The sequence below is a fragment of the Arthrobacter sp. KBS0703 genome, assembly GCF_002008315.2.
Classification (GTDB): domain Bacteria; phylum Actinomycetota; class Actinomycetes; order Actinomycetales; family Micrococcaceae; genus Arthrobacter.
This window is the reverse complement of the sequence record NZ_MVDG02000001.1, coordinates 1,926,022-2,041,364: the sequence shown is the minus strand read 5'-3', so window position 1 is coordinate 2,041,364 and position 115,343 is coordinate 1,926,022. Positions and strand designations below refer to the sequence as shown.

Annotated in this window: 80 protein-coding genes and 12 pseudogenes (2 of these 92 only partly in view); 39 read left to right on the top strand and 53 right to left on the bottom strand. The window is 63.9% G+C overall.

The genetic code is table 11. The features are described from left to right. The 7 genes from B1A87_RS09660 to B1A87_RS09625 form a co-directional block, all read left to right on the top strand. Positions 1–583, top strand: the 3' portion of a protein-coding gene (locus tag B1A87_RS09660; RefSeq protein WP_078029767.1) for a dioxygenase. 365 nt of this gene lie to the left of the window's left edge; only the last 583 of its 948 coding nucleotides appear in the window; the start codon falls outside the window, past its left edge; it ends in the stop codon at positions 581–583. Then, positions 580–1,635, top strand: a complete 1,056-nt coding sequence (locus B1A87_RS09655; RefSeq protein WP_078029768.1) for a maleylacetate reductase — start codon at positions 580–582, stop codon at positions 1,633–1,635. The genes B1A87_RS09660 and B1A87_RS09655 overlap by 4 nt, the downstream gene beginning before the upstream one ends. A 47-nt stretch (positions 1,636–1,682) precedes the next feature. Then, entirely contained in the window at positions 1,683–2,786 is a 1,104-nt protein-coding gene (locus tag B1A87_RS09650; protein WP_078029769.1) for a zinc-binding dehydrogenase, read from the top strand. Positions 2,787–2,798: 12 nt separating this feature from the next. Further along, positions 2,799–3,722 (top strand): sugar phosphate isomerase/epimerase, encoded by a 924-nt coding sequence (locus tag B1A87_RS09645; protein WP_221937572.1) that lies wholly within the window; start codon positions 2,799–2,801, stop codon positions 3,720–3,722. Positions 3,723–3,874: 152 nt separating this feature from the next. Next, a complete protein-coding gene (locus tag B1A87_RS09640; protein WP_221937571.1) occupies positions 3,875–4,555 on the top strand; it encodes a helix-turn-helix domain-containing protein in 681 nt (226 codons plus the stop codon). Positions 4,556–5,300: 745 nt separating this feature from the next. Continuing rightward, the gene (locus B1A87_RS09630) at positions 5,301–6,410 is read left to right on the top strand and encodes a Gfo/Idh/MocA family protein (protein WP_078029772.1); all 1,110 of its coding nucleotides are present in this window, start codon (positions 5,301–5,303) and stop codon (positions 6,408–6,410) included. Beyond that, positions 6,407–7,408: a Gfo/Idh/MocA family protein gene (locus B1A87_RS09625; protein ID WP_260680775.1), complete on the top strand. Its 1,002-nt coding sequence runs from the start codon at positions 6,407–6,409 to the stop codon at positions 7,406–7,408. Before B1A87_RS09630 ends, B1A87_RS09625 begins: the two co-directional genes overlap by 4 nt. 267 nt (positions 7,409–7,675) lie before the next feature. Here the strand turns inward: B1A87_RS09625 and B1A87_RS09620 are convergent, their stop codons facing one another. Genes B1A87_RS09620 through B1A87_RS09610 form a run of 3 tightly spaced genes read right to left on the bottom strand, consistent with a single transcriptional unit; the run spans position 7,676 to position 10,693 of the window. Further along, positions 7,676–8,464, bottom strand: coding sequence for an SDR family oxidoreductase (locus B1A87_RS09620; RefSeq protein WP_078029773.1), 789 nt, complete (start codon positions 8,462–8,464; stop codon positions 7,676–7,678). Beyond that, positions 8,461–9,474, bottom strand: a complete 1,014-nt coding sequence (iolG, locus tag B1A87_RS09615) for an inositol 2-dehydrogenase (protein ID WP_078029781.1) — start codon at positions 9,472–9,474, stop codon at positions 8,461–8,463. The genes B1A87_RS09620 and iolG overlap by 4 nt, the downstream gene beginning before the upstream one ends. 16 nt (positions 9,475–9,490) lie before the next feature. Beyond that, entirely contained in the window at positions 9,491–10,693 is a 1,203-nt protein-coding gene (locus tag B1A87_RS09610; RefSeq protein WP_078029774.1) for a phytanoyl-CoA dioxygenase family protein, read from the bottom strand. Positions 10,694–10,948: 255 nt separating this feature from the next. Here B1A87_RS09610 and B1A87_RS09605 point away from each other — a divergent pair, with 255 nt between their 5' ends. Continuing rightward, the gene (locus B1A87_RS09605) at positions 10,949–11,974 is read left to right on the top strand and encodes a LacI family DNA-binding transcriptional regulator (RefSeq protein WP_078029775.1); all 1,026 of its coding nucleotides are present in this window, start codon (positions 10,949–10,951) and stop codon (positions 11,972–11,974) included. Between the two features lie 2,030 nt (positions 11,975–14,004). Here B1A87_RS09605 and istB (B1A87_RS09600) read toward each other — a convergent pair. The 4 genes from istB (B1A87_RS09600) to B1A87_RS09585 all read right to left on the bottom strand — a co-directional run bounded on the left by istB (B1A87_RS09600) (position 14,005) and on the right by B1A87_RS09585 (position 18,682). Next, positions 14,005–14,763 (bottom strand): IS21-like element helper ATPase IstB, encoded by a 759-nt coding sequence (gene istB, locus B1A87_RS09600; protein ID WP_144275773.1) that lies wholly within the window; start codon positions 14,761–14,763, stop codon positions 14,005–14,007. Continuing rightward, complete coding sequence (locus B1A87_RS09595; protein ID WP_260680774.1) at positions 14,760–15,635, bottom strand: Mu transposase domain-containing protein; 876 nt, start codon at positions 15,633–15,635, stop codon at positions 14,760–14,762. The genes istB (B1A87_RS09600) and B1A87_RS09595 overlap by 4 nt, the downstream gene beginning before the upstream one ends. 449 nt (positions 15,636–16,084) lie before the next feature. Then, a complete protein-coding gene (locus B1A87_RS09590; protein ID WP_078029989.1) occupies positions 16,085–17,107 on the bottom strand; it encodes a helix-turn-helix domain-containing protein in 1,023 nt (340 codons plus the stop codon). A 300-nt stretch (positions 17,108–17,407) separates the two neighbouring features. Further along, positions 17,408–18,682, bottom strand: a complete 1,275-nt coding sequence (locus tag B1A87_RS09585) for an ROK family transcriptional regulator (RefSeq protein ID WP_078029842.1) — start codon at positions 18,680–18,682, stop codon at positions 17,408–17,410. 649 nt (positions 18,683–19,331) lie between these two features. On the opposite strand from B1A87_RS09585, the gene B1A87_RS09580 reads away from it, so the two are divergent. The 8 genes from B1A87_RS09580 to B1A87_RS09545 all read left to right on the top strand — a co-directional run bounded on the left by B1A87_RS09580 (position 19,332) and on the right by B1A87_RS09545 (position 27,520). Then, positions 19,332–20,288 carry a zinc-binding dehydrogenase gene (locus tag B1A87_RS09580; RefSeq protein WP_185982293.1) on the top strand — a complete coding sequence of 319 codons (957 nt, stop codon included), beginning with the start codon at positions 19,332–19,334 and terminating at the stop codon, positions 20,286–20,288. Positions 20,289–20,330: 42 nt separating this feature from the next. After that, complete coding sequence (locus tag B1A87_RS09575; protein ID WP_185982292.1) at positions 20,331–21,683, top strand: sugar ABC transporter substrate-binding protein; 1,353 nt, start codon at positions 20,331–20,333, stop codon at positions 21,681–21,683. A gap of 101 nt (positions 21,684–21,784) precedes the next feature. Next, the gene (locus B1A87_RS09570; RefSeq protein WP_185982291.1) at positions 21,785–22,615 is read left to right on the top strand and encodes a carbohydrate ABC transporter permease; all 831 of its coding nucleotides are present in this window, start codon (positions 21,785–21,787) and stop codon (positions 22,613–22,615) included. Between the two features lie 11 nt (positions 22,616–22,626). Next, positions 22,627–23,463: a carbohydrate ABC transporter permease gene (locus B1A87_RS09565; RefSeq protein WP_078029838.1), complete on the top strand. Its 837-nt coding sequence runs from the start codon at positions 22,627–22,629 to the stop codon at positions 23,461–23,463. Between the two features lie 39 nt (positions 23,464–23,502). Further along, on the top strand, positions 23,503–24,342 hold the full coding sequence (locus B1A87_RS09560) for a sugar phosphate isomerase/epimerase (RefSeq protein ID WP_078029837.1): 840 nt from the start codon (positions 23,503–23,505) through the stop codon (positions 24,340–24,342). Further along, positions 24,343–25,212: a sugar phosphate isomerase/epimerase gene (locus B1A87_RS09555; protein WP_078029836.1), complete on the top strand. Its 870-nt coding sequence runs from the start codon at positions 24,343–24,345 to the stop codon at positions 25,210–25,212. Positions 25,213–25,347: 135 nt separating this feature from the next. Further along, a complete protein-coding gene (locus tag B1A87_RS09550; RefSeq protein WP_139362936.1) occupies positions 25,348–26,517 on the top strand; it encodes a Gfo/Idh/MocA family protein in 1,170 nt (389 codons plus the stop codon). Between the two features lies 1 nt (position 26,518). Further along, on the top strand, positions 26,519–27,520 hold the full coding sequence (locus B1A87_RS09545) for a sugar phosphate isomerase/epimerase (protein WP_144275772.1): 1,002 nt from the start codon (positions 26,519–26,521) through the stop codon (positions 27,518–27,520). Positions 27,521–28,771: 1,251 nt separating this feature from the next. Here B1A87_RS09545 and B1A87_RS09530 read toward each other — a convergent pair. The 8 genes from B1A87_RS09530 to B1A87_RS09495 all read right to left on the bottom strand — a co-directional run bounded on the left by B1A87_RS09530 (position 28,772) and on the right by B1A87_RS09495 (position 37,527). After that, positions 28,772–30,022: an AGE family epimerase/isomerase gene (locus B1A87_RS09530; protein WP_078029832.1), complete on the bottom strand. Its 1,251-nt coding sequence runs from the start codon at positions 30,020–30,022 to the stop codon at positions 28,772–28,774. Between the two features lie 282 nt (positions 30,023–30,304). Next, on the bottom strand, positions 30,305–31,048 hold the full coding sequence (locus B1A87_RS09525; protein WP_078029831.1) for a sulfite exporter TauE/SafE family protein: 744 nt from the start codon (positions 31,046–31,048) through the stop codon (positions 30,305–30,307). Next, positions 31,049–32,488 (bottom strand): NAD-dependent succinate-semialdehyde dehydrogenase, encoded by a 1,440-nt coding sequence (locus tag B1A87_RS09520; protein ID WP_078029830.1) that lies wholly within the window; start codon positions 32,486–32,488, stop codon positions 31,049–31,051. 40 nt (positions 32,489–32,528) lie between these two features. Then, a complete protein-coding gene (locus B1A87_RS09515) occupies positions 32,529–33,344 on the bottom strand; it encodes a carbohydrate ABC transporter permease (RefSeq protein ID WP_078029829.1) in 816 nt (271 codons plus the stop codon). 4 nt (positions 33,345–33,348) lie between these two features. Beyond that, entirely contained in the window at positions 33,349–34,311 is a 963-nt protein-coding gene (locus tag B1A87_RS09510) for a carbohydrate ABC transporter permease (protein WP_078029828.1), read from the bottom strand. Continuing rightward, on the bottom strand, positions 34,308–35,552 hold the full coding sequence (locus tag B1A87_RS09505; protein ID WP_260680773.1) for an ABC transporter substrate-binding protein: 1,245 nt from the start codon (positions 35,550–35,552) through the stop codon (positions 34,308–34,310). The genes B1A87_RS09510 and B1A87_RS09505 overlap by 4 nt, the downstream gene beginning before the upstream one ends. A gap of 160 nt (positions 35,553–35,712) precedes the next feature. Then, positions 35,713–36,597: an aldolase gene (locus tag B1A87_RS09500; RefSeq protein WP_078029826.1), complete on the bottom strand. Its 885-nt coding sequence runs from the start codon at positions 36,595–36,597 to the stop codon at positions 35,713–35,715. 12 nt (positions 36,598–36,609) lie between these two features. Then, positions 36,610–37,527 (bottom strand): carbohydrate kinase family protein, encoded by a 918-nt coding sequence (locus B1A87_RS09495; protein ID WP_078029825.1) that lies wholly within the window; start codon positions 37,525–37,527, stop codon positions 36,610–36,612. Between the two features lie 141 nt (positions 37,528–37,668). On the opposite strand from B1A87_RS09495, the gene B1A87_RS09490 reads away from it, so the two are divergent. The 3 genes from B1A87_RS09490 to B1A87_RS09480 all read left to right on the top strand — a co-directional run bounded on the left by B1A87_RS09490 (position 37,669) and on the right by B1A87_RS09480 (position 40,584). Then, positions 37,669–38,811 carry a Gfo/Idh/MocA family protein gene (locus B1A87_RS09490; RefSeq protein ID WP_078029824.1) on the top strand — a complete coding sequence of 381 codons (1,143 nt, stop codon included), beginning with the start codon at positions 37,669–37,671 and terminating at the stop codon, positions 38,809–38,811. Between the two features lie 73 nt (positions 38,812–38,884). Beyond that, positions 38,885–39,667: a DeoR/GlpR family DNA-binding transcription regulator gene (locus tag B1A87_RS09485; RefSeq protein WP_078029823.1), complete on the top strand. Its 783-nt coding sequence runs from the start codon at positions 38,885–38,887 to the stop codon at positions 39,665–39,667. Beyond that, positions 39,664–40,584, top strand: a complete 921-nt coding sequence (locus B1A87_RS09480; protein ID WP_078029822.1) for a 2-hydroxyacid dehydrogenase — start codon at positions 39,664–39,666, stop codon at positions 40,582–40,584. The genes B1A87_RS09485 and B1A87_RS09480 overlap by 4 nt, the downstream gene beginning before the upstream one ends. Here the strand turns inward: B1A87_RS09480 and B1A87_RS09475 are convergent. The 3 genes and pseudogenes from B1A87_RS09475 to B1A87_RS23795 all read right to left on the bottom strand — a co-directional run bounded on the left by B1A87_RS09475 (position 40,581) and on the right by B1A87_RS23795 (position 43,687). After that, entirely contained in the window at positions 40,581–41,969 is a 1,389-nt protein-coding gene (locus B1A87_RS09475; RefSeq protein ID WP_078029821.1) for a phosphomannomutase/phosphoglucomutase, read from the bottom strand. The two genes, B1A87_RS09480 and B1A87_RS09475, sit on opposite strands and share 4 nt — an antisense overlap. A 232-nt stretch (positions 41,970–42,201) precedes the next feature. Then, positions 42,202–43,181 (bottom strand): annotated as a pseudogene (locus B1A87_RS09470) (IS481 family transposase). Positions 43,182–43,483: 302 nt separating this feature from the next. Continuing rightward, complete coding sequence (locus B1A87_RS23795) at positions 43,484–43,687, bottom strand: hypothetical protein (protein ID WP_260680772.1); 204 nt, start codon at positions 43,685–43,687, stop codon at positions 43,484–43,486. 824 nt (positions 43,688–44,511) lie between these two features. On the opposite strand from B1A87_RS23795, the gene B1A87_RS09460 reads away from it, so the two are divergent. After that, on the top strand, positions 44,512–45,129 hold the full coding sequence (locus B1A87_RS09460; RefSeq protein ID WP_078026911.1) for a dihydrofolate reductase family protein: 618 nt from the start codon (positions 44,512–44,514) through the stop codon (positions 45,127–45,129). 242 nt (positions 45,130–45,371) lie between these two features. On the opposite strand, the gene B1A87_RS09455 is transcribed toward B1A87_RS09460, so the two are convergent. From B1A87_RS09455 to B1A87_RS09430, 6 genes are all read right to left on the bottom strand, one after another. Continuing rightward, on the bottom strand, positions 45,372–45,803 hold the full coding sequence (locus B1A87_RS09455) for a DUF309 domain-containing protein (protein WP_078026910.1): 432 nt from the start codon (positions 45,801–45,803) through the stop codon (positions 45,372–45,374). Positions 45,804–46,069: 266 nt separating this feature from the next. Then, positions 46,070–47,965 (bottom strand): allophanate hydrolase, encoded by a 1,896-nt coding sequence (gene atzF, locus B1A87_RS09450; RefSeq protein WP_078026909.1) that lies wholly within the window; start codon positions 47,963–47,965, stop codon positions 46,070–46,072. Beyond that, positions 47,962–51,666, bottom strand: a complete 3,705-nt coding sequence (gene uca, locus B1A87_RS09445; protein WP_078026908.1) for an urea carboxylase — start codon at positions 51,664–51,666, stop codon at positions 47,962–47,964. Before uca ends, atzF begins: the two co-directional genes overlap by 4 nt. Next, the gene (locus B1A87_RS09440; RefSeq protein ID WP_221937569.1) at positions 51,663–52,370 is read right to left on the bottom strand and encodes an urea amidolyase associated protein UAAP2; all 708 of its coding nucleotides are present in this window, start codon (positions 52,368–52,370) and stop codon (positions 51,663–51,665) included. The genes uca and B1A87_RS09440 overlap by 4 nt, the downstream gene beginning before the upstream one ends. Continuing rightward, complete coding sequence (locus tag B1A87_RS09435) at positions 52,367–53,254, bottom strand: urea amidolyase associated protein UAAP1 (protein WP_078026907.1); 888 nt, start codon at positions 53,252–53,254, stop codon at positions 52,367–52,369. The genes B1A87_RS09440 and B1A87_RS09435 overlap by 4 nt, the downstream gene beginning before the upstream one ends. A gap of 46 nt (positions 53,255–53,300) precedes the next feature. After that, positions 53,301–54,812 carry an amino acid permease gene (locus B1A87_RS09430; protein WP_078026906.1) on the bottom strand — a complete coding sequence of 504 codons (1,512 nt, stop codon included), beginning with the start codon at positions 54,810–54,812 and terminating at the stop codon, positions 53,301–53,303. 230 nt (positions 54,813–55,042) lie between these two features. Between B1A87_RS09430 and B1A87_RS09425 the strand changes: the two genes are divergently transcribed. Continuing rightward, entirely contained in the window at positions 55,043–55,741 is a 699-nt protein-coding gene (locus tag B1A87_RS09425; protein ID WP_078026905.1) for a TetR/AcrR family transcriptional regulator, read from the top strand. Positions 55,742–56,412: 671 nt separating this feature from the next. Beyond that, positions 56,413–56,790: pseudogene (locus B1A87_RS09420) on the top strand (FAD-dependent monooxygenase); the annotation flags it as partial. A 395-nt stretch (positions 56,791–57,185) separates the two neighbouring features. On the opposite strand, the pseudogene B1A87_RS24965 reads toward B1A87_RS09420, so the two are convergent. From B1A87_RS24965 to B1A87_RS09395, 4 genes and pseudogenes are all read right to left on the bottom strand, one after another. Beyond that, positions 57,186–57,453 (bottom strand): annotated as a pseudogene (locus B1A87_RS24965) (BCCT family transporter); the annotation flags it as partial. 224 nt (positions 57,454–57,677) lie between these two features. After that, the gene (fdhA, locus tag B1A87_RS09405; RefSeq protein WP_078026904.1) at positions 57,678–58,892 is read right to left on the bottom strand and encodes a formaldehyde dehydrogenase, glutathione-independent; all 1,215 of its coding nucleotides are present in this window, start codon (positions 58,890–58,892) and stop codon (positions 57,678–57,680) included. Positions 58,893–59,247: 355 nt separating this feature from the next. Continuing rightward, on the bottom strand, positions 59,248–60,663 hold the full coding sequence (locus B1A87_RS09400; RefSeq protein WP_078026903.1) for a ferredoxin reductase: 1,416 nt from the start codon (positions 60,661–60,663) through the stop codon (positions 59,248–59,250). After that, positions 60,660–61,961, bottom strand: coding sequence for an SRPBCC family protein (locus B1A87_RS09395; protein ID WP_078026902.1), 1,302 nt, complete (start codon positions 61,959–61,961; stop codon positions 60,660–60,662). The genes B1A87_RS09400 and B1A87_RS09395 overlap by 4 nt, the downstream gene beginning before the upstream one ends. 161 nt (positions 61,962–62,122) lie before the next feature. On the opposite strand from B1A87_RS09395, the gene B1A87_RS09390 reads away from it, so the two are divergent. Then, positions 62,123–63,055, top strand: a complete 933-nt coding sequence (locus tag B1A87_RS09390) for a LysR family transcriptional regulator (RefSeq protein WP_078026901.1) — start codon at positions 62,123–62,125, stop codon at positions 63,053–63,055. A gap of 1,304 nt (positions 63,056–64,359) precedes the next feature. Here the strand turns inward: B1A87_RS09390 and B1A87_RS09380 are convergent. The 11 genes and pseudogenes from B1A87_RS09380 to B1A87_RS09320 all read right to left on the bottom strand — a co-directional run bounded on the left by B1A87_RS09380 (position 64,360) and on the right by B1A87_RS09320 (position 78,552). Next, positions 64,360–66,387: a BCCT family transporter gene (locus tag B1A87_RS09380; protein ID WP_078026900.1), complete on the bottom strand. Its 2,028-nt coding sequence runs from the start codon at positions 66,385–66,387 to the stop codon at positions 64,360–64,362. Between the two features lie 994 nt (positions 66,388–67,381). Next, positions 67,382–68,182: an IclR family transcriptional regulator gene (locus B1A87_RS09365; protein ID WP_078026899.1), complete on the bottom strand. Its 801-nt coding sequence runs from the start codon at positions 68,180–68,182 to the stop codon at positions 67,382–67,384. A gap of 198 nt (positions 68,183–68,380) precedes the next feature. Continuing rightward, the gene (locus tag B1A87_RS09360) at positions 68,381–69,883 is read right to left on the bottom strand and encodes a catalase (protein WP_144275771.1); all 1,503 of its coding nucleotides are present in this window, start codon (positions 69,881–69,883) and stop codon (positions 68,381–68,383) included. Beyond that, complete coding sequence (locus B1A87_RS09355; protein WP_078028500.1) at positions 69,880–70,377, bottom strand: molybdenum cofactor biosynthesis protein MoaE; 498 nt, start codon at positions 70,375–70,377, stop codon at positions 69,880–69,882. Before B1A87_RS09355 ends, B1A87_RS09360 begins: the two co-directional genes overlap by 4 nt. Further along, on the bottom strand, positions 70,364–71,245 hold the full coding sequence (fdhD, locus tag B1A87_RS09350) for a formate dehydrogenase accessory sulfurtransferase FdhD (RefSeq protein WP_078028499.1): 882 nt from the start codon (positions 71,243–71,245) through the stop codon (positions 70,364–70,366). Before fdhD ends, B1A87_RS09355 begins: the two co-directional genes overlap by 14 nt. Then, a complete protein-coding gene (locus B1A87_RS09345; RefSeq protein WP_395940230.1) occupies positions 71,233–72,549 on the bottom strand; it encodes a molybdopterin molybdotransferase MoeA in 1,317 nt (438 codons plus the stop codon). The genes fdhD and B1A87_RS09345 overlap by 13 nt, the downstream gene beginning before the upstream one ends. Positions 72,550–72,656: 107 nt before the next feature. Beyond that, positions 72,657–73,874 carry a formaldehyde dehydrogenase, glutathione-independent gene (fdhA, locus tag B1A87_RS09340; RefSeq protein ID WP_078028498.1) on the bottom strand — a complete coding sequence of 406 codons (1,218 nt, stop codon included), beginning with the start codon at positions 73,872–73,874 and terminating at the stop codon, positions 72,657–72,659. A gap of 243 nt (positions 73,875–74,117) precedes the next feature. After that, positions 74,118–74,526: pseudogene (locus tag B1A87_RS09335) on the bottom strand (heme-binding protein). A gap of 212 nt (positions 74,527–74,738) precedes the next feature. Next, a pseudogene (gene folE, locus B1A87_RS09330) lies at positions 74,739–75,343 on the bottom strand (GTP cyclohydrolase I FolE). Beyond that, entirely contained in the window at positions 75,337–77,664 is a 2,328-nt protein-coding gene (locus B1A87_RS09325) for an FdhF/YdeP family oxidoreductase (protein ID WP_078028497.1), read from the bottom strand. Before B1A87_RS09325 ends, folE begins: the two are co-directional and overlap by 7 nt. A 12-nt stretch (positions 77,665–77,676) precedes the next feature. Beyond that, a complete protein-coding gene (locus tag B1A87_RS09320) occupies positions 77,677–78,552 on the bottom strand; it encodes a methylenetetrahydrofolate reductase (RefSeq protein WP_078028496.1) in 876 nt (291 codons plus the stop codon). 118 nt (positions 78,553–78,670) lie between these two features. Here B1A87_RS09320 and B1A87_RS09315 point away from each other — a divergent pair, with 118 nt between their 5' ends. Continuing rightward, positions 78,671–79,366 carry a GntR family transcriptional regulator gene (locus tag B1A87_RS09315; RefSeq protein WP_078028495.1) on the top strand — a complete coding sequence of 232 codons (696 nt, stop codon included), beginning with the start codon at positions 78,671–78,673 and terminating at the stop codon, positions 79,364–79,366. Between the two features lie 104 nt (positions 79,367–79,470). On the opposite strand, the gene B1A87_RS09310 is transcribed toward B1A87_RS09315, so the two are convergent. The 4 genes from B1A87_RS09310 to purU all read right to left on the bottom strand — a co-directional run bounded on the left by B1A87_RS09310 (position 79,471) and on the right by purU (position 84,562). Next, a complete protein-coding gene (locus B1A87_RS09310) occupies positions 79,471–80,346 on the bottom strand; it encodes a bifunctional 5,10-methylenetetrahydrofolate dehydrogenase/5,10-methenyltetrahydrofolate cyclohydrolase (protein WP_078028494.1) in 876 nt (291 codons plus the stop codon). Next, complete coding sequence (locus tag B1A87_RS09305) at positions 80,343–80,969, bottom strand: cyclodeaminase/cyclohydrolase family protein (protein ID WP_078028493.1); 627 nt, start codon at positions 80,967–80,969, stop codon at positions 80,343–80,345. The genes B1A87_RS09310 and B1A87_RS09305 overlap by 4 nt, the downstream gene beginning before the upstream one ends. Before the next feature lie 131 nt (positions 80,970–81,100). Further along, positions 81,101–83,593: an FAD-dependent oxidoreductase gene (locus B1A87_RS09300; protein WP_078028492.1), complete on the bottom strand. Its 2,493-nt coding sequence runs from the start codon at positions 83,591–83,593 to the stop codon at positions 81,101–81,103. 54 nt (positions 83,594–83,647) lie between these two features. Then, entirely contained in the window at positions 83,648–84,562 is a 915-nt protein-coding gene (gene purU, locus B1A87_RS09295; RefSeq protein WP_078028491.1) for a formyltetrahydrofolate deformylase, read from the bottom strand. A 136-nt stretch (positions 84,563–84,698) separates the two neighbouring features. Here purU and B1A87_RS09290 point away from each other — a divergent pair, with 136 nt between their 5' ends. From B1A87_RS09290 to pntB, 12 genes and pseudogenes are all read left to right on the top strand, one after another. Then, positions 84,699–85,376, top strand: coding sequence for a GntR family transcriptional regulator (locus B1A87_RS09290; protein ID WP_078028490.1), 678 nt, complete (start codon positions 84,699–84,701; stop codon positions 85,374–85,376). A 178-nt stretch (positions 85,377–85,554) separates the two neighbouring features. After that, a complete protein-coding gene (glyA, locus tag B1A87_RS09285) occupies positions 85,555–86,853 on the top strand; it encodes a serine hydroxymethyltransferase (protein ID WP_078028489.1) in 1,299 nt (432 codons plus the stop codon). Continuing rightward, positions 86,850–88,070: a sarcosine oxidase subunit beta family protein gene (locus tag B1A87_RS09280; protein WP_144275770.1), complete on the top strand. Its 1,221-nt coding sequence runs from the start codon at positions 86,850–86,852 to the stop codon at positions 88,068–88,070. Before glyA ends, B1A87_RS09280 begins: the two co-directional genes overlap by 4 nt. 26 nt (positions 88,071–88,096) lie before the next feature. Continuing rightward, a complete protein-coding gene (locus B1A87_RS09275; protein ID WP_078029029.1) occupies positions 88,097–88,516 on the top strand; it encodes a sarcosine oxidase subunit delta in 420 nt (139 codons plus the stop codon). Then, positions 88,513–91,477 (top strand): annotated as a pseudogene (locus B1A87_RS09270) (sarcosine oxidase subunit alpha family protein). Before B1A87_RS09275 ends, B1A87_RS09270 begins: the two are co-directional and overlap by 4 nt. After that, on the top strand, positions 91,470–92,108 hold the full coding sequence (locus B1A87_RS09265) for a sarcosine oxidase subunit gamma (protein ID WP_078029030.1): 639 nt from the start codon (positions 91,470–91,472) through the stop codon (positions 92,106–92,108). The pseudogene B1A87_RS09270 and the gene B1A87_RS09265 overlap by 8 nt, the downstream one beginning before the upstream one ends. Beyond that, positions 92,108–93,481 (top strand): L-serine ammonia-lyase, encoded by a 1,374-nt coding sequence (locus B1A87_RS09260; RefSeq protein WP_144275769.1) that lies wholly within the window; start codon positions 92,108–92,110, stop codon positions 93,479–93,481. The genes B1A87_RS09265 and B1A87_RS09260 overlap by 1 nt, the downstream gene beginning before the upstream one ends. A 169-nt stretch (positions 93,482–93,650) precedes the next feature. Further along, positions 93,651–94,500 (top strand): annotated as a pseudogene (gene pdxS / locus B1A87_RS09255) (pyridoxal 5'-phosphate synthase lyase subunit PdxS). A gap of 344 nt (positions 94,501–94,844) precedes the next feature. Next, positions 94,845–96,044 carry a pyridoxal phosphate-dependent aminotransferase gene (locus B1A87_RS09245; RefSeq protein WP_078028874.1) on the top strand — a complete coding sequence of 400 codons (1,200 nt, stop codon included), beginning with the start codon at positions 94,845–94,847 and terminating at the stop codon, positions 96,042–96,044. Further along, positions 96,041–97,000, top strand: coding sequence for a D-glycerate dehydrogenase (locus B1A87_RS09240; RefSeq protein WP_078028875.1), 960 nt, complete (start codon positions 96,041–96,043; stop codon positions 96,998–97,000). The genes B1A87_RS09245 and B1A87_RS09240 overlap by 4 nt, the downstream gene beginning before the upstream one ends. A 129-nt stretch (positions 97,001–97,129) precedes the next feature. Beyond that, positions 97,130–98,689 (top strand): Re/Si-specific NAD(P)(+) transhydrogenase subunit alpha, encoded by a 1,560-nt coding sequence (locus B1A87_RS09235; protein ID WP_078028876.1) that lies wholly within the window; start codon positions 97,130–97,132, stop codon positions 98,687–98,689. Then, positions 98,686–100,161 (top strand): Re/Si-specific NAD(P)(+) transhydrogenase subunit beta, encoded by a 1,476-nt coding sequence (gene pntB / locus B1A87_RS09230; protein ID WP_260680770.1) that lies wholly within the window; start codon positions 98,686–98,688, stop codon positions 100,159–100,161. The genes B1A87_RS09235 and pntB overlap by 4 nt, the downstream gene beginning before the upstream one ends. Positions 100,162–101,672: 1,511 nt before the next feature. Here the strand turns inward: pntB and B1A87_RS09220 are convergent. Then, positions 101,673–101,999: pseudogene (locus B1A87_RS09220) on the bottom strand (recombinase family protein); the annotation flags it as partial. A gap of 69 nt (positions 102,000–102,068) precedes the next feature. Here B1A87_RS09220 and B1A87_RS24960 point away from each other — a divergent pair. Further along, positions 102,069–102,284 carry a transposase gene (locus B1A87_RS24960; RefSeq protein WP_078028877.1) on the top strand — a complete coding sequence of 72 codons (216 nt, stop codon included), beginning with the start codon at positions 102,069–102,071 and terminating at the stop codon, positions 102,282–102,284. Between the two features lie 388 nt (positions 102,285–102,672). Here the strand turns inward: B1A87_RS24960 and B1A87_RS09210 are convergent, their stop codons facing one another. The 6 genes and pseudogenes from B1A87_RS09210 to B1A87_RS09185 form a co-directional block, all read right to left on the bottom strand. Then, on the bottom strand, positions 102,673–103,650 hold the full coding sequence (locus B1A87_RS09210) for an ABC transporter substrate-binding protein (protein ID WP_078028878.1): 978 nt from the start codon (positions 103,648–103,650) through the stop codon (positions 102,673–102,675). Between the two features lie 96 nt (positions 103,651–103,746). Continuing rightward, positions 103,747–105,765, bottom strand: a complete 2,019-nt coding sequence (locus tag B1A87_RS09205; RefSeq protein ID WP_078028879.1) for a proline/glycine betaine ABC transporter permease — start codon at positions 105,763–105,765, stop codon at positions 103,747–103,749. After that, positions 105,765–106,799 carry a glycine betaine/L-proline ABC transporter ATP-binding protein gene (locus B1A87_RS09200; protein WP_078028880.1) on the bottom strand — a complete coding sequence of 345 codons (1,035 nt, stop codon included), beginning with the start codon at positions 106,797–106,799 and terminating at the stop codon, positions 105,765–105,767. The genes B1A87_RS09205 and B1A87_RS09200 overlap by 1 nt, the downstream gene beginning before the upstream one ends. Next, a pseudogene (locus tag B1A87_RS09195) lies at positions 106,796–107,050 on the bottom strand (aldehyde dehydrogenase family protein); the annotation flags it as partial. The pseudogene B1A87_RS09195 and the gene B1A87_RS09200, both read right to left, overlap by 4 nt. Positions 107,051–107,876: 826 nt before the next feature. After that, positions 107,877–108,686, bottom strand: a complete 810-nt coding sequence (locus B1A87_RS09190; protein ID WP_078028882.1) for an IclR family transcriptional regulator — start codon at positions 108,684–108,686, stop codon at positions 107,877–107,879. 358 nt (positions 108,687–109,044) lie between these two features. Then, positions 109,045–109,181, bottom strand: a pseudogene (locus tag B1A87_RS09185) (Tn3 family transposase); the annotation flags it as partial. Between the two features lie 464 nt (positions 109,182–109,645). Between B1A87_RS09185 and B1A87_RS09180 the strand changes: the two are divergent. Continuing rightward, entirely contained in the window at positions 109,646–111,055 is a 1,410-nt protein-coding gene (locus B1A87_RS09180; protein WP_078028883.1) for an MFS transporter, read from the top strand. Between the two features lie 376 nt (positions 111,056–111,431). Here B1A87_RS09180 and istB (B1A87_RS09175) read toward each other — a convergent pair whose 3' ends face one another. From istB (B1A87_RS09175) to B1A87_RS09165, 3 genes and pseudogenes are all read right to left on the bottom strand, one after another. Next, positions 111,432–112,244 (bottom strand): IS21-like element helper ATPase IstB, encoded by an 813-nt coding sequence (gene istB / locus B1A87_RS09175; RefSeq protein ID WP_078028884.1) that lies wholly within the window; start codon positions 112,242–112,244, stop codon positions 111,432–111,434. Then, positions 112,241–113,920, bottom strand: a pseudogene (istA, locus tag B1A87_RS09170) (IS21 family transposase). The gene istB (B1A87_RS09175) and the pseudogene istA overlap by 4 nt, the downstream one beginning before the upstream one ends. A 528-nt stretch (positions 113,921–114,448) precedes the next feature. Further along, the gene (locus tag B1A87_RS09165) at positions 114,449–114,799 is read right to left on the bottom strand and encodes a YgjV family protein (RefSeq protein ID WP_078028885.1); all 351 of its coding nucleotides are present in this window, start codon (positions 114,797–114,799) and stop codon (positions 114,449–114,451) included. A gap of 170 nt (positions 114,800–114,969) precedes the next feature. Here B1A87_RS09165 and B1A87_RS09160 point away from each other — a divergent pair. After that, positions 114,970–115,343 (top strand): annotated as a pseudogene (locus B1A87_RS09160) (PDDEXK nuclease domain-containing protein); it runs 184 nt beyond the window's last position.

The window sequence follows — 115,343 nt, the reverse complement described above, 5'->3', positions numbered from 1 at the left end:
AAGCGAAGGAGACATCTGCCTGGTCAGGGGCCGCATCCTCTCAGTCACCGGCGAGCCCGTCCCCAATGCCACCATCGACATCTGGCAGGCAAACACCAAAGGCTTCTACGACGTCCAGCAACCCGGCATCCAAAGCATCGGCAACGGCCGGGGCCTGTTCACGTCCAACGCCGCCGGAGAGTTCTACTTCCGCAGCGTCATCCCCAGCTATTACCCGATCCCGACCGATGGGCCTGTCGGGGACCTGCTGCACGCGACTGACCGGCACCCGAACAGGCCGGCGCACATCCATTTCATCGTCACCGCGCCGGGTTTCCGGGAACTGACGACCCACATCTTTGTTGCCGGCAGCGACTACATCGACTCAGACGCCGTTTTCGCCGTGAAGCAGAGCCTGATCGCCGAATTCGTGCCCAACACCTCAGAAGCCGATGCAGCCCGCTACGGGCTCACCTCACCGTTCATGGAGGCAGTGATCGACATTGTCATCCACCCCGACCTCGTCGACCCGGACATTATCAACACCGCCGTGATGTCCCCGTCCACTGCACGGATTATCGAAGCACAGGAGAACACCCGATGAAGGATTTTCAGTACCAGGCACTTCCGATGCGCGTCCGCTTCGGAGCTGGCTCGCTTGCCTCACTTAACGACGAAGTCGTCAACCTTGGCCTCAAGCGTGTCCTGGTCCTGGCTACCCCCTTCCAGGCGGATATGGCCGAAAGGGTTTCACAACAGCTGGGCGAGCTCAGCGCCGGCGTGCATGCAGAAGCTGAAATGCATGTGCCCATCGAATCCGCCCACAAAGCGCGTGAAGTAGCGGCTGCTGCCCAGGCCGACGGGTACGTGGCGGTCGGCGGCGGGTCCACCACCGGTCTGGGCAAGGCCATCGCGCTGGAGTTCGGCCAGCCCATCATTGCGGTGCCGACCACCTACGCGGGCTCCGAAATGACGCCGGTATGGGGCCTGACCGCTGACGGCGAGAAAAAGACCGGACGCGACTCCAAGGTTCTGCCCACCAGTGTCATTTACGACCCCGAACTCACCGTGTCCCTCCCGGTGAAGATGTCGGTCACCAGCGGATTCAACGCCATCGCCCACGCCGTGGAAGCGCTGTACGCGCCGGACGGTTCGCCCATCATCTCCCTGATGGCCGAGGAGGGCACCCGTGCCCTGCTCGAAGCAATGCCAAAGATCGTCGAAGACCCGTCCAACATCGAAGCGCGCTCCGATGCCCTGTACGGGGCCTGGCTCTGCGGAGCTACGTTGGGTGCGACGACCATGTCTCTGCACCACAAGTTGTGCCACACGCTCGGCGGGACCTTCAACCTTCCCCACGCTGAAACCCACACAGTGGTGCTTCCCTATGCCCTGGCCTACAACGCCCAGCACGCCCCGCAGGCGATCGCGGCCCTGCAGCGCGCCACCGGGGCAGACAACCCGGCGGCCCACTTCCGGAAACTAAGCCTCGCCCTCGGTGCACCGTCGTCCTTGGCCGAGCTGGGCCTGAAGGAATCCGACATCGACAAGATCGTTGAAATCGCCACTAGGAACCCGTATGCCAACCCGCGGGAAGTAACACCCGAGGGCATCCGCGAACTTGTCACGGCCGCGCTTCATGGCAGCGACGTCTAACAATCCTCGATGCTCCTTGTTGCCTGAATCTACAGAAAGAACACAACATGTCTGAGACCGTCAACGACGTGCGCACGGCGTCCGTAGCACCTCCGCTCGGGACCGTGCCGGCCGTCCTGGTCCGCAAAGACGCCGACGGCACCGTCACAGTCGAACCCGGCACAGCACCCGTCACTGCCCCCAAGCCCAACGAGCTCCTGGTCAGGCCCGCTTACGTGGGGGTGTGCGGCACCGATATCGAAATCCTGCACGGCAGCATGCCGGAATCCTTCAAGATCAATTACCCCCACGTCCTGGGCCATGAATGGTCAGGCATCGTCGTGGAAGCCGGCACAGCTGTTGAAGGATTCCACCCGGGGGACCGGGTTCTCGGGCACGGACACCTGGGTGGCAACGACTGGTTCGGGGTCACCCATGATGGAGCCGCAGCCGAGCTGTTCACCGTCCCGGCCGACATGTGCTTCCACATCCCTGACGAAGTGGACATGCTCACGGCCGCCGTTATTGAACCCTTCGCCTGTGTATTGAACGGACTTAAGAAGATCGGCGGCATCAGTGCCGCCGACACGGTCCACGTGCACGGGCTCGGAGCAATCGGCCTGAATGCAGTGATCCAGGCTGTCACCGCCGGAGCGGAAGTGGTCGTATTTGATCCCAGCCCACTTCGTCGCGAAACGGCGATGAAACTGGGGGCTGCGGCTGCCATTAATCCGGTCGAAACCCCGGACACCACCGGTGCTGCAGCAGCAGCCATGGGGCGGCCCTTCGCCGACGTCGTCATCGAAGCGTCCGGCAACTCCGCCGCGCAGGCAGCAGCCCTTGAAAGCGCAGACCACAACGGACGCGTCCTGCTGATGGGTGTCTCCACACCAAAGTTTGCGCCTGCACGCCTGGGTCTGGTCCAGGAACGAAACCTCTTGATCACCAGCTCCACCGGGGCGCCGGTAGCAGTATGGCCCGCAGCAATCCGCTACGTGGCAAACACCCGACTCAACCTCGGCGAGATCGTCTCCACTGTCGTCCCGTTCTCCCGCGGAGACGAAGCCCTCCAAAGGGCACAGGATTCAAGCCGGGAAACGAAGGTCATGCTCGCCCCGGATGCCACCAACGCCGACGGCGCGGCCGCCTCCTCAACCCACAAAGCCAACTAACAAAGGACGAACGTGAACGACACGAACATCATTCAGAACCGGGACCTCCTGGCCTCCTGCTGGACCTGGGCAGGCAACGCCGCCCCGCTTCGGGGCGATGAAACGAGCCCGATCGATGTGCGCACCCGGGTTGAGGCTGCCGCCAAGGCAGGCTGGAAGGGACTGGGCTTTATCCACGCCGACCTTCCGGAGATCGAAAAGACCATTGGTCTCAAGGGGCTCCGCCAGCTGCTGGACGACAACGGCATCATCCACGTCGAGATGGAATTCCTCGCGGACTGGTGGAAGACCGGCCCCGAACGAGATGAATCCGATCGCTGGCGCAAGATCCTGTTCAACGCCGCAGAAATCCTCGGCGTCAAGACCATCAAGATCGGCGCCGAACTCGCCCTTGAAGGCGAGCCGGCGCCGGTGGATGAAACCGCGTTCCACCAGGAATTCGACCGGCTCGCCACCCAGGCCGGGGAAGTGGGCACGCGCGTCGCCCTGGAACCGATGCCCATGAACAACCTCAAGACCATCGAAATCGGTGCGAAGTTCATCAACGAGGTCAACAACCCCCACGGCGGGCTCACCGTCGACACGTGGCACACCAGCCGCGGCGGCACCCGCTACGAAGACCTGGCCGCCATCCTGCCGATGGACAAAGTCTTCATCGTCGAGATCGATGATGCCCGCAAAGACGTCATCGGTTCACTGTGGGAAGACACCATCAATGAGCGTCTGTACCCAGGTGAAGGTGACCTCGACACGGTTGCCTTCGTCAAGGCCATTCACAACGCCGGATGGCGCGGACACTGGGGGGTGGAAATCCTCGCTGAATCACACCGCCTGCTGCCGTTGGATCAGGCATTGGCACGCGCCCACGATTCAGCCGCGGCGACACTCGAGGCAGCGTCCCAACTGATCGCCGCGGAACAGTCCGAAAAGGTCTGACCCGAGCTGAGCCACAGTAAGCCTGGCCCACGCGCTCCCCGGCAAAGGGGTTGTGCGTGGGCCAGGCCTGCCACGGAGCCTTACAAGAGAACCGGAACACCATGAGCGCACCAGCCCCCGAGGCACGACCCGATGCTGCCATACAGCTTGGCATGCGTCTTCGTGACGCCCGGCAGAGCGCCAAGCTCTCCGTGCGCGAACTCGCGCGCCGTGTGGACGTCTCCGCCAGCCTCGTTTCACAGGTCGAGCTTGGCCGCACAACACCGTCTGTCGGAACCCTTTACGCCCTCGTATCAGCGCTGGGCTTGTCCCTTGATGCGGTACTGCAGGATGGGGCGCAATTTCCGTCGACAGGTACCGGTCTTCGGGTTGTTGAAACTCCAGCCGTCAATGAGGACGGGCAGCCTTGGTCATCCGAAGGTGCCGTGACACCTCTGGTGCCATCTACAGGGAGCAATGAACTTCCCGGACTCCTGGAAGCCAAGGACCGTCCAAAACTCCGTGTCGATGGTGTCCTCTGGGAGCGACTCACTGCGGAGAACGACCCCAACGTGGAACTGCTCCGCGTCACGTACCGAAGCGGCACCGAATCATGCCCGCCGGACAACCTCATGCGGCACGGGGGACACGAATACTTCCACATCCTTGAAGGAAGACTCAACGTGGAGGCCGGCTCCTCCGCGGGAACCCTTAGCGCCGGTGACAGCATCAACTTCGTCTCCTCCGCTCCTCACCGGATCAGCAATCCTTTCAACGAAGATTGCATCGCAATTTGGGTGGTGGTCGGCCGGCGAAGCCATCAGCAGGACAACCCGGTCTCACCGGTCGCATAACCCTGGCGAAGACTGCCCGTTCGCAGCGGATTTACGCTTGGCTCTGCATGCATACAACACAAATCAGCAGCTGAAAGAGAGCGATGCCTGCTCTCACGGAATATGGAACGGAGTCCCCAGTTGAATTCTTCACCCACTCGCTACCGTTGGCGGGGACCTTCGGGTGAGGCGCAGCCAAGGACTGCGACCACTCCTGTCCACTGGAACGAACTCAGCCCGGGCGACCTTGTGTTGGTGCTGTCCGGGAAGACTTCGCACACCGGAACGGTCGACACTGTATCCGCTGACGGCGAGTACCTGTGGCTGCTCCTGAGTGACGGCACGGGCCGCCGCCTGTTCACCAAAACCGAGGTTCACAGGACTTACGCCGATCCGATAGACCTGGCCAAGCGCTCAGGACCAGACCTTTGAATTCAATCACTTCACTTTGGGGAGGACGTTGAAAATGCTGCTCAACCACTTTTCGGTTCTGGTCGATGGTGCCGGTTACGGAGGCGACGGCAACGCGTCGTCCGATGACCCGAAAGAGGCGGGGTTCCCCCAGGGAGTCCTTGCATCCTTCGCTTGGGAAGGATGGTGGCAGGAGGAGCCGAATAGAGTCCCCGGGCCTGGCGGCAAGCCGCGCCCTGCCACACGGCACTGAAAATCAACTGCTCACGGAATAGGGCACCTCACCGGCAGAATCCGGTGAACCGCCCGGACCGACCATGATGCCCTGTAACAAGAACCGATAGGAGACAACCCATTGGAACCGCTCGTAGTAGGACTCCTGGGAATCACCCACCCGCACGCTTCCGCACGGGTTCGTGCCCTCCGCGAAATCGAGGGCGTCGAGGTGGTGGCCGCCGCAGACGATGATCCGCGGCTGCAGTACTTCACCGACAAGTACGACATGGAGCCCCGCGACATCGACGGGGTGCTCGAGGACGGGCGCATCAACGCAGTCATGGTTCACTCCAAGAGCAAGGATATGGTGTCCCATGCCCTGCGGGCCCTTGCCGCCGGAAAATCTGTCGTCGTAGAAAAGCCGGGTGGCGGAACAGTTGATGACCTGCTGAAGCTGGCCGAGGCGGAGTCCCTGGCTGCTCCGGGGTTAGTAGTCCAAGTCGGCTACAACGTTCGCCTGGCGCAGTCGGTCACTCGGGCAAAGGGGCTCATAGACGCCGGGACCATCGGGAATGTGGTCAGTGTGTCGGCCAGAGGTGCCGCCCTGGCCGGTGAGCATCTCACTGCCCATCTGAACCAGCCGGCGGACATGGGAGGGGCGCTGTGGATTATCGGGTGCCACATGGTCGACTCCCTTGTCAGCATGTTTGGGATCCCGGAGTCGGTCAATGCGCGAGTGCGCAAGTCCGCGATGCTCTCCGACGAGTCGAGCCGCGAGGACTCCGCAGCCGTGCTGCTGAACTATCCCGACATGTCCGCTACGTTCAGCTTCGACAGCCACGACCGTCTCGAATGGTTCGAAAGCTCAGGGATATCCGTCTACGGTACCGCTGGCATGATCGAGATCGGTGTCCTTCCCCAAAAGCTGAGGGTCTACGTCGAGAAGGACCGGGACGGTTGGTCAGCCGGCTGGACTGAATGGACGCAGAGCTATTTCACTCCGCCGTTCGCCCGTACTGATGCGAACAAGTTTTCGGAGCTGCCCGAGTTGGAGAACATCAGCAATTTCCGCACGGAAATGCGCGGATGGATCGACAGCATCCGCACTGGTGCATCTGTGGTGGCACCTGTCACGGATGCCCTTGCCGTGGCGCGGATTATCGACGCCTGCTACCGGTCCGAGCAAGAACTGGGCGCATCAGTTCAAGTGGCTCAAGGCGTGACCCCGGACGCGGAGCTCACCTCTTGACAGCCGTTAGCTGGGGAGTGCTCACCACCGCCCGCATCGCCCAGGACCGGTTCCTGCCCGCGATGACGAAAGCCCGCAATGCGGCTGCCGCCGCAATTTCAAGCCCTAACGGGAGGGCTGCTGAGGTGGCTGACCGGTTCGGGGTTCCGGCGTCATACTCGTCGCATGAAGAGCTCCTCGCCGACCCGAACATCGAAGCCGTTTACCTGCCGTTTCCTAATAGTCTGCATGCAGATTGGATCATCGCAGCGGCGAATGCCGGCAAAGACATCCTCTGCGAGAAGCCTCTGGTGTGCAGCCTGCAGGACTATCAACGGGTGGTGGAAGCCTGTGAACGGAACCAGGTAAGCCTCATGGAGGCGTTCATGTACCGCTTCCACCCTCAGCACCAGAAAGTCCGCGAGCTCCTTAATGCGGGCCGGATCGGGGACATCATCTCCATGCACGCGCGTTTCCACTTCGTCATGAACCGCGCTCCCGGCGAGGTCAGGCTCCAGCCAGGTCTGGAAGGTGGTGCAGTCAATGATGTCGGCTGCTACGCCATCGACATCATGAACATGGTCATGGGTAGTCTTCCGAGTAGCGTCTACGCCAAAGGAACAAGCCCCTCGGACCCAGTTGAAACCACGGTGGCGGCCATCCTGGACTACGACGGAGTCCTGGGAACCCTGGACTGCGGCTTTGACGGGCCTCGTACCAACACCTTCCAGATCATTGGAACAGAAGGACAGATCACGCTCGACACGGCCTTCGACCCCGACCCCGGGGAATCCGCGCGGGTGAGGGTCTCGCTGCGGAACGGCCATACGGAGGTTTTCGACATCACCGAAGACCATTTCAAGGCCGAAATTGAACGGTTCAGTGTCCGGGCACGCAGTTCCGGGTCAGAGTTCGTAGACAGGGAACTAACCGAGCAGAACCTTGCTGTGCGCCTCGCCGTCCACGAATCGCTCGCTACCGGCCTGCCATGCAGGGTCAGAGCCAGCGAGGGTGGCTGAACACCATCTATGCCGGAAGCAGTTCACGCGGATCGCGACACGTCGCAACGGCCAATCACTCTGCGGAAACTCACAGCCCTAAGTTCGAGCTTGGCGACCGGTTCTTCCTGGCTCCCGCCTCGGTTTTCGCAGGCAGTCGGCAGCAGCCTTTGACACAAACGGACGACGGCGGGCGCTCCCGCCGTCGTCCGTTTGTGCGGCGACCAAAACGCCTTCTGGCGCCAACTAGGGCTCACCCGACTCGCCGCCCGGGACCCGACGCCCAGCTCAATCCGCGCCGCCAACCACATTCTGATCCCAGTCGATGACGGAACCAGTCACTATGCCGCTCCGAGCAGAGAGCAGGAACACGACAAACTCGGCGATCTCGTCGACCTGGCCGAGCTTGCCCATCGGGACGGAGGCGTTGGCATTTTCGAGCCAGTCGTCGCCGGCGCCGTGGAACCGTCGCTGAATGAGGTCTTCGCCCTCCGTAGCCGTCCAGCCGATGTTGACGCCGTTGATTCTGATCCTGTCCCACCGGTGGGCGTGGGCCGCATTCCGGGTCAGTCCGGCGAGCCCGGCCTTGGACGCGACGTATGGCGCCAGGTAGGGCTGGCCTCCGTGTGAGGACATGGTGATGATGTTGACGATGTTCCCCGGAGCTTCACGTTCCTTGAAGTGCTTGATGGCCTCGGACATGATGAAGAACGGCGCCTTGAGGTTGACGGCAATATGTTCATCGAACAGTTCAGGGCTTGTGTCGGTCATGCTGCCTCGGGTTGTCAGGCCCGCAGCATTGACCACCGCATCTAGGCGGCCGAAGTGCTCAATGGCCCTGACGACCGTGCTGCTTGCCTGCTGCGTGTCCCCGAGGTCTGCCTGCAGGAATACCGCAGGCACGCCGAGTCCGATGAGGTCCTCGGCGATTTTCCCGCCGGCATCAGCGGAGCGTCCGGTGACGGCAATGCCCACGGCTTCCTGGGCTGCGGCCTGCCGGGCAATGCCGGCGCCCAGGCCCTGGGTGCCCCCGCTTATTAATACGACGGTGTCCTTGAGCAGCCCTGATGCTGTCATGTCTGCAAAGCTCCTTTAACGGTGATGGTCCTGCCGGTCGCTGCCGATTCCGCCGCCGCGTCGGCCAGGACCAGCGCGGCCATGCCGTCGTCGAATCCGGGCGAACAAGGGCTGCCGGTGTGCACGGCCTCGACAAAATAGTCGAGTTCGCGCCGGTACGCCACGGCGTAGCGCTCCAAAAAGAACGGCTCGTACGGGTCTGCCGCCTCCACAGCGCGACTTCCAAAGCTGCGCACGGTAGTGGGCGAAATGTTGTCAGCCCGCAGCATCCCCCCGCTTCCAAAGGCTTCAAGCCTCTGGTCATACCCGTAGGCGCTGTGCCGGGAGTTCGTGATGCTGACTAGTTCCCCGTTCCGTCCACGGAGGGTCACGACGGCGGAATCGAAGTCTCCAGCCTCGGCGATGTAGTCGCAGAAGACGTTCGCGCCGTGCGCGGTGACCTCCACAATGTCCCGAATGAAGAACCGGGCCATGTCCAGGTCGTGGATGGTCATATCCCGGAAAATTCCTCCGGATGCCGCGATATACGCCGCAGGGGCCGGCGCCGGGTCCCTGCTGACGATGAACAGATGCTCGAGCCGCCCGATCTCTCCCGCCGTTATGCGCTGATGAATCGCAGCGAAGGCGGGATCAAACCGCCGGTTGAAGCCCATCAGAAGCGGAATGCCGGCCGCGGCCAGCGTCTCCCGGCAGCTTCGCACCCGCTCGATGTCGAGATCTATCGGTTTTTCACACAGCACAGCGATGCCTCTTGCGGCCGCCGCCTCAATCAGCTGGACGTGTGTTGGGGTCGGCGAACAGATTACGACGGCGTCCAGTGACGCGTCGGTGAAGACATCGGCAGTGGAGCCGGTAGGGCGGGCCCCATACTGCGTGGCGACTTCTTCCGCGCTCTCGGTCACAGGATCGGCAACCCAAGTCAGGTTGATCCCCGGATGGGCCGCGATGTTGGCAGCATGCACCCGGCCGATGCGGCCCGACCCGCACAAGGCGACGTTCAGCTTCTTCATGGGGATCCCTGCGGTCTCACAGGCCATCCGTGAGGCGGCGCCGGGCGGCGGCCTCCAGATCACGAAGCAGGGCATCAGGTTCGGCGTCTTCCTGGAGGCTCCGCCAGACCAGCTCAGCCTGCGATTCAGGGGCGATGCCTCCCACCGGCTGGTCGCGGTCAAGATTAGTGGGGAAGCCGTAGCCTTCGGCTGATGCGGCGATGACGTTGCGCAGGAACCTGTCGCTGGTGCCGTCCGCCTTGAGCTGCCGCAGCGTCGGGTACAGGGCAGCGGACATGGCGGTGCGGTCCACCGATTCCATGGCCCGGCCGAATGCGGAGGAAACCTGCAGCAGGTTTGCCATGCGGCGGATATCGGCGGACTTGTTGTGGCCGGCACCGTGGAACAGTGCGGGATTGAAGAATGCGGCATCGCCTTTCTCAAGCGGCAGCTGGACGTAGTTCTCCTCGAAGTAGCGGGTGAACTCGGGAAGGTGGAAGGCGAGATAACCGGCGTCGTACTTGTGGGAGTGCGGCAGGTACAGGGTGGGCCCCGACTCCACCGGCATGTCGCAATGAGCAACGGCGCCCTGCAGCGTCAGCGCAGGGGAGAGCAGGTGGATGTGGGCCGGATACCGGGCGGCCTGCTCGCTGGACATGAAGCCGAGGTGGTAGTCGCGGTGGGCGGTCTGCGCCGCACCGCCGGGGTTCACGACGTTGACCTGTGAGGTGACCTGGTAATTGGGGCCGAGCCAGGCCTCGGAAATGAGGGCCAGAATGTCGTTGGAGTAGTATTCGGCGAACACCTGAGGGTCGCGCACGGCCAGCTTGTCCAGCGCGCCCCAGATGCGGTCGTTTGCGCCCGGTTTGGCAAAGTGGTCTCCGGCGGCGGCGCCCGAAGCCTTCTGCTCGGCGATGATGCTGTTGAACGCCGCGGTGGCGCGGTCCACGATGGCGGTGTCGGCGAAGGCGCCCTTGAAAACGACGATGCCCGGCCCGGCAGTCAGGGCACGGATCAGTTCAGCCTGAACGTCAGCGCGCTCTTCGGGAGACTCCAGATAGTTGTGCAGGCGCTTGCCGTAAATGAGCACGTTCTGCTCGACAGCGTCAGCGTACGCGTAGTCATCCAGCTTCGTCTTTTCGCCGACGACGGCTACGAAATCCTCGAGCCGGCAGCTGTCATGGCCGAGCCACTGTGGAGCTTGGGTTCCGGGTGCGTGTGACGATGTGGTCGTGGTCATGGCGTTTCCTCCTTGAAACAGTGATGCGGCTTGAAACAGTGTTCGCATGAGCGCCGGTGCGGTTTCCAGCTTCTTTCATCCGATGAGCCCAGCGCAACGCTGAAATCCCTCAAGAATCCATCATGGCCAAATTCGGACTCCGAGCTTCTTGCACAGGGGCTCGGATCTCTTGCCAGCATGCGGGAACCGGTGCGAGAGTCTTGGTAGCCCTGAAACACCTCAGGAAAACATCATTGATCGATCGCAAGGACTTCGATGGCCCACCCGTACTCGATTAGGGAAATCGCCCGCCAGGCAGGGGTCAGCGACGCGACCGTGGACCGCGTCCTTCACAATCGTCCGGGCGTGCGGCAAAGCACCGCCGGCCAGGTACGCCAGGCCATCAGGGATCTGGAGGCCCAGCGGCTCCAACTGGAGCTGACGGGGCGGCGGTTCATGATCGACGTCGTTGCTGACGCCCCCGTCAGGTTCACCACCTCGGTGAAAGACGCACTGGAATCGGTGCTGCCGCTGCTGCGGCCTGCAGTGTTCAGGGCCCGGTTCCACCTGCACGAGCAGTGGAAAGCGGAGGAATGTGCGGCCGAGCTGGACAGGATCGGCAAACGGGGCAGCCACGGCGTCATCCTCAAGGCTCCGGACGTGCCGGTGGTTAGAGCTGCCGTGAGCCGGCTTGCCGAGGGCGGGATCCCCGTCGTCACTCTGGTCACCGACCTCCCCGCCAGCAGCAGGGTGGCTTATGTAGGCATGGACAACCGGTCCGCGGGGGCCACGGCGGCTTACCTGATCCACAAGTGGTTAGGGATGAGTCCGGGAGCGGTTGCCATCACGGTGAGCAACGACTTCTTCCGCGGGGAGGAGGAAAGGGAGATGGGTTTCCGTTCAGCCATGCGTTCCGTGGATCCCGGGCGGGCGGTCCTGTATCTGCCCGCCAGCGATGGACTGGATCAGACAACGCTAAGGCTGATGGGCGAAGCCCTGGACGCCCACCCCGACGTCAGCGCCGTCTACTCTATCGGCGGCGGCAACGCCGGCATCATTCAAGCATTCGAAGCGGCGGGACGGAAACCGCATGTGTTCATCGGCCACGACCTGGCCCCCGACAACACCGCCCTGCTGCGCTCAGGCACCATGTCGGCCCTGCTCCATCACGATCTCAAGCAGGACATCCAGCGCTGCTGTCGAATCATCATGCACGCACACGGCGCCCTACCGGAGGCCGACGCCGGCCACGCCTCCCAAATCGAAGTCATCACGCCCTTCAACATTCCCCACGGAGTCTGAGCCCGCCGTTCAGCCGCGATTTGCAGGAGTCGTCGCAGAAGACACGGCCAGGTGCAGGGCGGTGCATGGCGGCTCAAAGAGGTCTAGCAACGGCATACGGCCCGGTTTCCTGACGGACGATTCCGCTCAGAGAGAAGGAGGAGTGTCGTACGAAGCTCAACCTGACGTTTGTTGCCCTATTTCTTTTCTTGTCGGCGCGCCTTCTGTCATCGGCTTTGAACGCTTCCCATTTGAACGCCGATAACCGACGTTCCGTCGGTCTGGCCTCAGCCAGCCCTTCCTGGTTCGCCTGTGCGCGGTCGCCATTTCTGGGATGTCGTAGTCGTAGCGGACAAACGGCCATGCGGAGTGCGAGAGGACAACGTGGGGGATTGGTGCTGGATCAAGTAATCAGTGAACTCCAGCTGATCCGGGCGCCGGAGTCGGCGAATGGGGCAGCGAAACGGGCAAAGAAGGGTGTGCACATTGTGCACACTCTGGGCTTCGGACTGGGCCGTACATCGGCCGGATTGGCTCGGATTCGGTATGTTTTCTGGACTTCCCAGTGTTTTCAGGGGCTGGAATGCGGTTCGAGTCCCACCTTGGGCACAGCATGACCCCTCGTCAGAGGGGTTTTTGCTTTAATGTGTGGACATTGGCCCTCCCGCGGGCCCCTCTGACACTGGCCGCGGACTGTGCCTGGCGCCGCGGTGACCGATGAAATTGTGCGGGTGGCGGATTCAGGGTCCTGGCTGGTGTGCCCTCCGCCTGCTGGGTTGTGGGGTGATCCGTCCTCGTTTCTGTGGCTTGTCCTGGGTGGCCGTTGTTGGCCATCACTCATTCATTGCTATGGGTTGTGTGGACGACGTGACCAGGGGGAGATTTCTTCCCGCTTTTTCATCCAGCAGGTGCTCCCCGCGGGCTTGTCAGGGCGGTTGGCGGCGTGTTTGTCGGGCCAAACAGGTGTTGACAGTGTCAACACCTTGTCAACGGGTGGCCGGTATGGCTGAGCGCCCGTGAATCGGCGTTCATGCGTGCCGTGCTTTCTTTCGGTTGTGCCGCCGGCCTTTTCGGGCTGTCCCTTATCCATGCAATCGGCGGATGGTGCCGACATGACCGCCCGCCAGGATTTCCGCGAAGCTGCTCGGTGAGCGGGGACAAGATGGGGCTGGTGCGGGTCACCCGTATCTTTGTGCCGGGCGGCACATGGCCCGAAGTGTCTCTGCAGCCCATGGGCTCAGCAGGCACCGACCCAGAACCGGTGAGGAGTTATGGTGTGTGGGACTGCAGACCACCTACCGATCCAGTGTTGTCGCAGGTCAGACGCGTCTTATGCTAGGCGTGTGTACAAACTTCCCGAGAAGTGTGGACAGCGCACGACTTTACTTCAACACGGGCCCCCATCGACTGCAGCCGTAGACCTTCCATCTAAGTAATCCGATCCTTACCCGATGCTGCAGCGGGTTCACCGGACCGGGGGAGTTCATGTATAGGACCAGCCGGGCAGCCTGCAAGCCGGGGAGCGGAGAGCACAGCGGTGAGTCCAGATAGTCGAGCAAAGAACCAGCCCCTCAGCCGGCCTAGACACGTTGCTAGCACCGGATGTGCTTGGACTTTCTGGTCGGGCTGCCAACAAAGACCGGCCCCGGGCGGCGGGCTGTCATTTGGGATCTAAGACTCTTCGCAAAGGGAGTGTCGAAACGCCCTCTGGACCTGCTGCGACAGGGACGGCATTTGGGTGAAAGCCTGACGGCAGGTCGGGGTGTGGTCCAATCGGAAGTTCCTGGTTGACGGCAGCATAAAGTCCCTCGTGGGGGTCAGGGGTTGACTGGTCCATTCGTTGCCAGGTGTGCGATTTCAGAGCGGCGGGGGCATTGCCCCTGCTGTTATCAAGCAGTCCTGCGGTCACAGGTCAAAGTTTGGACATGTCCTAGCAGACAGGCCGAGCGCCGGTCTGAAAGGGATCGGGCGGTTGAGTATCCACGCTTGTTAACGCCAACCGAAAATAGGGCCAGTTTTGCCGACTGAAAACAGGGCCACTGGTTGCTGTTCTATTGTGCCTGAAGCTGGGTTCTTGTCTTGTTCCGGAGCCGGTAGCTGCTGCCGGTGAGGTTCAGGACTTCTGCGTGGTGAACGATCCGGTCGATCATCGCCGAGGCCACTGTCGCGTCGCTGAAGACTTCGCCCCACCTGCTGAAGGCGAGGTTGCTGGTAAGCACCAGGGAGGCGTGTTCATAGCGGGATGAGACGAGCTGGAAGAACAGGTTGGCGGAATCCTGGTCGAAGGGGATGTAGCCGACTTCGTCAACGATGAGCAGCTTGTATCGGCGCAACTTGGCCAGCTCCTGGGGCAGGCGGCCGCGGTCGTGGGCTTCGGCCAGTCTCGACACCCACCCGGTCGCGGTGTCGAACAGGACGCGGTGCCCGGCGCGCGCGGCCCGGATCCCGATCCCGACGGCCAGATGGGTTTTCCCGGTGCCGGGCGGGCCGAGCAGGACCACGTTCTTGGCTTCTTCCAGGAAGACCCCGGTGCCCAGATGCGCGACGAGGTTCCGGTCCGCGGCAGGCTGGTGGTCGAAGTTGAACTCTTCCAGCAGCTTGTGTCCGGGGAACCTCGCTGCCCTGATCCGCAGGGCGGCCCCGGAGGCCTCGCGTTCGGCGACCTCGCGGGAGAGGACAGCAGCGAGGTATTCCTCGTGTGACCAGCCTGCCTCCCGGGCCCGGTCCCCGAGGGTCCGGTAGCCGTCGGCGATCCGCGGGGCGCGCAGTGCTCGGGCGTAGTACTCGATGTCCTTCACTGCAGCGCTCACCGTCCTGCCCCGGAGAGCTCGCGGGCATCGTCGGGGATGGCGACGCCGAACAGTTCGTCATAGATCGACAGGTCCCGTTCCTCCACCACCGTGGACCGTCCGGCCTTGACGCTGCGGTGGATCCGTCGGAGGGAGGCGGCCTTGTCCACGTGCGCGGGGTCGGTGAAGATCTGGTGCCTGGCCCACCGCCGCTCGTGGCTGGCCAGCAGCCGGCCGTCTGCGCTCACGGTCACCTTTTCCAGGTCTGCTTCGACGTTCACGATCCGCCCGATCGCGCCCGGGTCCACGGAATAGTCGTTGGAGAAGACCCGCACGTAGTAGTCCCGTGGCAGCCGGACGCTGCTGCGGAAGGCGAACTCGGGCGCCACCGGCGTCAAGGGCCGCATCGCATCCCGGTCCCGGACGAAAAGCTCGACCGGACGGCCGTGCCGGGTCCGGGAGTAGCGGGCGTTCGCGCGCGGCAGCCAGTCCGCGAGCTGGTCGTTGAAATCCAGCGGGGCCGCGAACGTCCGACCGGGCATAAAGCCCTGGCGGAAGTAACGGTTCATCCGCTCCACGATGCCCTTGGATTCCGGATCCCGTGGCGGCAACTGCCGGATCTCGCAGCCCAGCACGCCGGCGAACGCCGCCGCCGGCTCGGTCAGCCGGCCCTGGCCGATCCCTGATTCGTTGTCCCAGACCAGCTGTTTGGGGACTGCACCGGCCTCCTGCAGCAGCGACCACATCCCGCCCAGCAGATCAAAGGTCGTGCGGGTCGGCAGCATCCTGGCCTGGATGTATCCGGAGAACGCGCTCGTCATCACCAGCACCGGAGGCTTGCCCTCCTGCCCGCGCCCCAGGGGCAGCGGCTCATGGGGAACCACAAATCGCACTGCATCGCCTGGCCCGGTTCATGGACCAGCCGGTCCACCGGATCCGCCGGCATATACTCGGGCCGGAGTCCACGGACCTTGTCCCGAAACAAGGATGCAGAGCCCGTCCAGCCGACGCGTTCGGCCAGTACCGAGGCCGGCATCGTCGGCGTCTGCACCAACAAGGCCCGGACCTGCGGCGCGTAACCATCGAAGCTCGATCCGGCCGGCTTCCGCTCATACTTCGGCGGCCGCTCCGCTTCCAACGCCCGGTCCACCGTCCCCCGGGAAACTCCGAGCTGTTTAGCCAGCTCCCTCTTGGAGATTTTCTCCGTCGCGTATCGGTGGCGTATCTGCGCCCAAACATCCAATGTGATCACCTTCCATAATGGTCAGTGGCCTCATTTTCAGTTGGCGTTATTGGCCCTATTTTCGATTGGCGTCAACAACGCTTCCAGCGCGTTTAGGCGCTAAGGCTTCAGTGACTCCCGCAGCTGTTGCAGCGCCACACGAACGACGGTCTCGGATCGATGGATCTCCCTCACATTCATCCCCGTAAATTCCTTCACTGCACGGCGCATGCTTTGCACATTGGTGAATCCGCATGTTGTCGCGATTTCAGAGAAGGTGATCCCGTGGGCGCCGGGCTGGAGGAGGAGTTCGAGGGCTTTGCGCGTTCTCAACGCGCGTATCCGCTCACCCAGGTGGAGTTCTTCGTTCTCGAAAATGTAAAACAGGGAGCGACGGGAGAGGTTAAACCTTTCGGCGACCATTGCCACGTCCAGATTGGGGTCGTCATAACTGGCTTCAAGGTATTTCTTCACTGCCCGGCTTAGGGCCGGTTTCTTCGCCTCATCGTCGATCGGCGTTTCGAGCAGGGAGCCCACCAAGGTTGCCATCACAGATCTGAGGATGTCTCCGGTCCCCGACGCCGCCCGGTCGATGCCCGGCCGCTTCCAACTCATGAGGGCAGGGATCACGAAAGTGCCCACAATTGGGTGTTTTGCTAGGTCAGGTAGTCGAAGTAGGGAGCGTAGTTCGGCCTCGCTCACATTTAGGCTGCTGCGGTCGATGTTAAGCTGCAAGGCGTGAAAACCTTCGGGCGCATCAAAACTTCCGCCCTGCGAGGTATCGATGAACCTGACGGAGCCTGGTGATACTGGCTCAGGAACACCGTTGAGAGTGAGCGTTAGGCCCGGCGCCTTGCGGAAGTAGGCCAGGCGCAGGTCGGCGGCGTCGGGATTCGGTGCCCACGAGCCCAACGCGGGGGCGTTGTGCATCTCTATGAGGCTGAAGCCCGGCCCGGCGAGATTAATGGCTGAAGGATTGAAGGACACAGGAGTCTGACGTATCGCTTTTTCCAACCGCATTGGGGTTTCGACGGCGCTGCCGTACCACATTCGCCAGTGTTCGAACCTTTGTTCGGGGTTCAGCCCCTCCTGCACTGCATATCGTCGCAGACGGCCGCTGTTCCCGTTACCAGATTGAGGCATGCCATCCTCCTTCACCAGCTGAACCATTATGGCGGACTTGGGAGATGCCGCGGCGCCTGAGGAAGCGGTTGCGGTGGCTCATAAGGCTGGCCGAAGGACCTCAGCTGTTAGGGCTAGTTTACTTCTATATAACGCTCTGATTGTGGCGTTGATGAGTTTGGTATGGGCACCCCACCCGACGAGTATTGGAGCCGCCTGGGCCTGCATGCCCTGGAATGCGCGGAGGCTGGGAGACATGACCCAACCTGTCGCTTTAGACCTTGGCGTTGCTGTCTTACGCACCTTCAGTGGGAGATGTGGTCAAGGGAATGTGTCCTGCAGTTGTTTGTCCAGCACGTCAGGGAGCGGCTGGGACATCAAGGAGGCGTCCTCCATTTTCTGAAGACGGTGAGTGTCTTCGTGTCCCTCGGAATGGAGCCTGATTGCGAGGTCGTTGACTCGGTGAGGGGCGAGGACATGTTCGACGGCCAAGATGCTGGCCCCAACCACGCCAGCTTCCGGCCCGGTTTCGGATTGGGTGATATTCAGGTGCTGGGTCGCCAGCGGCGTTGAGCGTGCATAGACCGTTTCGCGTATCCCGGCGATCAAATGTTCACCGGACTGTGCAAGCGATCCGCCCACGACAATGAGGGAGGGGTTGATGAAGCTCACGCACATGTTGAGCATTTCTCCGATGTCGCGGCCAGCCTGCCGGACGGCTTGAATGGCAGCCAAATCGCCGGAACGGACGAGCGCGACGACGTCATTTGCGGTGAAGGCCTCGAATCCTTTTTCGCGGAGTCGTGCGGCGACGGCCGGAGCGCCTGCAATGGCTTCCAGGCAGGCAGTCTTGCCACAGCGGCATCGAATTCCTGCCCCCGTGGAAACAGCAATATGGCCGACATCTCCAGCGACTCCTGCCGCGCCTCGCTGCAGTACGCCTCCACTGATCACCCCCGAGCCGATGCCGGTGGCGATTTTAAGGAAGATCATGTTGTCTTCCTTGGGCCAGCGTGTCGCCCGCTCGCCGAGGGCCATGAGATTGACATCGTTATCGACAAGTACGGGTACGTCTAAGGTCTGCCGAACGTAAGCGGGAACATCGAATCCGTCCCATCCCGGCATGATCGGTGGGCTCGTGGGCCTTCCGGTCGAGTGTTCAACAGGACCGGGTAGGCCGATGCCGAAAGCGATGATGTCCCTCGCCGGACGCTTCATCGCTTTCAAATGACCAGTCAGCGTCATTGTTAGCCAGTCCAGAACAGCTTCCGGTCCGCGCGAAATCTCAAGTCGTTCAGTGGTTTCCACGAGTACCCTTCCCGCCAGGTCCGTGAGAGCCACTGTCGCGTGTGTGGCTCCGACGTCGGCCGCAGCGGCCACTCTGGCACCGGGGTTGAAGGCTAGACGCGCCGACGGGCGGCCTCCGGTGGAAGCCGCATCCGATACGGGGACAACTAGCCCGAGTTTTAGAAGTGGCTCAAGACGAGAACTGACGGCACCTCGACCCAAGCCCGTAATCCGTGCAAGCTCTGCCCTGGTTCGCGGGCGTCCATCCCGCAGCATGTGCAAAAGTTCGCCTGGGCCTCCATTGTCCATGTCTCGTCTCTCCATTTCGGGGCTTGAAAAAGGGGAACGATGAGACTGAGGTCTTGACGCATCAGGCTCACAGGACCCCGATGGGTCTTCTTCTCCATTCAGTGTCAAGGTGCCCACTCGTTCTCGTCCACTCGTCGATGCCGTTGCGTCAAAAAGTGCAGCTTGGACGTGCATTGCATCTCCAACAGCGTCAAAAGGTGCAGACTTTTGTTGATTGCCTGACGAAAGCCAGGGGGTTCGTGTCACTGTTTCGGCATGGAAATCGACGGAGTCAGGGTAGCCCTTCCACCAAGGGTAGGTCTGTCGATGTCGACTTCATCGCTCAGGTTCGAAGCAGGGCCGTTCGGCAGCCAAAGCGGAAATACCGGCTGCGCGTCAGTCAGCCACGCCAGTGCCGCCCGCGCAACCGCTCGGCCGTCGTGTAGGCGACCCACCAGACGTCGTCGAGGGCGGCATGACCGACGTTCCGACGGCCTCTCGTGAGGCCGCCCGAGAGCCAGCAGCAGATACCCTCCCCCATCGGCAAGCAAAACGGCGAAACGAGAAAGCAATTCCTATGAGAGACACAATGACAGCAGTGCGACTTCACGCGCCAGGAGACCTTCGACTTGACGAAGTCCCAGTACCCGAGCCTCGCTCGGGTGAAGTTTTGATCAAGGTCTGGCGTAGCGGAATCTGCGGCACGGACCTGCACATCGCCAAAGGCACATTCCCCGCGCCCAACCTGCCGCTGACCCTGGGGCATGAATTTTCTGGAACCATTGCCGCCCTCGGTTTAAACACCGGTTCTCTGGCAGTGCATGACAACGTGGTCGTGGACATCAACATCGCTTGTGGCCAATGTTTTTTCTGCCGAAGGAGCCAAAAACTCTTCTGCCCGGCGGTCTCGCAACTCGGAGTCCATTCCTCGGGCGGACTCGCGGAATACGTCGTGGTACCTGTATCAAACGTCTACGTTCTGCCGCAATCCCTGAGCTTGGACGCAGCGGCATACGTTGAACCGCTTGCCTGCGCAATTCATGGCCAGGACCGGATCGGTATCAAGTCCGGTGAGCGCGTACTCATCATCGGGGGCGGCCCGATGGGGCTCGCTCACATTGCCTTGGCCAAACTCTCCGGGGCAAGCAACGTGATCGTCTCAGAACCGGATCCGGACCGTCGAGAGGTTGCCAAACGACTCGGTGCCGACAACGTTCTTAGCCCTTTCGACAGCGGCTTCGCCGACGAGGTGGCCTACATGACCGACGGTGTGGGGCCCGACGTGGTCATCGAAGCCGTCGGCTCCATCCCCACCTACGAAGCGGCGATTTCCCTCGTACGTCGCGGTGGCCGGGTGCTTGCCTACGGTGCGGCGCCTCAAACAGCCTCCATGTCTCTGCGGCCCTTCGATATCTATTCCAAAGAGCTCACCATCGTTGGCTCGTACGCGGGCACCTACGACACCTGGCCCCGGGCCATAGAGCTTCTCGCTTCAGGGCGATTCGACCCCGCGCTGATTGTTGACTCCGTCCGACCGCTTAGCGAAGCCATCGAAGCCATCCGCGGCCTTGAGACGGACAAATCGATTGTTAAGGTCCACATCCAAATGAGCTCTAACCCCTCTTAAGTCTCTACCAACCGTCCTATTTCGATGAAGAAAGAGAACAACATGAAAGCTAGCCAGAAACGAAGCGCAAAGCTGCGAATCGGGGCTCTCGGCGTGATTACCGCTGCGGCGGTTGCGTTGAGCGGCTGCGCCGCCGGCGCACCCCAGAACGACTCAGGCAAGAAGACGCTGAATGCCATTTTCCTCCCTGCCGACTGGGGCAAGGTTGTCCAGGAGAAACTCGCCCCCGAGTATGAAAAGGAAACCGGGGTGAAGGTGAATGTCGAACTCGTGGGTCGTGATGCGATCCACGAAAAGATGGCCACACTGTTCGCCGGACAGGACTCCAGCTACGACATCTTCAACGTTGACTACAACTGGATCCCGGAATTCGGCAAGGGCGGGCATCTGGTTCCCCTGGATAATGCCCTCCAGGACAAAGAGGACTTCCTGCCGTTGAGCCTCAAGGTCGCCACTTGGGATAACAAGCTCCTGGGAATTCCGCAGACGGTCCACCCGGCGACGCTCTGGTACAACGGCGCACTTTATGGCGACCAGACCATGAAAGACCAGTACCAGGCGGAAACCGGGAACGCGCTTGGTGTACCGAAGACGATGGACGAGTGGCTGACCCAAGTTAAGTTCTTCAACGGCAAAACCTTCAACGGCCAGAAACTTTCGGGCTGGGCCGCCCAGGCCGCCAAGGGCTTTGGCAACGTGCACACGTGGCTGAGCTTCGCCTATTCCTTCGGCTGCAAGCCGTTCAACGCCGACTTCACCAAATCGATATTGACGACGCCTGAGTGCATCGGGGCCACTGAGCGGTGGTCCGAAATGATGATGTACATGCCCGCGGGAGCCAACGACTTCACGTATGACAGTGTTACCACAGCAGCCCAGCAGGGTTCGATCGCTACAGCCATCCAGTGGTCCTGGGGCCAGTTCGCCACCGACAACCCATCCGCGTCCAAGACCATCGGCGACTGGCAGATGACGACGATTCCGACGGGGCCGACCGGCCTCAGTTCGGCTCATCTTGCAGAATGGGTGATCTCGGTGTCCAAGTACTCGAAGAACACCGAGGAGGCCACGAAGTTCGCTGTTTGGCTCGAGTCGAAGAAGAACGACGTCCTGCAGGCATCCAATGGCGGCGGCGACCCCGTGCGCGTCTCCAGCTACTCCGATCCGACGCTGACTGAGCAGAAGCTCGAGGGCAACGGAGCGGCCCGGTTCCGGCGTTTGCCCGTGACTTTGGAGGCCATGAAGACGGCACAGCCCAGGCCGTTCTTCCCCGGCGAAGAAACTTGGGAAACGGCCCTGAGTACCGAACTCAGCGCCATTTCGCTTGGCCAGCGCGGTGTACAAGATGGTCTCTCGCGCGCCAACGAAGCCATAGACAAGAACCTCTCGCAGTAATGACTACATCAATCACAGAGTCTCGGGTGCCCCGGAAAGTCGCTCGGCCTTCCGCAACACCTGGGGGGTGCCGGACCAAGAAACTCGGACGCTACCTCGCGATGTCTCCCGGCCTGCTCTTTTTGGCCGCGATCTCCCTTTACCCCACCCTCTATTCTCTCGTCGTCTCCTTCATGCGCTGGAACCTGTCGAGCGGTGAAGCCGCTCGCTTCGCCGGCCTGGACAACTTTGTCGGTCTGCTGACCGATGGGCTGTTCTGGAACTCGGTTCGCGTAACCCTGGTGTTCGTGTTCTTCTCGGTTCTCATAGAGCTCGTTCTCACCTTTGGGTTGGCTCTCCTCTTCTTTCGCGGCTTCCCGGGGGATAAGTTGCTCCGGGCCTTGATCATGATGCCCATGCTCTGCGCGCCGGTGGTCGTGGGCCTGCTAGCCCGCTTCAGCCTTGAACCGACGTACGGGATCGTCAATCAACTAATGCGTAGCATCGGTCTTCCAACCACGGAATTCCTTGGGAACGTCGACCTGGCGCTGCCAACGCTGATAGCTATTGATGTTTGGCAGTGGTCCCCGTTCCTGTTCCTCATCCTCCTCGCCGCCATGCAGGGTCTCCCCGAGGAGGTCATCGAGGCATCCAAGATCGACGGCGCTTCGTGGCCCCGCATCATCTGGCATCAGTTCCTTCCGCTCCTGCGCTACCCGATCCTTGTCGGTGTGCTCCTGCGGCTCATTGACTCATTCCGTGTCTACGACATCGTCTACATGACGACACGTGGCGGACCGGTCGATGCAACTTCGACCATGTCCTGGCAGATCTACGACGTGGGGTTCCGCGCTTTCAATATCTCGTATGCTGCCGCATTCTCGTGGCTGCTGCTCCTGCTCGTTCTACTAGCCGTCAATTCGCTCATCCGGCGAATGGTCGCACGCTCTTGAAGGGTTCAGTCATGTCCGTAGCGAAACGCCGCAACATCAACTGGAATGTGGGAGTGCGTGCTTCCGTGGCCGTCATCTCCACGTTTCTGTTCATCGCCCCAGTCCTGTGGATGGTCACGACGGCCTTTAAGACCGGAAACCAGGCATTCTCCGGAGAAATCCAGTGGTTCTTCACACCTACCCTTGAGAACTTCGCCGAAGTGCTTGGCGGCACCAGGCTCACCTACGCGCTGATAAACAGCCTGCAGGTATCAGTGATTTCCTCCATCGTGGCGATCTTGCTCGCCTCAGGCATCGCGTACCCACTGGCCCGATACGAGTTCAGGGGCCGGGACCAGATCGCGGGAACGATCTTGTCACTGCGCATCGTTCCTCCCATCGTGACCATCATCCCGCTCTTCCTGGTCATGCGGACCATCGGCCTGAACGGTTCGCTGCTCTCCATCATCATTCTTCACGTCTTCATGAATTTGCCGCTGGCTGTCTGGCTGCTGCGCGGCTTCTACGAAGACGTTCCCAAGGAAATTGAGGAAGCGGGGGCTATCGACGGCCTGGGCAACATCGGGATCTTTTTCCGGATGGTCCTTCCGTTGGCAATGCCAGGCGTCGCCTCAACCGCGCTGCTGTGCTTCGTCTTCTCCTGGAACGAGTTTCTCTTCGCAAGCGTCCTGTCCAACGCCGGCAGCCAAACCGTCACAGTGGCCCTGACCCAGTATGTGACCCCGGTGGGGACGGAGTGGACCCTGATCATGGCGGCGGGCACCGTAGTTGCGGTGCCGGTATGGCTGGCGGCCTTGGCCGCCCAGAAATACCTCGTCCGCGGCCTCTCCCTCGGCGCGGTCAAATAACGCGCCCCCTCCATAACCAGCCTGAAAGGCAGTTCACTCATGTTCCGTTATACCTACAACACCCTTGTCTATGGCGGCGAAGCCATCGAAACCGGCATCGAGCGCATCGCCAAAGCCGGCTATAGCGGCGTCGAACTGGTCGGAGAACCAGAACAACAGGACGAAGCCGCTCTCCGTTCTGCCCTCACCCAGCACCAGGTAGCTCCCTCGTCAATCGTCAGCATCTACACGCCGGAACGTGACATCGTCAGTTCGTCCCCGGAGGTCCGCGCAAACGCCATCAAATACGTTAAGGGAAACATCGATTACGCAGCAAGGCTGGGTGCGGAAGTCGTAACGTTCACCCCCACAGCGTGCATGAAGATCGTGCCGGAAGCAGACATCAAACAAGAATGGGCTTGGGCGGTTGACGCCGCAGGCGAACTCGCGGCATACGCAGGGGAGAACGGCGTGCGCCTGGCCCTCGAGCCGTGGAACCGCTACGAGACGTACCTCATCAACCGGACAGAACAGGCTCTGCAGTTCTTGGACGAAGTTGGCAGCCCCCATATCGGTTACATGGTCGACACCTTCCACATGTCCATTGAAGAACGGGACATCGCCGAGTCGATCCGCAAAGCCGGAAATCGCTTGGCGCACGTACACCTCGCCGACAGTAACCGGGCCGCTCCAGGATATGGGCACTTGGACTTCGAGCCCATCATCCAGGCCATCGTCGACGCCGACTACAAGGGCTGGATCTCCTATGAGCTGCTGCCCGCAGCGGGAGACGTCTGGGGAGTGCTGAGCGGTGCCGGAGCGCCGGAGTTCAAAGACGAATACACGGCAGCGGCAATCCAGCACACGCGGGCGATTGAACGTCGGTTAGGAGGCCTGTAAATGCCGGCCAATCCCATTGGGCTCAGCACCTTCATCCTCGCCTCGCCCTTCTCCCTCGAGGACGCGTGGGCCTTCGACCGCGTGGCGGAGCTCGGCTACGACGTCATCGAAGTGTGTATCGAAGATCCGCAGAAGATCACGTCAGAATGGCTCGTCCATGAATCCCAGAGGACAGGGACTGACATCGGAATCTGCGGCGCGTTTGGCCCGGACCGCGACGTGTCGGATCCCGATCCCCGCCGACGTGACAACGGCATGGCCTACCTTCGCGACTGCGTTGACGTAGCAGCAGCAGTCGGTTCCCCCCATGTCGCCGGGCCCATGTTCTCGGCGACGGGCCGGGCGGAACTCTTGGAGCCCGGTGAGCGTCAGGCCCGGTGGCAAAACGCCGCGGAAAGCCTTCGCGCGGTAGCCGACTACGCCGGCGACCGCGGAGTGCGTCTCGCCATCGAGCCGCTCAACCGCTTCGAAACGGACATGGTCAACACCATCGAGCAGGGGCTGAACCTATGCGATGACATCGGCAGGGAAAACGTCGGACTTCTTGTCGACACGTTCCACATGAACATCGAAGAAAAAGACATCGCCGATGCGGTCCGGGGGGCCGGATCTCGGATCTTCCACGTGCAGGTGTCAGAAAATGACAGGGGTACCCCTGGATCGGGTCACGTCCCGTGGGACAGTTTTTTCGATTCGCTGAAGGACATCAATTACTCAGGTCAGATTGTGGTCGAGTCATTCCTGCCCACAGTGAAGGAGATCGCCCGAGCCGTCTCCCTGTGGCGTCCCGTGGCGCCATCGATGGAAAGCCTCTCGGAAGACGGTCTGGCTTTTGTCAAAAGCATGCTTGGAGAAAGGTCCGAGCGATGACAGCAATAGCCGCAGGGATCATCAGCGGGGGCACAGTCAGCTCAAGCAGTCAAGAAACCCGTCGATAGCCTCAGCCAGATCCTGTCAGCGTTGCACACAATACCCTCGCGAACTCGCATGAGAAAGGACAAAACGATGTCCCCCCCAAACAACCCGCCCAGAACCCTGGGCGTGGCGATGATTGGCTACGCCTTTATGGGCAAAGCACACTCCAATGCCTGGCGGAACGTGGCCTCCTTCTTCGACGTCCCGGCGTTCGACCAAAAGGTCATGGTTGGCCGCGACTTCGACGCCGTTTCGGAGGCCGCCGCGAAGTACGGCTGGAAGGAAACGGCCACGGACTGGCGCACTGTGCTGGACCGCGACGACATCCACGTGGTGGACATCTGCGCTCCGGGCTGGATGCATGCCGAAATCGCCATCGCCGCCCTTGAAGCCGGCAAGCACGTGCTGCTGGAGAAGCCGCTGGCCAATACCCTGGCCGAAGCCGAAGCGATGGCGAACGCCGCCCGGGCCGCCAGGGCAAAGGGCGTGCAATCGATGGTGGGCTTTAATTACCGCCGGGTCCCGGCCCTGGCCCTCGCGAAGGAGCTCATCAGTGAAGGCAGGCTCGGCATGGTCCGGCACGTCCGGGCCGCGTACCTGCAGGACTGGCTCGCCGACGAAACAGGACCCATGACCTGGCGGCTCAAGAAGGAAACCGCAGGTTCCGGGGCACTGGGCGACATCGCCTCCCACGCCATCGACCAGGTCCTGTTCCTGCTCGGAGACCAGGTCAGGGAGGTCTCGGGCCGGACCCACACGTTCACCACCCAACGCCCGGGGCCGGCCGGGCTGGAAGACGTAACGGTCGACGACGCCGCCTGGGCCACGCTGTCCCTGGCCTCCGGGGCAATCGCCTCCGTCGAGGTGTCCCGGGTGGCCACCGGCCAGAAGAATTCGCTTAAGCTTGAGGTCTATGGCGAGAAGGGCGCCATTCTCTTCGATCTGGAGACCATCAATGAACTCGGCTTCCTGGACGCCACGGCGCCCGCGCGTGAGCAGGGATTCCGGCGGATCCTGATCAACGAGCCCGAGCACCCCTACATGGCCGCGTGGTGGCCGCAGGGACACACCATCGGCTGGGAGCACACTTTCACGCACGAGGTCCGTGACTTCCTGCTGGCGATCGCCGCCGGGACCCAGCCGTCGCCGTCGTTCGAGGATGGCTTAACCGTCCAGCGCATCCTGAGCGCCGTCGAAGAATCCGCCGCCGCCAAGAGTTCCATCATCCAACTGGCCAACGCCCCCGCAGAGGGAGCCTGACATGCCCCGCCCCTACACCCTCTTCACCGGCCAGTGGGCCGACCTCCCGTTCGAGGAAGTCGCGCGTTTGGCGTCCGGCTGGGGCTACGACGGCCTGGAAATCGCTGTCTCCGGGGACCATCTGGACGCCTGGCGCTGGGACGAACCCGGCTACGTCGACTCCAAACTCGCGGTCCTGGACAAATACAACCTCAAGGTCTGGGCCATCTCCAACCACCTCAAGGGCCAGGCCGTCTGCGATGACCCCATCGACTTCCGCCACGAAGCGATCGTCGGGTCCAAAGTCTGGGGCGACGGCGACCCCGAAGGCGTCCGGCAACGCGCCGCCGAGGAAATGAAGCACACCGCCCGGCTCGCCAAAGCCCTCGGCGTGGACACCGTCGTCGGGTTCACCGGCTCCTCCATCTGGCAGTACGTCGCGATGTTCCCGCCCGTGCCGGAAAAGGTCATCGAGGCCGGCTACCAGGACTTCGCGGACCGCTGGAACCCCATCCTGGACGTCTTCGACGAGTGCGGGGTCCGTTTCGCCCACGAAGTCCACCCGAGTGAGATCGCCTACGACTACTGGACCACCGTCCGCACCCTCGAAGCCATCGGCCACCGTCCCGCGTTCGGGCTGAACTGGGACCCCTCCCACTTCATGTGGCAGGGCATCGACCCCGTCTCCTTCATCTGGGACTTCAAAGACCGGATCTACCACGTGGACTGCAAAGACACCAAGCTCCGCCCCACCGGCCGGAACACCGTCCTCGGCTCCCACCTGCCCTGGGGCGACCCACGCCGGGGCTGGGACTTCGTCTCCGCCGGACGCGGCGACGTCCCCTGGGAATCCTCCTTCCGCGCCCTCACCGCCATCGGCTATAACGGACCCATCAGCATCGAATGGGAAGACGCCGGCATGGACCGCCTCCACGGCGCACCGGAGGCCCTGGCGGCGCTGAAGAAGTTCGACTTCCCGGCGTCGCAGACCAGCTTCGACGCCGCATTCAGCAGCAAAGACTGACAAAGGGACAGCCGTCCAGTGGTGGCCGGCCGCAATACCGCGCAGGCGCATTTGCGGCTGCACGGCTTGGTGAGCGTAACCAGACCCTCCGGTACGGGCGATCCAAATCTGGCCGTGGCGGCGTATGCCTTGCTTGGGGGTCACTGCCCCCTCCGCGGGCAAGGTCTGAGGATAGCGGCCGACGATGCCGGAGCAGAGTTCGCCTCCGTGCGCCATATCCTGCGCCTGCACCCTGACATCATCAAAACCGGAGCCTCATCGCCGGTGTCGACCAAGACTCCGGCCAACGCGCCTCGGCGCGGCCGTGGTCGAATTCGCTCGACAGATCAAAGGCACAGCTCGTCGCCGAAGTCATGGAAAGCGAGGCTGAGCAGGCAGCCGTGACCGGACTGGGCATGTACTCAGGTCAAGGATACGTTCTAGGCCGGCCCTCAGCAGAACCGCGGAAATGGGCCACCTGGAAAGCCCCCGCAAGGACGGGACATGCACACTAATCGCACGATTCGCTGCGGACGGTGGGCCGAGGCTGGCATTGATGCGCCCGAAGCAATCTTTACAACATGCGCGCCTTCGCCGCAGTTTGGAACGGCCGGAATCAATTGTCCAGACACCGTCTGGACAATTGAGGTGGAGCCACAATATTTCCCTCTTGAACAAGTAAACTGGACGACCACGAATTGCGCCAGCCGTTTGATCTGAAGGCTTTGAAGCGGCGAAAGGGGCGCGTGGACAATGTCCACAGATTGGGCTCCGGACTGGGTCGTATATCGGCCGGACTGGCTCGGATTCCGCATGTTTTCGCGGGTTCCCAGTATTTGCACGGGCTGGAATGTAGTTCGAGTCCCACCTCGGGCACGCATGACCCCTCGTCAGAGGGGTTTTTGCTTTAATGTGTGGACATTGACCATCCATGGGTCCCTCTGACGCTTTCCGCGGTCTGTGGCTGGCGCCCGCGATGGCCTCTTCGGTTGGGTGGGTGGCGGGTTCAGGGCCTTGGCTGGTGGGTCCTCTACTTGCTGGGATGTGGGGTTATCCGACCTGGTTGTGTTGACGAGGTGACCTAGGCGTGATTTCTCGACGATGTTCGCTTCACCGAGCAAGTCCCGGCGTGTGGGTCGGAGAGTGCCCTGAAGGAGGCGTCCGTACTGCCCAGAGTAGGTGACCACTATGGTCACCTACTCTGGGTTGCTGGGTGTCTAACTAGCGGCTTTCCACAGGATCCACGAAATCAGGGGCCGCAGGTTTCTCGTGTTACCTGGACGCAGCAAGCCCTGCATCCAGCAGGCCGGCCGCGACGGCGGGAGCAAGCCCCGGCGCCAGTGGAAGTCGCGGCACTACCAGGCAGTGCCAGAGGTGGTAGATGTCCGCCTTGCCCGACCACACAGTGGAGGTGACATTGCCGTGCTCGTCGAGTTCCTGCTTCCAGGATCCGTGCTCGTAATCGATGAACCAGTCGCGGGCGTGGTCCCAGATTCGTTCGTACCATTCTGAATACTTCTTCTCGCCGGTGGCGATGTACAGAGCTGCCGCGCCCCCGATTGCCTCGGCGGGAACCCAGCGGATGCGGGTGGTGACAACCGGCTTGCCTTCCCAGTCGACGGTGTAAACAAATCCGGGATGGCCGTCCGGCTGCCAGGCGTCGCGGATGGCGGCGTCGAACAGGCCCCGTGCGTCGTCCAGCAGCCAGGCTGGGACGTCCATGCCGCGGGCTTCGAGCCCGGCGCGGATGTGCAGGAGCAGGCGTGCCCACTCAACCCAGTGGCCGGGGGTTCCGCCGTACGCGCGGAACTGGCTGGCCCGGTCATCGGTGTTGTACTCCGGCATGGGGTTCCACTCCGGGTCGAAGTGCTCGAAGACCCGGTAGTTGTTGTTGCGCGCAAAGTCGTGGATGAGCACCTCGGCGATGTGGAGGGCCCGTTCGAGCCAGCGGTTCTCCCCGGTCACATCGGCGACGATGAGGTACGCCTCGACGGAATGCATGCTCGCGTTACCGCCACGGTATGCTTCAGTTTCCGTAAATTCCCGGTTCCACGAGTCGAAGCACATGCCGGCGTCGTGGTCCCAGAACCTGGTGTCAGCGATGCGCAGTGCCTCGTCGAGCAATTCCTTGGCGCCCGGGCGGTTGGCCGCAACGGCGCTGGCAGCCGCGAGGAGCACGAAGGAGTGCTGGTAACCGGACTTGGTGTCGTTTACCGGTCCGTTCCCGTCTACCTCGGCATACCAGCCGCCGAACTCATCATCGTGGAAGACTCCGTTGAGGGCGGCGATGCCGTGGTCGACGAGGGTAGCAGCGCCTGGCCGCCCCATCAGGGCAGCGACGGCGAAACTATGAACCATCCGCGCGGTAATCCAGAGGTGGGTCGGCTTGTCGGTGAACACCGCGCCGTTGTTGTCGAGCCAGCCGAATCCGGTGGGCACCTTTGAACCCGCGGCGAAATTGATCAGCCGATCGGTTTCGGACTCCAGCCATCGCGCGTGAGCGGCGCTGTTCAGCCACGTCATGTTATTTCCTTTCCATGGTGGGTGCAGATTGAGAATGATGCCTGATTAGTGAGTGCCGAAGTCGGTGTCTGTGTATGCGCCAGCAACTCTGGCAGTGCCCCCGCAGCTGCACTGCCCTCGAACATCAAGCTGTATGGTCACTGGAGCGCCCGCATCAAGCGTCAGGGTGACGGTCTCGCCCTTGTTGGTGGACACGCGCAGTGGGTTATCTTGTGGGGAGACGAGAGCCATGGCAGCCCTTTCGTTGATGGTTGAGGGGATGGGGTGGTGCAGCAGCGGCTGCTAGCCGATGGCATCGAGCACACCGCGGATGATGGTGGCAGCCGCTCCCAGGTAGGCCAGGACGATCAGCAGGACCTGGGCGGCCCGCGCCGGGACGAACCGGGCAGCGACGTCGCCCAGCACCAGGCCTGCGAGGCAGGCCACGGCGACGGCCACCCACATTCCCCAGGGCAGTGCGGGGAAGGTGGCCGGGGCAGTGAGGGCCTTGGAGATCAGGGAGAACACGCCGATGGTGAAAAAGTACGGTTGCATGGTGGCAGCGAAGGATTTGTGCTGCCACCGGGTGGCGATGGAGTACATGCTGACGGCAGGCCCGCCCACCCCGGCCGCCGTATTCATAAACCCGCTCAGGCCGCCGGCCGTGAACAGGTAGCGGCGGCGCGGAGGAAGCGTGGCGGACTTGAGGCCAAGCAAAAAGGTGAGCCCGACGGCGAGGAGCACCCCGATGGAGATCTCCAGCACCGCCGGCGGGATGAGCCGGATCAGGAAGGCTGCGGGGATGATTCCCAGCAGCGCCGACGCCGCCAGTGCCGCGTACCGCTTCCAGTCGATGTCCCGCACCACCCGGAAGATGATGGCCCCCGCGGTCACGGCGCCGCAGACGTTCACCAATACGACCCCCTCCACCGGGCCCAGGAGCAGTACCAGGAAGGGGGCTGCCACCAGGGCGAAGCCCATGCCGGTGATGCGCTGCATCCCGGCTCCCATGACAACGGCGCCCAGCACGAGCCCGGTGGTCAGCATTTACGGCCTCCAGGCCACGTACTGGACCTCCTCGAACTCCTCGAGGCCAAGGCTTGCTCCTTCGCGGCCCAGGCCGGACTGCTTGGCGCCGCCCATGGGGGCGAACGCCACGGAGGGGAGGGGATCGTTGACCCCCACGATGCCGGCTTCCAGGCGTTCGGGGACATCCCAGGCGCGCTTGGGATCGCGGCTCCAGACGTACGCGGCGAGGCCCATCTCTGTGGCGTTCGCCTTGCGGATGGCGTCCTCCTCGGAAGAAAAGGTCACGACGCCGGCCGCCGGGCCGAACACTTCTTCGCTCACCAGGGGTGCGTCGTCGGGGACGTCCGTGAGCAGTGTGGGGGCCATAAACGCGCCCTGCCGGGGGACATCGGTCCGCTGCGTGACGCGCCGGGCGCCGCGGTTCAGGGCGTCATCCACGAGGGCCTGAACGGCGGTCACCCGCTCGGCGTCGATCATGGGACCAAGGTCCGGGACCGTTGCGCCGCCCTCGGGGACGCCATGCCCGATGCTCATCGCGTCGAAGCGCGCGCCCAGCTTCCGGGTGAACTCGTCGGCGATGCTGTCCTGAACCAGGAATCGGTTCGCTGCCACGCACGACTGGCCGGTGTTGCGGAGCCGGCCCAGGACGGCGCCGTCGACGGCTGCGTCCAGGTCCGCGTCCTCGAAGACGATGAACGGTGCGTTGCCGCCCAGTTCAAGCAGCGGACGGACCACGCGTTCTGAAGCGGAGGCCATGATCTGACGGCCTACGCCGGTGGATCCGGTGAAGCTGACGGCCCGCACGGCGGGGTGTTGGAGCAGGGCTGCGGTGATTTCGCGCGAGGGTCCGTGGACCAGGTTAACGACGCCGGCGGGGAACCCGGCCTCGTGCAGGACCTCGAACAGTCCGGTGGCGGCGAGCGGCGCCTTTTCGGAGACCCGGCCCACCACGGTGCAGCCTGCGGCCAGCATTGCGGCGAGTTTGCGGGCCTGGATGGATACGGGAAAGTTCCACGGGGTGAGGCTGAGTGCCACGCCGATGGGTTTGCGGAGGCTGAGGTGGCGCCGGCCCTGGAGTTCGGGCGGGCTGACGGTGCCGGTGGAGCGGCGGACTTCCTCGGCGAACCAGCGGAAGTATTCCACCGAGAAGTCCACCTCACCCTGGGCTTCCGGGAGCCGTTTTCCGGCTTCCAGGGCCAGGATGTGGGCCAGTTCGTCGCGGCGTTCGGCCAGCAGGTCGGCGGCGTTCCGGAGCAGGTCTGCCCGGTGGCGCGCGGTGGTCCGGGACCAGGAACCGAAGGCGTCGGCCGCGGCGCCTGCAGCGGCAGTGGCGTCTTCGGCGGTGCCCCAGGCCACTTCGCCAACCGTGCTGCCGTTTCCGGGGTCGGTCACGTCCTTGGAACTGCCGGCCGTGTGCCAGGTTCCATTCACCAGGTGTCGGGCTGATTTCAGGTTCACGTATGTTGCCTTTCGTTGGGCTGGTGGAGGTCCGGGGTCCTCATCCCTTGCTTGCTCCGGCGGTAATCCCGGCAACGAAGTAGCGCTGCAGGAAGACGTAGGCGACCACCACGGGCAGGGACGCCAGGATGACACCGGCGAACAGGAGCGGGTAGTTGGTTTGGAACTCGCCCTGGAAGCTGAGCAGTGCCAGCGGCAGGGTCCGGTTGCCCGGGGACTGGATGAACAGCAGCGGATAGAGGAGTTCGTTCCAGTGGATGACGAACAGGAAGATCGCTGCTGCGGCCACTGACGGGGCGGACAGGGGGAGCGCGATGGAGACGTACGTCCGCCACGGGCCGGTGCCGTCAATGGAGGATGCCTCGTACAGCTCCTTGGGCAGGGTCCGCATGAACCCGCCGAGGATAAAGACGGCGATGGGCAGGGTGGACACGACGTTGGCCAGCACCAGGCCTGCCAGGCTGTCCAGCAGACCGAGCCGGCCGAACAGGACGTACAACGGCACCATGTTGGCCTGCGCCGGGATGGCCATGCCCAGGACCAGGAAACCGAAGATGGCCCAGGCCATAAACCCCTTGAGCCGGGAGATGGCGTACCCGGCCAGGCTGGCCAGGAATAGGGTCAGGGGGACGGAGATGGCGGTGACAATGACGCTGTTCATGAACGACGACCCCAGATCCTGGCCGCCGATCACCTCCGCGTAGTTGGCGGGTGAGAGGGACTGCGGCAGGCTGAACGGCCCGGCGAAGAGTTCCTGCGTGGACTTGAAGCTGCCGAACCCCACCACGGTCAGCGGAACGATGATGATGACCGCGTAGATTCCGAGAATTGCGCGGCGACTTAGTGAAGCGAGCATGCTGTCATTCCCCCTTCGGGGTCAGCCGGAGCAACCGGCGCTGGAGCCAGGTGACCAAGGCGATCATCGCCATAAAGATGATCGACTGGGCGGCGGCGTAGCCGAATTCCGAGTTGGCAAAGGTGCTGTAAATGCGGGTGGAGAGGATATCCAAGGACTGCTTGGGCGGGTTCCCCGCGATGCCCAGGATCAGGTCGAAGGCCTTGAACGACTGGACGGTGGTGTAGGCGACGACGATTGACGTTGCCGGGGCCACAAACGGCCAGGTGATGGACTTGAACTGCTGCCATTTCCCGGCGCCGTCCATCTCCGCGGCCTCATACAGTTCCCGCGGGATGGCCTGCAGGCCGGCGATGTAGACCACCATCATCTGTCCCGCGTGGAACCAGACCTGCGTCACGGCCACCCAGTACAGGGCCTGGGCGTTGTTTCCGAGGTAGGAACCCTGCAGGGCTTCCAGGCCAACTCCGCCGAGGACCGCATTGGCCAGGCCGAAGTTGGGGTCGTAGATGAACTTCCAGATGAAGGCCACGGAGACGGAGGACAGGATGGTGGGGAAGAAGAACAGGGCGCGGAGCAGGATGCTGCCGCGTGAATTCTTCGTCAGGAGCAGGGCCAGCACCAGGGAGAAGGCCGTCTGCGCGATGACCACCATCAGCACAAACTTCAGGTTGTTGGTCAGCGCGTTGGTGAAAAGCGAGTCCTTGGTGAAGGCACGGACGAAGTTGTCCAGCCCCACGTAGTTGAACGCCGCGGAGAAGCCGTTCCAGTCCGTGATGGCGTACTGGAACGCCTGCAGGGTGGGCATCACCAGGAAGAACGCAATGATGGCGACGGCGGGAAGCGGGAAGAGATACAGTGCCGGATTCGCCCGCGTGGGGGAGCGGCGGCGCCTCGTCGCTGCGTCGGTTTCAGTTCCGCCGTCCGGGGCCTTCCGTTCGGCAGCCATTTTGGTGTGGGTGCTCATAGCCGTTCGTCAACAATCTTCTGGGCGGCTTCGGCGGCCTGCTCGGGGCTGGTGCCCGAGACGACAGCCGTGGCACTGGCCTCCACCGCGTTGCGGACATCAAGGTTCTGGAACTGGAACCGGGCGGCCAGCGCCGTCTTTTTCTCAAGCCAGGGGCTCAGGCGCTTCAGGTCCGGGTTGGTGTACTCCACCTTGTCCACGGTCACGTGCTGGGCCGTCTGGTTGGCGTAGTAGCCGGCGTTCTCCGGCTCGGACAGAAAATCGATCCATGCTGCCGCGGCGGCCTGGTTCTTGCTGGCTGAGTTGACGCCCAGGATGAACGTGGCGTTGTAGGCGCCCTCGTACTTGCCGGAGCCGTCCGAGGTGTTGGGGAAGACGAGCTCGATGGGGAACGTTGCCCCCAGTCCGCGGACGGCAGCGATGTGGTACGAGCCGGTGGCGAGCATCGCGGCTTTTCCCTGGGAGAACAGGTTCTGCGCCGGCTCCACCGCGGTGCCGGTGGCATTGGGCTGCAGGTAGGGGATAAGTTCCTTGTACTGATTGAGCATCTTGATGAACCAGTCGTCGGTGACCTTGAGCTTGCCCTGCTCGATCTGGGCGCACATGTCGTCGACGGGGGCGTTGTTGGCGATCATGCAGTTGAACAGCTGGCCGCCGTTTCCCACGTCGCCGCCCGGCCAGGAGATCGGGATGACGCCGGAAGCTGCGAGCTTCTCGCACATGGCCAGGAACCCGTCCCAGTTCTTCGGTGCGATGTCCGCGCCGGCTTTGGCGAACAGGTCCGCGTTGGCCATCGGCATGGGGAAGACCACCTGGTACGGCAGGCCCAGCTGGCTGTCGCCGGACTTCCCGGCGGAAAGCAGGCCCGGCTGGTAGTTGCCTACTGCCTTGCTGTCCTTGAGCTCGGTGTAGATGCCGGCCTCGGTGAAGTTCTTGAACTGGGCGCCGCGGAAGGTCGCAAACGCGTCACCGATGGCTGCGCCGCGGACCTTCTGCAGGCCCTGGGCGTTGTAGTCGTTGGAGGTGGAGATGTCCTGGGCAACCTCCACGCCGTCGTGCTTTGCAGCGAAGCGCTTGATGAGTTCATCGAACACCGCCTTGTCCTCGCCCTGTCTCTTATACACATCTAGATGTGTATAAGAGACACCTTGCCGGTGACGGCGCCGGTGGACGGGGCGGCCGGCCCCGTGTCTCTTATGCACATCTAGATGTGTATAAGAGACAGGCCCGGCCCGGCGCATGCTGCCGCAGTTGCTCCGAAGCCCAGGGCTCCGAGAATCGCGATGGCCTGCCTGCGTGAAATCTGACTCACAATTTTCTCCTCGTTGAGTGTTTTGCTGTGCCTTGCTTGTTGCCTACGGAATGGCTGTCACCAGGAAGCGCTTGGCGCGTCGGGACTGCTCATGCACTGGTCTTTTGCGACGAGACCACGTCGTCCACCACGGCGCACAGGCGCTGCAGCCGCCGGACGGCGTCAGTGGACAGGGAGTCGACGACGTCGGTGGCGCCGATGCAGGACGCCCAGACGGCGCGTCCGGAGAGGAAGCCGCTGGCGCCTTCGAGGCAGGCCCACCGGACTGCGTCGGGGAAAACATCCTCGGGGACGCCGGAGGAAAGGACCACCCACGGGCCGTTGATGGCCCGCGTCAGGTCGGCGCAGGCTGCGCGCACGTCGGCTTCGGGAGCCTGGCCGTGGAAGGGAACCTCGGCCTTGTAGAGGTCGGCGCCCAGGCTCCCCAGTTCCTTGGCAGCGGCCAGGATGCCTGCGTTCCAGTCGAAGTCATCGCCGGAGAGTGGTTTGCGGGATACAGGTTCGATGATGCTGATGAGCCCGGCGGACTTACAAATCTCCACGAATTCGCGGACCATGGCCACGCGGCCGTCGGCGGGCTCGTCCGGGCGGTACAGCACCAGCAGCTTGAGGGCCTTGACGCCGAGGGCAGCGTATTTGTGCGGGTCCACCAGCCGGTCGATGGTCACTTCGCCCACCAGCTCGCCGTGCGCGGTTTCGAAGTGGTCGGCGGAGGCGATGAGTCCGCAGCCGGGGTCAACCACGTTGTCCTCGATGGCCTGGTCGAGGGCGAACTGCCTATCGATGAGGACGCCGGAGGCATAGGGGGTGAGGATTTTGGCGGCCTGGAGCTTGAAGTCCTGGAGGTCCTGGTCCGTGACGGGGTCTTCCTGGTGTTCGGCGATCATGTTGCGCATCGCCTCGCGCTGGTCCACGGCGAGCATCGCGAAGGCGCCGGACGGGCGCTGGAGGGGTGAGAGGTCTGTGAGGGTCATGTGCTGCTTCTTTCAGCTAGGGCTGTGGTTGGAGGCAAAGGCGGGGGTGATGGTCTGGTGCGGGATTTTGGAACGGCCGTCCAGTCCTTCGCAGGAGGCGGAGGCGGTGCGACCGGCGAAAGCTGCGGCGTCCGCCAGCGGCAGGCCGGCGGCAACAGCGGCGAGGAGGGCGCCGTGGTAGACGTCGCCCGCGCCAAGGGTGGAGACGATGGTGGCCGGTGTGGCCGGCACGTGGAGCGGGTCCGCGTTGCCGTCCCTGACCCAGGCGCCTTCAGAGCCGGCGGTGGCGACGACGGCGGAGGCGCCGTCGTCGACCGCTTTGCCCAGGAGCGCTTCGGGGGAGTGGTGCCCGCCGTACTCTGCGTGGAGCCGTTCAATGGTTGGGACGTAGAGGGCCACGCCCCGCGGGCTGAAGGACGCGATGGGGTTGCCGGCATCCACGCTGACCTTCAGGGTTCCGGCGCCGAAGGCCGGAAGGGAAGCGACGGCGTTCCAGCCCAGATGGTCCACGTGGACCCAGGCGGCCGATTCCACCAGTTCATGGAACCGGCTGCCGGCTGGAAAGCTGACCGGCGGCACGGGCCGGGTGACAATGGCCCGGCTTTCGGAGGCCTGGCTGACAACAATTACGCTCGCGCCGGTCTTGACATCGGGATCGCGGACCACCGCGGAGGTGTCCACGCCTTCTGCCTGCAGTCCGGCGATGATGCGGTCGCCTTCCTCGTCCGTTCCGAGGACGCCTGCGAAGGCTGTGTGTGCGCCCGCGCGGGCAGCCGCTACGGCTGCGGTGGCAGCCGGGCCGCCGCCTGCCGTCGCGAAGTCCATGGCGACGGTGCGGCTGTCCGCGGCGGGGTAATCCTGGACGACTGCAATGGAGTCAAGAGTGGCGCAGCCTACGAAGAGCAGGGTTCCGGATGATGGTTGGGACACGTTCCACCTCGTTGTAGTTACGGCTGATACTGAAGAAATATACACACGCTATGTTGGAATAACAACACTTTCGGTATACTTCTGTTTGGGATGCAACGCCGCGGTCCCCCAAAAACTCAACGTAGAGAAACGGAGCAGCTCATGTCATTGCCTTCTGTGGAACCGGTACGGACAATTCGTTATGGCCTCATCGGCGCCGGCCACATGGCCCGCGAACACGTCCGGAACCTCGCCCTGATCCCCGGAAGCCGGATCACTGCCGTCTCCGACCCCCAGGCGTCGTCCCTTGAGGAGACGGTGGCCGAGATCGGCTACGAAGTCCAGACCTTCCCGCACCACCGGGAACTGCTGGATTCGGGCCTCGTGGATGCGCTGGTGATCGCCAGCCCCAACGACACCCACCTGGCCATCCTCAAGGACATCTTCGCGAGCGGCACCAACCTGCCCGTGCTGGTGGAAAAGCCCGTGTGCACCACGGCGGAACAGGCCGACGAGCTTGAAGCGCTGGCGGCCGACTACACCGCGCCGGTGTGGGTTGCCATGGAGTACCGCTACATGCCGCCGGTGCAGGAGATCATTCAGGCAGCCCACGGCGGCAGGCTCGGCAACGTGTACATGCTCTCCATCGTGGAGCACCGCTTCCCCTTCCTGCATAAGGTGGACGCCTGGAACCGCTTCGCGGAGCGGACCGGAGGCACGCTGGTGGAGAAGTGCTGCCACTTCTTTGACCTGATGCGGCTGATCCTGCAGGACGAACCCGTCCGCGTCTACGCCAGCGGCGGCCACGACGTCAACCATATGGACGAGGTGTACAACGGCAGGGTGTCGGACATGATCGACAACGCCTACGTGATTGTGGACTTCAAGGGCGGACGCCGTGCCATGCTGGAGTTGTCCATGTTCGCCGAGGGCTCCAAGTTCCAGGAGCGGATCTCCATTGTGGGCGACGCCGCCAAGATCGAGACCCTTATCCCGGTGGCAGCCAACCACTGGATCGAGGGCGACGAGGCCGAGGCGACGGTGGAATTCAGCCCGCGCGCGCCGCTGGGGCCGGAGATGCACGAGGTTCCTGTGGACGAGGCCGTCCTCGCTGCCGGCGCCCACCACGGCTCCACGTACTATGAACACCTTGGCTACCGCAAGGCCATCCTGGGTGACGGGCCGGTGGAAGTTACGGTTGCCGACGGCCTGCAGTCAGTGCGCATGGGCCTGGCGGCCGAGCGCTCCATCATCGAAGGACGCCCCGTAGAGCTGACGAATGCCGGTGTCGGGCTCAGTCACTGAGTAGATTTGTGTTGGAATTGCAACACCCTGGCAGGCCTAATTCGCCCGATTAAGGGAAGCAGGAGAAGGGGATATGAGCAGCTCACCGAAAGAGGCGCCGTTGACGCCCCGCCAGCGCACCATCCTGGACCACCTCGAGCAGCGGGGCTTCATCTCCACGATGGACCTCGCCGAAACGTTCGCGGTCTCGGACATGACGGTGCGCCGGGACACCCGCGTGCTTTCCCAAAAGGGGCTGGCACGGGTGGTCCACGGCGGCGTCAGCGCCGTCAACGCCAGCGGGCAGAACGCGGACTTCGCGGCCCGGGTCCGGGAGGATGCTGACGCCAAGCAGCGGGTGGCCCGGGCCTGCGTGTCCATGATCGGCGAGCGGGACGCCATCATCCTGGACGCCGGAACCACCACGTACCAAATTGCTCTGGAGTTGCCGCCGACGTTCGCGGGCACCATCATCACGCACTCCGCGCCCGCCATCCAGCGCTGCCTGCAGCTGACGGCGGCGCGGACCATCTGCCTCGGAGGTGAGCTGCTCCTGGACAGCCAGGCGTTCAACGGTCCCATGACGGTGAGCGCCGCCTCCGGCCTCCGGGCCAAAACGGCGTTTATCGGGGTCAGCGGGCTCCACGACGAGGCGTTCTACATCGAGCGGGACGTGGAGCGCGCCACTAAGATCGCCCTTATGGACTCAGCTGAACAGGTGGTGGTGGTGGCAACGCACCAGAAAATGCTGCGGTACGCGCTGGCGCGGCTCGCCGCCTTCGACGCCGTGGACGTGCTGGTGACGGACGCGCCGCCGCCCCGGGAGATCGAGGACGCACTGGGTGCCGCCAACGTCAAGATCGTGGTGGCCGCGTGAGCGTGCCGCTGCGGGTGGCCCTGCCCGACCGGAAGATGCTGGACGCGCTCGATCCGATTGCCGGCGTCGAGTTTGTCCTGTGGGACCTTAGCGGACCGCCGCCGTCGGGCCGTTTAGACCTGCTGGTGCCGCCCTACATGGGCAAGCCAGCGGCGCTGGCCGCGCTGGACGGCGTTGAGGTGGGGCTGGTGCAGAGCCAGTCGATCGGCTATGACGGCGTGGCTGCCGTCCTGCCCGACGGTTGTGTTTTCGCCAATGCGGCCGGGGTCCACGAGACGTCCACGGCGGAACTCGCCGTGGGCATGATGATCGCCAGCCAGCGCGGGATGCCCGACTTCGTGCGGAACCAGGCGTCCGGGACCTGGGACAACATCCAGCGGCCCAGCCTTGCGGACCGACGCGTGCTGCTGGTGGGCTACGGGGGAGTGGGGAAGGCCATCGAGGCCACGCTCCTGCCGTTCGAAACGCAAGTGACGCGGATGGCCAGCGGGGAGCGGGACGATGAGCGGGGCCGGATCCACGGGATCGATGCGCTGTATGAACAGTTGCCGCTGCACGACATCGTGGTGGTCAGTGTCCCCTTGAGTGAGCTCACGCACCAGCTGGTGGACCGGAAGTTCCTGGCCGCGATGCCGGACGGAGCGCTGCTGGTGAATGTGGCCCGAGGCCCGGTGGCTGACACGGATGCCCTGCGGGCCGAAACGTCGTCCGGGCGGCTGCGGGCCGCCCTGGACGTCACCGACCCCGAGCCGCTGCCGGCCAGCCACCCGCTGTGGACCACTCCCGGCGTGCTCATCACCCCGCACGTGGGCGGGGCGAGCTCGGCGATGTTCCCGCGGATGGTCCGGCTGGTCAGGCAGCAGATCTCGTTGCTGCTGGCGGGCGAGGAACCGGTGAACGTGGTGTTGGGCCGCTAGGCCCGGATCTGCTGGAGGACGGCGTCGCGCACCTGGGCCATGGTGGCGGTGTCGGCGGCTTCGACGTTAAGCCGCAGCAGTTCCTCCGTGTTGGAGGCCCTCAGGTTGAACCACCAGTCCCCGGCCTCGCTGCTGACGCTGAGCCCGTCGAGTTCATCGATTACGGCACCGTTCGCGTAGCTGGCCCGCACGTCCGCCACCTTGCCGTCGACGCCGTCAACGGATGAGTTGATTTCGCCGCTGGCCGCGTACGGGTCGAACTCGCGGGCCAGTTCGGACAAGGGCCGCTCCTGCTCGCCGAGGGCGGCCAGGACGTGCATGGCGGCAAGCATGCCCGTGTCCGCGTTGTAGAAGTCGCGGAAGTAGTAGTGGGCCGAGTGTTCGCCGCCGAACACGGCGCCCTCCTCGGCCATCCGAGCCTTGATAAAGGAATGCCCCACCCGGGTCCGGACCGGTCGTCCGCCCGCGGCGGCAACAATTTCCGGCACCGCGCGCGACGTGATCAGGTTGTGGATGATCACCGGTTCGGCTTCCCCGGCGGCCTGGGCGCGGCGGATCTCCCGGACGGCAATCAATGCCGTAACGGCCGACGGCGTGACTGGCCTTCCGTTCTCGTCGACCACGAAGCAGCGGTCGGCGTCGCCGTCGAAGGCCAGGCCAATATCGGCGCCGTGGGCGATGACGGCGGCTTGCAGGTCGCGAAGGTTCTCCGGCTCAAGGGGGTTGGCAGGATGGTTGGGGAACGTCCCGTCGAGCTCGAAGTACAGCGGCACAACAGTGAGCGGCAAAGCAGGGTGGAACTGGTCCCCAAGGACCGCGGGAACGGTCAGGCCCGCCATGCCGTTGCCGGCGTCCACCACCACCTTCAGCGGCCGGACGGCATTCAAGGGCACGAGCGAGCGGAGCTTTCCGGCGTAACCCGCGAGCACGTCAAGCGTGGACACGGTGCCCTGGGCCGCGGCTGCGGGGATCCCGCGGTCGACATACTGCTGGGCCAGATCCCGTATGGCCGTGAGCCCGGTTTCTGCGGAAACCGGGACGGCGCCGCCCTTGGCCATCTTGATCCCGTTGTATTCCGCGGGGTTATGGCTCGCGGTGAAAATGGCCCCGGCTATGTCCAGGGCGCCGCACACGTAGTAAAGCTCATCGGTGGAGATAAGGCCCAGGGACTTCACGTCCGCACCGCGCCGGGCAGCACCCGCCGCAAAGGCGCCGCTGAAGCCGGGTGAAGAGGGCCGCATGTCCCCTCCGCAGGCGATGGTCTGGCCGGACAGGCCCAGCACGTCCACAAACGCGGCGCCCACTGCTTCGGCGCTTTCCTCACTGATGGAAACGCCGACGAGGCCCCTCACGTCATAGGCCTTGAAGGACGGTGACAGGTCCATATTGCTCCCGGGAAGTCGTGGCCATGTGCATTAGTAGCTATGCGAACACGGAGTGTTGGAATTTCAACACAACTTTAGCAGGTCAAGGTCACGTCTCACGGAAACGGCTCAGCACTAGCCCAGGGTCGCAGCAACGGTGCGGGTACGCCTGAGCGTTCCGGCGCCACGGCAGCGCCTCGGCGATCCCGAACGACGCCGGTCGTCGAATGACTGCGGCGAGCCCTAGTTGTACTCAGCCAGTAGGTTGGTTGCACCTGCTGATGGGTGGCTTGCCTCCGAGGCTGCCGTGGGGCCGGTGGTTGTTGTAGAAGTTTAGCCATGGCTGCAGGGCGTCGGTGCGCGCCTGGTTGGACGTGAATGGTTGCCGGTAGGCCCAGCCTTCCTGCAGGGTGCGCTGCGGTTGAAGCGTTCTGCTTTGCCGTTTTGCCAGGGATGCCGGGGTTTGATCAGGATGTGTTTAGCGCCCAGCGCAGTTAGGGCGTCCTGGAAATCGCGGGAGAGCCGGTAGGCGAATGCGTTGTCGGTCATGACCCGTTTGACCGGCGCCCCGTTGGCGGCCATGGCGGCCGCAGCTCTGGTGAGGAATCCGGCGCAGGTCGGGCCCTTCTCGTCGGGAAGGACCTCGGCGTAGGCGAAGCGGGTGTAGTCATCGACGGCCACGTGGACGTAGTCGAAACCCAGCTTCTGGTGTGATCTGCGGTGGTTAGCCGGGCCCTGGGAAGGGTCGGCCCGCCAGCCTCCGCCCTCGGGGATCCGCCCGAGTTTCTTGACGTCGACGTGGATCATGTCCCCCGGGCCGTCGCGTTCATAGCGGCGGCCAGTGGCACGGGAAGCGCGGATCCGGGCCCCGGTCACCGGGTCCAGGTCCCACAGCCGCGGCATGCCGGCACGGGCCAGAATCCGAGAGACCGTCCGGGCGCTGACCCCGCAACGCAATGCCAGATTGGCCGGCCCCTCGCGGTGCTCTACGCGTTTTGTCAGGACCTCGGCAACGACTTTCCCCGGAGTGGCGTGCGGGCATGACTTTGGTCTGGAGCTGCGGTCCTGCAGCCCTTCCCAGCCGTGGGCCCGGTAGCGGCTAATCCAGCGGTGGGCGCAGGTCCGCGAGATGCCCAGTTCTTTGGCCACATGGGCAATCGGACGGCCGTTCAGGACGCGTTCGACAAGGATCCGTCTACCGGTCGGGGTCAGGCGGGCATTACGGTGGATCATGAAGACCTCTTAGTCGTTGGCTGTGTGTGGTAACCACCAACCTAAGAGGTCTTCACCTATTCACGATGTAACCAACGTCCTGACTCAGTACAGCTAGGGGCCGAGCCGATGCCGGATGTGTTCGGGGTAGTCCTCGTAGCTGGCCATCAACCTCGAGAAGGTCAAGCATTGGCGGGAAGTCCTCGACGGGCTGGCGTTCGGCAAGGTAGACCGCTGTCTGTCTGACCAGCTCGTCCTCGTCCGCGTCCGCCAAGGCCGAGCGTCGTTGCAAGTGTCGGGCAGGGCCGTCCCGATGTCCTAGTTCAGCCGTCTGCCCGGTAGTCCACATATAACGTGGCGGGAGGCGGTCCCTGGAGCATGTCTGGCGTAATGCCACGAATCTCGGCGATCTTGCTACGGAACCACTCATCGAAGGGATCCTCGGAGGTGGCGGCCATTCGTAAAGCCATGGCGATGTCCTCCCCCTCCCGGAAGATGCAGGCGAAATCGCCTTGAGGCGTAGCCATATGGCTGACCACGTCCCGGACAATCCCCATCCGCTGCCGAGACAGCCGAAATTCTTCCTTCCGGGGTCCTTGGGTCTCGGCGTCCAGTTCCTTGAAGGCCTCAAGTTTGCCGGGAAGGATGGGCGCGAACCATGGCAGGCATTACATGTCTGTTTCCTCGTTTCAGTTGTTGTCAGAGAAGGCGCTGCCCCAGCCGACCGGCAGAATCGTAGTCCTTCGCGGGTGAGCGGGACAGAACCTGAGGGAAGCTGGACACTCATCTCAACATTGACTCACCAGCTAGATACACTGACCCGTCCACTGCCTTGTTCGTTCACCTGAGACCACCTGTTCCTTCGACTGGGGTTGACCGTCGTAGGGGCGGGGTGCTGACATTTCGAGGAGCCGGAAAACCCTGCGACGCCGCCGGGATTGATCAGGGACCTGTGAAGAAGTGCCTTCCGGTTATCCACCAGATATCGCCGGCGTATCGGAGCCCCGGGAATGTCGGCCGTGCAGGCGCCGCCAGCTCAATTGCCTGAGGCAACAACTTTACACAACGACCCCTATGGGTGTCCGGGCCGCGGGGTCAGTCACACTGCCCCCCGGACGACAGAGCAGGTCTACGGACACTTGATGCCGGAAGCCCTGCAGGCCCCATGCGGACGTGACGAAGCGCTCGATTTCGGGGTTTGTTCGCTGACGGGATACAGCTGCGGGGCTAAACTTTCGGCTGCTTTGGCAGTTTGTGATTCTGGACGCGAAAGGAACATGGCCAGGCATCCAAAGGCACGCGGGTAGCGTTGAGGCCGGACGAGTTCAAGTACCGAGAGGGGGGATAGACGATGAAACTAACACTGACGCAGTTCCTGACCCTGGATGGTGTTTCCCAGGGTCCTGGATCCCCAGATGAGGACACCAGCGACGGATTCAACAAGGGAGGTTGGTTCGTGCCGCACCTGGACGGGGAGTTCGTGAAACTGGCCGCGAACTGGCTGGGCCAGGCCGATGCGTTGCTGTTTGGCCGTCGTACCTACGACAACTTTTCGCGGGACTGGCCGCGGATTACCGACCCTGATGATCCGTTCACGGAAAAGATGAATGGACTCCCAAAGTACGTTGCCTCCCGCAGCCTGAAGACAGCGGATTGGGCTCCGACGACGATCCTGTCGGGAGAAATTGCCGCGCAAGTCTCTGAACTAAAGCAGCAGTCCGGCCGGGAGTTGCAGATTCACGGCAGTGCTACCTTGGCCCAGTCGCTTTTGGCCGCAGGGCTGCTCGACGAGTTGCGCCTGGTGATCGCGCCGGTCGTGTTGGGCAATGGCCGGCGACTCTTTCCTGAGGGAGGCGCCGCGGCTGGGCTGCGGGTGATCAGCAATGAGACGACGCCGGGCGGCTTGGCAGTTCACGTCTATGAGTTGGCGGGTCTTCCCAGGTACGGGACATACGAGCCGGGAGCGTAGATCCCCGGTGGTCCTACTGCTGCTCCTTCTGGGGCTGGAATGTCTCGCGGTGGAGGACCGTCTAAGAGGACCCCCACGGCCGTGCAGATGACGGGTGGCGTCAGCGCGGGAGGAGTCCTGAGAATTCATTGGTTTTGAAGACAAAGGGGTCGGCGGTGCTTCCCCATATGGGAGAAATACACCCCCAGCAGTCCCCGGAAATGGTGAATCAGCCGCCTGGCGCGAGGATGCCGATCCCCGATTCAGCGGCCGGTACGCATGCGATCACGGGCGCAATTCACAACGGCCGACAAGTCGAGCCCGTAGGTCGGCCCTTCGCCGGAACCGTACTCCTCGAGTCGGGCCGCGCCGCGCTCGAAGAGCCGGACCGCGCCAACGCTGTTCCCCCGGGCGGCGTGGGTGAGTCCGACACAGATCTGGGCGAGACCTTGCCACAGGTTGCGTTCTTCTGCCGGCCCAGCTTTCCAGCGGGCCTCGAGTACCTCATGGGCGGCGAACGGGCGGCCAGCTTCCACCAGACTCCGGGCCGAGACCAACGTCTGCGCCGGTGGCAGTGGCTCCTCCGAGACCGGCTCGACGCCGGCGCTTCCGTACGGCAGCGGCCGCCCAAGAGCGTCGCGTGGCCGGGCTTGCCGCGGGCGCCTTGAAGCATCCCGGTCCCTGTCACCGGTCATTGGCGTTTCCGCCCTAAGTGGCCCTGGACGTTACCAACCTTCATACGCCCAATGCTACGACCCGCACCGTATAGAAAGTTGCTTCCGCACGCTCGTCTGAGACGCGACTTTTGGAACAACCTATGAGACACGGAAATTACGCGGGCTCCCGCCACTTACCGCGTAGGGGACTGGCGGGCGCTGAACAGTCTCCGTTCCAAGGAAGTGGGACGACTGCTCTGACCCAAGATTGAAGTAATGGAGGTACTGCCCCACTTCAGTTGAACTTACCGGTGCCCCCGCTGTAGGCCCCTGACCAGTGCCTTGCCCGCCTCGAGCCAGATGCCGCGTCCAACGCTGTCTGCTGCCGCAGAGGAGGGCAAGGGATCTGCTTCCAGCTCAGCGGCCTGGGCGGCCAGCCAGTCACCGAAGTGTGTGATGTCCCGGCCAGAGGATGCCGCGACGGCATCGCAGGCGAAACCCACCGCTGACGACCCGTCACTGAGCAGCACAGATCCAAGCATCATGGGCTCGGGGAGCCCGGAGAGGAAAGAACCAAGGGCGGCCTCGGACAGCAGCCACCGCTCTGCCACCAGTTCTGCCCCATTGTCGGAACGCACAACGCCCGGTTTGGCGGGCTGTGTGTCCAGCGCAACCATCCTGTATCGGGGAGCCATACGAACCTGACCATCCCAGTGTGCGCCACGACCCTCCAGTTCGTGGACAAGCGGCTGGCCTTTGCGGTGGGCGCCAACCACCACGAGCGGCACTGCCGCCGAGCCGGCAGCCACGGGCCACGGCAGCCGGCATGCTGAGGCTCGGTTTGGTGCAGCACCGGAGGCAAACAGGGCCGGGAGGTCGGGTGTTGCCTCGATCCTTCGGGCGATGTCGGCCACGACGCCGTCGTCGAACGTCTTCCCCACCACGGTCAAGCCGAACTGGGCGACTCCATCGCCTTTGGCGTCTGCGACGGTACCGGCGGGCACCGCCACTGCGCACATGTCGAAAAGGTTGCAGAAGTTAGTGTAGGTTCCCATTCTTGAGTTGACTCCCACCGGGTCGGCCGCAACCTCGGCCAGCGTTGGGTGAAATGGCGTAGTGGGCACGATGAGGGCATCAAATCCCGCGAGCCGGGACAGGGCTTCCCGGCGTAGCTCCTCCAGTGCCGCGGTATCGCTGACATATTGGTGGGCGGGCACGCGGCCCGCCGCGCTGATGATGCCGGTGACCGTTGGGTCCAGCCCGACGGCGGACCCTCCTCCGGACCCGGCACTGGCAAGCGCGGCGTCGATGAAGTTTCCGACGGCGGCATGGCGTTCGGCCACGAGGGCGCCGTCGTACAGCAGCCTGGCCGCCTGGAGGAAGACGTCCAGTTCGATCGGCTCGGCGTCAACTCCGGTTGAGCGCAGCCGCTCGATCTGGGCGCCGAACTCGGCAGCCCATGCATCCGGCAGTGCCGGGAGCGCCGCCGGGTAGGCCACCCGCGGCCGTGCGGGTGCGGCCAGGCGGATGTCCGCAGGCCACGTCCGCGATTCCCCGGCCATGATCCCCATGGCCAGTTCCGCGGTATCCAGGTCACGGGCAAGGATGGTGGCGGTGTCCCAGGACCGGCAGGCGGGCACCATTCCCGCCGTCGACACCACGTTCAGGGTGGGCTTGATTCCCACGATTCCCTGCAGCCCGGCCGGGACCCGGCCGGAGCCGGCGGTATCCGTTCCGATGGCGATGTCCACGAGTCCCAGAGACACGGCCACGGCGGACCCCGAACTGGAGCCGCCCGAGATCCGCTCCGGCCGCCGCGCATCGCGGACTGCGCCGTACGGGCTCCGGGTTCCCACGAGGCCGGTGGCAAACTGGTCCAGGTTCGTTGAGCCCAGCACGAGGGCGCCGGCGGCACGCAGCCGCGCCACTGCCACGGCATCTTCCGCGGGCTCGTAGCCGAAACCGGGGCACCCCGCCGTCGTGATCACTCCGGCGACGTCCACATTGTTTTTGACCGCCAGCAGGAGTCCGGCCAGCGGCAGTTCGGTGCCGGCCTCCAGTGCGGCGTCAATGCGTGCGGCCTCTGCCAGAAGGTCGTCGCGGCTGCGGACCTTGATCCAGATCTCGGGCCGGTCGACGGCGTCGATGGCGGTGAGTGCCGCCGTCACGCGGGTGGTGGCAGATTCGTTGACGCCGCTCATGCCGCGCTCCCTTCGAGAACAAGGTCGTTTTCGTCCAGTTCGGCCGCTTCGAGAACCACGAGCGGCTCGCCCGCCACCACCTGGGATCCGGCGATGGGCAGTACCCGCTGCACGATTCCGTCGCTGGGTGCGGTGAGCACGGTTTCCATTTTCATGGCTTCGATGGAAACCAGCGGCTGGCCTGCCACCACCTTGTCTCCGGGGGCGACGTCCACCTTCCAGACGCTCGCCGCGAACGGCGAGCTGACCAGGGTTCCGCCGCCGGGAACCACAACATCTTCGGAAGGCGGGGCGATGGCGACGGCCTTTTCCGCGCGGTCGAACTCGCCGGCGTCTTCCCAGGCCTTGCGTTCGATGGCAAAGGCCTTTTCCTGTCGTGCACGGAAAGCGGCGATGGAATCGCTGTTTTCATCGAGGAAGTACTCGTGCTCGGCCAGGGAGAAGGTTCCGTCCTCGATCTCCACGCCCCGTCCTCGGCCGGCTGCCATGTCCGCCCGCAGGTCCAGGAGTTCCTCCGGGCTGACGGGGTACCAGGAGATCCGGTCGAAAAACCTCAGCAGCCACGGTGATCCGGGCTCGAACGGGGCGGCCGTTGCGTGCCGGGACCAGACCTGCGTGGTGCGCCCGACGAACTGGTAGCCGCCCGGACCTTCCATGCCGTAGATGCACATGTACGCGCCGCCGATGCCCACGGCGTTTTCCGGGGTCCAGGTCCTGGCGGGGTTGTACTTCGTCGTGACCAGGCGGTGCCGCGGGTCCAGCGGCGTGGCCACGGGAGCGCCCAGGTAGACGTCGCCCAGCCCGAGCACGAGGTAGTCGGCGTTGAAAACGGTGTCGAAAACGTCGTTCACCGAGTCCAGACCGTTGATCCGGCGGATGAACTCGATGTTCCACGGGCACCAGGGAGCGTCGTCGCGCACGCCCGCCATGTACCGCTCGATCGCCTCACGGGTGGCCGGATCATCCCAGGACAGCGGAAGCCTGACCGTGCGGCTCGGAACCACCAGCTCGGAACTGGCAGGCAAGGCTGCGTCGATTTCCCGCACGATGCCCAGCAGGCGCGAGGAGGGAAGAACGGACGGGTCAGCCTTGACCTGCAGCGACCGGATGCCGGGCGTCAGGTCCACGATGCCAGGGATCCGCAGCTTCTCGAGCTCCTGGTGCAGGGCGTGGACCCGGGCACGAAGGCCGAGCTCAAGCACCATGTCGCCGTATTCGACCAGGAGGTTGTCATCCCCGGAGCGGCGGTAGGTGACCGCCGGGCGGCCGTCCCCGGCAGGCACGCGGCCGAGCACGCCGTCGTCGCCGTCGCCGAGTGAACCGGAACGCCCGACGGCGGCAGGGATGTCCGTCAGGACGCCGGCGCCTGCGGGGCTTCCGCCGGGGAGGATCAGGTGCTGCCGGGTCGGTCCGAGCTCTTTGGCGGACGGCGCCTGGACGGTCTTCACCGGAACGAAGCGGACAATGTCACCGGGCCGGAGCTGGCCGAGCTTCCAGCGCTCGCCCGTCACAACGGTGACCGGGCAGACGAACCCGCCGAGGCTGGGACCGTCGGGGCCGAGCAGGATGGGCGTGTCCCCGGTGAAGTCCAAGGCGCCCACCGAATACGCGGTGTCGTGGATGTTGGAGGGGTGCAGGCCCGCCTCGCCGCCGTCGTTCCGTGCCCAGCGCGGTTTCGGGCCGATCAGCCGGACGCCGGTCCTGGCCGAGTTGAAGTGCACCTCGTAGGAGGATGCGAAAAGTTCGTTGATGTCCTCGCGCTGGAAGAACTCCGGGGCGCCGTGCGGTCCTTCCACCACCATGAGCTCCCACTGCCTGGTCAAGGCGGGGCGGCTTTCGGCCGGGACCGGCACGGGCACCGTGTCAGGTGCCGTTCCGCCTACAGTACGGATCACGTCGCCGGCGCGGAGCACGCGCCCGCCGTGGCCGCCGAACTGGCCGAGAGTGAAGGTGGAAGCGCTGCCGAGGTAGGTCGGTATGTCCAGGCCGCCCTCGAACAGGATGTAGCCGCGCAGCCCGGCACCCTCGGCCGACCCGACGTCGAGCACGCCGCCGGCGGGAACCGTGACCGGTTCCCAGGCCAGAACAGCTTGTCCGTTGACGGTGACGGTCACCTCGGCGCCGGTGACGCAGACGGTGGTGGCGTGGGTGACGCGCAGCGCCGGTCCGGCCATGGTGAATTCAAGTCCGGGCGCCCCTTCCGGATTGCCCAGCGCCTTGTTGCCCAGCCGGAAGGAGAGGTCGTCCATGGGGCCGCTCGGCGGAACGCCCACCTGCCAGAGGCCGGTCCGTCCTGGCCAGTCCTGAACGCTCGTTTGCAGGCCGGAGCGCTCCACGGTGAGGCGGGGTTCGGGGTCGCCCACGCTGTCCAAGGTGCTGGTGGAGTGCGTGGCGGTGCGGACCACGTCCAGTCCGGTGACGGAGCGCAGCATGCCGAGGTTGGTTTCGATGCCGTCCATGCGGGTTTGCGCCAGGGCGTCGGACAGGGAGTCGAGGGCTTCGTCCCGGCTAGCGCCGAAGGAGATGAGCTTGCCCAGGAGCGGGTCGTAGCTGGTGGACACCTCGCTGCCGGTTTCCACCCAGGCGTCAACGCGGACGACGTCGGAGCCCGGGTATTGGGCGTTGGTGACCGTTCCGGCGCTGGGCTGGAAGTTGCGGGCCGGGTCTTCCGCGTAAATCCGTGCTTCCACGGCGTGGCCGGTCACCGGGAGGCTGTCCGGGAGGCCGTCCAGCACGGGCTGCTGCTGCGCCAGGTTGAGCATCCATTCCACCAGGTCGACGCCGGTCACGGCTTCCGTGACCGGGTGCTCCACCTGCAGGCGGGCGTTCACTTCGAGGAAGGAGGCTTCCTGCCGCACGGGGTCGTAGACGAACTCCACCGTGCCCGCGGAGCGGTAGCCCACGGAGGCGCAGAGTGCACGGGAGCTGCGGTGCAGTTCTTCGCGCAGCCCGGCCGGCAGGTCCGGCGCGGGCGCTTCTTCGAGGACCTTCTGGTGCCGGCGCTGCAGGGAGCAGTCGCGGTCCCCGAGGCTGACCACGCGGCCTTCGCCGTCGCCGAAAATCTGTACCTCGACGTGGCGGGCGTGTTCGATGTAGCGCTCGGCGAAGACGCCGGCCGTGCCGAAACTCGAGCTGGCAAGCCGGGCCACCCGGGCGTAGTTCTCGGCCAGTTCGGCCTCGGTGCGGCAGACGGCCATGCCGATGCCGCCGCCTCCTCCGGTGGCCTTGAGCATCAGCGGGAAGCCGATCGTGGCGGAGGCCGCGACGGCTGCGTCGAGGTCTTCGAGCAGTCCCGAACCGGCGATCATGGGCACTCCGGCCCGCTGGGCGGCGTCCCGGGCAGTGTGCTTGGTGCCGAAGATCCGCAGCTGATCCGGAGCAGGGCCAACGAAGACGAGCCCGGCGGCTTCCACGGCCTCGGCGAACCCGGCGTCCTCGGACAAGAAGCCGTAGCCGGGGTGGATAGCGCCGGCTCCGGTGGCCGCCGCCGCGGCCAGGATGGCATCGACCCGGAGGTAGGACTCCTTGGCAGGTGCCGGGCCCAGCAGCACGGCTTCGTCGGCGAGGCGCACGTGCTTGGCGCCGCGGTCCGCCTCGGAGAACACGGCCACGGTCCGCAGCCCGATCTTCCGTGCGGATTCGATGATCCGGCATGCGATTTCGCCGCGGTTGGCGACGAGGAGGGTACCGAAACGGTTCATCGTGAGGCCTCCGGGCGGGTGACGATCATGCGGACGGGCGTGGGGTTGAAGCCGTTGCAGGGGTTGTTGATCTGGGGGCAGTTGGAGACAAGGACCAGTGTGTCGGCCTCGGCGCGGAGTGCCACGCGTTTGCCGGGCGCTGAAAGCCCGTCCACGATTCCGAGGGCACCGTCGGGGTCCACGGGCACGTTCATGAACCAGTTGATGTTGGAGACGAGGTCCGACTTTCCGAGGCCCCATTTGGAGCCTTCGATGAGGAAGTTTTCCACGCAGGCATGTTGTTCGTGCGTGTGTTGGCCGTAGCGCAGGGTGTTCGATTCCTGTGAACAGGCTCCACCGATGGTGTCGTGGACACCGAGTTCATCGGCCACGACGGTCATGAGCGCTTCGCCGCTGTCCGCTCTTAGCACGGATCCGGTGGTCAGGAAGATGGACCGCTGCGCGGCGATGGTTGTGGCGGCGGAGTAGCGCGTGGCGGTCTCATCGGCCGCGTAGAGGAGGCAGTCCACGGCCTGGTTGCCTTCAAGGTCCACGATGGTGAGGGCGTCCCCGGCTTCCACCACGGCAGACCACGGTCCGCGGGCTTCGACATATTCGTCCAAGACCACATGTCCGGGGACCAGGGCGGCGGTTGCGGCGTCCGGCTGGAGACCTTGTCCGGGCTGGCTTGTTTCCGGCTGGAAAGTAACGGTGCGGGTGTTCATGCGGAAGTCCTTGCAGTGAAGTCGAGTTCGGTGTTCTGGAGGGCGAGCAGGTGTTCGGGTCCGGGTTTGAATCCCAGGTTCCCCGCGGCGAGGGCTTCGAGGTCTTCGGGCGCCTGCCATGCAACGATGTCCACGGTGCTTCCCGTGAAGTCTGGCCGCGGGTCCAGCGGGTGGGCCGTGTTGGCCAGCACCAGAACCGCGTCCATGTGCAGGAGAAGTTCGACGGTAGTGCCGGCACCGGCGCTGCCGGTGAACCGGATGCCACCGTCCGCGTCGACAGTGATGCCCTTGAAGAAGGAAACCGATGGAGGCACTTCGCGCTGGCTGATGCCGTGTTTGAGGGCGCCGAGAGTTATCAGCTCGCGGCCAGCGGGTGACGCGCTGTGCGCGGAGCCTGCACCGTATTTCGCCTGGTTGCCTGCAACGTTGGTGGTTCCGGTGAGGGCATCGTGCCTTCCTGAGGAGTCGGCAACGACGGTCGCCATCAGCCGGCCGGCGTCGGAGAGCAGCGGATGGCCCGGCCCAAGGTAGGCCTGCCAGGGGACCTTTACGGTGTCCGCGACGTTGATCCGCTCGGAGCTCGCTCCGGCCCGGAAGAGCACGGCATGGACGCAGGCATCGCCGTCCGTATCGGTGAGCCGGATCCTGGTTCCGCGGGCCAGTTCCAGATGCGTGTACCGGCCGAACGCGAGCGACTCGGCCCAGATGAGTGACGCCGCGGCCTCAGCCGCCAGCCCGGCCGTCAGGCGTTCGGGTGCCGTGGCCGCGGGGACGTGGATCATGGTGCCTGCGGTCCGTCCGTGCTGGGCGCGGGCATGGGCGCGCGCACCCGCCGTGGTGGCGGTACCTGCGGCGGTCTTTCGGGATTCGCGGGTCTGTGTCATGTCAGTCATTTCTGTGTGGTGTTTGTTGATCAACAGTGGTAAGTGCCTACGCTGCGGGCACGCTTAAGGATTTGCGGCTGCGCACCCAGAGTCCCAGGAGCAGCACGGCCCCGACCATGAGCGGTGCGGAGAACAGCAGGAGCCCGTTTTCGCCGCTGGGGTCGTAGACCTCGGGGCGCGGCCAGGCGAGATTTACCACCATCAGGGCGCCGTAGAGGACGGCCAGGATGTTGACGGGCAGTCCCCAGCGTCCGAGCGAGAACAGCCCGGCTGGCATGGTCTGTCCCACCCGGTTCCAGTCTCCGCGCAGGCGGCTGAGCAGTTGCGGAACGGTGACCAGGAGGTATGCCACGTAGACCATGACGATGCAGACGCTGCAGAGCGTGGTGAAGAGGGAGGCGTTGCCGATGTTGATGGCGAGGACTCCGACGGCGAGGCCGCCAATGGCGATAGACGGCCACATCGGCGTGCCGCGTTTCGGGTGGACCTTCGAGAGCAGTGCGGAGGCGGGAAGCTTGCCGTCCCGTGCCATCGAGAACACCAGGCGGGATCCGGCCGTCTGGATGGCCAGGGTGCAGACGAAGATCGCGACGGCGACGTCCACCAGGAGGACCTTGCCCCAAAAGGTTCCCAGGACGGCGGTCAGCACGTAGGGCAGGCCCTCGGTGGCGAGGCGTCCGTCATCGAGGCTGGGTGCGGCCATGAGTGCGGTGATGATCATGAGCCCGCCGCCGATACCGGAAATGATCAGGGCCGAAAGGATGGTGCGGGGTGCTGTCCTGCGCGGGTTCTTCGTCTCCTCAGAGAGTTCCCCGGCGGAGTTGAAGCCGACCATGACGTAGGCGGCCATGAGGCCGGAGACGAGGAACGCCCCCACGGCCCCGAGGTCCGAGCCGGCCACCACGCTGACGTCCGCCACCACATCGGGTCCGCGCTGGGCGGCGGAAATCAGTGCGAGGATGACGGCGGCCACCCCGACGATTTCGCAGGTCACGCCGATGGAGTTGACGTGTGACATGAGTTTGACGCCCAGGCAGTTGATGACCGTGGTGACCACGAGGAGTGCGGCGCCGAGGACTACCGCGTTGGCGGCGCCGGTGACGGTGGCCATTGCGGGATCGCCGCCGACAAGCTGGAAGCCATCCCACAACTGGGGGAGGACCACCTGGAGTGCGATTGCGGCTGCGGCCGCGGTGACAACCTGGGCGATGGCCATGAACCAGCCGGCGAACCAGCCGACCAGTTCGCCACCCATTCGCCGGGCCCACTGGTAGACGGCGCCGGACAGTGGGTACCTGGCTGCGAGTTCCGCGAAGTTCAGGGCCACAAGCAGTTGGCCGATCAGCACAACCGGCCAGGTCCAGAAGAACGCAGGCCCCGCAAATGAATAGCCGAAAGCGAAGAGCTGGAAGATCGTGGTCAGGATGGAGACGAACGAAAATCCTGCGGCGAAGGAAGCGTAGCGGCCAAGTTTGCGGTGCAATGCCGGCTGGTAGCCGAGCGACGTCAGGTCTGCATCGTCCGCGTGGACGGACGCCGTCGAAAGGGTGGAAGTCATCGGTTTCTCCGTGTCTGGAACGGGGGCTGGTGACCAATCGGGGTAGCCGCAGCACGGCCCCTCCGAAATACCGGTCAATTGATAGTTTTCCAGCACGGTGTCCCGATTCCGTTTCACCCCTGTAAAAGGTAGATTTCGCTGTGTTTCAAGCCCGTGAACAAATCCTCACCGGAATTCCGGCCCTGGGCAGGCGGCGCATGCTGGACCCATCTGCGGTGTAAGAATGTGGGGTGACTTCAGCCGGACCGGGACGACCCCGCAAGCAGCAGCCAGTTCGCCCGGGGGCCACCGCCCGGGACGAAATCCTCGATGCAGCCGCGGAACTCTTTACAGGTCAAGGCTTCGCGAACACGTCCACGAGGGCGATCGCCGATGCCGTGGGCATGCGACAGTCATCGCTCTACCATCACTTCGGCACGAAGGATGACATCTTGGGCGAGCTGCTGAAAGGCACTGTGACCGGTGGTCTGGACTTCGCGAGGGCCATCTGGTCGTCGCCGCGGCCGCCAGACGCGGTGACGGCGGCCGCCGCGCTGCACGCCGTCGCTCATTATGACGCGGGTCTGTTGTGCAATGCCCGTTGGAACCTCGGCATCCTGTACCACCTTCCGGAGGCGCGCGCCGAGCGTTTCGAGCCGTTCATGGCGGACAGGCGCGAGCTACGTCAGCTGTACCGGGACCTTGGCCAACGGGTTGAGAAACTTCTTCCTGCAGCCCGCGGCGCTGGCAGCGCGCCCCTCGGCGAGCTCGCATTCCGTCTGGTGGAGTCTGTCATCAATCTTCGCGCCGATGGGCTCGCCGACGCTGATTCGGCCTCCCAGACGGCCGACGCCGGCGTCGTGCTCGCCGGGCTCTCGGCGGATCTGGGGAAGGTCAGGGAGCACAGCGCGTACCTGATCAGGGAGTTTCGAGGCATCCAGGTTCCTTGACTCCCGGGTCCCGACTCCAATGGGTCTGGGATACCAACGACCCGGCCATGCGCGGGACAGGGCTGTTCCCCGCCACCGGTTGTCGTAGTTCTCAGTCATCGCAAAAATCGTCAGCGAGCATATAAGGACCGCCGTCAGGGAGGGTCCGCTTGGCCACGTCCGACATCGCGAGTTCGGGGTGGCAAAGGGACAGAGCGACGTCTGCCAGGTCCTGCCCGCGTCGTCGACGGCGCGGGCAGCGTGGTACCAGGAGTGCCGTTAGTCCCGCGGCCACCATGCCCGCCGAACATCTAGCGGACGGAAGCGGGCGCCTCGGGGATTCCTTGTGTCAACTACATAGACCATCCCAACTTCGTCCTCATTCCTGGGGACTTCGAGACGGCATCGTCGAGGACTATTTGCTGAGCCGGCTCAGCGATAACGCCCCTGATTACACGCGGGCAATCGTTGGTCTTGCCTACCGAATCACGAAGAACTTGAACCGCTTCTCGGCTGTGTACGTCCGGCCACTGAATGGGGTCAAGGTCGATCCTCCGCGACACCGTGGACAGCGAGCCGTGCAGTATTTCGCGCACCCGGAGTGGAACTTCGAACGCCGTCGCGAGGAGTACCCGGATGGTCGTTACAGGTCGGGATCAGACATCGACCCCGATGAGTGGAGAGGTGACTGCTTCCCGGATATCCGCACCAAGTGCGCCATCCAGTCCGGTGCCGGTGGCAGCATCCTGCTGATCCCGCGGGAAGGCGGCCACCTCTTCCGGATGTACGTTGACCTTGGCGAAGTGGATCCCAACGACAAAGGCGCGGTGCGCAACACCACCATCGAGAAAATTATTCAGAAGGCCGACGATATCCTTCACCCCTACACCTTGGACGTGCGCAACGTGGCGTGGCACAGCGTCTACGAAGTGGGGCACCGGCTCACTGACAGGTTCGACGACGTCCTGCCCGGGGATCGCGGTTCGCGGACGCCCCGCGTGTTTATTACCGGCGACGCGTGCCACACGCACAGTGCCAAGGCCGGCCAGTGTATGAACGTCTCCATGCAGGCCCATGCCCTCGGTGACAACGTAGATCTCCTCCAATGGGCGGCCGGGCTTAGAATGTGAATGCATGCCCTCGAAGCCTCCGGGCGGCAGCTCCCAGGTTTGCAATGCCACCGGCAATGGGGACCAAGGTCACTGTCAACATAGGAGCCGGGGCGGTCGTGTTGGCAATTGCAGCCCCCATCCAGCTGCAGCCGAACAGTCACTGGACTTGAGGACTCCGACTGGATATTCACGAAATCCTTCCCTTCGCTGCTGACCCGGAGGATGTTCTTGGCCGTGGTGCTGGGACATGTAGGTAACCTTTGCTATGCGTTGGTGGTGGGTTTGCCTAGGCGGCACGGGCAGGGAAAGTGGCGTGCCGCCTAGGCGGGTTCTTATTTACGGTGCGCGGCTGTTTAGTGTCTAGGCCGGGGACGCCGGGTCTCGACGGTTGGGATGCTCCCCGTGGGAGTCCCTCCCAGACAGTCCGAGTCGGGGCACTTTTCGGCGCGGTCGTGCTTTGTTACGAGGTCGAACTGCACGCCGCCGTGTTGTTCCACGCCGTGCGGATGGCCCGTTCCACTACGGACGTGGCCAGTCGGCGTCGCAAGGAGTAGGGGATGGCGACGCAGGTCCTTGGTGAGGGGGAAAGCAAACCGACATCATGACGATGACGAACAAGAGATCCACCAGGCCCGGTAGAAGATCGGCATTCGAATAAAAATCGAGGCTAGGCCACCGAGGGGTCAATGGCACTCAATAGAGGAGTGCCTTCCCGGGCCCAAGGGATTTCCATCGGCGAGTGGTTTCTTCGTCAAGACGACGCGGTCGGTGCACCACGCGCACGGTCTGGGTGGTGCACCGACCGCTCTCGCCTGTCTGGAGGGAACTCCCTCCTCTACCCCGGACTAGTTGCTGAGGTAGCCGTTCGGGTCTAGGACATACTTCGTGGCGGCCCCGGCATCGAATTCCGCGTACCCCCGCGGGGCATCCAGGAGCGAAATGGCCGTGGCGTTGACCGCCTTGGCGATCTGGATCCTGTCGTGCAGGATCGCCATCATCAGCTGCCGGTTGTACTTCATCACCGGGCACTGTCCGGTCGTGAAGGAGAGCGACTTCGCCCAGCCGGTGCCCAGGGTAAGGGACAGGCTGCCCTTCTGGGCCGCCTCGTCCGCGGCACCAGGATCCCCGGTGACGTAAAGGCCGGGAATGCCTACGGACCCGCCGGCGGCGGTGAGGTCCATCAGCGAATTGAGCACGGTGGCCGGCGCCTCCTGGGCCCCGGCACCGTGTCCGCGGGCCTCGAAACCGACAGCGTCGATACCGGCATCGACCTCCCTGACACCGAGAAGCTGCTCGATCTGGTCAGCCGGGTCACCGTTGGCCACATTGACGGTTTCGCAGCCAAAGGATCGGGCCTGGGCCAGGCGATCCTCATTGAGATCCCCCACGATGACCACCGCGGCTCCCAGCAGTTGGGCGCTGGCGGCCGCGGCAAGCCCGACGGGACCGGCCCCGGCAACATAGACGGTGGACCCGACGCCGACACCTGCCGTGACGGCCCCGTGGAAACCGGTCGGGAGGATGTCCGAGAGCATGGTCAGGTCCATGATCTTCTCCAGGGCCTGGTCCCGATCGGGGAACCGCAGCAGGTTCCAGTCCGCGTAAGGGACCAGGACGAATTCCGCCTGCCCGCCGACCCATCCGCCCATGTCGACATAGCCGTAGGCGGATCCGGGACGGTCCGGGTTCACGTTCAGGCAGATCCCAGTCTTGCCCTCCTTGCAGTTCCGGCAGCGCCCGCATGAGATGTTGAAGGGGACCGAGACGATGTCCCCGACCTTGATGAACTCGACGTCGGGCCCGGTCTCGATGACCTCCCCGGTGATCTCGTGGCCCAGGACGAGACCGGCGGGGGCGGTCGTTCGGCCACGAACCATGTGCTGGTCCGAGCCGCAGATGTTGGTGCTCACGGTGCGCAGGATGACCCCGTGCGGGACCTTCCGGCCGACATTGATGGGATTGACGCCGGGGCCGGCCTTCAGTTCAAAGGTGGGATACGGGGTATCGATGATTTCCACGATCCCCGGCGCCTTGTATGCAACGGCTTTGTTACCTGACATTGAATGGCTCCTATGGTTGGCGATCGAACCCTCACGGTGAGGCTGGTCGCATCCGATTGTCTCTGAGGTCGTTGTTGTCAGTCTTCCTGAAGGAAGTTGGGTCAATTGCTACTTACAGTGCATATCGTCATGGGGCCACGACGGCCGGCTGTAGCGATGGATGGGGAGCTGGTGGGCGGCATCGTAATCGCACACGCCGCGATCCGGTTGGTGCGTCTATGTCTCGGGAATGCATGAGGTGCGCGGGGGAGCCCGCGGATCCATAGGAGGCAAGCGAAAAGCCACACGTGGCATTCTCGCACTTGTATTCTTGCCGTGCCTTCAATCCCTACAGGCCTAGAGCAGCTGGAAGGGGCTACGCATCGATCACCAAATCGGTCCGCGCTGTGGAGCAGCACGGCAGGAACTTCCCTGCATCGATTTCCCGTGCCCGGATCCCTCCTTGGTGGTTCATCTCGACCTCCCCGGAAAGCTTGACGACCTTGCAGGAGCCGCACATGCCTTCCTGGCAGTTCGCGCCGATCCTGACGCCCGCACGCTGGGCCACACCGAGGATGTGTTCCGTGGGGTCGATCCGCACGTTGATGCCAGTGCGCATGAAGGACAGGGTCAGGCTGCCTGTTCCCACCGTGTCGAAGCTCGAGGCATCAGGGGAATCGGTCTCTTGCCCCATGCCCGAGCTGCCGTAGGAGGCATCGGAACTGGATGCGTCCGGGTCGACGGTTTCCAGCGGCAGCCCCGTGGCCTTAAGGGGCCCCTCGGCGTCGTAGCCGGGCTCGTAGAGCCCGAACGCCGTGGGCTGGCTTTCGTAGTAGCCCTCGGCGGAATCGGCGATTTCCTCGGCGATTTCTTCGGCAATGTCCACTGCCAGCGCGAGCTCCGCCTGGTATTCAAGGAGAGTCTGACGGTCTCCCGAGAAGAATTCCATGTAAATGGAGGTGTCGTCGACGCCAACCTTCCCTAGGAGCTCGGTGGCGGTGTTCAAGTAACCCTCGGGGCCGCAGGCATAGACCTGGCGGCCGTTGGCGTCGGGGGCCACCTCGTCCAGCATGGCTGCCGTCAGCCTTCCGCTGAGCCCTTCCCACCCCTCGGGTTTGCTGCGGTCACCCAAGGAGTAGAAGACCTTGATGCGCGAGTCCACGGAGGCGATGTAGGCCAGCTCCTGGTGGAAGGCAAAGCCTCCGGCCTCCGCTCCGTGATAGAGCACCACAACATCGGCCTGTCCGGGCAAGGAGTGAATGGTCCGCACCATGGACATGATGGGGGTAATTCCTGCGCCGGCGGCCAGCAAGAGGTACCGCGCCCGCCGGTCGGCATCCGGCAAGTGGAATGCGCCGACCGGTCCGAGCATCTCGAGGACGGTGCCGGGTTTGACATTCTCGTGCACCCACGGTGAAACCAGTCCTGTGGGGTCGCGTTTGACGCTGATGTTGAAGGTCCACGGCTCGGTTGGGGAACTGGACAGCGAATAGCTGCGGTCCACGGGATCCTGGTCCTCGCCGTTCACCGGAAACGCGACGTTCACATACTGGCCCGCACGGAACGCCAGGGGCGCACCGTCGCAGCGGCGGAACACGAAGGTCATCAAGCCGCCCGCCTCGGGAACGGTCTCCACACATTCGGCCATGAACTCCTGTGGATGCCAGGGGCCCAGTGCACGGGCAGCACGGGCGGGTGCCTCGGTGCTGCCCATTACCCTGTTCCACGGCATCTCAAGACCGCGAATGCGCTGTGGCTCCTGGATTGTCGTCTCTCTGAGGAGTTCAATCATGCCAAGTGCTCCTGCACGCGCTGCACGTACCAGTTGATGAACGCCTCCACCTGGTACTCACTCTTCATGTACGGGCCGGGCTCGTAGGCCGGGCTTCCGGCACCCTGCTGGCACAACTCCACGAACGCCTTGTCCTGCAGGTTTGTCTGCTTCCAGGTGTAGGTGAGTTTGTCCAGATCGTAGTCAACGCCTTCCACGGCGTCGTCAGCTACCAGCCAGGTGGTGCGTACCAGGGTCTGGTGTTCGTTGACGGGAAAGACGCCGAACGTGATGACGTGGTCGCTCTGGAAGTGGAACCAGCTGTTGGGCTGCAGGTGCATCGAGCAGCGGCCAAGGCGGAAGTCCGGCAAGTCACCGAGCAGCTTCTTGGAGAGTCTGCGCCCATCGGGCGAGAACGATTCGCCCTCTCCATCGAGCGATTCACGTGAGATGCGGATTCCGGCGATGCGTGTGTCGAGCTCCTCCACCACTTCGTAGGGAAGGCCATAGCGGCGGCAACGCTCCTCGAGCGAGGACTGGGCTTCCTTGTTGCGGTCCCACACTTCTTCGAGATGGGCCGGGATCAGGCCCTCCGTCAGTCCCCAGGTGGGAAAGAGGGAACAGGCGAGCTCCGGGTGTCCGTCGCAGTGGTAGCACTCACGGTTGTTCTCCATGACGAGCTTCCAGTTGCCCTCCTCGATGATGTTCTGCTGGTAGGCGACTTTAGTCTTCGACAGATCGTGGGGCGCGAGGTATGGCTCGAAGATCTTTGAGGTTTCGTCGAAGTCGGTTGGCGGTTCGTCGGCAATGCAGACGAAGATGAGCCCGGCGACCACGCGGCTGTGTGCGCGCTTGAGGCCGAAACAGCCCTTGTCGAACTTGGTTTCCCCCGGCGCCGAAGCATGGATCAGATTGCCCTCCGGGGAGTACGTCCAAGAGTGGTAGCCGCAGACCAGGTTTCCTGTTGACCCAGCGGGCTCGGTCAGGACGCGGGCGCCGCGGTGCCGGCATACGTTGTGCAGGACGTTCACGCCGCCATCGTCGTTACGCAGCACGATCAGGGAGTAGGGCCCGTAGTCGACGGTAACGTAGTCGCCCGGCTCCGGCAGTTCGGCGATGCTGGCGGCAAAGATCCAGTGCTGGCCAAAAATGGCTTCCATGTCGATTTTGAAAATCGTGGGATCGGTGTAGAAGGGGGCATCGAGGGAATATCCCTTGCGCCGGAACTCGAACAACCCGCTGATTTCCGCCAGCTGCTCTGCAGGCAAGGATGAAGCGAGTTTTCCGCGTGAGTTGAGGGGCAAGACTGGAGCAGACATGTGTTTCCTCCCGGGAGGCGTGGGTAAGTGTGTGTTTCGTCGGGACCACGGCTGCACGGGGTGCGAGCGGCGTTGTCAAAAACCTTGTACTCATGAGATTAGGGACGATTGAACAGCAACAAAAGCGCAACATTTGGAAGATAACCGTGCACAATAGGTGCATGATTGATGCGAGACTCATCACACTTCGGGTGTTTGCCCGGTGCGGCACCATTGGCGCAACGGCGGAGCTCACGGGTTATTCCCCCTCTGCCGTCTCCGCGCAATTGCGGGAGCTCCAGCGCCTGCTTGGAATGCAGCTGCTGACGAAGGACGGCCGGGGCGTGCGGCTGACCGCCACGGGCCGCTTTCTCGTGGCTGGCGCGGACACCCTCATTGCCGAATGGGAGCGCCTGCGCGCAGCGGCCATGGAGGCTGGCGACCAAGTGCCGTCCCGTTTTGGCCTTGGCGGATTCTCCACGGCGGCCGCCCAGTTGCTCGCGCCGCTGGCCGCCACCCTGCGCTCAACACGACCCCTGCTGGAGGTGCAGGTACTTGAGGCCAATCCGGCCCGCTGTTTCGACTTGTTGGTTGCCGAGCGAATCGACCTCGCGGTCATCGTCGCCATGCAGTCCGACACCTATGTTGAGGACGATCCGCGCTTCGAGCAGATGGTCCTGCTCGACGATCCCCTGGATGTGATCATTCCCTCCGACCATCCGTTGGCATCGCGGGAAACGGTGACGCTCGAAGAGCTAGCGTCGGAGCCCTGGATCACTGAGGCCGCCGGGTCCACCTACCATTCACTGTTCACCGCAGCGTTCACGGCAGTCGGGGTGACACCGAGGATTGCCCATGAGGCCGTTGAATGGGAAACGCAGATCGCCTTCGTTGGTGCGGGGCTGGGCGTGGGCCTGCTGCCGCGACTGGCACCCCTGCGTAGTGCCGAAAACGTGGTTCGACTGCGCATCACGGGCAAAGGGAAGCCCTCGCGCCGCATTGTCGCCGCGGTCCGGAGGGGCAGCATCGCATCGCCCCTGATCCAGGAGTCGCTCGGCATCCTGCAGGTCAGAGCCAAACGGATCCTCGCCGCCCGACCCGAAGACGATCTCTGAAATCGCAGGGCCGTGATTCGTTGCCTGCGGGCCGACAGAGGTCCAGAAGGTGGCGACGCGTCCGCGCGGCCGGCCTTCTGCGCCGCACTCGAGGGATCTGCGTCCCGTCTACACGGCGCCGTCGGAGGCCGCGGCCAAAAGAACGGTTCGCGGAAGTCTCGGCCACGTGGGGCCGGCGATGCCCGGCGGTGGCCCGGCTGTGGGAGAGCGCCCGGAGGGAGTTCGTGCCGTTCCTGGACTATGCCAACCGTGGATCCACCGTTTGCGGACACTCCCGACGCTACGGCATGACGAAACCACCCATCGCAATGAAGACTTGGTCGCATGGCTCACTAGCCTGCCGACAGGGGCCCAGTAGCACTAGGGACCTGTATCTTAACGACCCAACGCCCGCCCTCCGTAGATGGAAGGCGGGCGTTGGTGTTTGGCTAATGCGGGTTCGCGGTCAGGGACCGTGATTGCGATGGCCTGGGCGTCCCGGGGCGCAATCCGGGGCCGCACGTTGACGGGAGGCCGTGAGGACCGCAGCGCGCTTTCTGCTTAACGGGCCAGCGGCTGCCCCGCACAGTGAGGGTCGAAAATGCCCGGGCTGCTAGGCGTCTGGTTCCAAGGGTGGTCCGAGCGCTTTATGACATTTGTCTGTCTGTCGTGGATGGAGCCGATGTGTCAATGGTGCCGAGTTTGGCCCGCTGCCTGGCGTGGCTAGGAAGACCTCCACGGGAACCGCGGACTGTTGCTGAGAGCACGAATGTTTGATTCCTACTACGTTCTGGAGGATACCTGCCGGTTCTCTTGGCCAATGCTACGAGCGCACGCAACATCCCTGGCCGAAAGACTGTTGTGTCCGATGCGGCATGGTTGGCCAACTGGCAGCCCGCGGGCATCTTTCGTGCCTAGAGATCATCACCGTGGCGAAACGATTAGTCGGGCGAACAGGGACACCATCCGGAATGCCTAGAATACGCACAGGCTGCTGCAACTAGGGCCGTCCAGCCACTACTCAGGCCGGTGCTGCCGTTGTCAGCGGGGGCCAAGGTCGCTGTCGATATAGGAGGCGGGGCGGTTTTCGTTGTGGTTGCAGTTGCAGCCCCCGTCCAGTTGCAGTCGAACGGTCACTGGGTTTGAGGACTGTAGTTGGATGTCTACGGATTCCTTTCCTTCGCTGCTGATTCGGAGGGTCTGCTCTTGGTCGTGGCGCTGGGACATGTGGGTGACCTTTGTTGTGCGTTGGTGTGGGTGTGCCCGGGTGGCACGGGCTGGGATGCCGCGTGCCACCGGGGCGGTTGTGAGTGGGGGGGGTGAATCTATTTTCTGTCCCGGTCCGTTTGCCGGGCCTGGACGGTGGGGATGCTGCCGGTGTGGGTGCCCCCCTGGTGGGAGTCCGGGTCCGGGCATGAATCAGCGCAGTCATGTTTCGTGACGAGGTCGAATTGGACGCCGCCGTGTTGTTCGACGCCGGTGCGGATGGCGCGTTCGACGACGGATGTGGCCAGGCGCCGCCGTAGGGACAGGGGGTCGCGGCGTAGGTCTTTGGCGAGGGCGAAGCAGAGCAGGAGCATGACGATGACGAAGGGCAGGGCTGCGACGATGGTGATGCGTTGTAGGCCGGCGAGGGCTTCGGAGGGTTCGTCGCCTCCGGCCAGGAGCATGACCGCCGCCACGGCGCCCGTGAGGCTGCCCCAGAAGATGACTACTCCGCGGCGGGGGTGTTCGGCGCCGTTGGAGCTGAGGGATCCCATCACGATGGAGGCCGCGTCGGCGCCGGTGATGAAGAAGATCGCGACCAGGACCATGGCCAGGACGATGACGGCTGCGGTGAGCCATTCGGGCATGGAGAGGTTTTTGACCAGGTCGAAGAGGGCTCCGTCGAAGTTGACCGAGGGTGTTCCGTTGACGGTGGTTACCAGCCCGGGGGTGCCTGCCTTATCGGCTTCCTGCTGGACGTGGAAAGCGGCTCCGCCGAAGATACCGAACCAGATCACGCTGACGACGCTGGGCACCAGCAGGACGCCGGTGACGAACTGGCGGATGGTGCGGCCGCGGCTGATGCGGGCGATGAAAAGTCCGACGAAGGGCGTCCAGGAGATCCACCAGGCCCAGTAGAAGATGGTCCAGCTGGTCATCCAGCTCCGCAGTGCTTCATCGCCGACCGCTTCGGTCCGGGAGGACATTTCGGCCAGGTCGCGGACGTAGTCGCCGACGGAGGAGGGGATCAGGTTGAGGATGAACAGGGTGGGGCCGGCGATGAAGACAATGAGTGCCAGGACGACGGCCAGGACCATGTTGATGTTGGAGAGCCACTGGATGCCGCGGCTGATGCCGGAGACGGCCGAGGCGACGAAGCATAAGGTCAGGACGGCGACGATTCCGACGAGGATGGGGGTGCCGATTTCGCCGAACCAGCCGTTGGAGGTCATGCCGCTGCCGATCTGGAGGGCGCCCAGGCCCAGGGAGGCGGCGGTGCCGAAGAGGGTGGCGAAGATGGCGAGGATGTTGATGAATTTCCCGATTGGCCCTTCGACCCTCCTGGCGCCGAAGAGTGAGGTGAAGGCGACAGAGATCAGTTGGCGGCGGCCCAGGCGGTAGGTGCCGTAGGCCATGGCGATGCCTACCACTGCGTACATGGCCCAGGGGTGCAGGGTCCAGTGGAAGATGGAGGTGGCCATGGCGGTCTGGATGGCTGCTGGGGTGCGGCCGTCTACGGTTCCTGGCGGGGGAGAGATGTAGTGGTAGAGCGGTTCGGCCACGCCGTAGAACATGAGGCCGATGCCCATGCCGGCGGCGAACATCATGGAGACCCAGGAGACGGTGCGGAATTCGGGTTTTTCGCCGTCCTTGCCCAGCGGGATGTTGCCGAACTTGCCCAGGGCCAGCCAGAGGACGAAGACCACGAAGAGTGAGGCCAGGAGCATGAAGAGCCATCCGGTGTTCTCCATGACCCAGTTCAGGGCAACAGTGGAGGACGAGGCGAGGCTGTCACGGCCGATAAAGCCCCAGACCACAAAGGCGATGGCGATGGCGCCCGTGATCCCGAAGGTGACTTTGTCGAGCGTAAGTCTGATATTCCGGCGTGCCGAAACGGCGTGTTCGGTCCTGGCAGTTCGAAGCTCTTGCAGGATCTGTTCGTATTCTTCAGAGTCCGGCAGGCCCTCCGCGGCTCCGTCCTCCGGATCGAGGACTGCGGGGTTGGTGTTTTCTCCCGCGGGGACATCGATGACTGTTTTGGTCTTTCGCGTACTTTCGGGCTCTTCGTTGGGGGGAGTTGCTGCCAAAGCGTCGTCGGCGGGCAACTCCTCGGGGGTTAACGGTTTTAAGTCATTGCTTATAGCCATGAGCGAATCCTTTGCTCGGCGGATGATGGGCTTGCGGTTAAAACAGGGCCTTGAGGGTAAGCCCGGGGGGAATGTTGTGGGTCTCCCCCCGATTCAAGGACGGTGATGTTGCCGTCGATGATTTGCACTGGGCGCGGATCGGCAGTTTGGCCGGGGGCGCACCCAGGGCTCTGGTGCGGAGGTTGATCCTAGAGGCCTGAAGCGGGCACTCCACCCAGCAGTGCTCTACATAGCCGTCAGCCAGCGAGCGAGCTCACTGAGCGGGCAGGCATTGAGCATGGGGCACCTCTTTTTTGTTGAGGAAATTAGGTTCGCGCCAAGTGAGTTGCGACGGGATCGTTCCGCATGACTCAACGGTGATCGCACTAAGCAACAGGTTGCGCCTGAGATTAGCGGATGTCAAGGGTTTTCGCGGATTTGCCCGGAACGTTGACACGCAGCGTGCGATATGTCAGCTGTTGCATATCGCGAATGTTGTTGCGTAGAAGGCACCTGATGGGTGACATATGGGGACGCTTGCTGTCGTTGAAGCGTCGCTCGCTGCCTCTCCGCGCCCCTGCCTGCACATGGGCACCACCGTGGAGACACTCCACACCTCGAAAGGCAGCAAACTTATCTCAGGCGCCCCCGAACGACACGACCGACCGAGAGGTTGCCGGAGTCCTATTGGCTGACGGACGCCGAATTCCCGCAGATGCCGCAGTGCTTCCCGGTGGCTGCAGGCCACGCTATCGTCCAGTGTGACTGGTTGTACCTGACCAGCGTCGTTAAGAGCGGAAAGAACGTCCACCGTGTAAACCAACAAGACTTTGACCGCGCGAACGCTGCCACCAGCCATGGGATCAAAGATCTAGGCGAAGGGCGGGGACTGTTCCGAGCGAGCGCCACATCACGCTTTCCACGCTGTACTCAGGAAGTTGCAGGGGACGTTCATTTCGACTAGATATCCGTGCGTCCAATTGCCCTCCGATAAACCCGACCACTGCGGTCGGGGCTATCGGAGTCTGTAGCCCATTTTCGCGCTAATGGACAGTCCAGCCGCGCGGAGCCCCTCGATGAGTCCGGGATCCTCTTCCGGAGTGAACCGGAACGCAGGACCGGAGATACTCACGGAGGCGATTACATTCCCAATATGGTTATTGATGGGAACTGCGACCGCTGACAGGCCGATTTCGAACTCCTCGTGGACGACCGCATAGCCTTGCCGGGAAATTTCGAGCAGCTGCTTCTCCAGTTGCGCACGATTTGTCACGGTACGCGGGGTGCGGGCTGGCAGGCCCAATGTCTTGAGGATTGTGTCCCTTTCGTCGGCCGGAAGGGCTGCAAGCAAAACCTTGCCGCTCGACGTGGCATGAAGGGGTGTCAGGCTGCCGACCCAGTCGTAGGTTGCGAGCGTGGAGGGGCCCATGGCCTGGTCCACGTTGACGGCGTAATTCGATCGCAGGACAGCCAAATTCACTGTTTCCTTGTATCGCGCAGCGAGGCTCTCTAAGACGTCCCTAGCCTCACGCACCACGCTCAATCGGCTTGGGATGGACGACGCCAGTCGCAGGATTCCAAAGCCGAGCTGGTACTTGCCGCGTTCGCTGTTCTGGCGGACCAGTTCCCGGCCCACCAGAGACCCCACCAGGCGGGATACCGTGGATTTGTGGACGCCCATCTCCTCAGCGATCTCACTGACGCCGGCATCACCCTCACGCGCAAGGATATCCAGGATCTGGAGGGCACGGTCCACCGATTGGACGCCTCCGCCCTGTGCGTCTACGCCCTTATCCGGGTCGTTGCCTGCGGCCATGTCGCCTCGCGTCCTTGTCCATGCGGAGTACCCAGGCCTGGAAGTCCCAGCCGAACTGCCACCTCGTCATGTTTCATCCTAGACCGGCTCGGGCGCTGGCTCGTCAGCCGACGCCTCAGCCTTCACGGGGCCGAGCAAACCCAAGGTTAAGGAAGAAGGGGCACCCCAAATGCGGGGTGCCCCTTCGGTTGCTACGGACTAGCCGACTTTGTTGGCTGCTTCTGCGTCGGATTCGGTCTGGCCTGCGCCGAGGTTGGCGCGCAGTTTGGCGCCGAGTTCGGCGTCCACGTTGGTCCAGTACTGGATGGCGCGTTCCTTGATGCCCGGGCTCTTGACGCCGCCCACGGCGCCGGTGATGGTCTCCAGCAGGCGGGCCTTCTCGCCGTCGTTGAACACCTCGCGGTACAGCGCGCCGGCCTGGACGAAGTCGCCGTCCTCTGCGTGCAGGGAGTGCGCGGCGAGCGTCAGCGCGCCGTCGTTCTCCCAGCCGCCGGCCGGGCTCTGCGGCTCAACGGCAGCCGGACCGCCCACCGAGTTGGGGGCGTAGACCGGAACGGACGGGGCGTTGAAGTGGTAACGCCCGGCGCCGTCCTGGCTGTAGTTGTTGACCTGGTTCTTCGGCTGGTTCACCGGGATCTGGGCGTGGTTGGTGCCCACGCGGTAACGGTGTGCGTCAGCGTAGGAGAAGATGCGGGCCTGCAGCATCTTGTCCGGGGACGCGGCGATGCCCGGGACGAAGTTCGACGGCGCGAAGGTGGCCTGTTCGATCTGCGCGAAGTAGTTCTCCGGGTTCCGGTTCAGCTCCATGGTGCCCACCTTGATCAGCGGGTAGTCAGCGTGCGGCCACACCTTGGTGAGGTCGAACGGGTTGAAGCGGTAGGTCTTGGCGTCCTCGTACGGCATGACCTGGACGTGCAGGTCCCAGGAGGGGAAGTTGCCGGCGGCGATGTTTTCCTGCAGGTCGCGGATGTAGAAGTCCGCGTCCGAGCCCGCCAGCGCTTCTGCTTCGTCGCCGGTCATGGACTTCACGCCCTGGTTGGACTTGAAGTGGTACTTGACCCAGAAGCGCTCGCCCTCGGCGTTGATCCACTGGTAGGTGTGCGAGCCGTAGCCCTGCATTTCGCGCCAGGAAGCCGGCAGGCCGCGGTCGCCCATGAGCCAGGTGACCTGGTGCGCGGACTCGGGTGAGAGGGTCCAGAAGTCCCACTGCATGTCGGCGTCGCGGAGGTGCGTGCCCGGGAGGCGCTTCTGCGAGTGGATGAAGTCCGGGAACTTGATGCCGTCGCGGATGAAGAACACCGGGGTGTTGTTGCCGACGAGGTCGTAGTTGCCCTCGGAGGTGTAGAACTTGACGGCGAAGCCGCGGGGATCGCGCCAGGTGTCGGGGGAGCCGTTCTCGCCGGCGACCGAGGAGAAGCGGATCAGCATCTCGGTCTCCACGCCCGGCTGCAGGAACGCGGCCTTGGTGTACTTGGAGACGTCCTCGGTGGCCTTGAAGGAGCCGAATGCGCCGCCACCCTTGGCGTGCACCACACGCTCCGGGACACGCTCGCGGTTGAACTGGGCCAGCTTCTCGACCAGGTAGTGGTCGGTCAGGATGATGGCGCCGTCGGCACCGGTTGCCTGGGAGTGGGCGTCGGACGTGACGGGAGCGCCGGACTGTGTCGTGGACACTGCGGGCGCAGAGATGTTCGAAGTCATCTTTCTCCTTCTTGTTTGGGTTCTTGCTTAGTTTCGTTCGGCGGGAAGTTTTTGGGTGCGCCGACCCATTCCACGGTGCCGTCTGCGAAGAATTGCTCCTTCCAGATGGGCACACGGGCCTTGATACGGTCCACAAGCTGTGAGCACACCTCAAACGCCTGGCCACGGTGGGCTGCTGACACGGCACAGACCAGTGCAGGATCACCCACCTCCAGCATCCCGACGCGGTGGGCGGCCCAGATTCGGACCGGCTGGTCGGCCTTTCCGGCATGCTCCACGACCAATTCCGCCACGACTTCGGCGAAGATGTGATGCGCCGTGGGGTGGGCCGAGTAGCTTAATCTGCTGACAGCCATGCCGCCGTCGTGGTTCCGGACCACTCCGCTGAAGCTGATCACGGCCCCGGCTTCGTCGCCCTGGACGGCGGCTACGGCACGGTCCGCCGAGATGGGGTCATCGCTGAGCTCGGCGAGGACGACGTCAAAGCTTGGCATAGGTTTCCTCGCGGCCCACCTTCTGCGGACGGCCCAGCCTTTCGAGACCGGCGTAGACGTTCAGGCTGTGTCCCCGGCTGAATCCAACCAGCGTCACTCCGGCCTCGACGGCGAGGTCGGCGGCCAGGCTTGAGGGCGCGCTTACAGCAGACAGGACGGGAACGCCGGCCATGGCGGCTTTCTGGACAAGTTCGAAGGACGCGCGCCCTGACACCTGGAGGACGGTGCCAGTCAGAGGCAACAGGTTTTGGCGCAGCGCCCATCCCACCACTTTGTCCACGGCGTTGTGGCGTCCGACGTCCTCCCGGAGACAAAGCAACTCAGGGCTGGCGCCATCCACCTTGAACAGGCCGGCCGCATGGACGCCGCCCGTCTTGTCGAAGACCGCCTGGGCCTCGCGAAGTCGCTCGGGCAGTTCGGCGAGGACGTCCACGGGAATTTGCAGCGTGTCCTGGGATGGATCGAAGGGAAGGGTCTTGCGGACCGAGTCGATCGAGTCTGTCCCGCAGATGCCGCAGGAGCTTGAGGTGTAGACATGCCGCATGGTCTCAGGCATGGGTACATCCGGCCTCAGCCGGGCCTCGACCACGTTATATGTCTGTTCTCCTCCGGCATCGCCGGCGCAAAAGCGCAGCGATACCAGCTCGGAGTGGGAACTGATGATCCCTTCCGAGACCAGGAACCCGGCCACCAGGTCAAAATCGTCCCCCGGGGTCCTCATGGTGACAGCGAAGGAGCGGCCGCCGAGGCGGATTTCCAAGGGCTCCTCGGCGGCGAGTACGTCTTCCTTGAACCGCACCGGGAATTCGGTGCCGGAGCCGTCCAGGTGGAAGCGGTGGATCTTGCGGCGCTGTGTCATGCGGGCCATGCGGTGCTCCGTGCTCGTTTGGTGATGGAAAGGATTGTTTCGTTGGCCTGCGTCCAGGGGAGTGGGAGCACAGGAACCGGCTCGCCGGACTGGACTCCAGCAGGGGGAACGGCCATGACGCCGTCAGCCCAAGCCAGTCCACGCATCATGCCGGGCCCCGTATGCGATGTGGGGAAGGCAAGCCCCTCAATGAACGTGCAGGGAATCAGACGCGTACGGCCGGGGCACGGATCAACGTCAGCCGCGGAGGTCACCTGTCCAACAGCGCTCAGAGGCTTGCCACCGAGTGCCTCCAGCAGTGGTGCACCCATGGTGATGAGAGCCATCATTGCTGCCAGGGGGTTACCGGGCAGCCCGACGACGAAGCGGCCGTCCGGGAGCCCGGCCAGGACTGCCGGGTGGCCCGGCCGCATGGCGATGCCATCTAGCAACAGCTGTCCGCCGAGGGCAGCGATGGCGGTGCGAAAATGATCTGTCCCGGAACAGCCGGTTCCGCCAGTGGTTATGGTCAGGTCCGGCGTCCGTCCGGGGAACGCGTCAGAACCGCCAAGTGCCGCGAGCCACTCGGGGTAGGAATCCCCGATCCGCAGGGAGCCGGCAGGCGTGCCCCCCAGAAGGGAAATGACCGTCCCCAGCTGCGGACCAAAAGTGTCCCTGACATGTCCTGGTTTCGGAACGCCTGACGTGACCACTTCGGAACCGGTCAATACGATGCCGACCACCGGCTTGGTCTGCACCTGCAGGTTGTCGTGGCCGGCCACGGCGGCGAGGGCAATGTGGCCCGGGTTCAGTGTTGTGCCGGCGGGGATCAGCACCTCACCGGCAGCAGCTTCCTCGCCCGCCGGACGAATGTGTTGGCCCAGGCCCGGCTCGCCTTCCTTGGCGTTGTCAGTGAGCCGCAGGAGAAGGCTGCCGTCGGCATCGTGGTGGACCTGGCCACTTTCCTTGCGGAGGATCGACTGGGCGCCAACAGGTACGAGTCCGCCGGTGGCTATGACGCTGGCACTCCCGGGGCACAAAAAGGGTTCGTGGCCGGCAAGGATCCATGGACCGCCGCCGTTGATGGCCCAGCCGTCCATGGCAGAAGAGTCGTAATGGGGGAGTTCTTGAAGGGCGGCGACGTTGCGGGTAAGCGTGTGACCTGCTGCCAGTGCGAGGGGAACCTCCACCGGCGCGAGCGGGGCCGCGCAATCGAAAGCCAGTTGCCGGGCTTCGAGCCAGGTGGCGGAGTGATGTCCGGAAGGAAGCCATGCAGAGCGCAACTCCGAACTGCTGCCGCTGGTGGCGGCATTTTGGGCCAGCAATGGTGCCCCTTTCCTGAAGGTAGTGGCTTGAGTGCGGGGCCGGGGACCGTAAGGATTGCACCGCGTGGTGCCTGCCTCGCAATCCCAGGCCCCGTCAGCCGGGGGTGCTATGCCTTGACGTATCCGTTCGGGTTCAGTACGAACTTTGTTGCCGAGCCGGCGTCGAATTCGGCGTAGCCGCGCGGTGCATCCTCAAGCGGGATCGCTGTGGCGTTCACTGCTTTGGCGATCTGGACCTTGTCGTGCAGGATGGCCATCATCAGCTGCCGGTTGTACGACATGACGGGGCACTGGCCGGTGGTGAAGGACAGGGATTTTGCCCACCCTGTGCCCAACGACAGCGACAGGGAGCCGTGCTTGGCTGCCTCGTCAATTCCACCGGGGTCGCCGGTGACGTACAGGCCGGGGATGCCAAGGGCCCCACCTGCTGCGGTGATGTCCATGAGGGAATTCAGTACGGTTGCCGGGGCTTCGTGGGATGCGTCTCGGCCGTGCCCGCGGGCTTCGAACCCCACGGCGTCGACGCCGCAATCCACCTCGGGAACTCCGAGGATCTGCTCGATCTGGTCCTTCGGATCTCCGTTGGAGACGTTTATCGTTTCGCAGCCGAAGGAGCGGGCCTGCGCCAGGCGGTCCTCGTTCATGTCACCAACAATCACGACGGCGGCACCAAGCAGCTGTGCACCGGCGGCGGCTGCGAGGCCGACCGGGCCTGCGCCGGCAATATAAACGGTGGACCCGACGCCGACTCCGGCGGTGACGGCGCCGTGGAAGCCGGTGGGGAAGATGTCGGAGAGCATGGTCAGGTCCATGATCTTTTCCAGGGCCCGGTCGCGGTCCGGGAACCTGAGCAGGTTCCAGTCTGCGTAGGGAACCAGCACGTATTCCGCCTGCCCGCCGACCCATCCGCCCATGTCCACATAACCGTAGGCGCTGCCCGGCCGGTCCGGGTTGACGTTCAGGCAGATGCCGGTTTTGCGCTCCTTGCAGTTCCGGCAACGGCCACAGGAGATATTGAACGGTACGGAGACGATGTCTCCGACTTTGATGAACTCCACGTCCGGACCGACTTCCACCACTTCACCGGTGATTTCATGGCCGAGGACGAGGTCCTTGGGAGCGGTGGTGCGGCCGCGCACCATGTGCTGGTCGGAGCCGCAGATGTTGGTGGTCACCGTGCGCAGGATCGCACCGTGGGGTACTTTCCGGCCCACATTGGCCGGATTGACGCCGGGCCCGTCCTTGAGTTCGAACGTCGGGTAGTCGGTATTGATAATTTCGACGACACCGGGTTCCTTGTAGGCGACGGCTCTGTTTCCTGACATGGACACTCCTTTGGCTACGGGGGGGTGGTGCTGGGGTTTGGTGCCAGGCCTTCCATGTCGGATTGCCTTGCACTGGTCCGGCAAGTGCCGGCGCTGCCCCGTTGCCCGAAAGCGGTGCTTCGATGAGGATACCTCCCCAGGTTTCAGGTCATCGAAGCACCATTTACGGGAACGGGACAGCTCATCCTTCGCGAGGACGGAGGCTGTCAGTGGGATGCTGTGCCCGGTGGCACAGCATTCCGGTCATGCCTGGCGCTGGGCGGCCGCGCCTGCGGAAGCTACGGTGTGGTCGTTCTCCACGGTGCTGCCGCTGACACCGATTGCACCAATGACAGTGCCGTCCTCATCGTGCAGCGGCAGTCCGCCTGGGAACGTGATGAGTCCGCCGTTGGAGACTTCGATGTTGAACAGCGGGCCCTGGCTGGGACAGTTCGCCGATGGATCCGGTAGCCATGTCGAAGTAGCGGGCAGTGCGGGCCTTCTTGATGGAAATGTCGATGCTGCCGAGCCAGGCGCCGTCCATGCGGGTGAAGGCCTTGAGGTTGCCTCCGACGTCCACCACGGCGATGTTCATGGCGGTGCCGGTTTCGCGGGCCGACTCACGGGCGGCGCCCAGGACGGCATCGGCCTGCGCTTGGGTGATATCAGACATTGTTTCTCCCTTGAAGGTGTCTGTGTTGAGCGGTGGCGTTGAGCTTTGGCGGCTGGTGTCCTAAAGAGGCTGAGGCAGACTGCCCTGCGCTGAACGGAGCCAGGCAATTTTGTTGGCCGACGTTCGTCAGGCTGACGCTGATATTTTTTGTGGTTAATAAAGATATATCAGTTACATCGTATTGTAGCGGTGCGGGCATGTCCAGAGATTTCCTAGCGGCCGTGGATGAGGCTCAGTGCCTCGGCCCGGGCGGCCGGCAGGCGCAGTTCACCACGGACTGCGGACGTTATGGTCTTTGCCCCTGGCTTGCGGACGCCCCGCATTGACATGCACAGGTGCTCGCACTCGATCACCACAATTGCCCCCAGAGGCCGCAGCGACTTAACAAGTGCGTCCACCACCTGGGTGGTGAGCCTCTCCTGGACCTGCGGCCTTCGCGCAAAGACGTCCACCAGCCTGGCCAGCTTGCGAGGCCGGTCACGAGTCCCTCAGCGGACGGGATGTAGCCCACATGTGCCACGCCATGGAACGGCACCAGGTGATGCTCGCAGGTGGAGTAGAAGGGGATGTCCTTAACGATGACCATTTCACCGTGGCCGAGGTCGAAGGTCTTGTCCAGGACTGCCAGGGGATCCTCATGGAGCCCGCCGAACATTTCCGCGGCGGCGCGGGCTACGCGGGCCGGGGTGTCCGCCAGTCCCGGCCTTTCGGGGTCCTCTCCGATGGCCAGAAGGTATTCGCGGACGGCCCGCTCCACCCTTGGCCCGTCCACACCCTGGGTGACGGTTGCTTCCGTCGTCAGGGCAGGGGTCACGATTCGGCCCGCTCAAGCCGCACGATTACGGACTTGGAGGTCGGCGTGCCGCTGGTGTCGGCCACGGAGTCAAGCGGCACGAGGACGTTCGTTTCGGGGTAGTAGGCCGCCGCGCAACCCTTGGGCGTCGAGTATGACACGATGCGGAAGTTCTCGGCGCGTCGTTCGGTCCCCTGGAATTCGGAGATGAGATGGACCATGTCCCCGTCCGTGAACCCCAGCTCAGTAATGTCGTCCGCGTTGATCATGACCACGCGGCGCCCGCCGTGGATTCCGCGGTAGCGGTCATCCTTGCCGTAGATGGTGGTGTTGTACTGGTCATGGGAGCGCAGGGTCTGAAGGACGAGCCGTCCTGCGGGGACCCTGATGAATTCCAGTTCGTTGCCTGTGAAGTGGGCCTTGCCCAAAGCAGTATCGAACCTCCTGGCGTCCCGGGGTGGGTGGGGAAGCACGAACCCGCCAGGGTTCTGGATCCGCTCCTCGAAATTCTCGAATCCGCTGAGGACCGCTTCGATGTGTTTCCGGATGATGGAGTAGTCATCCCGCATGGCGAGCCAGTCGGCTTTGGGGGCATTGGGCAGCGGGAGGTTGTCGCTGCCGGTGAAGATCTTGTGGGCGATGTTGCACACAATGGCCACTTCGGAATGCAGGTGCTCGCTGGCGGGCTTCAGGCGACCACGGGAGGCGTGGACCGCACTCATGGAATCCTCCACGGTCACCCTCTGGTCGCCGGTGCGCTGGGTGTCCTTCTCGGTACGTCCGAGCGTCGGAAGAATCAGCGCACGACGCCCCGTCGATACGTGGGAATGGTTCAGTTTCGTGGAGATCTGCACCGTCAGGCGGGTGTTGGCCAGCGCCTGTTCCGTGACGTCGGAATCCGGGGCCGCCCGCACGAAGTTGCCGCCCATGCCGATGAAGACGCGGACCTTGCCGTCCCGCATGGCGCGGATGGCGGCCACGGTGTCGAAGCCATGCGCCCGGGGGGAGAGGAACCGGAACTCTTCGTCAAGCCGGTCGTGGAAGTTCTCCGGCATCTTCTCGAAGATGCCCATGGTCCGGTCGCCCTGGACGTTGGAGTGGCCACGGACGGGACAGACGCCGGCTCCGGGCTTGCCGATGTTGCCTTGCAGAAGCAGGACGTTGACCACGTCGCGGAGGGTGGGAACCGAGTGCTTGTGCTGGGTCAGGCCCATGGCCCAGCAGACGATCGTGGCGCTCGAGGCCAGGAGCCGCTCGCCCGTGGACCTGATCTGTTCCAATGTCAGCCCCGTGGCTTCGACGATGTCGTCCCATTCCGCCTTTTCGAGGTACCGCAGGTATTCGTCAATGCCAACGGTGTGGTCCTTGATGAACTCATGGTCCAGCACAGTGGGGAGACCGGGGGTCTTGCGCCCCTGGGCTTCGGCTTCGAGAAGGTATTTGCCAAGCCCCTGGAAGAGGGCCTGATCGCCGCCGGCGCGGATTTGGAGGAAGTCGTCGGTCAGTTGTGTGCCCACCACCATGCCGGAAATGTTCTGCGGATTCTCGAACCGCAGGAGCCCGGCCTCGGGAAGCGGATTCACGGAGATGATGACGGCGCCGTTCTTCTTCGCCTTCTCCAGCGCGCTGAGCATACGCGGGTGGTTGGTGCCGGGATTTTGCCCCGCCACGAAAATCAACGACGCCGTTTCCAGGTCCGTGAGGCTGACGGAGCCTTTGCCGATACCGATCGTTTCGACCAGTGCCGAGCCGGACGATTCGTGGCACATGTTGGAGCAGTCGGGCAAATTGTTCGTCCCGATGCCGCGAACGAGGAGCTGGTAGGCGAAGGCTGCCTCGTTCGATGTCCGCCCGGAGGTGTAGAAGACCGACTGGTCGGGGTGCTCCATGTCCCTGACCTCCTGGGCGATCAGGGCATAAGCGTCGTCCCACGCGATGGGCTTGTAGTGGGTTGCGCCTTCGTCGAGGAGCATCGGATGCGTCAGCCGGCCCTGCTGGCCCAGCCAGAAGTCATCGCGCGTCTTCAGGTCCGCAATGGAGTGTTGTGCGAAGAATTCGGGCGTGACGCGGCGGCGCGTGCCTTCTTCGGCCACTGCCTTGGCGCCGTTCTCGCAGAATTCCGCAGCATTGCGCTTTTCGTGTTCCGGCCAGGCGCAGCCCATGCAGTCAAAGCCGTCAACCTGGTTGACAGCCATGAGTGTCTGGATGCTGCGCAGCGGGCCCATCTGCTCAAGGGAAATTTTCAACGCGTTCGCTACAGCCGGAAGGCCGACGGCCGTCGTCTTCGGCTTCGTCACGGTCAGTTTTGACTCGTCGATGTTCTGCTTGGGGGCTTTGGAAGCCATGTGATCTTCCCTTCAGATCTTGGCAGGAAACAATGGAATGGAGGTGCTGCCTGGGGCCAGCGCGGCGGTCGGCTGCAGTGTCCGCAGATCATCCAGAAGGCCACGCATGCGGCCGAGGTCGTTGAACGTGTAGACGTGGAACCCGGCAAAGAGGGGATCGCCCGCCAGCTCCTGGTGGACCTCGCGGATCAGGCGTCCGCTGTCGTAGCTCAGGAAGTCGTCCCCTCGCCAGAGGGCCCCCGCCATACCTGTCCCGCGGGCCAGCTTGAGGGAGCGGCCGACGCCGAGGCGCGCTCCCAGGGAGACCAGTTTCCTGATGGACACCGGGCCGGGGACTCCAACCCACACGGGTAGCTCTATGCCGGCCTCGCGGATTGACCGGAGGTACCGGGTGATTGCCTCGGCGGAAAAGCACATCTGCGTGACCACGGACGACGCCAAGGGCGCTTTCGTGAGGAGGCTGCTGCTGAGTTGTTCCCGGCTGAGCTGCGGGTGGCCTTCCGGATAACCGGCAATGCCTATGGAGAAGTCGGGCGAATAGGCGTTGACCGCCTCAAGGAGTTCTCCGCTCCAGCTGTAGGGGCCCGCGGGCGTGCGCCGGTCACCGGCAACGAGAAACAGCTCCGAGACGCCGGCCTCCTGCAGCTGGAGCAGCAGCGAATGGAGCTCTGCCTCACCCGTGATGCTGCGGGCTGCGAGATGGGGAACCGTGTGGTAACCCAGGCTCGCCAGGTTGACGGACGCCGCTACGGTCCGTGCAGGCCCGTGGTGCGGGAGGCACGTCACGCTGACGGATCCTGTGATGTCAAAGGCCGCAGGGAGTTGCGTGAGCAGATCGGCGGACGGAAACACTTCCAGCCGTATCCTTGCAACAGCTTCTGTGCTCATTGCTCTCCGTAAGGGTTGACATTTTTTTGATGGGATATTGATATATCAGTTCTAGGAATACTATGTACAGGAGGCCTTCGCGTCAAGGCTCAGCCGTGCATCGGGAGGAGACTTGGAAATGGTAAACGGTGGAGAACTACCGTCGGATATTGGAGGGCCCTTCCTGCCAGCAAGGCAGGAGGAGGAGTCCTTCGCCGACTTCGCCTACAGGGTGCTCTGTGATGAACTGATCGTTTTGGACATCAAGCCTGGCGAACCATTGAATGACGAAGTGATTTCCAGGCGGCTCGGAGTGGGAAGGACACCCATCCGGGAAGCCATGAAGCGCCTTGAGAGCGACCACCTGGTGGTGGCGTACCCCCGCCGCGGAACCTTCGCCGCCGGGGTGGACATCACGGATCTGGCTGAAATCTCCGAAATCCGGCAGCTTCTGGAGCCTGCGGCCGCAGCACGGGCAGCCCGGATGGCGTCGCCGCAGCTCCGCCAGGAGATCAAGGAATTTGCCACGGAAGTGGGCCAGCTCCTGCCAAGCACACACTCCCAGCGGGACCTGATGCGCCTGGACATGAGGGTCCACCGGATGATCTACAGAGCCACGGGGAGCCGGCATCTTGAGGATGTCCTGATCCGGTACGACAACCTTGCGACGCGCATCTGGAGCCTTGTGCTGGAGAAACTTCCTCCGGTATCCGAGCATATTGCCCAGCACATTGAGCTGCTCGAGTGCATCGCGGAAGGGGACTCCGAAGCTGCTGCGCGGCTGACCACCAAGCATGTGACGGACTTTGAGAACCTCATCAGGGCCGTCCTGTAGCCCCTTGGCAGGACACGGCCTTCGCGCCCGTTCAGATCACATGGATCTGCACGGGCGCGAAGACAACAACAAGTCCTAGGCGTAGCCGGGGAGCCTGCCGAGGATCACCCGGCTGTTCCCCGGACCAAGGCACGCGACTGTTCCCGCGCGGCCTCGGTGGTGTGCAGGAGAAGCAGGGACGTGGTGACTGAGCCGACGCCACCCGGAACTGGCGTTAGCGCCCCGGCGATGCCCCGGACGCTGGCTTCGTCCACGTCCCCCACGAGGGACCCGTCGGAAAGGACGTTGGTGCCGACGTCGATCACAACGGCCCCGGAGGAAATGTGGCCGCCGTTCAGCAGGCCGGTGCGCCCGGCGGCGACCACCACGACGTCGGCCGTCTTGGTGTATTTCTCCAGCGCCCCTGACCTGGAGTGGCAAACGGTGACGGTGGCGTCGCGTTCCATCAGCAGCAGGGACAGCGGTTTTCCGACGACGGCGGAACGTCCAATCACGACGACGTTCCGGCCCGCCACCGGGATGTCGAAGTGGTCAAGGATCTCCGTGACGGCCCGTGCCGTGGCAGGGGCGAACGAGGGCTGGCCGACAGCGAGGCGGCCAAGGCTCAGCGGATTCGCGCCGTCGATGTCTTTCTCGGGGGCGATGTGCCCCACCAGGGCATCTGCATCGACGCCGGGAGGCAAGGGCGTCTGCAGGATGATGCCGTTGACTGACGGCTCGGAGCTGAGGTCCTTCAGGACAGAGGCCAGCACCTGTCCTGTCGCGTCGTGGCCAAGGTCCACGATCCGGCAATTAATGCCGGCGCCTTCTGCAGCCCGTTCGATGGACCGCACATACCAGTGCGTGGAGCCGTCGTCAGTGGCCACAACCACTGCAAGGGTGGGGCGCAGGCCGTCAGTTTCGAGGTTCCGGGCTTCGTCGTGGGCCTTCTGCTGGATGAGCTTTGCCAGGTTTCGTCCAGAGAGGAGTGTGGTGCTCAACCGAGAATCCTTTCGCGTACGCGCTTCACCAGCGAGTCGGCCGCCAGGATGACCCTTTCCTCAAGGCCATCGGTCTGGGCAGCCAGCCGGGAACGTGTTTCGTTGTCCTTGATGGCCACCACGTTGATGTCGATGTTCACCCGTGCGGTGGTGGCGGCTGCCCGGGCAGCGTCGACGGCCGCGGCGACGTCACTGATCACGTTGGCATTGGCCACCTCGAACAGTTCCGTGGCAAGATCCACGACGGCGCCGGCTAGGAGGATCAGTTGTGCCGGTGTTTCCGCGGCCTGGACGAGCGCGTCCTGGATGGACGCTGTCCGTGCAGCCTTGAGGTCGTAAGTACCGGCGGGGAGCTTGTACGCGTCAATGACGCCTTGGAACGCGTGCTGGTCGGCGTCCGCGAGGCGCAGGGCCTGGGCCACCAGGCCGTCGGCGCTGCTAATGATCCTGGCGACGAGTTCGGCGTGCTGTTCGTATCTCGTGCCGGTGGTGTACCTGGCCACCATGGCGACAAGCGCCGCCCCCTGGGCGGCGTGGAGAGCCGCCGCTGCGCCGCCGCCGGGGGTGGGTTCGCGCGAGGCAAGCCTGGCGAGGTAGTCGTTTATTGTTTCTGAACTGATCATGTGTCTTCCTGGGGGCTGAAGCTCTAGTCGACTGGCCTGGGCATGGGACGGGCCATGGAAAAGCAGCGGCCCGGACTCTGGTTGCGAGGAAATGAGTCCGGGCCGCGTGCCCTTGAATGGCCCGGCGGCTGTTAGCCGCGGAGCCGGGTCATCGTGGGGTCGTACAGTGGATCGGCCGTGACCGTGGCCTGGATGCGCCGGCCAAAGTACTCGATTTCAACCGAGTCACCCAGGGAAACGGCGGCGGGCAGGTACGCGTAGGCAATTGGCTTGGCAACGGTGTAGCCATAAGCGGCGCTCGTGACGTAGCCAACTGCCTGGTCCTTGTAGAAGACAGGTTCCTTGCCCAGCACGATGCTGCGGCCGTCGTCGACCGTCAGGCAGCGCAGGCGGCGGGCGGAGTTTTCCTCGGTCCGGCCTTCCAGTGCTGCCTTGCCGACGAAGTTTTCCTTGGTCATCTTCACGGCGAAACCGAGTCCCGCTTCCAGCGGGTCGTGCTCGGTGGTCATGTCGGTGCCCCACGAGCGGTAGCCCTTTTCCAGGCGCAGTGAGCTGAACGCGGCGCGGCCGGCAGCGATCACGCCGAACGGCTGCCCTGCCTTCCACAGTGCGTCCCACAGGCGCTGGCCGTTGTCCGCACTGGTGTACAGTTCCCAGCCCAGCTCGCCGACGTAGGACAGCCGCATTGCGGTGACGGTGACGCCGCCGATGACTACCTTCTTGGCCCGGAAGTAGCGCAGGCCGTCATTGGAGAAGTCGTCGCTGCTGACCGTGCTGATCAGGTCCCGGGCGAGGGGTCCCCACAAGCCGATGCAGCATGTCCCGCCGGTGGTGTCGCGAACCTGGACCCAGTCACTGGCGGTTCCGTTTTCCGTCTGGTGGCGTGCGGCCCGCTCAAAGTAGGCCGTGTCGATGTTTCCATTGGCTCCGAGCTGGAAGGTGTCTTCGCTCAGGCGGGCCACGGTGATATCGCTTCGGATCCCGCCGGCGTGGTCCAGCAGGAGGGTGTAGGTGACCGCCCCCGGCTTCTTGGTCATGTCGGCGGTAGTCAGCGACTGCAGCAGCTTCAGGGCTCCGGGACCGGAGACCTCGAGGCGCTTGAGCGGGGTCATGTCGTACATAGCCACCGCGGTGCGGGTCTTCCAGGCTTCGGCGGCGGCGATGGGCGAGCTGAACATCCCGGACCAGGCGTCACGTGCCGGCGGCTGCCATTCGTCAGGCATCTCCTTGAGCAGTTCAGCGTTGGCTTCGAACCAGTACGGACGTTCCCATCCGGCGCCCTCCAGGAAGTAGCCGCCCAGCTGCTTGTGGCGGGCGTGGAACGGGCTGACGCGCAGGTTCCGCGGAGAGAGCTTTGGCTGCAGCGGGTGCAGGACGTCGTAGATTTCCACGAAGTTCTGCTGGGACGTTTCGCTGACGTATTCGGGAGTCAGCTGGACTTCTTCGAAGCGGTGGATGTCGCAGTCACCAAGATCGATGCTGGACTTGCCGGTGGTCAGCAGTTCGGCAACGGCGCGGGCGATGCCGGCGGAGTGGGTCACCCACACGGCCTCAGCCACATAGAAGCCGTCCACTTCCTTCGATTCGCCCACCAGGGAGCCGCCGTCGGGGGTGAAGGAGAAGATGCCGTTGAAGCCATCCTCGATTTCGCTTTCGCGGAGGGCCGGCAGCAGTTGCTTGGTGGCTTCCCACGCAGGAAGGAAGTCCTCCAGGGTGAAGTCCAGGCGCGAAGGCATGTTGTGTTCGCTGATGCTGCTGGGCTCGTAGCTGCCAAGCTCGTCAAGATCCACGGGCATGGGGCGGTGCGCGTAGGAACCAATGCCGTAGCGCTCGCCGTGTTCGCGGTAGTAGAGGTCCTGGTCCTGGTGGCGCAGGATGGGCAGCGAAGCGCCGTTGGGCAGTTCGTTCTTGCCCTTCTGCGCCGGCACGGGAGTGGTCTTGACGTACTGGTGGGCCAGCGGGAGGAGCGGGACGGACATGCCGATCATCTCGCCGATCTTGGCGCCCCAGAAGCCGGCGCAGGAAACCACGATGTCCGCAGGGATGACGCCTTCAGCGGTCTCCACTCCTGTGACCCGGCGGTTGGACTGTTCGATTCCGGTGACCTCGGTGTTGCCGATGTACTTAACCCCGGCGGCTTCCGTGCGCTTGATGAGCAGCTGGACTGCGCGGGCGGCGAGTGCCAGGCCGTCGCTCGGTACGTGGAGGCCACCCAGGATGTCTTCCTCATTGATGAGCGGGTAGAGCTCCTTGCATTCCTCGCGGGAAAGGATCTTGCCCTCGATGCCCCACGCGGCGGCGTAGCCTAGCTTCCGCTTCAGGTCCGCGAGGCGGGTCTCGGTAGTGGCAACCTCCAAACCGCCGACCTGGTTGAAGCAGCTGACGCCGTCCTCGCTCAGGGACAGGAGCTTCTCAACCGTGTACTTGGCGAAGGCAGCCATGGTCTTTGAAGGGTTTGTCTGGAAAACGAGGCCCGGAGCGTGGGACGTGGAGCCTCCAGGCATATTCAGGGGTCCCTGGTCCAGGACGGTGATGTTGTTCCAACCCCGCGCGACCAGTTCGTCGGCCAGGTTTGTGCCGACGATTCCCGCTCCAATAATGACAATGCTTGGCGTCGAAGCCATGTGGTTTCTCCTGCTGATCTTCGTGTGTTGTCTCTGCTGATGTGGTAGTCGTGTTTACCGGAACACGACAGTACTGGTTTGGTCCAACAACACACGGTGCTCGCAGTGCCACCGCACGGCGCGGGACAGTGCCAGCGCTTCCGCATCCTGCCCGACTGTTGACAGTGCGGTGGGACCGTAGCTGTGGTCCACCCGGATGACTTCCTGTTCGATGATTGGCCCTTCATCGAGTTCAGCAGTCACGTAGTGGGCAGTGGCACCTACCAGTTTGACGCCACGGTCGTACGCCTGGTGGTACGGGCGTGCTCCCTTGAAGCCAGGGAGGAAGGAATGGTGGATGTTGATGGCCCGGCCTTCAAGGGAGCGGCAGAGGTCATCGGAGAGCACCTGCATGTACCGGGCGAGCACAACGAGGTCGATGTTGTGCTCGTCGACGAGGTCCAGCAGGCGCTGCTCGGCGTCTGCCTTCGTCTCGGGGGTGACGGGGAGGTAGATGAAGGGCAGGCCGGCGGCATCGGCCATGGCCCGGTGGGTTTCATGATTGGACACCACGAGGACGATGTCGCCACCGAGGCTGCCGCCGCGCCAGCGGAAGATCAGGTCATTCAGGCAGTGGCCGAACTTGGACACCATGACCAGAATGCGCTGCTTGGTCTGGTCATGGAAGCTGAACTTCATCTCGAAGCGATCCGCAATGGCGCTGAACTCCTCCTGGAGCCGCTCCGGCGTGTACTCGGGGGAACCCGAGAATGCGGTGCGCAGGTGCAGCGTCTCGCGGAGCCCGTCGTCGAACTGCTGGTGCTCGTCGATGTTGAAGCCACGTTCGAAGAGGAAAGTGGTGACCGCCTGGACAATGCCGGCACGTTCGACGCACGACAGTGTGAGTACGAACTTCTGGGCCGTGTCCTTCACGCGGGGGTCGTTCTGAGTCAGCGTGCTGGTTGATGAGTCTGTTGCCACTAGGGTCATGTCTCCTCCTTAGGTATCTTCCCGTTAGATATATTCTCAGATTACCAACTGATATATTAGGGTTGGGAATCAGCGTATACTGGTCAGTGGGCGAGGTCAATAGCCTGTTTGGCTTGATTGGAAAGGGGTCCAGGTTATGGCAGTTGAAGCGTTGGCGATCGTGGAAGATGCAGCCAAGAAGTCGTTGGCGGACGGGGCCTACGAGCGTATCCGCGACCGGCTGCTGATGCTTGAGATCAAACCCGGCGATCTCCTTAATGACGACCACCTCGCCAAGGACCTCGGCATGGGGCGGACTCCGGTGCGGGAAGCTTTGAAGCGGCTTGAGCTTGACCGCCTGGTGGTTTCGTATCCGCGCAGGGGCACCTTTGCCACCCGCGTGGAGGTAACCGACCTTGCTTTCATTTCGGAAATCCGGACGCAACTTGAACCACTCGCTGCGTCCCGTGCCGCCAGGGTGGCCACGGAATGGCAGCGGGAGCAGCTGCGGGCTGTGATGCGGGCTGTTGAATCCTTCGATACCCATGCGGCCTCCGTCGTCGAAACGCTGCGCCTGGATGCGCGCGTCCATCAAGGCATCTACGCGGCGGCGGGCAATCCCCACCTTGAGGACGTCCTGATCCGGTACGACAATCTCGCAACACGCATCTGGTGCATGGTGCTGGATCGCCTCCCCGATCTTTCCCGCCACGTGCGTGAGCACCTGGACCTGCTCGGCGCTGTGATTGACGGCGATGAGGCGCGGGCCGCTGACCTGGCGAGGAGCCACGTCAGTGGATTCGAGGATGCCGTCCGCAAGGCGCTTTTCACCTGATCTGAACCCAGCCCCTCCACGTATTACCAAGAGCGCGGCCCTTCCAGCCGCGCTCTTGGCACCTCTGGGACACCCCTGGGACGGCAGGATAAATCTGTTGACACCCACTGGACTGGATAGCATACTTGAGTCACGAAACTAATATATCAACAGGATATTAGATAGCAGAGGAGAAAAGATGGTCGACGTTCTGACCCGTACGCTCGCAGAGACCGATCCTGCGATCCACGCAGCCGTTCAGCAGGAGCTCCTGCGCCAGCAGGGCACGCTGGAGATGATCGCCTCCGAAAACTTTGCGCCGACTGCCGTCATGGAGGCCCAGGGATCCGTACTCACCAACAAGTACGCCGAAGGCTACCCGGGCAAGCGCTACTACGGCGGCTGCGAACACGTTGACGTGGTCGAGCAGCTGGCCATCGACCGTCTTAAGTCATTGTTCGGCTCCGAATTCGCCAATGTTCAGCCGCACTCCGGCGCCCAGGCCAACGCAGCGGCGATGTTCGCCCTGATCCAGCCCGGCGACACCATCCTGGGGTTGAACCTCGCACACGGTGGCCACCTGACCCACGGCATGAAGATCAACTTCTCCGGCAAGCTCTACAAAGTGGTCCCGTACGGAGTCGGCGAAGACACCCATACCATTGACATGGCCGAGGTTGAGCGCCTGGCGGTTGAGAGCAGCCCGAAGCTCATCGTCGCCGGCTGGTCCGCCTACTCCCGGCAGCTGGACTTCGCCGAATTCCGCCGCATCGCGGACCTGGTAGGCGCCTACCTGATGGTGGACATGGCCCACTTCGCAGGCCTGGTGGCCGCAGGGCTCCACCCCAGCCCCGTGCCTCACGCCCACATCGTCACGAGCACCACCCACAAGACCCTTGGCGGCCCGCGCGGTGGCGTGATCCTGACCAACGACGCCGACCTCGCCAAGAAGGTCAACTCCGCGGTGTTCCCCGGACAGCAGGGTGGCCCGCTGGAGCACGTCATTGCCGCGAAGGCCGTGGCGTTCAAGCTCGCCGCTGAGCCGGAGTTCCGCGACCGCCAGGAACGCACCCTGGAAGGCGCCCGCATCATCGCAGAACGCATGCTGTCTGCCGACGTTGCAGAGTCCGGCGTGACGGTGGTCAGCGGTGGGACCGACGTTCACCTGGTCCTGGTGGACCTCCGCAGTTCGGAACTGGACGGCCAGCAGGGCGAAGACCGCCTGCACCGGATCGGCATCACGGTCAACCGCAACGCCGTGCCGTTCGACCCGCGTCCGCCGATGATCTCTTCCGGTCTTCGTATCGGCACGCCGGCACTGGCCACGCGTGGATTCGGAAAGGCGGAGTTCACCGAGGTCGCGGACATCATCGCCGCAGCGCTCAAGCGCGAGTTCAGCGACGAGACCGTGGCGGAACTGCGGCAGCGGGTTGAAATCCTGGCCGGAAAGTTCCCGCTCTACCCCAACCTCTCCTCTGACGCGAACCAGGTGGCATGATGGCCGATCTGCTTCCGGAGCACCCGGAATTCCTCTGGCACAACCCGGACCCGAAGCCTTCCTATGACGCAGTCATCGTTGGTGGCGGCGGGCACGGCCTGGCCACCGCCTACTTCCTGGCCAAGAACCACGGCATGACCAACATCGCCGTCCTGGAAAAGGGCTGGCTGGCCGGCGGCAACATGGCCCGGAACACCACCATCATCCGTTCCAACTACCTCTGGGACGAGAGCGCGGCCATCTACGAGCATGCGCTGAAGCTCTGGGAAATCCTGCCGGAGGAGCTCGAATACGACTTCCTGTTCAGCCAGCGCGGCGTCATGAACCTGGCCCACACGCTGGGCGATGTGCGCGAGAGCATCCGGCGCGTGGGAGCGAACAAGCTCAACGGTGTGGACGCGGAGTGGCTGGAGCCGGACCAGGTCAAGGAACTCTGCCCCATCCTGAACATCAGCGACAACATCCGTTACCCCGTCATGGGCGCCACGTACCAGCCGCGCGCCGGCATCGCCAAGCACGACCACGTGGCCTGGGCATTCGCCCGCAAGTGCGACGAACTCGGCGTGGACATCATCCAGAACTGCGAAGTCACCGGCTTCGTCAAGGACGGCAACCGCGTGGTGGGCGTCAAGACCAACCGCGGCACCATCAACACCGAAAAGGTGGGCCTGTGCGCCGCCGGGCACAGCTCGGTCCTGGCCGAAATGGCCGGCTTCCGGCTCCCCATCCAGTCGCACCCGCTCCAGGCGCTGGTCTCCGAACTGCACGAGCCGATCCACCCCACGGTGGTCATGTCCAACCACGTGCACGTCTACGTCTCCCAGGCCCACAAGGGCGAACTGGTCATGGGCGCCGGCGTGGACTCCTACAACGGCTACGGCCAGCGCGGGTCCTTCCACGTGATCGAGCACCAGATGGCAGCGGCCGTCGAGCTGTTCCCCATCTTCGCCCGGGCGCATGTGCTGCGGACCTGGGGCGGGATCGTGGACACCACGCTGGACGCCTCACCCATCGTGGGCACCACACCGGTGGACAACATGTTCGTCAACTGCGGCTGGGGCACCGGCGGGTTCAAGGGCACCCCGGCTGCCGGGCTCACGTTCGCACACACCATCGCCACGGGCACCCCGCACAAGCTGAACAAGCCCTTTGCGCTGGAACGCTTCGAAACCGGAGCCCTGATCGACGAACACGGCGCCGCCGCCGTTGCCCACTAGCCGCGCCCACTAGAAAGAAGACGCACATGCTGCTCATTTCCTGCCCCAACTGCGGCTCGCGCGACGAGACCGAATTCCACTACGGCGGCCAGGCCCACGTGGCCTATCCGGAAAACCCGAACGAGCTGAATGATCGCGAATGGGCCGAGTTCCTGTTTTACCGGGACAACACCAAGGGCGCGTTTGCCGAGCGCTGGCTGCACAGCACCGGCTGCCGCCAGTGGTTCAACATGCTCCGTGACACGGTCAGCTACGAAATCCAGGCCATCTACCCCATGGGCGCGCTCCGGCCTGACAAGGCCGCCCCGGCACCTGAGTTCGGCACTGCCAGCACCGCCCCGGACAGCACCACCACCGGGACCGCGTCTCCCAGCATCGCTGCAACCAGCATTGCCACAAGCACAGCACCCGCCAGCACCACCGCCCCGGAAGGAGCAACCAAGTGACTTCCCACAACGCCCGCCTGGCCGCCGGCGGACGCATCGACCGCACCATCTCCTGGCGTTTCACCGTGGACGGTGAGGAATTCACCGGCCACCCCGGAGACACGCTGGCCTCGGCCCTGCTCGCCAACGGCCGGATCGCCGTCGGCAAGTCGCTCTACGAGGACCGGCCCCGCGGCATCATGTCCGCAGGCGTGGAGGAACCCAACGCGCTGGTGAAGATCGCGCCGCGCTTCCCGGGCCACGTGGCCGAGTCCATGCTCCCCGCCACCACCGTCACCCTGGTGGACGGCCTGAAGGCTGAACTGCTTAACGGCCTGGGCCGCCTGGATCCTGAGGAGGACCGCGCGGAGTATGACAAGAAGTACGTCCACACCGATGTCCTGGTGGTCGGCGGCGGCCCCGCAGGCCTGGCCGCGGCCCGTGAAGCGGTCCGCACCGGAGCCCGTGTGATCCTCATGGACGACCAGCCCGAACTGGGCGGCTCGCTCCTCTCCGGATCCACGGCACCTGAACTCGGCGAGACCATCGAGGGCAAGCCAGCGCTGGAGTGGGTGGCGGACGTCGAGGCCGAGCTCGTCTCCGCGGCCGAATGCACGGTCCTGAACCGCACCACGGCCTTCGGCGCCTACGACGCCAACTACGTCATCGCCGTCCAGAACCGCACCGACCACCTGTCCAGCCCGGCAGCCCCCGGCGTCTCCCGGCAGCGGATTTGGCACATCCGTGCCAACCAGGTTGTCCTGGCTCCGGGCGCCCACGAACGCCCGCTTGTCTTCGAGAACAACGACCGCCCCGGCATCATGCTCGCCTCGGCCGTCCGCAGCTACCTCAACCGCTACGCCGTCGCCGCCGGCCAGCGCGTGGTCATCGGCACCACCAACGACACCGCCTACGCCCTGGCCGCGGACCTGCGCGCCGCCGGCGTGAAGGTCAGCGGCCGTCGTCGATGCCCGTCCCCGCCTCACCCCGGTGGCTGCCGCCGCCGTCGAAGCGGGGACCCGCGTGCTGATCGGCAGCGCGGTTGCCGACACCGCGGCCTCCGCGTCCGGCGCGGCCGGAACAAACACCGGCCGGCTGAGCTCCGTTACCGTCCGCAGCATCAGCGACGACGGCGAACTCACCTCAGGCATCGAAGAGATCGCCTGCGACCTGCTGGCAGTCTCCGGCGGCTGGAGCCCGCTGGTGCACCTGCACTCGCAGCGGCAGGGCAAGCTGCGCTGGGACGAGGATCTGGCGGCCTTCGTGCCGAGCACCGTGGTCCCGAACCAGCAGGTGGTCGGCTCGGGCCGCGGCAGCTTCGAACTCGACGATTGCCTCGCCGAAGGCATCTCCGCCGGAGCGTCGGCTGCGATCGCCGCGGGCTTCGAATCCGCCGTCGAGCCGGCCGTGATCGGCGAGCCGAAAGCATCCGGTCCCACCCGCCAGCTGTGGCTGGTCCCCGGGCAGGCCGGCACGCCGGATGACTGGCACCACCACTTCGTCGACTTCCAGCGTGACCAGTCCGTGGCCGACGTCCTCCGGTCCACCGGGGCCGGGATGCGGTCCGTGGAGCACATCAAGCGCTACACCTCCATCAGCACCGCGAACGATCAGGGTAAGACCTCCGGCGTCAACGCGATAGGCGTCATCGCCGCCGCGCTCCGGCAGGCGGGCGAAGCGTCCCGCGGCATCGGCGACATCGGCACCACCACCTACCGGGCGCCGTTCACCCCCGTGGCGTTCGCGGCACTCGCCGGACGCCAGCGCGGCGAACTGTTCGATCCCGCCCGCGTCACGTCCATCCACCCGTGGCACGTCGCACAGGGCGCACTGTTCGAAGATGTGGGGCAGTGGAAGCGGCCCTGGTACTACCCGCAGGACGGGGAGGACATGGACACCGCCGTGCTGCGCGAGTGCGCCGCCGTCCGCGAATCCGTGGGCTTCATGGACGCCACCACACTCGGCAAGATCGAAATCCGGGGCAAGGATGCCGGTGAGTTCCTCAACCGGATCTACACCAACGCCTTCAAGAAGCTTGCCCCTGGATCCGCCCGCTACGGCGTCATGTGCATGGCTGACGGCATGATCTTCGACGACGGCGTGACCCTGCGCCTCGACGAGGACCGGTTCTTCATGACCACCACCACCGGCGGCGCCGCGAAGGTTCTGGACTGGCTGGAGGAATGGCTGCAGACCGAATGGCCCGAGCTGGACGTGCACTGCACCTCGGTGACCGAACAGTGGTCCACGATTGCCGTCGTCGGGCCCAAATCCCGCGCGGTGATCGCCAAGGTGGCACCCGAACTCGCCGCCAACGGCGGACTCGACGCCGAGGCGTTCCCGTTCATGACCTTCCGCGAAACCACCCTCGCCTCCGGCGTGAAAGCCCGGATCTGCCGGATCTCGTTCTCCGGCGAACTGGCCTACGAGATCAACGTGCCTGCTTGGTACGGGCTGAACACCTGGGAAGCCGTGGCCGCCGCCGGGGCCGAGTTCGACATCACCCCGTACGGCACCGAAACCATGCACGTGCTCCGCGCCGAGAAGGGCTACCCGATCGTCGGCCAGGACACCGACGGCACCGTCACCCCGCAGGACGCAGGGATGGAATGGGTGGTCTCGAAGGCCAAGGACTTCATCGGCAAGCGCTCCTACGCACGCGCCGACGCCCGGCGCGCAGACCGTAAGCACCTGGTCAGCGTCCTGCCCATTGATGGGACCATCCGGTTGCCGGAAGGGACCCAGCTGGTGGAAAAGGGCATTCCTGTGAACTCCGCCTACGGACCCGTTCCCATGGAGGGCTTTGTGACCTCCAGCTACCACTCCGCCGCCCTGGGCAGGTCCTTCGCCCTGGCTCTGATCAAGAACGGCCGCAACCGCATCGGCGAGACCCTCGTGGCCGCCGCCGGAAACCAGCTCGTTGACGTTGTTGTCGCTGAAACCGTACTTTTTGACCCCGAAGGGACCCGCAAAGATGGCTGAAACAGCAGCACCCAAAACCTCCCGCGAAACAAACCTGTCACTCCGCACCAGCCCGGCTGCGCTGCTCAGGGCAGCATTTGAAACCGGCTCCGTCAGCGGCACCGTGGAACTGAGCGAAATCACCTTCCTGACCATGGTGGGCCTGAGGGTGGACCGGAACACCGACGCCGGAGCCCGGATCGCATCCGTCACTGGCGGGCTGCCCGCAGCGTGCGGCGCCGTCAGCGGCAGCGGCGACACCTCTGTACTCTGGCTCGGGCCTGAGGAATTCCTGGTGGTGGCACGCCAGGAAGCCCACGAGTCACTCGGCGGCGACCTCATCCAGGCACTGCGTGAAGCCCTTGTCGACGGCGAAGGCCAGGTGGTGGACCTCTCCGCCAACCGCACCACGTTCGCCCTGACAGGGCCTCGGTCCCGTGCCGTGCTGGAAAAGGGCTGCTCCCTGGACCTCCACCCTCGCGTCTTCAAGGCCGGTACCGCCCTGTCCACGGAAATCGGCAACATCCCCGTGGTCCTCTGGAAGACCGGTGACGAAAGCTACCGGCTCTTCCCCCGCGCCTCGTTCGCGGATTTCCTGGGCCGCTGGCTCCTGGATGCCATGCGGGAATACGCCTCCCCTGAGGTCCCTTAATGGCGCTCAGCGTCCTGGACTTGTTTTCCGTTGGCATTGGGCCGTCGTCATCGCACACGGTCGGCCCGATGCGGGCAGCGAAGCTGTTCGCCGACGGGCTCAAAAGCGACGGACACCTGAGCTCCACCAGGCGCGTGCAGGCCGAACTGTTCGGGTCTCTCGGTGCCACCGGCCGGGGCCACGGCTCCGACAAGGCCGTGGTCCTGGGCTTCAAGGGGCTGGACCCCGAAACCGTGGACACAACCACGGCGGATGACCAGGTGGCCGCGGCCGCGCTCGACGCCGAACTGTGGGTGTGTGGGGTCCACCGGGTGGACTTCAACTGGGATGAGGACGTGGTGCTGCACCGCCGCAAGTCCCTCCCGGCCCACCCCAACGGCATGACCTTCCGGGCCCTGGACCACGCCGGTACCGTGCTGAGCGAACGGAGCTTCTACTCGATCGGGGGCGGCTTTGTCGTTGACGGCGATGCCGACGGCGGCGACCGGGTGGTGGCAGACGCCACCGTCCTGCCCTACCCGTTCACCACCGCCGACGAACTCCTGGAGGTCTGCCGCCGCGAAGGCATGTCCATCTCGGACGTCATGCTCGCCAACGAACTCGTGTGGCGCAGCGAAGCCGAACTCCGGGAAGAGCTGCTGAAACTCTGGGCCGTCATGCGCGAATGCGTGGACAACGGCTGCGCCGCGGAAGGGATCCTGCCCGGTGGCCTGAACGTGAGGCGCCGGGCGCCGTCGTTGTTCCGCACCCTGACCGCGAACACCGGCGTCACCGACCCGCTCCGGGCCATGGAATGGGTCAACCTCTTCGCGCTCGCCGTCAACGAGGAAAACGCCGCCGGCGGACGCATCGTCACCGCCCCCACCAACGGTGCGGCCGGCATCGTCCCGGCCGTGCTGCACTACTACGTCAAGTTCGTGCCCGGCGCCAACGACGACGGTGTGGTCCGCTTCCTGCTGGCGGCAGCCGCCGTCGGAATCCTCTTCAAAATCAACGCCTCCATCTCCGGCGCGGAAGTGGGCTGCCAGGGCGAGGTCGGTTCCGCCTGCTCCATGGCGGCCGCCGGGCTGTGCGAGGTCATGGGCGGCACCCCCGAACAGGTGGAGAACGCCGCCGAGGTGGGGATCGAACACAACCTTGGGCTGACCTGTGACCCCGTCGGTGGCCTGGTGCAGATTCCTTGCATCGAGCGCAATGCCATCGCCAGCGTCAAAGCCATCAACGCCGCCCGCCTTGCCCTGCACGGCGACGGCAGACACAAGGTCTCCCTGGACAAAGCGATCAAGACCATGAGGGAAACCGGCGCCGACATGAAAAGCAAATACAAGGAGACGTCCCGGGGTGGCCTCGCGGTAAACGTCATCGAATGCTGACTCGGTGAAGTACGTGTAGCCCCGGGTGTGCACATACCCCCGGGGCAAGTCCCATTATTAGAATGCCTGGCTTCGCAGGCGCCCCGTCCCTTTGGAGCAAGAAGTGACCCTGCAACGACTCCCTTACGAACATATCGCTGTCACGGGCAGCAGCCGCGTCAAGCGCGGCATGGCTGAGATGCTCAAGGGCGGCGTCATCATGGACGTCGTCAACGTCGAGCAGGCCCGCATCGCCGAAGACGCCGGTGCCGTTGCCGTAATGGCGCTCGAGCGCGCTCCGGCCGACATCCGTGCCCAGGGCGGCGTGTCCCGCATGTCCGATCCGGACATGATCGACAAGATCATCGACGCCGTCTCCGTCCCGGTCATGGCCAAGGCCCGCATCGGCCACTTCGTCGAAGCCCAGGTCCTGCAGTCCCTCGGCGTGGACTACATCGACGAGTCCGAGGTCCTGACCCCGGCCGACTACGTCAACCACATCGACAAGTGGAACTTCAAGGTTCCCTTCGTCTGTGGCGCCACCAACCTCGGTGAGGCGCTGCGCCGCATCAACGAGGGCGCGGCCATGATCCGGTCCAAGGGCGAGGCCGGCACCGGCGACGTCTCCAACGCCACCGGCCACATGCGCCAGATCCGTTCCGAGATCGCCAAGCTTGCCGCCCTGCCCGAGGACGAGCTGTACGTCGCGGCGAAGGAACTGCAGGGCCCCGTACGAACTGGTCAAGGAAGTTGCTGCCGCCGGCAAGCTTCCCGTGGTGCTGTTCACCGCGGGCGGCATCGCCACCCCGGCCGACGCCGCGATGATGATGCAGCTTGGCGCCGACGGCGTGTTCGTCGGCTCCGGCATCTTCAAGTCCGGCAACCCCGCCCAGCGCGCCGCCGCCGTCGTGAAGGCCACCACCTTCTTCGATGACCCCGACGTCATCGCCAAGGCCTCCCGCGGCCTGGGCGAAGCCATGGTGGGCATCAACGTCGACGAGATTCCGCAGCCGCACCGCCTCGCCGAGCGCGGCTGGTAAAGCGGATCATGGTGGCTACGAGCCCAAGCCAGACCGTGGCCGGACGTGGGCTTCGTAGCGACTGGGCCCGGCTGACGGGCCATACGGTGGAGGTGTGGCTATCAGGGGAGCACATCATGACCGGTGTTGTCGAACAGGCCGCTGATGACGACTCCGTCCTCTGGATTGCGGCCGCCGGAAACAGCACGCGAAGGCTCTTCGATAAGCCGACGGGATACCGGATCCTGGCCTAGCCGTGGGCCTCGGAAAGGCACAGGTCAACCTGCCAAACCGACGCCACGCCGCAAAAGCAGGAATTAGTAACGCAGAAGATCGATCACAATCTCGATGAGGAGTGGAACAGCATGCAGAAGCTCGCGAACCGGCTCGAACGTCTGGGCACCGAAACTGCCTTTAGCGTCGCCCAAGCCGCGGCCGCTTGGAAGGCGAAGGGGAACCCTGTGTACCCCTTCCATCTCGGCGACATCAACATCCCGACGGCCCCGCATATTGTCGAAGGAATGAACCGGGCCATCGCCGACGGCTACACGGGCTATTGCCCCGGCCCAGGCATCCCGCAGTTGCGCGAGGCCCTAGCCGAAGATATCGGGGCCCGCCGGGGCATCGAGTTCTCCCCTGACAATGTCGTGGTGATGACGGGCGGCAAACCCGTTATCACGAAGTTCCTGCAGGCCGTCATGAACGCCGGCCAGGAAGTGCTCTACCCGAACCCCGGCTTCCCGATCTACGAATCGCAGATCGAGTACCTCGGTGGTACGGCCGTGCCTTACCGATACCTGCCCACGAGCCAGGGCTTCGCGATCGACCTCGACCAGGTGCGCGCGTCGATCACCCCTAATACTGTCGCCATCGTCTACAACGACCTGCAGAACCCCATCTCGGCCGAGTCGACGGCGGCCGAGCGTGAGGCCATCGCGCAGCTCGCCCAGGAGCACGATCTCTGGGTACTCTCCGATGAGGCGTACTTCGAGACCCGCTACGAGGGTGTTTCGAACTCCATCGTGTCGCTTCCCGGCATGGCGGAGCGCACCGTGATCCTCTACACCTTCAGCAAGAAGTTCGCCATGACCGGATCCCGCCTGGGCTGCGCCGTCGCTCCGCTCGAGATCGCCAAAATCCTCAGCACACTCAACACCAACGATGAGTCGTGCACCACGCACTACGTGCAATGGGCCGGCATCGAAGCGCTCCGCGGCACCCAAGAACCCGTACAGCAGATGCTCGACATCCTGCGCGGGCGCCGGGACGCCGCATGCGAACTCGTGAACGACATCTCCGGCATACACGTCGCCGTCCCACAGTCGACGTTCTACCTATTCCCAGACGTCACAGAGGCCATGGAGCGCATGGGTTACACGGCAGTCGGCGATTTCGCCTCCGCAGCCTTGTACGAAACCGGCGTCTCCTTCTGCACACGTGAACACTTCGGCCGCCGCCAGCCCGGCGAAGACCGCCAGTACATCCGGCTTGCCTACTCGGGCATCGACGTCGCCGACATCCGCGACGGCCTCGGCCGCCTGCGCAAGTGGATCGAGACGGCATGAGCCGGGTCGTCGTCACGGGACGTATACCCGAAACCGCACTCGAAAAGCTGCGCGCGGAGCACGAAGTCGATGCCTGGGAAAGTCCGGAGTCGATCGGCCGCGAGGAGCTCCTGCGCCGGGTAGCCGGGGCCGATGCCGTGGTGAGCCTGCTCACCGAACGCGTCGACGCCGAGCTCCTCGACGCCGCCGGCCCGCAGCTCAAAGTGGTCGCGAACGTCGCCGTCGGCTATGACAACATCGATGTGCCCGCCTGCACCGAACGGGGCGTGGTCGCCACCAATACACCCGGCGTGCTCACGGAGGCCACGGCCGACATCGCGCTCGGCCTCATCCTCTCGGCGACACGCCGGCTCGGTGAAGGGGAACGGCTCATCCGCTCCGGCCATGACTGGAAGTGGGGCATGTTCTTCCTGCTAGGCAGCAGCCTGCAAGGCAAGACCCTCGGCATCGTCGGCATGGGCGGCATTGGCCAGGCGACCGCACGCCGGGCCAAGGCCTTCGGCATGGAAATCATCTACCAGTCACGTCGCGAGATCGATCCCGGGGTTGCCGCCGAGCTGGGCGCCCGGCGGGTCGAGCTCGACGAGTTGCTGGCCAATTCCGACATCGTCTCCCTGCACTGCCCCTACGGACCGGCCACCCACCACCTGATCGGCTCCGGGCAACTCGCGGCTATGAAGGATTCGGCATACCTCATCAATACCGCGCGGGGCCCAATCATCGACGAAGCAGCCCTCGCCGCCGCGCTGCGCGAGGGGCAAATCGCGGGTGCCGGGCTCGACGTTTTTGAGAACGAGCCCAGCGTGCACCCCGGATTTCTCGAGCTCGAGAACGTGGTGCTCGTGCCGCACCTCGGTTCCGCCACAGTCGAGACCCGTTCCGCGATGGCGATGCTCGCCGCCGACAACGCCCTGGCAGTGCTCAGCGACGAACGACCGCCCGCGCCGATCAATTAGAGGCGACTGGCGCCACGAACGAGACGACGACGGAACCACCGTGGCCGCTGCTCTTCGTAGGCCGGACAGATCCCTACTGCCTCCCGGCAACAGCATTTACCGGGCATCGCATCTTAGAGAGAGAATATAGTGACACGTATTGGCATCGTGGCCGAGCTAGGTAACGAATCCCGGGTGGCAGCGACGCCCGTCACCGTGAAGCAGCTGTTGGAGTTAGGCTACGAGGTTGTGGTCGAGAAGGGTGCGGGGGAGTCCTCGTCCTTCAGAGACGACATGTATGCCGAAGCCGGTGCGCTGATCGTCGGCGCCGACGATGCGTGGGGCAGTGAGGTGGTGCTGCGGATCAACCCGCCCACCGAGGATGAGATCGGCCGTCTAGCCGACGGTGCGACGCTTATCGGGATGTTGAGCCCCGGATTGCGGCCGGAACTGGTGGAAGCGTTGGCGACCCGTCCAATCACGGCGCTGGCGTTGGACGCCGTGCCGCGGATCTCGCGGGCGCAGTCGATGGATGTGCTCAGTTCGATGGCGAACATTGCCGGGTACCGGGCGGTCATTGAGGCCGCGCACGAGTTCGGCCGGTTCTTTACCGGTCAGGTGACTGCAGCGGGCAAGGTCCCGCCAGCGAAGGTCCTGGTCGCCGGCGCCGGTGTCGCGGGGTTGGCGGCAATCGGCGCGGCGTCCAGCCTGGGCGCGATTGTGCGGGCGACGGACCCGCGGCCCGAGGTCGCTGACCAGGTCAAGTCCATCGGCGGAACCTACCTCAAGGTCGAGGTGGAGGAGGTGATGAAGTCCTCCGACGGGTACGCGAAGGCTACCTCGGAGGCGTATAACGCCCGGGCGGCGGAGATTTACTCGGAGCAGGCAGCGAATGTGGACATCATCATCACCACGGCCCTGATCCCCGGGCGTCCGGCACCGAGGCTGCTCACGGCCGAGGACGTGGCCGCCATGAAGTCCGGCAGCGTGATCGTGGATATGGCCGCCGGTCAGGGCGGCAATGTCGAAGGCTCGGTCGCCGGCGAACGCGTCGTGACGGATAACGGTGTCGTCATCCTGGGCTACACGGATCTTCCGGCCCGGTTGCCGGCCCAGGCATCCCAGCTGTACGGGACAAACATGGTGAACCTGCTCAAGCTCCTGACCAAGGACAAAGACGGGCAGCTGAATATCGACTTTGATGACGTGGTGCAGCGCTCCGTGACGGTGGTACGCGACGGTGAGAAGACCTGGCCCCCGCCACCAGTCCAGGTCTCAGCCGCCCCGGCTCAGACCGAAACCAAACGCGCCCAGGAGCGGGCTGCCGATAAGGCGGTGAAAAAAACCGGATTGGGCCCTGCCGGTGAGGCCGGGCTCTTTGCCGCAGGGATCGCGGTGCTGTTCGGGATCAACGCGGTCGCCCCGGCGCCGCTGCCCCAGCACTTCACGGTCCTGATGCTCTCCATCGTGGTCGGCTTCTACGTCATCGGGAAGGTCCATCACGCCCTGCATACCCCGCTGATGTCCGTCACGAACGCGATCTCGGGGATCATCGTCGTCGGGGCTCTGCTGCAGGTCACCTCCCACAATGTCGTGATGCAGGTGCTCGCCGCCGTCGCGGTCCTGCTGGCCAGCATCAACATCTTCGGCGGCTTCGCCGTCACCCGGCGCATGCTCGCCATGTTCTCGGCCGGGAAGGCACGTTCATGAGCGCCGCAGCCGAAGCAGCAGCCCGAATCGTCTCAAGGAGCTTTACCGTGTCTGAAACCGTCTCCGGTCCGTTGACCGCCGATTCCATCGCTGGGGCGGCCTACATCGTCGCAGCCCTGCTGTTCATTCTCAGCCTCGCCGGGCTGAGCAAGCACGAGAAAGCCCGGTCCGGGGTCATCTACGGCATCACCGGGATGATCATCGCCCTCGCGGCGACGATCTGGCTGACCCTCCAGGACGCCTGGGGCACCGGCGCTGGCCTCACCGGCCTGGTCCTGCTCGTCGCCGCGGTGATCGTGGGCGGGGCCATCGGGCTCTGGCGCGCCCGGGTCGTGGAAATGACCCGGATGCCCGAGCTGATCGCCCTGCTGCACAGCTTCGTTGGCCTCGCCGCGGTCCTCGTGGGCTGGAACGGCCACCTCGAAGCCCCGGACCTGTCACCGAACCTGACAGCGATCCACCACGCCGAGGTGTTCATCGGCGTGTTCATCGGCGCGGTGACCTTCACCGGTTCGATCGTGGCGTTCCTGAAACTCTCCGCCCGGATGAAATCCTCACCCCTGATGCTGCCCGGCAAGAACGCCATCAACCTCGGCGCCCTCGCCGCCTTCGTCGCCCTGACCGTCTGGTACGTCAACGACTCCCAGCTCTGGCTGCTGATCGTCGTCACCCTCCTCGCCCTTGGGCTGGGCTGGCACCTGGTGGCCTCCATCGGCGGCGGCGACATGCCCGTGGTCGTGTCCATGCTGAACAGTTACTCGGGCTGGGCTGCCGCGGCGGCCGGCTTCCTGCTGAACAACGACCTGCTCATCATCACCGGTGCCCTGGTCGGCTCCTCGGGCGCCTACCTGTCCTACATCATGTGCAAGGCCATGAACCGGTCCTTCATCTCCGTGATCGCCGGAGGCTTCGGCATCGCCGCCCCGGCCGCGGCGGACGCCGAGTACGGTGAGCACCGCGAAATTACCGCCCAGGCCACCGCGGAAATGCTGACCAACGCCTCGTCCGTGGTCATCACCCCCGGCTACGGCATGGCAGTGGCCCAAGCCCAATACCCCGTAGCCGAACTCGCCCACCAGCTCCGCGAGAAGGGTGTGAATGTCAGGTTCGGCATCCACCCTGTCGCCGGGCGCCTGCCCGGGCACATGAACGTCCTCCTCGCCGAAGCCAAAGTCCCCTACGACATCGTCCTGGAAATGGATGAAATCAACGACGACCTCGGCGACACCTCCGTAGTACTCGTCATCGGCGCTAACGACACCGTCAACCCCTCCGCAGCCGAAGACCCCGGCAGCCCCATCGCCGGGATGCCTGTCCTGCGGGTCTGGGAAGCCGAGAACGTCATTGTGTTCAAACGCTCCATGGCCGCCGGTTACGCAGGCGTTCAAAACCCCCTGTTCTTCCGCGACAACTCCCAAATGCTCTTCGGCGACGCCAAAGCCCGCGTCGAAGACATCCTCAAAGCGTTCTGACAGAAGGCACGTCATGGGCTTCTTGCAGTTCATCATCCCCCCGCACTGGCGGCGTACGTAGGATGACCCAACCCCCGGCGGAGATGAGGACAAAACCTCGCCCCAAGATCGAGCTCCGCACAACCGCATTCGCCAAGGCGCGGTCCGATTGTCTCCGTCCGCCCCGCCACAGACATGCGAGGTTTCTGCCGCGCGGGAAATGCCTAGTATTGACGCATTCGGCGCTTCACCCTGGGCTGGCCTTCACTACCGGCACGAGTTCCTGCTCCACCACCGGCACGAACTGCTGGCGCATCAGGAGGATGCATAACCCGGCAGGCTACTTGGCGAACACACCTGTGCTGCCAGAGGGGTGTCAGCGTGTTCGGTCGCTGATCACTGCGAGATTCTCGACGGTTACAGGCGAGCCCAGGGAAAGCAGGCGGGGCGTGCCTATGCAACCGGGGGTGACCTCCCCGTCCGAGGGTGTCCTGTATCGACTCGTCCGGCTGTTGGGTGGGCGGCCGGCACCTGCCCGGCCCACCTCGGTGACTTGATCAGAAGATTGTCCGCTCCCGCGCGGGGCGTGGCTCGTCACAGTGCTGTTCCGAAGTGACCTCTACCCGGACTGGTACCGGCCTGTAACGGCCTGACCATGTCCGCAAAACGAGGAAGGTGCCAGAACCGCTATGACTAGCGTTTCGCATTCCCACCCGTTTTCGTGGGTGTCGACACCCACGCCCGGAAGCACGTCTTCGCCATCATCGCCGCGGCAAACGGCGACCGGATCGAAAACCGGGATTTCCCAGCGACGGGGCCGGGGTCAACCGCGCCATTGCTTGAGTTGCCCGTCGCACCGAGGCCGATCTGGCCACTATGTGGGTGATTGAGGGCGCGGCTTCTTTTGGCGCCGTGTTGGCTGGTGCAGTCGCAGCTGCCGGCTACCGGGTCGCCGAAGCCACACGCATGGACGCCCTGCCGCGTCGTGGGGTTGGTAATAATGGGCACCGCTCAGTTTGGGGCGCGTTAGCCCGCCGAATGTTTCCCAGGTTGGATGCGCGAAGGATCCGGCCCAGAAGGCGGCGCGATCAAACTCTATTCCTCAGGACCCACGCTCTGATGAGATATGCAGGGAACTTTACGTAACGTCGACTACCATCGGGCTGGCCGGCGGGGGAGGGGCATTTCAAGCCCGTCCGGGGTCGCCGGCAGGCTTGGGAGTCAGGCCACGCGGGCGATGCTCCGGCGGGTCGGACGCAGGGCGGCGCCCTCGGAAAATAGCTACGGGGTGGCTTGCTGGATGCGCTGGACATCCTCAAAAACGCCTCGCAGGTGCAGGCGTGGCGAGCTGTCGGCGTCCGTCAGGTTGTTGGACTCGTTCTGACCTGTATGAAGCCGAATTCCTCATGGAACGGGTGTTCTTGCACCCACTTCTACTCCCGTTAATTTCCAAGGCCGATAACGGACGTCCCGTCAAACTATCGCCGCTTCGGCCACGGCGTAACGGCCGCGCGCCGGTAGGGGGAGGGGTTTCACCCCAGCTTGGCGTGGCGCAGGTACTGGTAGACCGTTTCCCTACTGATCCCGTAAGCACGAGCAAGGACGGCTTTCGGAGCACCGCTGCCGGCTCGTGAGATCAGCTCGGCGGCCCGTTCCGGTGCGAGGGTCTTTTTCCTTCCTTTGTAGGCGCCGCGCTGCTTGGCCAGGGCGATACCTTCTCCCTGTCGTTCCCTGATGAGCGAGCGTTCGAATTCACCGAAGGCACCCATGACGGAGAGCATGAGGTTGGCCATGGGGGAGTCCTCGCCAGTGAAGATCAGGCTCTCTTTGACGAACTCCACCCGCACGCCCCTGCGGGTGATGCTGGTGAGCATCCCCGGCGTCAGCCAGCGCGTCGCCGAACCATCATCGCCGAGACCGGGGCCGATATGAGCGTCTTCCCCACCGCATCGCACCTGCCATCCTGGGTCGGCACCGCACCGGGCAACAACGAATCGGCCGGACGCATCAAATCCAGCAATACCAGGGCCGGCAACCCGTATCTCAAGGGCGCCCTCGGGATCGCAGTGCTTGCGGGGTCGCGATCCAAGAAGGCGTTTTCGGCGCCAAATACCGGCGCCTCCCGGCCCGGCGGGGGCCCATAAAAGCCCTTGTAGCCGTCGAACATGCAATACTTACCGCGCTCTGGAACATGCTCAGGACCGGGGAACTCTACAAGGACCCCGGACCCGACTACTACTCCCGCCTGCAACCGGCCGAAACACGCTCACGCGCCATCAACTAGCTCGAAGCCTTGGGCTTCACGGTCACCGTCGAACCCACACAACAAGCCGGCCGACGGCCACAAGGGCGGGACGATCCATACTCGCCCACGCCGCCGCGCGCCATAATTTTCGTGAGAGAGTTTGACCGCGCCGTCGCCTTTGACACGCTGACCACCCCGCCAGACACACCGGCACCACAAAGGAAGCGGTCCCGGACAACCCGGCCCGGGACCGCTTCAACACGCCCTTGACAAAGGATCACTACATATCAGGTGAGCCAGGCGTTCACAGCATCCTGGTGGGCGTCCACCCACTTCTTGGCCGCAGCCTCGGGCGTCATGCCGCCCTGGATGTCCGTGGCCACTGAGTTCTGGTCCTCGTTGGTCCATTTGAAGGATTTCGCGAGCTTGGCTGCAGGCGATCCGCTGTCCGCGAACTTCGTCGAAATTATCTTGTTCAGCTTGTATGTCGGGTAATCGCAGGCCACTTTTTCCGCGTTCGCGTCGCAGCCTTTGGTCCAGGCCGGCAGATTGACTTTCTTGAGCGGCACTTGGGCCATGAACCACTGCGGTTCGTAGAAATAGCCCAGGATCGGCGTCTTGTTTTGCTCCGCCGTACGGAACGACTGGATCAGGGCGGCCTCCGAGCCGGAGAACACCACCTTGTAGTCCAGATTGAGATTCTTCACGAGGGCCTCGTCATTGGTGACAAATGCGGGGTCGCCGTCCAGTAACTGGCCTTTGCCCCCGGACTCAGACGTGGCAAGCATGGAGGCGTACTTGTTCAGGTTCTTGCCGTCCGTGATGTCCGGGTATTTTTCGGCCATCCATGGCGCCACGTACCAGCCGATGTGACCTTCATTGCCTGTGAGACCGGCGTCGACAGCGACTTTCTGATCGGTAATGTACTGCTTGGTCAGATCGTCGTGGCCCCAGTTTTCCATGACGACATCCACCTCGCCGGAGGCAAAGCCCTGCCAGGAGATCTGCTCGTTCAGGTCCTTCTGGACCACGGTGCAGCCAAGCTTGTTTTTCGCCACGTAGCTGTACACAGCAGCATTGGCCGTGTACCCTACCCAAGCGTTCATCGCTACATTCACACTTCCGCAGGGCGTCTCGGCGGCACCGGTGGCAGCAGCCACCTGGTTCACCGAGGCACCGCCGCAAGCTGCCAGGAGCAGAGCGGCAGCAGCGGCCCCTGCAACCGCCGGGACAGTTCGTTTCAACAGCAGTCCAGCTTTTTTCATTGTTTACGTCTCCTTGTTGGGGAATGCGGATCCTCCACGCCATGCGCGGGGCGCAAGGCGGTTATGCGGTCAGGCCGTCGAGGTTCGGGTTTTGGGCTAAGGGATTTTGATTTTCCGCGCCGGTGTGGCTGCGGCAGCCTGGGTCATCCTGTCAAGCAGGATGCCGAGGAAGACGATGGCAACGCCTGCGGCCAGGCCCTTGCCGAAGAGCGCGCTCTGGACGAAGCCGGCGACGACGTCGTATCCGAGGCCGCCTGCGCCTACGAGTGCGCCAACTACCACCATGGCCAGGACATAGATCAGGCCCTGGTTGGCGGCGAGGGCCAGGGTCTGCCTGGCCATTGGAAGCTGGACCTTGGTGATGACCTGCCACGGGGTGGAGCCGCTGGCAACGGCGGCTTCGACCACGGTGGGGGAGATCGCACCGATGCCGTCGGCCGTGATCTTGATGGCTACGGGGGCGGCGTAGATGATGCCGGCGATGATCGCCGTGAAGCGGGTGGCGCCGAAGAGTCCTAGGAACGGAACCAGGTAGACAAAGGCCGGCATGGTCTGCCCAGCGTCCAGCATCGGCCGCATGATCTGGTCCACCCGCCCGGACCTGCCCATGGCTACTCCGAAGATGATGCCCAGGACCATAACCACTGCTGTGGCCACCAGGGTTCCGGCAAGCGTGACCATGGAGTCGCTCCACAGGCCGAGGTAGATGATCACGCCCAGGCAGGCCGTGGTCAGGGCAGCGAGCTTCCACCCGCCAAGTGCGTAGGCCGCGATGGCTATGACGGCCACGAGGATGTAAAAGGGGGTCTCCGTGAGCAGTGACTGGAAGGGGTTAAGGATCCCCGTGGTGACGGCTTCCCGGAAGGACACTGTGAACAGCGAAAGGTTGGTCTGCATCCATTGACAGGCCGAGCCCACCGCCTGGACGATGGCCGGGCCGATGTTGAGGTCTTTCGGGAACGCCGCAGCCCACAGCATGGTCCGGGAGAACTGCACCATCGCCAGGGCCAGCACCAGGGCGATGCCCAGGAGGATGTACCTGGTTCTGGGGGAGACCCTTCGGTTCCGGGCCGCCCCCGGTTCCGCGCGGCGGCTGGCGGCGGTGGTCACCCGGTCCAGCACGATCGCGAGCAGGACAATGGAGAGCCCGGCGTTGACGGCCGTGCCGACATCCAGCGATTGCAGCGCCCGGACCACCACCTGGCCGAGCCCGGGAGCTGCGATCAGGGCGGCGATGGTGACCATGGACAGGGCAGCCATGGTGCTCTGGTTGATTCCCATGACGATGGTGCGGCGGGCCATGGGAAGCTGCAGGGTGACGAGCCGCTGCAGACCGGTTGTGCCCAGCGAGTCGGAGGCTTCGCGGGTGTTCTCGGGGATGCCGCGGATGCCGTGCGCCGTCAGGCGGATCACGGGCGGAGCCGCGTAGATCACCGTGGCGATGACGGCCGATGCCGGGCCGATCAGGAAGATCAGGGCAAGGGGGGCCAGGTACACGAATGTTGGCAGCGTCTGCATGAAGTCCAGCACCGGCGTGATCACTTTGGCGACGCGGCCGTAGATGCCGGCCAGGACACCGAGCGGGATACCGACCAGAAGGGTCAGCAGCACAGAGGTGAGGACCAGGGCGAAGGTGTACGTGGCCTCGAGGAACAGGCCCTGGAAGCCAAAGAACATAAAGGCGGCCACTGTCAACAGGGCGACCCGGGCGTTTCCGATCGCGAACGCGATCCACCCCAGCAGGCCCACCGTTCCGAGCCAGCCGACCTCCGGCAGGCGCAGGCCCGTGGAACTCGCCGCAAAGGTTGTGATAAACAGGTTGGCCACGGCGTCGACGCCGGCACGCAAGGGAGTGAAGACGTACAGGAAAACGGGGTTGTCCGCACGGTTTGCCGCCACCCAGGCGTTGAACTGGTTCAGGGACCGGTGCAGGTCCGTCAGCTCCGAGGCAGGCAGCGTCAGGGTGGAGGTTCCATGCAGGATAACGAATCCCAGGATCCAGACGGCGGCGGCGCCTGCCAACAGGATGGTGCGCAGGCTGGGCCGGCGGCGCGGCTCACGGACAGCGTCCGGCGCGGGCTGGACCGTGGCTCGATCACGGACGAGAGTGGACATTATGCCGCAGCTTCCGCGGGCTGCAGCACCGAAAGGATACTGTCGCGGTCGATTTGGCCGGTGATTCGGCCGGCATCCTCCACCAGCACAGGGCAGGAAGAGTGCATGACCGCCGCTATGGCATCCCGGATAATGATCCGGGAACTGAGGACCGGAGCGTCTCCCGGCGTGCCCGCGGCCACAGGCCGGGTGATCCATTTCAGGGTCAGGACATCCGCGCGTGGAACTTCGGACACAAAATCCTCAATGTATTTGTCCGCCGGGGACCCCACCAGCTCGTCCCCTGTGCCGCACTGGACCGTCTCGCCGTTGCGCATGATCAGGATGCGGTCTCCGAGCTTGAGCGCCTCGGAGAGATCGTGAGTCACGAACACCATGGTCTTGCCCATTTCCTTGTGCAGCCGGATGACTTCCGCCTGCATGTCGCGGCGGATGAGCGGATCCAATGCGGAGAAGGGTTCATCGAAGAGGATCGTGTCCGGATCCCCAGCCAGGGCACGGCCCAAGCCGACGCGCTGCTGCATTCCGCCGGATAGCTGGTCCGGGTAGTGCTGTTCGTAGCCTTTCAGGCCAACCAGCTCGATGATTTCCCGCGCCTTGGCGTAGCGTTCGTTCTTGGCCGCCCCGCGGATCTGAAGCCCGTAGGAGACGTTGTCCAGCACGGTGCGGTGGGGGAGCAGGCCGAAATGCTGGAACACCATGGACATCTTCCGCCGCCGCAATTCGCGCAGCTCGGCGACACTTGCCTGTAGGACGTCCTTCCCGTCCACCAGAACCTGTCCCGATGTGGGTTCTATCAACCGGGTCAGGCAGCGGATCAGGGTGGACTTGCCCGATCCGGAAAGCCCCATGACCACAAAGACCTCGCCCTTGGCGACGTCGAAGCTCAGGTCGCGGACAGCTGCCACGCAGCCGGTGCGTTCCAGCAGCTCCGCGGAGTTCAGGGCCGAGAGCCCTGGATTGGTGGGGACTTTATCGCCCCCGGGCCCGAAGACCTTCCATAAATTGTGCACTGAGATGTCGGGGCTGTTCATTGCTGTACTCCCTTTGGAGGTTCGAACCAGTGGCTGGGTTTGGGGTTGATGTTTTGCCGGATGTGCTTGGTCTTCCGGTACTCCGCGCGACCTTGGAGCCCTAGTTCGCGGCCGTTTCCGGACTTGCCGAAACCACCCCACTCTGCCGGGGGTACGTAAGGGTGGTAGTCGTTGATCCACACCGTGCCATGCCGGAGCGCCCCGGCCACGCGCTGCGCGCGCGACCCGTCCTGCGTCCAGACGGCAGCGGAAGACGTTGACCGGCGGGGTCGGGTCGGGACGGAGGGCGTTTCCGCGGGCCGGTACGGTGAGCGGGCACGCAGTGTGCTGATAAAACCGCCCTCCGCCTTAAGCGGGCTCAGCTCGTTCCACCGGTTGTGTAATCATCAACATAGGTCAGCATACGCAACACAGTGATGCACGCCACTCCCATTGTCAAGGATTCGGCCCGCACCAAATCGGACGCCGTGACAGCCCTGTCGCACCGCGTTTGCGGCACCTCTCTCGTATGCAGATTTTGCCGTCGCGCAATGCGCAACTGGGCGTTGCATCTTCAGGAAGCCTCGTCCTGATTGGCATAAGGAACAGGGGGCCTATAACGGGCCGCATGGTGAATGTCTCCACCCTGCGGACTTTGGAATCGCGCAGGATCTGGGCCCGATTCGGTCAAGGGAGACTAGGCCCGTCATCGTGGGGGGCTGGCTTCGTTGGCCCCCCGCTTGCCCCCACCGCCCGCGCGCTCGGAGTTGAGGGACCAGCGTCCGCTCGGGCGCCCGTTCGGGGAAGATAAGGCGGCGACCATGGCCGCGTTACATGGAATTAACGGGGCGGGGCGGATTTGTGACGCTACCGGCGAGTCCTATTACGCGGCAGTGACGTGGGCGCAAAGATCTCCGCCAAATGCAGGCCCTGGTCCCGAGAGAGCACCGTATCGCCTTCCACGACTCGATCCAGGAGGAGGTGGACGGCGTCAAGCGAGTTCGATCGCTGTCTGTGCTGACAGGCTGTCGAATTCAGGTTCAGCAGCCCAATCCGGCGGAAGCGGCTAACCGACCTGAACTGTGCACCGAGCGCTGGCTACCGGGGGGTGTAGCCCATTTTGGCACTTATCCGCAGCCCTGCCTGCTTCAGTGCTTCGAGAAGTCCGGGCGTCGTTTCGGGATCGAAGCGGAAGGCCGGACCGGAGATACTTATTGCACCAACCACAGTTCCCGTGTGGTTGTAGACCGGCGCCGCTGCAGCGTTCAATCCGATCTCGATTTCATCCCTCGTCACTGCGTATCCGTTGCGTGAGACGTCGAGAAGCTGGTTTTCCAGTTCGTCGCGGCTGGTGATCGTCCGCGGCGTCCTTGCAGGCAGCCCTGTTTCCTCTAAGATCCGGCCCCGTTCGTCGGCTGGAAGGGCTGCAAGTAGTACCTTCCCGCTGGAGGTGGCATGCAGCGGCGTCAGGCTGCCCACCCAGTCGTAGGTGGCAAGCATTGAAGGCCCCATGGCCTGGTCGACGTTGACGGCAAAGTTGGAACGGAGCACGGCAAGGTTCACCGTCTCCCTGTATTCCTCGGCCAGGCTTTCCAGTACCGGACGGGCTTCATAGACCAGGCTCAGCCTTCCGGGGATGGAGCTTGCGAGCCGCAGGATTCCGAAGCCCAGCTGGTACTTACCCCGTCCACTGTTCTGCTGGACCATGTCCCTGCTCGCGAGCGACGCCAGCAGCCGGAAGACCGTCGATTTGTGGAGGTTCACCTCCTCCGCTATTTCGCTCACGCCGGCATGGCCGTCCCTTGCCAGGATTTCCAAGACTGCAAGTGCGCGGTCAACGGACTGAACGCCCCCTTGCTGACCTCTGTCTGCTTCAACATCAGGTTCAGCATCATTGTTCGAAGGCATGCTGCACTCTCTCGAGTAGTTTCGTGGTCCGCAGCTTCATCGGCGCGGGATGCTTATCAGGCTAGGCAGGTGGACTCATATACCAGTTGTAATTCTATAAGATACCACTGCGCGTCTTTCTTCGTAAGCGTCCCAGCAGGGAGAAGTATCTCGAATCTGGAGTGTTGTCGTGCTGGGTTCGTCGACCGGCCATGATCGTTGCCAGTCCTTGGACAACTGAATATGTCAACGTGATTCAAGACCGGTGAGACGGCTTGAATCAGGACCACCCGCGACTCGCCGGTTGCTTGCAACGGGCCGGAGCGCAGCAAAGGTCCGTTTTACTCATGGTCCTTTAGGCTGAGCGCATGGACGAGTCCATCCCGGCGGTGAGCAGATTCAGTCCGCTGGCACGGTAGCGTTGCTGTTCGAAGGAACGGTCGCGGATCTTGCCGAGCCGGTTGAAGAACACCGCCCTGGCCAACGTGTGTTGCGGGCTTCGCCCCTGCAGGCTCCACGGCAGCTCGCAAATGGCCACGCCGACCGAATTCGAGGCGGTCCACTACGCGCCCCCGCAACTCGTTGACTGCGGCACGGAACCTACGCCGGTTCAGACAGACCCCGGTGAGAGTCGACGGGTACAACCAATTAACTTGTCAAGCTCTTGACGGGGGCGGATCGCACCCTTAGGGTTGTGATATATGAGTCGTATGTCACGTTTTACCGACCCCGACTCGAGGTTTTGATCTCGAGGAGTCAGCGCGAGGGTGGCGGAAAGCAAGGCCTTGCCGTAGCCATCTCGAAGAGCAGTGATACATGACGAACGCCGAAATCATCTCGCGAGTCCTGCGCGGCCATATCGGCTGGCATCGAGCGGCCTCGTCCACCGGTCGCTAAGGGCTGCGGCTGTCCGTGCGTCTATGAAACGGCACTCTGGTGCCGTCAGCGGTTGCGCTGAACCAAGAAGGGAACAAATCTCAATGACCCATCCGACCACGACGACGGCCTCCGTCGACACCTCCATATCAAAAGAGACCAGCTCCAAGTTCAAACGCCGCTTCATGGTGCGGCTTGTCGCTGTCTTCATCGGCGGAATGTTCCTCGACGGTTACATCCTCGGAATCATCGGCCCCGTCAGCGGACTCATGCGGTCAGATCTCCAGCTCGACGCACTATCTCTGGGAATGATCGCTGCAGGCCCGCTGGTTGGTATCTTCGTCGGCTCCCCGCTGGCTGGCTGGGCTACTGACAAGTTCGGACGCAAGCCTATGTTCCTCCTGGACATGGGCCTGTTCCTGATCGCCTCAGGGGCCCAGTTCTTCATAACCTCCGGAGACGGGGCCGTGATCCAGCTGGCCGCCATCCGGTTCTTAATGGGCGTCGCGATCGGCGGGGAGTACTCAATCGGTGGGCCATTGCTATCAGAGTTCTCCCCTCCAAAGCTCCGCGGGCGATTGCTCGGGCTGACTCTGATCGCCTGGTACGTCGGTTTCATGATGGCATTCATCATCGGCACGCTCCTGCACGACGCCGGCACGCCATGGCGCCTCGTAATCGGCACGAGCACGATACTCGCATTCGTCCTGTTCCTCGCCCGCTTGGGCCTCCCCGAATCGCCGAGCTGGCTCATTACGAAGGGACGGCACAAGGAAGCACTCGCGATAGCACGCCGATATGTCGAATCGCCCCAGATGCACGACAGCATCACCGGAGAGATGGATCTGAGGATGATCCAGGAGGCCCAAGCCGCGCAGAGTAGGACCAAAATCAAGGGCGCCTCCTTCGGAATGCTGTTCTCGAGGCAGTACTGGCGCACCACCCTCTTCACCTCAGGTTTTTGGTTCTGCGCGGTCACTCCGTACTTCGCGATCGCGACCTTCGCCGACGACGTGCTCAAGCAATTCGGCTTCGGCGGCTGGACCGGTGGAGTCGGCCTGTCCGCACTTGCGGCTGCGGGTGTTGTCACCACCGTACTTCTGATTGACAAGCTCGGCCGCCGAATCCTCACCGTGCCCGGGCAGTGGCTCTGCGCAGGCATCCTGCTGATCATCGGAGTCTGGGCGGACGCACCAGCGATCCTCGTGCTCGTACTGTTTCTCGCCTTCTCCTTCTTCAATGCCGGCTACACCACGATGACCCAGGTCTATCCGGCCGAGGTATTCCCCGGCCACCTACGCGGCATCGGTATGGGCTTCGCCGCGGCCTTCAGCCGCATCGGAGCCGCACTCGGCACCTTCGCCCTGCCATGGGCGATCAGCAACATCGGCTTGGGCCTAAGCATGGTCGTAGCCGCCGCCGTCGCATTACTCGGCGCAGTCCTCTCGCAACGGCTCGCGCCTGAGACGAAGGGGCGCACCCTCGCCGAGATCTCAGCAAACTTCTCCCACTGACACCGGGACCGCACGGTGACTTCGAGTCAGAGCTAAGGCCCTCGGGCGGATCATTGTCAGTTGGCAAATTCGCGCTTTGGGTGCCTCCTCGGAGGAAGGATCAGATACGTCAAGCAGGCACAGAAGTCGCGGGATGGTTGATTGCAAGATAATTCTCGAGCGCAGGCCTTTTATCGTCGTAATGGCTTTACTGCGGACGGCACGGAAGTCCTAGTCGAAGCTATACCCTCCTTCGTTGATATTCGCCTGCTCAGATCACCAACAAATTGGACGAGGTCGCCGCAAGTCCTCTGATGCTGTGGGGTTCACGATGGAAGCCGATCCCCGACTGCAGGCAAGCCCCAAACTTCCGTCAGGCGGGAATTGCGTTGGAGGGCTAAGCGTGTTGGGCAATGGTGTGGGCGAGTCGGTAGGAGTCTGTGCCGGTTTCGATGATGGTGCCATTGAAGGTGAGACGGTCTACGATCGCGGCGCAAAGGCGTGGGTCGGTGAAGGTTTTGGTCCAGCCGGAGAATGATTCGTTCGACGCGATGGCGATGGAGTTCTTTTCTTCCCGTTCGGTGAGGACTTGGAACAGCAGTTCGGCTCCGCCGCGGTCGAGTTCCATATAGCCCAGCTCGTCGATGCACAGCAGGTCGACGCGGCCGTAGCGGGCGATGGTCTTGGCCAGCATCTTGTCGTCCGCTGCTTCGACGAGTTCGTTCACCAGGCGAGTGGCGAGGGTGTATTTGACCCGGTAGCCCTTTTCCGCGGCGGCGGTGCCGAGGCCGATGAGCAGGTGTGATTTGCCGGTCCCTGAGTCTCCGATGAGGCACAGGGGTGCGCCTTTGCGGATCCAGTCACCGGACGCCAGGGTGTGGATGGTGGCGGGGTTGATGTTCTGGTTCGCGTCGAAATCGAAGTCGCCGAGCCATTTGTCCCGCGGGAAATTCGCGGTTTTGACGCGGCGGATCGAGGAGCGCCGGTCCCGGTCGTCGCTTTCGGCCAGCGGTAGCTCGGCCAGGAACCCCTGGTAGGAGAGTTGCTCTTTCCTGGCGACGCCTAGTGCTTCGTCCAGGACCGCCCGGACGGTGGGCAGGCGCAGCCGGCGGCAAGCCTGATCCACGGCTGCGACGGCGGCCTGTTCGGTCAGGCCGCGGCGTCGGCGCAGGGTCGGAGTGATCGTGGTGGCTGGCGCGGTGGGGCTCATGAGATGTTCTCCTTCGACGGTGTTCCGGCAGAATGCTCGGTGCGTTTGATCAGCAGCTCGTCATAAGCGCCGATCGATGGAAGCGGACGCGTATCGGGTGGGAGTCCCGCGATGACCGCTGCGGGGTCCATGAGCCGGCGTTGAGTCAGGCTGACAACCCGTTGCACATTTACTTCAGTAAAAGCGCCCGGACGACGGTCTGAATCGGACCAACCCCAGGCAGACGACGTTGCGTGTCTGCGGGCCTCGACCGCGACGACATCTGCACTGACAGCTCCCACGCCCAGCGCTGCGGCGATCCCTGCCTGGATGTCTCCGGCGTCCATGGACCGGTGAAGCAGCAGGACGTCGATGAGCTCCCGGGTCCCCTCGGCGTCGCCATTGACACGGCGGGAGGCAGCCCAAAAAGGCCTCGTGGGCACTGGTGAACGTCCCGGACTGCCGGGCCCGGGCCAGCGCGGTGGAACCGGGCAAGGCACCCGGTTTGGTTTTGGGGACCTCGAGGTAGTGGTCCAGCTGGACCGACTGCCCGGACCGGGCCGCCACGCGCGGATGCCGGGCCACCACAGCCCGACTGTCGAAAACCACGACCTCGGATGCCCGCAAGGAAACCCGGACTTTCTGGCCGATGAACCGCGCCGGAACGGAATACTTCACCATCCGCACGGTAATCAGCGAAGACCTGTCCACAGTCGGATGGAGCACCAGGCCAGGATCAAACTCCTCTGCTGGCAACGGCGCCGGGGACGGCTGTTTCTTGGCGATGTCCTGACCGATCGTGTGGATTCTGTCCATGATCCGCCGGTGCTCATCTTCGGCTTCCCACGCACGGATGCGGTCGTTGAGTTCTTTCAGCGACTCAGCGACCGGCATCGGGGAGAGCCGGTTCCGGCGGAACCAACCCACTTCACCCTCCACCCCACCCTTTTCGTGCGCCCCAGCAATGCCGGGCTGGTAGTAGAACGCATCAAAAGCCATAATGCGATTTGAACAGCACCCACCGGTCGTTCTCCTGCCGCTGCCGGCTCTGCCCAAACACCACAGCCGTCACGGCGCTGGTGAGATTGTCATAACGGATGTGCCTGACCGGCACGCCCCCGATCTCGTTGAACGCCTCGATATGGCCTTCCAAGAACGCTTCCTGAGCCTGCGTGGGATAGATCCGGTGAATGGCTTTGCCTGATTGGGAGAGCCGGAAGACGAACATGTGGCACTTCGTCTTCACACCATTGAGCACCACCCAGAGCTCATCGAAATCCACCTCGGCTTCAGCGCCGGGTCCGTGCTCCTGCGGCACGAACACTTCAACCCGGCGGGCGGCTTCCACATCGATCTGCGCGCGGCGGACCCGCACGTAGTCACGCACCGTCGAATACGAGAGCTCCTCCGCGCCGTGCTCCTCGATCAGCCGGGCCAGGACCCTGCGGGCGGTATGGCGCTGCTTTCTCTGCGCTGTGGTGTCCGCTGTCAGCATCGCGTCGATGGCTGGTTTGAACGGATCCAGCCTGGGTGATGACCTCACCGGTTTCCTCCGGGCTGGCGGGACATGATTCCGACAAGGCCTGTCGGACGGTGTCCCTGCCGACTTGGTACCGCTTTGCCAGCCCGCGGATCGACATGCCCTCCACGCGGGCGTCTCGGCGGATCTTGGCAAACAGCTCCATGCGCACCCTCATCCGGGACCTCCCGATGCTCGCTCTCAACAGATGAAAGCAACACTGGAGTGGTCCTGACTCAAACCGTCACAAGCAACCGGCAAGTCGCGGGTGGTCCTGATTCAAGCCGTCACACCGGTCCTGAATCAAACTGCCATAGTCAGACAACACTTGGCGCAAACGATAGGTGCCCTTCGCGGAGGGCAGGCAGTGGGCTCGTAAATTCGGTAACTGGCCCAAGCGCTGTGATGACTCGGCCCTTCGCGCAAGGAGTTGAACCGCATCTCGTCTGACGCAGCCATCGGATTCCAGGAGGACGGGATCCATCCATACCCGGGGGAAACGTGAACGTCACACCGCATCAGGGTCGCCACTGGCAGAATCGGTGTGATCGCCTAATGCCTGTGACGAGCACGCCGTCGGATAGGGAACGGGCTCGGCGAGCGGCTGAAGCCGCAGAACACCTCCGGCAGCCGGCCGGTCAGGCACTCGCCGTGCGTCACCGGTAGATCAAAGGAGGGTCCGGATCATCCAAGTGGACGTTGTCCGTCAATCGCCGTAAGCGGAACCAGTGAGGGTCTCAGCAACTGCTAGGTGGCAGGTTGTGTCAGGAAGGCCGGGGAATTGAACCGTCTGGGTATCAACGGCTGCCTCGGGCTGCTGGCCTGCCGAACGCATGCGAAGAAGCGCGACGGCGGAAATGAGGAACCACGCTATATTCGTCACCACGGAGGGCCATGCTTCGTGGAATGCGCCGTTGACAATGAAGGCACAAGCACCGAGGAGGTTTGCGGTCTGGAAGCGCTTGCCCGCCTTCACCCAGCCCATGGAGACAGCCAGATATGCACTTAGGATCGCAACCGCCCCTGCCCAGCCTGCGATTTCCCACAGCAGTTCCATGGTGTCCTTTCAGTAATGCGTTCCCGTGCTGCTAGCGGCCGTGCGGGGTGGTGGTGGATGTCTTGAGGAGTCTACTTGCGTTCGAGGCAGCTTTCGAATGGATCAAGCAGTTTTGGCTGATCCTTCGGCGCCGATATCGGATCCTTGTTCGCCGTGCCAGAGGGCATCTGATGCTACGGCAATGCTCTGAACTGGCCCAATGGTGTGTGTACATCGCACACACTTTGGGCTTCGGATCGAGTCGTAGTGGTGCCGGATTGGGTAGGATTCCTCAGGAACTGGCCATGACACAGCGCATGTCCCAAACGCTGCCAGACTTCGGCCGGGGGTTTGCTTCTATGGCCCGCCAGTATCACCTCGATGTAGAAGGCGAGAACTTCTACATCGACCTCCTCCCGGTGCACGTACCCACCAACAGATTTGTGGTCGTGGAGATTAAGGCAGGATAATGCAGGCCCGAACACTTGGGACAGCTCAAATTTTATGTCGCGGCCGTGAACAACCCAGTCAGGTTCCCGGGCACGGCCCCAACGGTGGGAATCCT

Coding starts and splice junctions, on each gene's coding strand:
- B1A87_RS09325 (WP_078028497.1), bottom strand. CDS start 77,664: ATGGCTTCCAAAGCCCCCAAGCAGAACATCGACGAGTCAAAACTGACC.
- istB (WP_078028884.1), bottom strand. CDS start 112,244: ATGAGCCCCACCGCGCCAGCCACCACGATCACTCCGACCCTGCGCCGA.
- B1A87_RS09260 (WP_144275769.1), top strand. CDS start 92,108: ATGGCGCTCAGCGTCCTGGACTTGTTTTCCGTTGGCATTGGGCCGTCG.
- B1A87_RS09640 (WP_221937571.1), top strand. CDS start 3,875: ATGCGTCTTCGTGACGCCCGGCAGAGCGCCAAGCTCTCCGTGCGCGAA.
- B1A87_RS09555 (WP_078029836.1), top strand. CDS start 24,343: ATGCCGGCCAATCCCATTGGGCTCAGCACCTTCATCCTCGCCTCGCCC.
- B1A87_RS09585 (WP_078029842.1), bottom strand. CDS start 18,682: ATGGACAATGGAGGCCCAGGCGAACTTTTGCACATGCTGCGGGATGGA.
- B1A87_RS09380 (WP_078026900.1), bottom strand. CDS start 66,387: ATGGCTATAAGCAATGACTTAAAACCGTTAACCCCCGAGGAGTTGCCC.
- B1A87_RS09515 (WP_078029829.1), bottom strand. CDS start 33,344: ATGCTCGCTTCACTAAGTCGCCGCGCAATTCTCGGAATCTACGCGGTC.
- B1A87_RS09440 (WP_221937569.1), bottom strand. CDS start 52,370: ATGAACACCCGCACCGTTACTTTCCAGCCGGAAACAAGCCAGCCCGGA.
- fdhA (WP_078026904.1), bottom strand. CDS start 58,892: ATGTCAGGTAACAAAGCCGTTGCATACAAGGCGCCGGGGATCGTGGAA.
- B1A87_RS09505 (WP_260680773.1), bottom strand. CDS start 35,552: ATGCGCCGGGCCGGGCCTGTCTCTTATACACATCTAGATGTGCATAAG.
- B1A87_RS09280 (WP_144275770.1), top strand. CDS start 86,850: ATGATGGCCGATCTGCTTCCGGAGCACCCGGAATTCCTCTGGCACAAC.
- glyA (WP_078028489.1), top strand. CDS start 85,555: ATGGTCGACGTTCTGACCCGTACGCTCGCAGAGACCGATCCTGCGATC.
- B1A87_RS09400 (WP_078026903.1), bottom strand. CDS start 60,663: ATGATTGAACTCCTCAGAGAGACGACAATCCAGGAGCCACAGCGCATT.
- B1A87_RS09575 (WP_185982292.1), top strand. CDS start 20,331: ATGAAAGCTAGCCAGAAACGAAGCGCAAAGCTGCGAATCGGGGCTCTC.
- B1A87_RS09210 (WP_078028878.1), bottom strand. CDS start 103,650: ATGAAAAAAGCTGGACTGCTGTTGAAACGAACTGTCCCGGCGGTTGCA.
- purU (WP_078028491.1), bottom strand. CDS start 84,562: ATGACCCTAGTGGCAACAGACTCATCAACCAGCACGCTGACTCAGAAC.
- B1A87_RS09245 (WP_078028874.1), top strand. CDS start 94,845: ATGCAGAAGCTCGCGAACCGGCTCGAACGTCTGGGCACCGAAACTGCC.
- B1A87_RS09435 (WP_078026907.1), bottom strand. CDS start 53,254: ATGACACAGACCCGCGAATCCCGAAAGACCGCCGCAGGTACCGCCACC.
- uca (WP_078026908.1), bottom strand. CDS start 51,666: ATGAACCGTTTCGGTACCCTCCTCGTCGCCAACCGCGGCGAAATCGCA.
- B1A87_RS09530 (WP_078029832.1), bottom strand. CDS start 30,022: ATGACGTGGCTGAACAGCGCCGCTCACGCGCGATGGCTGGAGTCCGAA.
- fdhD (WP_078028499.1), bottom strand. CDS start 71,245: ATGGCCCGCATGACACAGCGCCGCAAGATCCACCGCTTCCACCTGGAC.
- B1A87_RS23795 (WP_260680772.1), bottom strand. CDS start 43,687: ATGGCTACGCCTCAAGGCGATTTCGCCTGCATCTTCCGGGAGGGGGAG.
- B1A87_RS09240 (WP_078028875.1), top strand. CDS start 96,041: ATGAGCCGGGTCGTCGTCACGGGACGTATACCCGAAACCGCACTCGAA.
- B1A87_RS24960 (WP_078028877.1), top strand. CDS start 102,069: ATGAGCGTCTTCCCCACCGCATCGCACCTGCCATCCTGGGTCGGCACC.
- B1A87_RS09605 (WP_078029775.1), top strand. CDS start 10,949: ATGGCCCACCCGTACTCGATTAGGGAAATCGCCCGCCAGGCAGGGGTC.
- B1A87_RS09650 (WP_078029769.1), top strand. CDS start 1,683: ATGTCTGAGACCGTCAACGACGTGCGCACGGCGTCCGTAGCACCTCCG.
- B1A87_RS09550 (WP_139362936.1), top strand. CDS start 25,348: ATGTCCCCCCCAAACAACCCGCCCAGAACCCTGGGCGTGGCGATGATT.
- B1A87_RS09485 (WP_078029823.1), top strand. CDS start 38,885: ATGAGCAGCTCACCGAAAGAGGCGCCGTTGACGCCCCGCCAGCGCACC.
- iolG (WP_078029781.1), bottom strand. CDS start 9,474: ATGAAGAAGCTGAACGTCGCCTTGTGCGGGTCGGGCCGCATCGGCCGG.
- B1A87_RS09355 (WP_078028500.1), bottom strand. CDS start 70,377: ATGCCAAGCTTTGACGTCGTCCTCGCCGAGCTCAGCGATGACCCCATC.
- B1A87_RS09500 (WP_078029826.1), bottom strand. CDS start 36,597: ATGACCCTCACAGACCTCTCACCCCTCCAGCGCCCGTCCGGCGCCTTC.
- B1A87_RS09565 (WP_078029838.1), top strand. CDS start 22,627: ATGTCCGTAGCGAAACGCCGCAACATCAACTGGAATGTGGGAGTGCGT.
- B1A87_RS09275 (WP_078029029.1), top strand. CDS start 88,097: ATGCTGCTCATTTCCTGCCCCAACTGCGGCTCGCGCGACGAGACCGAA.
- B1A87_RS09590 (WP_078029989.1), bottom strand. CDS start 17,107: ATGCCTCAATCTGGTAACGGGAACAGCGGCCGTCTGCGACGATATGCA.
- pntB (WP_260680770.1), top strand. CDS start 98,686: ATGAGCGCCGCAGCCGAAGCAGCAGCCCGAATCGTCTCAAGGAGCTTT.
- B1A87_RS09190 (WP_078028882.1), bottom strand. CDS start 108,686: ATGCCTTCGAACAATGATGCTGAACCTGATGTTGAAGCAGACAGAGGT.
- B1A87_RS09305 (WP_078028493.1), bottom strand. CDS start 80,969: ATGATCAGTTCAGAAACAATAAACGACTACCTCGCCAGGCTTGCCTCG.
- B1A87_RS09320 (WP_078028496.1), bottom strand. CDS start 78,552: ATGAGCACAGAAGCTGTTGCAAGGATACGGCTGGAAGTGTTTCCGTCC.
- B1A87_RS09570 (WP_185982291.1), top strand. CDS start 21,785: ATGTCTCCCGGCCTGCTCTTTTTGGCCGCGATCTCCCTTTACCCCACC.
- B1A87_RS09455 (WP_078026910.1), bottom strand. CDS start 45,803: ATGACCGGTGACAGGGACCGGGATGCTTCAAGGCGCCCGCGGCAAGCC.
- B1A87_RS09180 (WP_078028883.1), top strand. CDS start 109,646: ATGACCCATCCGACCACGACGACGGCCTCCGTCGACACCTCCATATCA.
- B1A87_RS09390 (WP_078026901.1), top strand. CDS start 62,123: ATGATTGATGCGAGACTCATCACACTTCGGGTGTTTGCCCGGTGCGGC.
- B1A87_RS09610 (WP_078029774.1), bottom strand. CDS start 10,693: ATGACCACGACCACATCGTCACACGCACCCGGAACCCAAGCTCCACAG.
- fdhA (WP_078028498.1), bottom strand. CDS start 73,874: ATGTCAGGAAACAGAGCCGTCGCCTACAAGGAACCCGGTGTCGTCGAA.
- B1A87_RS09360 (WP_144275771.1), bottom strand. CDS start 69,883: ATGACTTCGAACATCTCTGCGCCCGCAGTGTCCACGACACAGTCCGGC.
- B1A87_RS09365 (WP_078026899.1), bottom strand. CDS start 68,182: ATGGCCGCAGGCAACGACCCGGATAAGGGCGTAGACGCACAGGGCGGA.
- atzF (WP_078026909.1), bottom strand. CDS start 47,965: ATGAGCGGCGTCAACGAATCTGCCACCACCCGCGTGACGGCGGCACTC.
- B1A87_RS09490 (WP_078029824.1), top strand. CDS start 37,669: ATGTCATTGCCTTCTGTGGAACCGGTACGGACAATTCGTTATGGCCTC.
- B1A87_RS09200 (WP_078028880.1), bottom strand. CDS start 106,799: ATGAACAGCCCCGACATCTCAGTGCACAATTTATGGAAGGTCTTCGGG.
- B1A87_RS09655 (WP_078029768.1), top strand. CDS start 580: ATGAAGGATTTTCAGTACCAGGCACTTCCGATGCGCGTCCGCTTCGGA.
- B1A87_RS09560 (WP_078029837.1), top strand. CDS start 23,503: ATGTTCCGTTATACCTACAACACCCTTGTCTATGGCGGCGAAGCCATC.
- B1A87_RS09545 (WP_144275772.1), top strand. CDS start 26,519: ATGCCCCGCCCCTACACCCTCTTCACCGGCCAGTGGGCCGACCTCCCG.
- B1A87_RS09430 (WP_078026906.1), bottom strand. CDS start 54,812: ATGACTTCCACCCTTTCGACGGCGTCCGTCCACGCGGACGATGCAGAC.
- B1A87_RS09290 (WP_078028490.1), top strand. CDS start 84,699: ATGGCAGTTGAAGCGTTGGCGATCGTGGAAGATGCAGCCAAGAAGTCG.
- B1A87_RS09265 (WP_078029030.1), top strand. CDS start 91,470: ATGGCTGAAACAGCAGCACCCAAAACCTCCCGCGAAACAAACCTGTCA.
- B1A87_RS09300 (WP_078028492.1), bottom strand. CDS start 83,593: ATGGCTTCGACGCCAAGCATTGTCATTATTGGAGCGGGAATCGTCGGC.
- B1A87_RS09205 (WP_078028879.1), bottom strand. CDS start 105,765: ATGTCCACTCTCGTCCGTGATCGAGCCACGGTCCAGCCCGCGCCGGAC.
- B1A87_RS09460 (WP_078026911.1), top strand. CDS start 44,512: ATGAAACTAACACTGACGCAGTTCCTGACCCTGGATGGTGTTTCCCAG.
- B1A87_RS09510 (WP_078029828.1), bottom strand. CDS start 34,311: ATGAGCACCCACACCAAAATGGCTGCCGAACGGAAGGCCCCGGACGGC.
- B1A87_RS09620 (WP_078029773.1), bottom strand. CDS start 8,464: ATGACAGCATCAGGGCTGCTCAAGGACACCGTCGTATTAATAAGCGGG.
- B1A87_RS09395 (WP_078026902.1), bottom strand. CDS start 61,961: ATGTCTGCTCCAGTCTTGCCCCTCAACTCACGCGGAAAACTCGCTTCA.
- B1A87_RS09315 (WP_078028495.1), top strand. CDS start 78,671: ATGGTAAACGGTGGAGAACTACCGTCGGATATTGGAGGGCCCTTCCTG.
- B1A87_RS09525 (WP_078029831.1), bottom strand. CDS start 31,048: ATGCTGACCACCGGGCTCGTGCTGGGCGCCGTTGTCATGGGAGCCGGG.
- B1A87_RS09165 (WP_078028885.1), bottom strand. CDS start 114,799: ATGGAACTGCTGTGGGAAATCGCAGGCTGGGCAGGGGCGGTTGCGATC.
- B1A87_RS09475 (WP_078029821.1), bottom strand. CDS start 41,969: ATGGACCTGTCACCGTCCTTCAAGGCCTATGACGTGAGGGGCCTCGTC.